The following is a 115,343-nucleotide window of genomic DNA, read 5'->3' as shown; positions in this document are numbered from 1 at the left end:
TAATATGAAAGCCTGCATCAAAAAATTAAAACCAAAGATCACTACACCAAACCAGTACAAATAAACCAGTACTTGTAGTAAGACTTCAGCATTGATGAATTGTCTGGTCTCTTCAACAAGCATTGGCCGGGCAGGCTGATCTTGTGATCCTGCTGTTTTAATAGTATCAATTGTATTTTTAGCAATCGCAATATGTTTTTCACCAGCTATTTTTCTAAATGAAAATTGCTGGGGAACCGGAATCAAAGGCAAAATAAAAGCCAGTAGCATACAGGATAACAATACGTACCTGTTCAAATAAAAAAAAGTCTCTTTCTGCAATAGTATTTTGTAAAAAATAAGGCAGGCAGACAAAATAAGCGCGCTATAGAGAATATAAGGTATCATTTTTTATCTTTTTTAATGATGTCAACTATTTCATCCAATTCTTTCTCTGAAAGTTTTTGTTCTTTTGCAAAAAAGGCAAGCATTCGCGGATAAGAATTATCAAAATACTGGCTCACGATATCCTTTAAAGCAAATTGCTGGTACTCTTCCCTACTGATAACCGGAAAAAAACAGTGCATGTTCCCCGCAGTTTCATGATTTAGAAAACCCTTTTCTTCTAATATCTTCACTATTGTCGCTACACTATTATAATGTGGTTTTGGATCTGGCAATAATGGAATAATATCTCGTATAAATGCTTTGTTTAAATCCCAAAACACCTGCATGATCTGTTCTTCTCGTTTGGCTAGTTTTATCATAGTCTATTATTTTAGTGCAAGATACTACTAATTAATTAGTAGACAAACTAATTTGTTAGTATTTTAACTAACTCATTAGTAATAAAAATATAAAATACTATAAATCAAAACATTAAAACATTAAAACCTCAATTAAAGCTAGTTATAGCTACTGAGTTTTATTGCATTGTGGTTTGAGTGCTGATAAAATTGAGCTTCTTACTTAATAAATTATTCCCTTACTGGTGATTGGTGGGATCATATAGCATCGCGGTACACAAGCAATTTTTTCTTTCTTTACTCATTAAAACAGGACAATTGACACAAGACTTGCAACTCTCCCAAAAATTCTCGTTGTTTGTTAATTCTGAATAAGTCACGGGTTCAAAACCAAGTTCATGATTCATTTTCATTACCGCAAGCCCCGTAGTAAGGCTGAATATTTTTGCTTTTGGGTACTTTTCGCGGCTTAGCTCAAAAATTTTCCTTTTAATACTTTTTGCAAGACCGGTATGTCTAAATTGTGGCGCTACTATTAATCCGGAATTTGAAACATATTGACCATTATCCCAGGAAGAAATAAAAGAGAAACCTGCCCATCTTCCATCTGATGCAAAAGCAATAACCGCTTCACCATTTTTTATTTTTTCCCTGAGTGATTCAGGAGAGCGTCCGGAGATTCCTGTTCCTCTTGCTAAAGCAGATGATAATGTAACATCACAAATTTCTTGTACCCAAAAAATATGTTCGGCGTTGGTGACTTCAATGGTGAAATTCCTTGATAATTCAGACTCCTGATTGTTAGGCTGTAAAGCTGTTTTGGCTACAAAGAGAGTACTTGACAATACATCTTTATCTGAAAATTTAATGGGGTTTTCCGGGGTTTTCATATTAATATAGTGTGTTTCTAATTTTATTTAATTGAAATAGAAAAACACTTTATCCAAACCTGTACCAATACTGATATGACCGAAAGCTTTTGATCGTACAAGCTGTTTATCCTTGATTTGAACTAACTATGAAGAATTTGTTCTTATAAACACTCCTATCAAAATGATAAGGTCTTCTCATTTTGATATCATCTGAATAGTTATATTCTAAAAAATCTAAAAGCTTCACTTGTATCACGAAACAGAACAACCTGAATTGTCCTGTAAAAAGCCTTTCGATTTTGAAAATAGCAAATACCGCTAAAGAACAAATCAAATAGCTAACTTTACCATCTGAACGAACAGCTATGCGTAAAAAAATAAAATCTATCCCTGTAAATCGCATGACAGATGATTTTAATGCAGGTATTGTCATTGAAAGATTATCTTTTAATGAGGCAGGCATGGCAGATCAAATCAATTTTGAAGAAGAAAATCAGGCGCATCGGCACGATCTTCATTCTTTCTTTTTACTGGAAGAAGGAATTGTTTCTATTGAGATAGATTTTCAAAAATATACCATCAGGCCATCATCCATCATTTACATCCATCCGGATCAGGTGCATGAAACAAAAACAGTCGAAAATATAACTGTGAGCTGCTGGGCAATCCATAATGAAAACCTAAATCCTGAATATCTGAAATTACTGAAAGAAATTACTCCTGCAAAACCCTTGCTTCTGGATAAAGATACATTCTCTATTATTTCAGAAACGGTATCGCTTTACATACAATTTACTGAACTTAAAAGCGATAAGTTATACCATTCCTTCTTAAAAGACAGTTGTAATGCTTTGGTTGGATTAGCCATTTCACAGTATTTAAAACATTCTCCATCGACAGAAAAAGCTTCCAGATTTGAAGTCATAACCAAATCTTTCCGGGAAATATTAGAAGATCAGTACACCACGATCAAACGCCCGGCCGGATATGCCCAAAAACTAAACATCTCTATCCCTTATTTAAATGAATGTGTCAAAAATGCAACAGGACATTCCGTTTCCTATCACATACAGGAACGTGTAATTTTAGAAGCCAAACGATTGCTTTTTCATTCTGATAAATCAGTAAAAGAGATTGCTACAGTATTAGGCTATGATGATTTTGCTTATTTTTCACGACTATTTAACAAAGTTACAGGAATGTCTGCCTTAGCTTTCCGAAACAAAAACCTCGATTAGTCCAATACTTACTTTGATTGGTTATTTTTTATCCTTTTTTTACGATGTTCCTTTGTACCGGATCTAAAATCATATAAAAATGGAACATTTAAAAAATAAAAAAGTACTGATTTCAGGTGCCAGTTTTGCAGGACTTTCAACTGCTTACTGGATGAACAAATCAGGCTGCAAGGTAACCGTTGTCGAAGTTGCAAAAGACCTGAAGATGGGTGGTACACCTGTTGACGTTCGCGGAAATACTGTAGAAATTGTAAAGCGCATGGGCATTTTTGAGCAAATAAAGGCAAACAGGCTCCAGCCAAGAACCATGGAATTTAAAAATGCCAATGATGTTACAGAAGGGTTTATGGCGCATGAACATGAGGATGAACAAATTCTGGAAGAGGAATGCGAAATTGAACGTGATCTATTGCTGCGTATTTTATTTGATACCATAAAAGATGATGTTCAACTTATTTTCAGTGACAGCATTACAGCATTAAGCGAAACAAACGAGCAGATACAAGTTCATTTTAAAAATAGCGCTCAGGATACATTTGACCTGGTATTTGGCTGTGACGGAATACATTCAGTGGTAAGAAAACTTTGGTTTGGTGACGAAAGTAAATACATGCATTTTCTTCAGCAATATTTTTCTATTACTATTGTAAACAAGTTACTGATCAAAGAAGATACCGCACAACTCTACAATGTGCCTAACAAAGCAATCATGCTTAATGCGTATAATAATAAAACCGATATCATTCTTTGTTTTCGTTCAGAAGAAGAAATGCTTTATGATTATCGCGATGAAGAACAACAAAGAAAAATTATCCTGGAAAAATTTGTCGGCGAAAACTGGAGAACCAACGAATTATTGCAAGAAGTACAAAATTCAAAAACTTTTTACTTTGATAAATTTTGCCAGATAAAAATGCCATCATGGACAAAAAACCGAATTGCTCTGGTAGGAGATTCTGCTTATTGTGCATCGCCGGCTGCCGGAATGGGGGGTTCTCTCGCCATAGACGGAGCAGCGGCATTGGCAGATGCTTTTGAAAAACACAACGGAAATTTTGAACAGGCATTTCAGGATTACAATAACAATTTTCGTCCGTTTATTGAAGAGGTGCAGGCAAATGCAGTACGTTTTGGATTAGAAATGCTGGTTCCCCGAACCGAAGAGGCTATCCGTCAAAGAAACACAGAAAGTAATTTATAAATTACTCCATAAGAAGCAATAAAGCTGTTCATAACATCATCCAGGCCCTATTCTGAATCACGTTTACAACATTAATAAATTAAAAAGTCTGGCTATTAACATAGGCTTGAACTATTTTTATTTTAATAAACGTATCGCATTTTATTGTATTTTAGTTCAGTTAAAAATACCCTTTATGATCATTTTGATTAAGGATCATGATATAAAACGAAATAAACCACGAGCTTAGAGAAATGTGCGAAACGGGAAAAAAGATGAAATTGTGTTCGTGCCTGAATACTGTTATTCATAACAAAAATTCAAGAAGAACCAGGCAAAAAAACAGAACCGAAAGTGGTGCTATTTATAAATGGTCGTTAAAAAAATATATCGGACATTATTATTCCGGACTGGAAGGAATGGTAAGAATGCCTGACGCTGCATTAGAACGAAATTTAACTGCTGAAGGTATTTTACATGATATCAATGACAGAAATTGTTTTGATTTTGAATATATCCCAACTGAAGGTCACAACTTAGAAATTTATTCTGATGATGATAAATATTATAGAAAATTTGTTTCTTTTATTTTCAGAAACGATAAATGGGTTATTGATGTTTATGACGGATTCCGGCATGAAACTGAAATTGTTAATCATGGTAATGTAAAATTTGAACCCTAATTGCAGTGTAATAATATAAAATAGTACTGCCAGTATGATCCTTTTTCCTTTAGCCGTAATAACGGCTAAAGGATTTATTTATAGCTAAATTTCAGATTTCGTAATTCGGCATTTGAGGAATCAATACTAAATCTTTCACAATTTGTCTTTTCGTATAAGTCTTTAAAAAGTTTAAAATAACTATATTTACTTTTTGGTTAACCAAATTACATGATCCAAACCGATAATTCATGTAACCTTAGCCAACATTTTTAAGCAGTCAAGAATGGAAAAAGATATAGTATCAGTAGCGTCATTGCTTTTGGGTGATAATCCAATACCGAATAGTCAAATAAAGAAAGCCGATTTATTACCCGATCCGGAATCCCAATTAGATTCTATGGAAATGAAGGAAAAACCTCTTATGGATTCTACTATTCCTTACAGAGACCTGACCAATTCCGATACTAAAAAAGAAAGCCTTCACCGACTCATTGATAAACTCGACGTTGAAAACAATATCAGGTACCAAAGAACGGTAGAAGATACCTATTGCAATGTCTACTCTTATGATTATTGCTATTTTGCTAAAGTATACCTCCCAACGGTTTGGTGGACACCTGAATCGCTCGAAAAAGTATTACAGGGCCAAAAGGTAGAGCCTGTTTTTGAACAAACTGTTGATCGCATTTATTCTAGTGCCATACACGACTGGTTTTTGCAATGGGGTGCTAGTTTTGGCTGGAAAAGAATGTTTACTGTTGATGAAATTCAAAATGAAGTGAACAAGAACGGCGGAATAGGAATAATTTGTGCCAAAAGAAGAGAAAAAGGACTCTCCGGGCATATCGTTCCTGTTGTTCCGGAAACAGATTCACATCAAGCCTGTCGAGAGAATGGTATTGTTGTTTATCCGCTGCAATCACAAGCAGGAAAACTGAACTATAATTACTTTGCAGAAGTGAGAAAAGACTGGTGGAACGATGAGCTATATTCCTCTTATGTGTTTTATTATCACGAATAAACAAACGCAATTAAGCAGATTATCAAACATCTAAAAAAAATATTGATTTTCAACGTGTTAACTACTTGGAAATGATATAATAAAACACTACTTTTGCAACTTAGAAAAAACAGGAACAGCAAAAGTTGTAGTTTAGCCTTCCTTGCACTTAATTTATTGATATAAAAGCGATTAATAACAAAAGTAATTTTATAACCCTACTATAAAATTTTACTTCTTAATCTGTCTTTTAGTCGATATAAGTGCCAAATTTCTAAAATATAAAATCCTATATTTTTAAAAGTAAACTAAAAACTTTTATAATGGAGGCAACAGTATGCTTAATCCGTTATAAGGTTTCCTGTCTCTGATTTTAACGGATTGGATTTGTATTTTCGAGTAAAAAATAATGACTTTAAAGACTTAATTAACCATAAAAATAGCAATTAGTATAAATGAAAGACAATCAGACAAAAAAATATTATTGGGGAATAGGATTAGAAAACGAAACCTACATGCAATTTGAAGAATCCCTAATAGTCTCTGGTGAATTTATACAAGAAAAAATTGGTTTTGAGAAATACAGTATTGATTATAGAAAATGCTATAAACCGGAAAGCTTAGCTCCTATTTTAAAAAAAGCTTTTGAGCTGAATGAAAACTACAAAGTAAGCCGAATGATGAATAGTCATTCGCTGGAGAAACTCGATATTAATTATCAGCACAAAACAATTGCTCCGGTAAAACCATTAATTGACACTGAAACCGGTGAGGTAAGTGCTCAACCTACTGAAAATCCTGAATATCTTGGAAAATCGATTATGGAACTTTTCCTTGAAGATCAGCCATACAACATTCAGAGTATGATTACCCAAAGAAACAAAACCATGGGTTCTGTACATTTTGATGGTGATTCTATTGAATTTGTAACCAAATATTTTGAAAACAGAACCATAGCTGATTCCTGCAAAGAATTAAAAGCAACTAAAAAATTATTCCTGGATAAAATCAATGAATCTTCTGTATTAAACGGAAAATTAAATTTTCCGGATTATAACAATGGGCTTAATATGTTTATGACCAACCAGGAAAACCTTGTTTTGTTCAATAACGGAACGTATCATTTTCACATTACCCTGCCTTCATTAACTGAAGACAGCAGAATTGTAGATTATAATGATTTTGAAAAAACCCATGCCAACGCCATTTATTTACTGCAATGGTTTGAACCTTTCTTTATAGCAACTCTTGGAAGCCCTGATATTATGGGCGTAATCAGTGATAAATACAATCTCGACAAAAAATTTACTTTAGGTTCAATGCGAAATGCCATGTCTCGTTATATTGGCGTGGGAACCTACAACAAGGCAATGCCAAAAGGTAAAATTCTAACCTACAATGTAGACGATTTTAGAAAATTGCTGAAATTTGAAAAAGAAGAAAAAATTTGGTGGCGTGATCAGATTGAAACAGATATGGAATATGAAATGCTTTCAGAAGTTGGTCTTGATTTTAATCAGGAGAAAATGTACCAAAGCGGTTTTGAATTCAGAAGTTTTGATGAGTTTCCGGCTGAGTACTTAAATGATGTGCTTTTTGCCATTATCTTAATCTGTGAGCATTCTTTGAATTTGCCTGATGTTCAATGGGGCCATGACAGTAAAGCCTGGAACAATCTGGTTTTTAAAACCTTAAAAATGGGTTATGCTACTGAAATTAATGAGGAAGAAAAGAACGAAGTTTTAAATTTACTTCAATTATTAAATCCATCAGATTCTCATTATGATACATTAAAATCAGAATTTGACGCTATTATCATGCTGGATGAATTTTTCTTTAAAATCCTGGCTGTTTTACATGATCTGTACAAAGACAACAACATCTGCCTGGATGCGATGTATGGACAAAAAACAAGCTTTCCGCCAAAATGGGATAACTTTAACAAATACCAGACCGAAAGACATTTACAGCAAATTGGATCTTTCTGTGACAATTAAAATACAAAATGGGACAAAGTTTTTCTTTGTCCCATTTTTTTTATCAGTGAATTAGAATATTAAGCAGCCATGCCATGACCAGATGGGGAATTCAGTACCGCCAAAAAATCAGAAACGATTGTTCCGGGAATGTTTCTTTTGTATCGAAAATTTGATAAAAAAGGACGATTTAAAACCGTCCTTTAAATGTAGATTCAAAAAAAAACATCAAGGTATTATTTGATCATTTCGCAACTCAGTGAATAATTCGAAAAACGAATCTTTGGTATCCTTATAAACAGTAAAACCCAGTTTTCTGCTTCGTGACATATCGGTCATTACTTCTAAAGGACGCCCTAAATCCAGATCGGTATGCCAGGCAGAGGCCAGCTGATTTAAATCTTCTTCTATTAGCTGATTTTCTTTTGTGATTTCTCTCCAAACAGCCTGTTTTTTATCTAATACTGTTTCAAGCGGTTTTATTGTGTCATGGTATCCTTCAAATTCAATTTGAAACCATGCTGCTATTTTTGGCCAAAGCCATTTCCATCGAAAAACATCTCCATTGGTACTATTAAAAGCTGTATTATGAGCTTCAGGATTATTTGCCGCCCAGATCATCTGATCTGCCAGCACTTTTGCGTCCGTAACATCGGATATACCATTCCATTGTGCTTCAGAACCCGGCCAGATAAACGGGGTTCCTTCATGCTTACAAATACTGGCATAAACAGCCAATGTGGCCCCCATATTCATGGCATTCCCAATAGCGTTCCCAATTAGTGTGTGTGGTCGGTGTATATTCCAGGAAAAACCATCCCTTGCAGCAGCTTCATATACTTCGTCTTCCTGTGCATAATAGAAATTAGGAATATCTAAACGGGGTTGCTCCTCTCTTAATGGGGTTTCGGGCAAAGTTCCTGCTTTGGCATAAGCATCAAAAGGGCCCAGATAATGTTTTAAACCTGTTACCAATGATACATGTTTTACAGATTTTTTAGCTGATAAAACGTTTAATAAATTTCGAATCATGGCACTGTTGACCCTGATATTTTCTTCTTCGGTATCATTACGCATCCATGTTGTAAAAAAGACATGTGTTGGCGCAACATCCATTAAGGCATTCGTTAATGATTCGGTAAGAAGTAAATCTGCAGCAATTGGCTGTAAACCTTTAATATCATTTTTGGGGTTTCGGGAAAGCCCATAAACTGTCCATCTGTTTTCCAGTAATTTTGCGGCCAGATTACTTCCGGCAATACCGGTTGCCCCTACTACTAAGGCTGTATAATTTGCTGTTTTTTGCATCGATAATTTTTGAGAATCCATAAGAGGTTTAATTTTTTATCAAAATTACTCCCAAAACGCAGTGCAAAACGATGACTTAAAACAAGAAATTCAATTGACCCAGATCAACTATTTCGTTTTGATTACCACATTCTTTTTTAATCTGCTCAGTGTTTCAGCTGAAAGCCCCAGATAAGAAGCCAGCAAATTTTGTGGTATCCGTTTCATTAAATCAGGATTGTTTTCTACAATATGCTTGTATTTTTCTTCGGCAGTATGAATATGGGAACTGATTAATCTTCTTTCTTTCGTAATCAGGCTATTTTGAAAAAGCAAACGAAAATAGCGATCCATTACAGGAACCTGAATGGTTAAATTTTCGAAATCTTCCCTTGTAATAACCAGTACTTCTGAGTCTTCCATGGCATCAATACTATAAAAAGAAATTCCTCCGCTAAAAAAGCTGCTCATATCTGATGTCCACCATCCTTCGGGTGAAAACTGGTTGATATGCTGATGGCCTTTATCATCAACATTATACGCTTTTAAAAGTCCTTTTGAAACAAAAGTCATATAGGTACAAAGATGCCCTTCTACCACTACAAATTGCTTTTTCCTTACTTTTTTAAATTTAAAAAAAGTCTGTATAAGTTGCTTTTCTGCTGGTGTCAGGGTGACTTTTTCTTCAATATGCCTGAAAATTATATCGTACATCTGAATTATTTTTCTTTGTGAATGATGAAGCATAACAAATGTATGTTATTTATTTTTTAACTTTCGTAATCTGAAAAAATAGCGTGATCACGAATATTTTCACTACATCTGTAAACAATTTAAAAGCATTAAAAATGGTATTGGATTTTAAAAATTTCCCAAAGCTTACAACAGAAAGGTTAGTACTTCGAAATATTGAAAAAACTGATGCTGATTTAATTCACCAACTGCGTTCTGATGAAATTGTAAATGCCTTTGTAGGAAGAGACAATTCATCTACTGTAGAAAAAGCAAAGGATTATATCCTTAAAATACAAAATTTAATCCATCAAAATGAATGCATCTACTGGGTCATCAGTTTAAAAGAAAACAATGATTTAATCGGCTGTATCTGCCTGTGGAATTTTGATCCTGAAAATGAAATTGTTGAAATTGGATATGAGATGCAGCCTGCTTTTCAAGGCAGAGGAATAATGGGTGAAGCTATAAAAAAGACCATAACATATGCGTTTGAAGAAATAAAAGCCAAAATGATAACTGCATTTCCATCCTCAGATAACATTCATTCTGTAGCATTACTTAAAAAATTAAATTTTGAACCGGAAGACAAAAAATATAATAATACTCATAAAAACATAAAAAACCTGGTGACTTATACTTTAAAAAATAAAACTATTGTTTACTAAAATTCCTAAGAATGAATTAGTAACATATTGCAAATAAAATCGAAAATCAGGTATAAATACCCGTATAGGATTAATAAAAGAGCTGTAAATTTATTTTGAATTTGCACAAATTAAGTTAATCTAAACAAACTAAGATGGGGACACTTTCTAAAAATGAAGCAATACAACAATCTAACAATCACCTCACTTCAATAAAAAAAGACATTCCCGTTCACAATGCCGGATTTGTACTTGTAAGTGGTTTTATAGACATACTCTTTCAACGACTTAAATTGACTGAGAAACAAAGATTTACCAGTTTAGAAAATCAAATAAAAGCCGTACACTCGTTGCAATATCTGATCACTGGATTAGCAGGTACAGATCAAAACTATTTATTCCTGAATAAAGTTTTATGCGGTTTTTCTATAAACGAGATTATTCCTGATGAAATCGAAATTCCGGAAGAAAATAAAGCACTTATAAACGGACTGTTATATGCTGCAATTGGTCATTGGTCTGAAATTGGAAATTCTTCTATAGACGGTTTTAGGGCTAATTGGCTTATCAGGGATGGAAGTCTTTTAGAACTGGAAGACAGATGGGAACTTACTGTACAAAGAAAAGCTTATGATGTATTGCTTAGTAAATCTAGTTTTTATTTTTCGATAGTAAGATATCCCTGGATGAGCAAGCCTTTACATGTGAATTGGTTATAATTAAAAACAAATTGAAAATTACATAAATATGCCCTGGACTATTCTGGAACAACTATGGAAACGCGCTGTACATCCTTCCAACATGCCTGCTGCCGATAATAACCAAACCTGGAACCTGGAAATTAAAACCTTATATCAATTAGGGATTGGTATGGAAGAGACGCTACAGTTTCTTTACTTTGAAAAACCTGATTTTGAGAATTTTAAAATTTGGATCAATAAAAGGCAAAGAAGCCTGAATACTCAAGACAATAATTTCACAGCTAATGTTCTCTCAGCAGAAGATTTGCAATTTTGGGATAAAAACGGTTACATAGTTATAAAAAATGCCATTTCAGAAAAAGATTGTGAAAGTACGCAACAAGCTATTTGGGATTTTCTGGAAATGGATCCCGGTAAAAAAGAAACATGGTATAAAAGACATCAGGATCAAAAGGGACTGATGCTTAATTTTTCTGATCATGAAACCTTAAACCGAAACCGATTTTCCCCAACGATAAAAAAAGCATACGAACAACTTTATAAAACAACCGATCTTTACAAAACTATTGACAAGGTAAGTTTTAACCCTCCTGAAACAGAACAGTTTACTTTTATAGGAAGTCCGCTTCACTGGGATACCAGTCTAAAACGACCTTTTACATTCGCGCTTCAGGGACTACTCTATCTTACTGATTGCGGCCCTGATGACGGTGCTTTTCATTGTGTTCCGGGCTTTCATAATGAAATAAATCAATGGCTGGATAACCTCGATCTCAACGAAAATGCAAGAGATTTCGCTATTGAAACATTACAGCCGCAACCCATCATTGGTAACGCAGGTGATTTTATAATCTGGAGTAATTTATTACCGCATTGTGCAACACCCAACAGAGGTAAAAGCCCGAGAATGGTTCAGTATCTTACGTATTTGCCCAATGATTATAATAATTCAGGAGAATGGATCTGATAATAGGTTTATTCTTCACTCTTTCATCTTTATTCTTTCATCTTTAATCTTTAATCTTTCATCTTCACTCTTTCCTCTTTATTCTTTATTCTTTCATCTTTAATCTTTATTCTTCACTCGTCACTCGTCACTCTGACTTTCTATTCCTCATCCATTTTTCTACGGGTTCCAGAACAGTATTCACGATAGTTACCAGAGCAGTACAGATCAAAGCTTCGATGAAATACCCGGAAGCAGCAATACATCCAATAGCGGCACTGCACCATATTGTGGCCGCAGAATTTAATCCGTGTACGTTTGGTCCTTCCCTAAAAATGACTCCGGCTCCCAGAAAACCAACGCCCATAACGACTTGTGCCGTAATACGGGTTACATCAATATTGGGTGCGCTTGCTGCCACTTTTATGGATAACAATACAAACGTTGCCGCTCCTGTAGCGACAAGCATATTGGTTTTTAAACCGGTTTCTTTATGATGCCATTGTCTTTCAAAACCTATAATTAATCCGGCAAATAAAGCGATTACGATTCGGGTGAAAAATTCTGTTGTACTCAAAATTATAACTTTTATATGTTTAAAATAGTTGCTTTTTCATCAAAACTATCATTTCTGATAAGAAGATTTCAAAACATTAAATATAATACTATTATTCAAAATGTAACGCTTCGATAGGATCCAGTTTGGATGCTTTTAATGCCGGATAATACCCAAAGAAAATACCTGTTATCGCACAAACCAAGAAGGAAAGGATCACTGAGGATTCTGAAATTAAAGTAGGCCAGTGCAAAAAGAACTGGATTAGTTCAGAAGCTACTATTCCTAATACAATCCCAATTAATCCGCCCGTTAAACTGATTAATATCGCTTCGACCAGAAATTGCAGTAAAATGTCTCTTCCGTTGGCTCCAATAGACATACGCAATCCGATTTCTTTGGTTCGTTCCGTAACCGAAACATACATAATATTCATAATGCCGATTCCGCCAATTAATAACGAAATTCCGGATATAGCAGTTAGCAATACCGTCAATAACTGACTGGTAGAACTAAAGGTATTGATTAATTCGGCTTGTGTTCTTACAGAGAAATCATCTTCGTCTTTTGCTTTCAATCGATGTGCGGTACGCATAATTTCTTCTATTTCATCTGTTGCCAGTTGTGTCTGACTTTCATCTACAGTTGAGGTATAAATATTTTGAAGATAAATCGAGTTTGTAATTCTTTTTTGAACCGTACTGTAAGGCGCAATAATAATATCGTCCTGATCTTGTCCAAATGCATTTTCTCCTTTGGATTCTAAAACCCCGATAATCCTGAACGGAATTTTATTAAAACGGATAATCTGCCCTATCGGATCTACGCCGTACGGAAAAATATTATCGACTACAGTCTGACCAATTAAACATACTTTATTGGCCGTATGCACATCTGATTCCCGAAACGCAATTCCTTCTTTTAGCGGCCAGTCCCTGATTTTGAGGTAATCGACACTTACGCCCTGCATGCTTGTAGGCCAGTTCAAAGCTCCATTGATTGCCTGTCCTTTACTGGATACTGCGGGAGAAATGGCGTTAAGATATTTTGATTCTTTTTTAAGGGCTTCTACATCATTAAGCGTGAGCGTTTGTACACTCGAAATATCCAGACGTGCCCCGGCAGTAACATTACTGTTTGGCCGAATCGTAATCATATTCGATCCCATACTGGACAATTGATCCTGAATACTTTTTTTAGACCCCTGCCCAATGGCTACCATGGCAATTACAGAAGCCACACCAATAATGATCCCTAGCATGGTGAGCAACGCGCGAAGTTTATTGCGGCGCAAAGCCTTTAAGGCGATTAGAAAAAGATTAGCTATTTTCATATTTATAATCTTCATCTACATGAAAATCTGCCAGCATTTGTTTGGCCGATTTTATGTTTTGGTTATTAAAATCTTTCATGATTTTTCCGTCCCGGAGCGTAACGGTCCTGTTGCTAAAAGCAGCAATATCCGGTTCGTGGGTAACAAAAATGATTGTTTTTCCCTGTGTATTCAATTCTTGTATTAAAGCCATGATTTCGTAGGATGTTCTGGTATCAAGGTTTCCTGTTGCTTCATCGGCAAGAATCATCACCGGATCGTTTACTAATGCCCTTGCAATCGCGACACGCTGTTGCTGTCCTCCGGAAAGCTGATTAGGAAAGTGATCCAGACGATCGGCTAGTTTTACGGCTTCTAAGGCATTAATGGCTCTTTCCCGTCTTTCTTTTGTAGAAACACCTGAATTATACAATAACGGGAGTTCTACGTTTTCTATGGCCGATGTACGCGCCAGAAGATTATACGATTGAAAAATAAAACCAATCTTGGTATTTCTAAGCGCTGCCAATTCGTTTTTAGACAATGATTTGACATTTACTCCATCTAAAAAATAATTTCCGTCTGATGGTTTGTCCAGACAGCCTAAAATATTAAGTAAGGTTGTTTTTCCGGAACCGCTGCTTCCCATAATGGTCAGGAATTCGCCTTCCATAACATCAAAAGAAATTCCTTTTAAGGCTCTGACGGTTTCAGATCCCATGGTGAATTCTCTTTTCAGGTCTTGTATTTCAAGAATCTTTTTTCCCATTACAATTTATTTTTTGTTCTAAATGTATTTAATACGTTGGGCATAAATATTTTAACACATAGATACATAGATTTTACAACTCAAATAAGGCGCTTCATTTTTTTAAACACACATCAGATAACTGTGTACAAGAAATATATTTCTCTTTATTTCCTTTTTTATAAATAAAACCGTTCCATGTGTTAACATAAAAGATCACGAATTATATTTATTTGATGTTTTATCTTTTTCCACCGCCGCCTCCACGTTTTGGCATAAACGGACTTGAATCTGCTGCTTTGGCGCCTTTTGATTGTTTGGATGCATTAACTCCGGTAATAATTTCGTCTTGTGCTGTAATTCCTTTTATGATCTGCACATTAATATCATCATCCAATCCTATTCGTATGTGTTTTGGAATGATAGAATCTCCTACTTTTTTCCATACAATGGCTTTTTTACGATCGATACTGCTATCCGGAACTTTAGTATTGGATTGTGCGTTAGTTCCATATTTACTTTTAGGATTGCCTTTATGATTTCCTAAAGACAATTTTCTTATTTTAAATTGTTTTCCTAAAGTCGAATCCGGCTGAAAAGCAATTGCTTTTGCTGAAATGAGCAATGCATTTTTTACTTCATTGGTATAAATAATAATATTAGCAGTCATTCCGGGCTTGAGTTTTAAATCATCATTTGGCGCATTTATAATGGTGGTATACGTCACAACATTTGAAGAAATTGTGGGTTGCAGCCGCACTTCGATCACGGTTCCTTTAAACACATCATCCGGAAAAGCATCTACGGTAAAACTGGCACTTTCTCCCACTTTTACATTCCCGACATCGGCTTCATCTACAGAAGCCTGCACCTGCATTTTAGTGAGATCTTTTGCAATACTAAATAAAGTTGGTGTATTTAAACTTGCTGCTACAGTTTGTCCTTCGCTCACTTTTCTGGATAAAACAGTACCGTCAATTGGCGAAAAAATATTGGTAAACGAAAGGCTTTTTTGTACGGACCGCAATTGTGCTGCAACACTGTTTACGTTGTCTTTTGCAACATCATACAGGTTCCTTGCGGTTTCATAATCGGCTCTGCTGATTCCTCCTGCTTTATACAATTCGCTTTGTCTGTTAAAATTAGACTGCTGGTAGCTCAGGTTGTTTTTTGATAATTGCAGATTGGCTGTAATCTGCTGTACTTGTGCCAGCAACAACGACTGGTCTATTTGTGCGAGTAATTCTCCTTTTTTTACTACCGAATTAAAATCCACAAATACCTTTTGTATCGTACCGGAAACCTGTGTTCCTACTGCAACGGTGTCTACAGGCTGAATTTTTCCGGTGGCGGTCACACTCGTTGCGATATCTCCGTAATGCGGTTTCTCGGTAATCAGTGTTACTTTATTACCATCCTTATGAAAAATAAAGTATCCTATGCATCCTATAAGTAACAACCCAATGATGATAATGATTATTAATTTACTTTTTTTCATTTTGCTCTTTTTATAGTTTGATTGGATCTCCTTTATAGAAATCGTATATTTTTAAACTCACTACGGCATTGTATTTCGACTGAATAAAATTCTGAAATGCCTGAATGTATAAATTCTTTTCCAGCAGATAATCTACGGTACTAATACCTCCCAGCCTTAATTGTTCATTGGCAATACGATAATTTTCGGTATTAGCATCGAGCTGTTCCTGGGCAGCCGTAAACTGAGACTGTGCATTCATTACATTAATATAGGCCTGCTCTACTTTTTGAGAAAGTACTGTTTCTGTATTCGTAAGATCCAGTTTAGACTGGTCGATTGCAATTTTTGATTTTTCGACACCTGTTTTTGCTACTCTGTTATTGAATACCGGAATAGTTAAGGAAAGTCCTAAACGCTGGTAGAAATTATTGTCTACTTGCGCAGGATATGGTGTTTTTTGATTATCAGAATATCCGGAAGCCAAAGTTCCGCTGGCGCTGAGTGTTGGTAAAAAACTTGCTTTGGATTTTTGTAATTCTAAATCAGCGGCCTCTTTTTCTAACTGACTGCTCTTTATTTCGGGTCTTTGTTCTAAAGCTATTTTTTGGGCCTCTTCTAAATTGATTACGGGAAAAGCAGCTTCTAAGGTTTCCGGCTTCTGAATGTTCAGGTTATAACCTGACGGAAGCTGTAATAATTGTTTTAAGGTCAGCGTATTTTGGCGTTCGTTGTTCTGAGAAGCAATTAAATTATAATTGTCTGTGGCTACTTGTGCTTTGAGGAAGACAAAGTCTTTTTTGGCAATACTTCCGGCATTGTATTTTAATTCTCCTAATTTGAGTTGTGCTTTAGAAGTTTCTAAAATCTCATTCAGATACACGTTGTTCTCTTTAGCAAGAAGAATCGTCAGATACGATTGTGTGATTTGAATTGTGATGTCGTTCTCAGCGGCTTCGGCATTAAACTGAGCCGATTTCGTGAATAATTCTTTTTGTTTTATATCATTATTCAGATAACCGCCGTTGTATAAAACCATCGACGAATTTAAAGCATAATTCCCGGCAAAACTGGCTTGCGTCTGAAAACCGCCAACCACCAAATCTGCATTTTTGGCATTAGTAAACGTTTGCGAGGCGCTCCCTGTCAGATTAGGAAGTTTTGCTGCTTTAGATAACAATAAATCCTGTTCTGTAGCTTTTGTTGTTAAGCGTAAGGTGTTAATCTGAATGTTTTGCTGTTTAGCATAAACAATACATTGTTCCAGACTCCATACTGTTGGCAACTGATTTTGTTCAATCGTTTGTGCAGAAACCCGGGCGCATTGAGCAATCAAAATCACCATTAAAGTATTTATCATAAATGACCTCATACCTGAATTTAATTTAAATTAAAAAAATAAATTGTAACCTGAGTATTAGATAATAAAAATGCTTTAAGCGTATTGTGGATTGATTAAAAAGGGGATTTGGTACGGTATTCCTAATAATGGTAGATAAAACGAATAACCATATCAAATATAACAATTATTTTAACACTTTTATCGAAGTAAATCCCATTTTAATCTTAAATAAAGTATAAATTAACTCTAATAAATCTTATTCCGTTATCCTAACAGGTTTTAAAAACCTGTCAGGTATTCTGATTGATTTCTCATGATCAAACGTTACCGATAAATAATCTTATTAGTTAGTATAATTAATTGAACAGCGAAACGGAAATACTGATTATGATACCTAACAGGTTTTAAAAACCTGTTAGGATAGAAATAGTTAACGGTATTTTCGATGTTTCTTCATCATTACTTTATAAAACTTATGTTTTACAATTTCAGCAGAAATGATATAGGTTGCGATTGCCATTTCAGGAAAACCGGTCAGGAGATTGGTCAATAAAATCTGTTTGGGCAATAAGGGTAAAAACGGAAGAAACAAGGAAGCGCCCAAAAGATGGATACAGGAATTGCATCAATATCCTGACCATTTTATACGGTGCATGATTTGTATGGTTTATATCCTGACGAGAAGAAAGAATCGAAAAAAGCACCAAAGATTATATTGCTTTTCTGGAGGCTCTTTAAAGTGTTTATAAACTTAAAAAAAAATCCCCTCTTTCTCAAATTAGTAAAGAGGGGATTGTAGTTTATTTTAAAGATGAATTATTTCATTAATCCTTAATGAATTTCTGTACATAATTGGCTCTGTCAGTCACCACATTAATGATGTACATTCCTTTCATAAAAGAACTTACGTTGATTTGATTGTTATTAACGGAAGCAGGAATTGTTTTTCCTGAAACATCATAAACCGTAACATGCACCACCTGATCTTCAGTTTGGATGTTTAAAACTTCTGAAACCGGATTAGGATAAATGGCCAATTTGACCTTTGTAAAATCACCTGTTCCTAAATTAGTTGATGCATTAACTGTAATTGATTTTTCAACTACTTTTCCGTTAGAATTAAAACTTATCACGACTGTCGCATCACCTGAAGTTTTAGGGGTCAAAACCAGTTCATCGTTACTATTTACAACTGCCAAAACTACCGCTGTATCGCTATTTGATTTTACTGTTTTTACAATTGCTGCTGCTAAATTATCGTCATCTGAAACAACCGTTTTTAAATCAATTACAGTTGGATTATTTACGGAAACCTGCGAAGGCAAAGTACTACTTATTACCGGAGCCGCATTATCAGGGAAAACTGTTACAGCCGGAAACCAATAATAGTCATCTAAGATTTTAGTATTGGTTAAATTTCCTGTATTATCAAAGGTATGTATCCAGTTTTTTTGGTAATGTGCTCCAAAACCGCTTTCTGTTGTATTAATAATTAAATGATCAGAAACCGGATCAATACGTAATGCAGCGCCATAAGGAATTTGCTTGTAAGTTCCTGTTTGTCCCGGAATAGTTGCAAAATTTTCATTGAACGTTTTAGAAGTAATATCAAATTTGACAATTTGTATTCCTGAATTAAAACTATTAATAGAATTGATCCAGTACAAAGCGTTCTGTTGATTACTGTAAGTAAAACTTCCTGCATTCCATGCGCCCCATGATCCTAAATATTTGGTGGTAGGAATTGCATATTCTGTTACTGCAAAAGTTGTTGCATCGATATTGATTAATTTTTGATTCTGGATTCCCCAAACACTTCCGTCTTTTGCCTGAACAACCGAATGGAATGCACCGGAAATAGTCTTAATCACGGTATTAGTATTGGGATCTATTATCAAAATTCCTGCAGTCTGTTTTACCGCAAATACATATTGAGAAGTACGAATCATGTTTCCTATTTGTCCGGAATACTGGCTTCCGCCACCTGTTGCAGGTATCAAACTTCCTACCTTCATGTTGGCAATGTCAAAAAGAAAAATTCCGTTTGAAGCACCAATATAACCTGTTGTTTCATTGATCCCGATAAAAGAACGTCCGTCTCCTCCACCAATAACATCAAATGCAGCAATTTTTTGCATTGTTTTTGCGTCCGCAACAACTAATCTTCCACCTGGGGTATATTTAGTGTCTCCACCGTCTTTCGCCTGTTTTGAAATGAAATAAAATTTATCTCCATAGATTGTTCCGTATTGCGTAGTGGCCCCAAAAGCCTTATTGTCGTTAGCCGTACTATAAATTCGATAATTAATATTCCCGTCATTATTCACAAAATTTACAGATCCATTTGTGTGTCCGAACCATTCTTCGTTTACTATAAAAAAACCATTGGTATAATCTGTTGCCGCAACATACGGTGTTACCGGAGTGAATGTTTCTGAAACAGGAGGCTGATTCATCAATGGAGCATAATTCCAAACATCCCAGGAACCATTTTCTAAAACACGACTGCTGGCTCCTAAACCTGAATAAGCAAAATCATCCTCAGCAGAATCTCTGACATTATAAACCCAATATCCCTGATACCATCCGGATTGCCAGTGATCGGCGGGATCTATAGCTGTATAATGATCAAAATCGTAAGAAGAGGAATTAATAATGCCACTTAAAGAATAATAAGGATAGGTTACGTTGGCATCTTTATAAAGTCCGTTTGTATTTGCTCCATTCAGATCAAATCCCAGTCCTCCAATCGCTGATCCAAACTGTGTGCCCTGATAAAGCAAAGAAAAAAAACGGGGATCAGCTTTCAATATAGCTTTCAGCATATCTTCACCCGTGGCCTGGCCATCCCATTTAAAACCCCAGATTAAAGGATCAGAGCCTTTATCGTCATTCCATTGTATTCCCAATACTGCTTTGTTGGAGCCGGTTCCTACCCAAAATTGAACGTCGTCAAAAGTTGTGGGGCTGGCAACGCTTTTTTTCGTACTGCTTTTAAGTGTTGTCTTTTGTTTTATATCAGTTCTGGGGACACCCTGGACTGATACTTGTGCCCTGGTCAGAAACGTAAAAAACAATAGTAGTAGTAAAAGGTAATTTTTTTTCATATTATAATTCAGTTAAAGGTTTTTATTATTTAAGATGTAAGTCATAGGCTCCTGCTACTTCTGTTGAAACTTCTCCCAACCATCCGGCTTCCTGATTGATTCCCGTGTGTACTTTTACAAAATCTATTCCCGGTAGTTTTACATACTTTCCGTCTTTATCTACAGCCCAGGAAATATCGATATTAGAACCTTCATCGTTATTGGGTGCATTATCAGCATAACCAAAATCAAATGATTTGCCTACCCAATAATTTCCCGTACCACTCTGATCGTAGAAATTATCGGCAATTCTGGTCCCTTTCAGACTATAGGAAGCCTCAGAAATCCAAAGCGGATAATAACTCTGATCGTGAAATGTGTTTCTGGTTTTATAACCTGATTTCCCCTGATTATCCTGCCATTTAATATATTCAACATCGGTTTGCCAGAATTCATCTCCTGTAACCGGCGGTTTGGAAGGATCTGGTTTGAAATACGTAATGCTGTAATTTTTTACGGTACTGTTTTTAAAATATTCGCTTCCTGCTATTTCGTACCATTCGTCTTCATCTGGTTTTCCGTTTTTATTTTTGTCGTACCCCACCAGAATAATTCCGGGTTCACAAGATCCTGAACGTGCTTCATTGGCTTCACTTCCCCAAAATGCATTTCCTAAAATCTTAAAATCGCGTCCGTCCATATTCGGGATGGTGTGATCAAAGCCAAATACCACATAACCTCCAAAACCGCCTAACGATATCATGCTGGTGTTAGAGCCAACAATCGCCTTTTTTGCTGCGCTGATAAGACTGGCTTCGGTGTTTCCTGTTAAATATTGCGGAATTTCATTGGTAAACTGACCTGTTGCCGGGCGGAAATCAAATACGTTGGATATGTATTTACTGTAAGTTCCCGCCTCTTTTGTTACGTTAATAGAAGATGTGTATGTTTTGACGTTTCCGTTGATTTCTACCTTTAAAGTCAGTATATAAGTTTTTTGATACGGACTAATAAAATCCAACTGCGAATTTTGCGAAATCACAGAATCATTTGCCATCCAGGTTACTTGTGAATTGGCGGGTAAATTTGGTGCAATATTCAGTACTTTAAAACGATCTATGGAGTAGGAATCTTTTAGTAATACTGCCGGAATTCCCAGGTCTTCTTCTTTGTCAGTTCCGCATCCGATAAATCCCAGTACGAAAACTGACAGTAATATCATTTTTAGAATTTTAAAAGGATTTCTTTCCATATTCAATAAAATTTAGGATTATTTTTTTTTCTGTACTTCTCTTTACAGGTTTAATTTTTAGTTATAAAAGCCATATGTGCCGGAATATTTCCTGCGGTTGTTTTCCACTTTAATTTTCCTTCCGGACTAAAACAATAGATATAACCTGTTACCACATAATTCTGAGCATCAGTAATATAAATTTCTTTTGTTTCGGGATTTACCTGAAGCCCGTACGGAATCATAATTTGTTTTTCTGAACCATCAGTAATGATTTTATTGCTAATTACTTTTTTAGTTCTGGTGTCTAATATTCCGTAGGTTACCCTATTACTATTGGTCAGATAGCTCCATGAAACACTATAGAAATACAATAAATCGTCTACCAGGCACATTCCTGAAATCGGAATATCGAGTTGTAGTTTCTTTTTATCGGTCTGGCTGTCAATTACGAATAAATTTGAAGGTGTATTGTAGTAATCTCCTCTTGAACTCACATAAATATCTCCTCTACTGTCTATTTCCATACTGTTGAGATTTATTCCAACATCTATTTTTTTAGTTTCAGTAAAAGTTTCCAGATCCACTACAGATACTGTTCTGTCGTAATTAGGAACCCGGTAACCTCCTGAATTGGCCACATACAGTTTCCCATTGTGTACGACCATTTGTTCCGGTTGATAGCCAACGGTTACTTTTCGTTTTATTTCTAATAATGTAGTATCAATTTCGGCCACAAAACCTATTTCTGCATTGGGATCAATGGCTACCGGACCTGAATAAGAACTCACATACGCTTTATCTTTGTAAAAAGTCACATACCGACAATTGGGAATGTCTATTTTTTTGATGCGTTTTGCCGTCCATTTTTCTATTACTTCCACCTTATTAGAGCAATTTATTACAGCATAAACTTTGTTTCCGTAAATTTTGATATCATTACCAACATCTCCTAATTCTTTTATTACTGTTGGATTTCGTTCTGAATAAATATCAGTAGTATAATTTCCGGTCCGGTAATTAAAAATATCTATACTTGCACGGTTCATTCCCATATTGCCCTCGTTAAGAAGATAAAAACCTTCTATTTTACCATCGCTTCGGGGTGCTGCAACGCTCTTATCACTTGATGGAAAAATGGTCTCGTCTTCTCTGCAGGAACTAAAAGCAAAAAGTATAAATAAACTAAGGATTACTTTTGTGGTGATCTTTTTCATAGCTCTATACTGATTATAAATTTTAATGTTCGTCCGGGCATTGGATAATTGTAAATCACCTCATATTGCTGATTGAGAACATTGTTCAATTCTATCGCGCCTTTCATTTGATAATGACGGATGGCAAACGATTTTTGTACTGCCAAATCATGAGTATACCAGGGCTGAACTTCATTCACCTTTATATTGTTTACGTTTCCGTTATAGCGTTTGCCTACATAGATGAAGCTGTAGTTAAAATTCCAGGTTTCGTAATCAGCATTTACTATTCCTGAGCCACTATGCCATGGCGTATAAGGAATCTGATCGCCGTAAGATGATAATTCCAAACCTGCAAATTTGGTATAGTCTCTGCTTTGAGAATAGGTATAGGTTAAATTTGCTGTTAAGTTTACTTTGTCAATATGCATTCCCATATTAATTACAGACTCAATCCCCTGGCCTTTTACCTGCCCAATGTTGGTCATCATCCAGCGGAATAAATTTCCTGTGGGAGCTGCTACAATTTTATCTTTGGTATTGGTATAATAGCCGTCAACCTGAATCGAGAATTTGTCAAAAAACTCTTTTCGAACCGGCAGATTATAAGTAAATCCAACATCATACTGATTCATATACTCCGGTCTTAAAGTACTGGATCCAACCATCGTATAATACAAATCATTAAACGTGGGCATTCTGAAAACACGTTTTGCAAATGCTCTTAGATTAAAATCGTAGTCTTTAAAGGGTGTATAGCCTAAAAATAAGGCAGGTGAAAATTCGGTTTTATCAGGTGCTTTTGCATTATACCGAACTTCTTCCTTTACATTAGTCCCTATAACACTGCCTAAAACCTTAAAACCTCCAAGTCTGTAGGTAGTGGCAAGAGAAACTAATGCGGTATAGCGTTGCGGAAATGAAAATTGGGTTTGTATACCTTTTCTTGTTGCGTTTAATTTATTGTATTGAAGATCTGTAGACAGCGAGACATCCCAGGCTGGTAATATGCTGTACATATTAACCGCAGAAACGTAATATTCCTGCTGATAGTAACTGTCGTCAGATTGTGCTCCTTCGGTTACCGTTTCACCAAGGACATTAGTTGTATCTCTGGCTACATAATGGGTATAATCGTAAGCAAATTTTCCTTTGGCCTGAAATTTATATCTTTTTGTAAAGTCTTTGATGAAAGTACCCTGCGTAAAAAAGTTCTTATCATATTGTCTGAAGCCATCTGAAAATTTGTTCTCGACAATGGCTCCCGGTGCTCCCCTGTCAGAATCATAATAATAAACTTTGGCATCCCAGGACCCGTTATTTATTTTTCCGTAAAGGCCGGATTCTACTCGCAGTGCTTCGATATCACTATTGTGTCTGGTGGCGGTGGTATCATAAGCAACCGTTCCGTCGAGATTATTTCTTTTATATCTGAATGTATATTGTCCGTTAGATTTTATGTATTCAGAGCTTACACTCATGCTTACTTTACCACTTAACTTTTGTTCCCATCGAAAAGACGGATCAAAATAATTAATTGACATTGTCTTGAATCGTACTAACAGATTTGAGCTTTTATCGCCTTCAAAAACAGGCCGTTTCGTTCTTAAATAAATCGTTGAAGCTGCTGCAAAGTCTTTTGCTGATTGAAAAATTTCGCTCTTCTGACCATTATACATCGTCAGGGACTCCATATCATCCAAGGAATATTTGCCTAAATCTGTAACACCGTTTTGTGCGTTCCCCAGCTGTATACCATCATAAAAAACACCTACATGATGTGTGCCCATGTTACGAACATCTACGGTTTTAAGTCCGCCAAGCCCTCCGTAATCTTTAATTTGGGTTCCGGCAAAATACCTTAGGGCATCAGCCACATTATGGCTGGCTAAATTTTCGAGTAATTTTCCCGAAAGCGTTTGTACCGGAATTACTTCCTGATAAGGTTTTCCTTTTAAAATAACTTCTTTTAGAACCCGTAAACTATCATTAGATACTTGCGAATGAAGTAAAAATGGAGCAAAAAACAGAAAAATGAGTAAGCGTATTCTTTTTATATTATACATCACTGTTTTAATTAAATAAACTTCGCGGATGGTATAATCAAAAAAGCAAAAAGAGAGAATCCCGTTAAAAAATAACAGGTCCATTTTTGTTGTTCAACTTTATTCCACGAAAGTCTTAAACTATGTGATTGTGGCAGGTATCCTGACTTGTTCCATCTTTAAAACAACCTTCCCATTCGCCGTGGCAAACAGTGGCATTAGTAACGTTTAAAGACTTGTATAGAACTTACAGTAGCGGGTCTGTTCAGGATTTACACCTGATTCCCTTTTAACTGTTTTCTTCAAAAAAAATCAAAGAAAACAGACCAAAATCTGTCGTAAAGATAGAACTATCTTTATAAAAAGAAGAATTAGACTTAAAAATTACATTTTAAACAATGAATTAACAGAAATATAAAAAATAATTTAAAAAATTAAAAATATTTTTTAACCGCATCTTTGCTATTAAATAGTCGAATGAAACCTTGTCAAACGGGTACAATTACCAGAAATTAAAAAGAGTATGAATCCTCTAAAGATAATCTTTAAGGCGATTCATTCAGACAAAAGAGCTGAGAAAGGAAAGTATTATAAAAAATTCTAATTTGGATCTGATTTTTGATAATCAAACATTATCTGAATATTGAGATCGTATCAGCCAAATTTTCTTTGCAGATAAATGCCTTGATAAATTCCTGGACTTCATTCGTAGTTTCAGAAGGCGTTGCAAAAGAATTAATATGAAATTCATCATCCTGATCTAGGATATGAATAATTTCAGTATAACCTTTAGAAATTAAACTACCCTTTAATTTAATAATATTCAACTGTTGTTGACTATCCAACTCCTTACGAACTTTTAGTTTTATAGCTTTATCCATTTGTAAATATTTTAAATTATTTGACTCAAATTCATTCTCAAATATAAATATTAATTAGCTAATAATGCTGTTAAAATTGACTCATAAAACATTATTTATCAACACAGTAATAAACAAAAGTTTAATAAATTGTTATTATTTTACTAAATCACTATTCACAATTTATCCTTTAATTTTATTGTGTTTTAGAATAAACCCCAACCAGTGATATCGCAATAAGAGCTTCTCTATAATTAAAATTTCAATAACTTTGCTTTCTGCTATGCAAAACCAACTTAGAGAACATATAGAAAAAATAATCCCATTGACTGATGAGGAGTTTGCTTTTGTGTTTTCTCATTTTTCGACCAAAAAATTTAAGAAACATCAATTTCTTATTCAGGAAGGCGATACTGTCAAGTATTCTTATTTTATAATTTCAGGTCTTTTAAAATTGGTCTATACCGATGATAAAGCAAAGGAGCATATTGTTTCTTTTGCTATGGAAGATTGGTGGGAAAGTGATTATTATGCCTTTTTTACGGAAACTGAAGCAACAATGTCATTAGAATGTATCGAAGATACTGAGGTGCTTTGCTGTACACTGGAAGATTATAAAAAACTGTGCGATGGCCTGCAAAAAATGGAACGCTTTTTTCTGGAGAAAGCAACTTTTGGCTTTCTTGGATCGCAACGCCGCATTATTTCCTGGCAGACTTCTAACTCAAGAGAGCGTTACGAACAACTTTTAAAACAATATCCGTCACTTATTCAGCGTGTTCCTAAAAGCCTGATTGCTTCGTATTTGGGCGTTTCCCGCGAAACTTTAAGCCGATTATCTTCTTAATGTGACATAGCTCACATTAAAATCGTGAGAAATGTCAAGGCCCTGTTCCGGTTGTTATTTTCAATTTTGCAGTACAAATTTTAAACTGTAACCGTGAAAAAAACAGCAAATCTTTTAGCATTACTATTATGCGCTACAATGCCTCTATTGGCACAAATTAAAAAAGCTAAACAAATGGAAAAGAGAGAAATTAATCCTTGGGAATGGCAGGATCAACGCAGTTATGTTCAGGCTGTTGAAGTAAAAAATCCGGCAGGAACACTATATGTTTCAGGACAAACCGCGATAAGTGCCGACGGAATTTCAAGTAATGAGGACATGAAATCGCAAATCATCCTGGCCTTAAAAAATCTGGAGCAGGTCATTACCGAATCCGGTTATGATTGTAAAGGAATTGTCCGGTTAAATATTTACACTACCAATACTGCCGAACTTTGGCCTCATTTTAATATTATTCAGGATTGGGTAGCCCGGCATGGTATGAAACAAGCCACTACTTTATTAGAAGTAAAAAGTCTTTTTGAAACCTTAAAAGTAGAACTGGAAGCAACGGTTGTAAAATAATCTCATGGCCTACTGATAATAAACAAGCTGTTTTTCTTACTGAAGAAAATACAGCTTGTTTGCTTGTTACTATTTTTTCCGGAACGAAATTTCGAAGTTGTACTACACTATAAAATGAGTTTAAAAACAGTTATGCTAAAAAAAAGAAATATTTTTCTTATCCACCAAAAAACATAAACAAAAGGGCTACAACAGATTACATCAATAATTCTTAAAATTTAAAGATTTTTTTAATTTTTTGAATTATATTTCAAAACTAAAAAGCCAATTTAAACGTAACTGTCCGAAACAATATTCTTGTAATAAGATAAATTCATTCACTGTTACGTTTTTGGAAAAATACTGAATTTTATCTTATTCCCGATTATCGTTGTTTTTACTAAATTTAAGAATATTTAAGTGTGGACAAAATAAATGTACAAAGATTAAAAAAGACTTTAGCTTATCTGGAAAGCAAACAGCGTGAATTAAAAAGGAATCATGAAAACGACACCCGAAGTATTGAATCCATGATACAATACCTTAAAAAAGACATGCTGGAGCAATTTAAATTATCTCATTATGATATATACATTAAAGGCGAAATCAACAATACAGAAATTTTTATCCAAAGTGTACAAAGTATCATAGACAGTAATTCTGCTTAATTCAATCGTAATGTGCCCAGTAGCGTATTATTGTACTATTTTATTGTATTCTTCCAATGCTTTATTAGGATCAGATGTTGCATATTCATTCTCTGGTTCGGGAATTACATGAATTTTTGAATCACTTAATGATACTATTGCAGAACACACATATACCCCAATTTTGCCTTCGCTGTATTTGAAATCCAATAATGTTAATTTTACAATTTCATTGATAGAAAGCTCATAATAATTGCCATAGCGAATAATCTTAAAGTAAATTTCTTTGTTGTCTACAATCTCAAACTGATTGGTCTGGATGTTTTCAAAAACAAAATTATTCTTTACATCTTTTTCATTAAATCCCCAGGCTCTAAACTGAACGAAGCCATTTACAAAATCAATTGATATATAATACGCCGTTCCTTCATCATCACATTCGATAACAAAGCCCGTTTTTCCCATTCCTTCAACAGCCAGCGTACCTTCCCAGACAAAATTATCCGATGGCTTTTCAAAGCAAAAAACTTCGTAGCCACTTCTGCAGCCAAATCGCCATTTGTTTTCATTTTCCAGTTTAAAATTTGCTGAGGGGTTTCCTAAAATCGGCACCGGAACAGGTAAGTTTTTTTGATGAATCGTTCTTTGATACAGTGTTCTCCAATGGTGATAGGTTTTTAATAATAGCCTGCCATTACTATCCACATCTAGTTGTTTCGGCGGCGGTATTACACGAAGTGTGTTAACATTTCCGCCAACAAAGTAAAAGTTATAGATTAAATAATACTCGCCTTCTTTTACAATTCTGGCTGCATAATTGCCCTGAGGCATTAGCACGTTATTATGAAAAGCATGATATTCTCCTTTAAAGTCCGGAGAAAACCAATAGCGGACTTTTATATCTTCCCTGATAGAACCTAATAAATAATGCATCCCCTTTATTTCTACGACGCAAGGACATTCGATATCATCATAGACATACGCAACATGCAGTGGTTTTTGAAGCACAAAACCTTGTTCACCTCTTTTTGCCACCCCTATACAGCCTCTTCTATAGGTTGGCCCTACTGCGCTTCTGGCACAAATTAGTAAATAATCTTCTCCTTCAAATTGATATTTATAAGGGTCCCTAAAACTCAGCCATTCTCTTGGGTTATTTTCCCTGCTTTCATAATAAGGAGCCTCACTTTTTAAGGGTAAACCGTATTGATTGTCTTTTGTCCAGTGAAGTAAGTCAGGAGAAACAGCTCTGCCTACTTTTTGCGTAATTCCTTTATCCTTGCGCTTTAAACCTGTATAATACATTTCGTAACCTTCTCCTTCAGAGCACTTGCTAACATGCATGGTCCACAACATATCATCATCCCAATCACCGGGATCTCCCACAAATAAGGCATTTTTTACTCTCTTCCAGGAGAGACCATCTTTTGATACTGCATGGGCAATGTAATCGTGATTGGGAATAATCAAATGAAATAAATGATGAACTCCCTTTTCATCTATAAATACATCAACATCTCCTATTTCCCAGTTACTAAATCCTGAACCTGAATACATATTATAACCTATTTAATTATTTTATAATGTTTTAATCCTTCTAAAATCCCGGAAGAAGCGGAACTTTTAGCCACATAAATACTTTTTGTAGTTTCATATCGGGCCAGTTCTATGCTTCGGTTTCCTACAATAATTCCTTTTACAGCGCCTCTGAACATATCGATATCATTTCCTGAATCGCCCGCCGCAATTACATTCGATAATGGAATCGCCCATTTGCGGCATAAAAACTTTATTGCATTTCCTTTTGAGGCTCTTTTAGGAATAAAATCAAGAAACTCACCATGACTTGGAATGATGTTTACTTTGTACCATCCTGCACCTAAAACAGCAATTAACTGGTCGTAATCGTATTTTTCTTTATCATAATAATAAGAGATTTTATAAGGGTTTTGTGCTTCTTCTTCCTGCATGCGCAGCCATGGAATTTCTTTTAATCGGTTTACTATATCGTCTCTTTTCCAGCGGCCTGCCAGAAATGTAGCCCAGCCTTTGTCCAGAATATAGTCTTTGCCGTTTGTATAATAAATTTCAGTCCCGACGGAGCAAATAATAAAATCCGGTAAAGGAAATTGTTCTTCTTCGATTACTTTTTTAACCAAATTCAGATTTCTTCCCGATGCCAGGGCAAAGGCCATTTTATCTGTACGGTTTATTAAATGTTCTTTTAATTCTGCTAAGCCCGGATTATTCAGTTTTGGCTCAATGAGTGTCCCGTCAATATCGGATACAAACAAATGTTCCACCTTTCTTTTTAACCGGTCAATATTAATATTGGGATAATGCTGCTTTTTAATTCCGGAACCCGATGAAGAAGATAAATTTTCATTTACCAGCTCTACATACTGGTTAACGTGACTTAACCAACTATAATGTTTTTGAATATTAATGGCGCCATTATTCGAATAATATTTCCATTGTCCTTCATTGGTTAAAATATTGCGCAATGCTTTCTTTATTTCGTTTTCATCCAGCGGATTTACCAACTCTCCATTTTGGCAAGTTGGAATAATTTCAGATGGACCGCCGTTTTTAGTCACCACAACAGGTAATCCGGAACTTGCAGATTCAATAACCGTTAATCCGAAGTTTTCATGCAGGGCCAAATTCACAAAAACACCTCTTTTTTCGGCAGCATACCGATAGATAATAGAAACTTCATTTTCTACATCATGTTTTTTAGGAATTGCCATTTTTCCGTACAAATCATACTTGTCCATTAACAACAACAGATCTGTCAGTACATCTTTTTCGGATTCCGGCATTTTTGAAATGTCTTTTCTAATTCCGGCAAAAATGACCAGGTTGGCAATACTTTGCAGTTCCTTGTCTTTTCCGTAAACTTCAATAAGCGTATGGAGGTTTTTATGACGATCCGGTCTTGAAAGGGCCAAAATAAAGGGTTTGTGCGGATTGATCAGAAATTTAGAAATAGTTTCCGCCACCCAGTATTTTCGTTGTTCTTCTTCCATTTGCTTGTCGGAATCCTGTTCTCTATGATAATAAGGAACAAACTTGCGGGTATCAATTCCTGGAGAAATGGCGTGGTATTTAGCTAAATCAAAATTTTTGTAGGGTTTATAAGTTTCAATTTCCTGCTCTGTAGAGGTTACAATAAATTCAGATAATTCTAATGTTTTTTCTTCGGCACCAATTCTTTGTTTAAACCTGAATTTCTTTTCGATTTCTTCCTCACTTATACCGCTTTGCAGTAATTTTTCTTTTTTATGAAAACCTAATGAATGTCCTGTATGAGCGAACGGGATGTTTAAGATGGTTGATAATTCACTGGCAACATATCCTGCGTCTCCGTAATGGGAATGAATCCAGTTTGGAAATATATCATGAAGTTTGATATGCTGTACCACTCCGTTTACAAAAGTGTCCAAACCTTCCCATAATTGTTCTTTTGGCTTGTATTTTTTTCCTAAAAAAGGAATTCGCCTTATGTCTAATTTTTCATTAATGACTTCGACTGGTACAGCATATTCCGGAGAGAGATTTGGATCATCTATTAATCTTGTAAAAACATGAACATGCTCTACATCTTCATGTTGCGATAAAAACTCAGCAAGTTCGTAAACATATTTTGTTTGTCCTCCATTATCAGCATCTCTACCAATCTCCAGACCTGAACCTTTAAGGAGTCCATGAATGTTGATTAATGAAATTCGTAATTTTGTCATCTTCTTTTTATTTGTTAGAATTTTTAAGGTACGAAAAATCGACCAGTCTGACCTCAATTCTAAATAGAAATAACACGAATATTAACATTTTATACCACAACTGTAAGAATCATAGCGATGGCAAATCGTGATTTTAACATTCTAAGAAAATGCAGTTTCCGCTTTTTTTTATAATGATTCAAAAAGAAGGTTATGAACTTTTTGATCCGCTGTAAAAATAAATCATCAAATCGATATATTTCGATATGTAGTTATTATATTTGTATATGGACTTTACAGAAATAAATAAGGTATTATCGAACCAGGTACGTGTAGCTATATTAAACTGGCTTAAAAAACCGGAAGAAAATTTTCCGAAACAGGTCAATGTTCCTGATTTTAGTGATGGTGTCTGTGTATGCCATATACAGGATAAAACAGGCTTATCGCAATCGACAATTTCACATTATTTAATGATGTTGCATAAAATAGATTTCTTAATCGCTACCCGACATGGGAAATGGACGTATTACAGAAGAAATGAAACGGAAATACTAAAATATATCGAGGCATTGCCTGACAACATCTGACTGATCCTAAACCTACTTTGTCTTCAACTTTTTTAATTTAATACCCAACAACAAACATGGAAAAAGATTTATTATTAATGGGAGCAAATGCTTTACGAAAAGCAGCCTTAAATGAACAGGCAAAAGAGTATATTCTTTCTAATGAAATCTTATTCAATACGATAAAAAAAGCAGCAGACCGATATATTGGGGGCGAAACACTCGAAGAAACTATTGTTAAGGTCAAAGATCAAAATGCACAAGGTTTTAAGACCTCTATAGAATTCATGGGCGAAAATACGCTAACAGAAAAAGAGGCTTTTCAGGCTTCTAATGAATTTATCAGAATAGCGCAAGAAATTAAAAAGCAAGAACTGAATGCTACTTTTTCACTTGATCTTTCGCATATTGGATTGTCAATATCAAAAGAACTGTGCTTAAACCATTTAGATTTAATATGCCGGGAAGCTGCAAAAAAAAATATAGAAGTTACTATTAGTGCCGAAAATGTTGAAATTACAGATGCTGTTATTGACGTGTACAAAACAGCTTCTGCAACCTATAAAAATGTTTCGATTACGCTGCAGGCTTATTTACACCGATCAAAAGATGATTTTGAGGATTTGATTCAGCAAAACGGAAGAATCAGAATTGTAAAAGGGGCTTTTGAAACTCCTGAAGGTTTTTCGATTCCAAGAGGAAGCGCTCTGGATGAGCGCTATTTATATTATATTGACCAATTATTGTCACGAAATCACAGCTGTTCAATTGCTTCGCACCATGACTTCATTCAGAGAGAAGTTGTTTCTATGCTTGAGAACTATAAAACGAGCAAAGATTTGTATGAATTTGAAAGTTTATACGGAATTCAGAATGAGCAATTGGCACGTTTAAAAGAACAAGGTTATCCAACAAAACTGTACTTTGTGTATGGCAAAGAATGGTATTTATACCTTTGCAACAGAATCGCTGAATATCCCTTGAATATCTTTCAGGCCCTGCACGACATTGTCAATTAATGTTCCTGTTTAAATCTTTTTTTGATCACTATCTTATCATCTCATATGTAAAACCAGTCCCTTTATTCCGGACTGGTTTTGCATTAATTTTTTTTATTACTCTAACGAGCCAACATTTCCGGTCCTCGTTAGTACCCCCCAACTCTGACTTTCTCCTTTTATGGCTCTTTTAATGGCTCTGAATAAAATCACATACATTAATTGCCTGTACACAAATCGTTGCGGAATGAGCCAGATGAGTTTGCTCAATTTTTCTTTTTCGAAAATAAAAGCAATCACACTCACCAGCATATCGACCAGCATAAATACCAGATAATAAATTCCAATTTTATGAAGACTGTCGATATCATTATGATTCCAGATTAAGCTTAAAATTAAAATTAAGTCTGCCAACGGAGCGAAAATAGGAAGCACAATCTGAAAAATCAATACGTTTGGTAATGAAACCATTCCGAGGCCTTTGTATTTTGGATTAAAACAGGCATCACGATTTTTCCAGAATGCCTGCATGATACCATAACTCCAACGGAAACGCTGTTTCATAAATTCATTCAAAGTTTCAGGTGCTTCTGTAACGGCAACAGCTTCGACACAATTAACAATTCGGTAGTGGTTTCGCAGAATTCTTATGGTCAAATCACAATCCTCGGCGAGGGTATCTGTTGTAAAACCTCCTGCAATTTCGATCGCTTCTTTCCTGAAAGCACCAATCGCTCCGGGCACCACCGTAATTCCGTTAATGAGGTCAAAAGCCCTTCTGTCAAAATTTTGAGCAGTAGTATATTCAATACTTTGCCATTTGGCCAGCATGGTATTTTCGTTTCCTACTTTTACATTTCCGGCAACAGCCCCTACTTGTTCATTGTCTTTAAACTGCAACGTAAAACACCTCATTAATTGCGAAAGTGCATCTGTTTTTAATTGTGTATCTGCATCAATACAAACTACAAAATCACTTTGGGTTATGGCAATTCCGTGGTTAAGTGCCGAGGCTTTTCCTCCATTTACTTTAGTATGTACTTTTACAACATCGTGGTTTTTAAATGCGGTATCTACCTGGCTGAATGTCGTATCTTTTGATCCGTCGTCGACAAAAATAATATCAAAGTTTGGATAATCCTGTCGAAGCAAGTTGTGAAGGGTTTTAACGGCATTCACTTCTTCATTATAAGCCGGCACAATAATACTTACTTTTGGATGGTTTTCATTTATTTCATTATAATTTAAGGGGTATTTATAGTCTTTCCATTTTTTTAAAAAGGCCATAATCGCCATGAGCAAAATGCGAAAGAATCCCAACAAAATTGCAATCCAGAAAACAGCTGTAATAAAATGACCGAACCAATAGCCTAAATCAAAAATAATATTATCAATCGTCATCAAATTGCCTTTCGCTTTTGGCATGATCTCGTTTTTGGTTTTTCCTAATAACTTCGAAACGGTGGTAAACTGAATTCCTTTGTCTTTAAAGTATTTTATAATTCTTGGTAAAGCTTCGACGGTTGATTCCCTGTTTCCTCCGGCATCATGAAGCAGGATAATTCCTTTGGTCGGATCAGCTTCGTAGGCTCTGACAACCCTTGTATAAACGCTATCCGCAGAAACCCCTTTTTCCCAATCATTTGGGTCTATACTTTCTCCAACAGTATAATAATTTTGTGCTTTACTGAGTGCAACAGGTCTTAATTCTGCTTCTGTTGTGGGTTCGGCATCGGCATTGTAAGGCGCTCTAAAAAGTACAGTGCTTCTTCCTGTAACCGCTTCTATCAGTAATCTCGTCGTTTCCATTTCGGCCGAAGCCCTTTCTTTACTTACCAGGGCAATATTAGGATGCGTAAAAGTATGATTTCCTATCTCATGTCCTTCTTCATAAATTCTTTGCAAAAGCGGAATATTACTTTCGCCCTGAAGTCCTACCACAAAGAAAGTTGCAGGCACTTTTTCACGTTTTAAAATGTCTAAAATTTGTGGGGTATAGGTTGGATCCGGACCATCATCAAAAGTTAAAATAACTTGTTTGTGTACGTTTCCAAATTTACTAATCACATATTTTGTTGGCAATTCTACATATTTTTCCTCTGTAATGATGGATTCATTAGGATCTGTCTGGAGGTTAATTTTTCCGGGTTGCGGATCTGTAAGCACATTTAGAATCTCTCCCTCGCCTATATAATCAGGCGTTGAAAAAATCATATGCACTTTCTCTAATGTTTTAAAATCAAATGCTGTTTTGGCAATGCTTTTGTTTGTTAGACTTCGATTGTAATAATGCCACAATCTGCCATCTTCACTGCCTAATCTCCATAAGGCAGTTCCGGCAGTTCCGTACTCGTCTGCAAATCGAATGGTATTGAAATTAGTCGCTGCATCTGTAAAATAAACCTGGTGCTTCTTCCCTCTTCCGTCTGTATAACGAAACGAGTTATTGTAACTGGTGTTGTCAAAAGTTATGGTCGCACCATATTGCTTTGCCAATGATAAGGCTTCATCATACGTTACGGTCACGGCTTCTTTGCTGTCTTCCCAATCATAACCGTAACCGGCAAAACAGAGAATAATTTTTTCCGACGGAATTTCTTTGGCCACCTGATCGAGAATTCGTTCTGTCCATTTTTGACTGCTTATCGCTCCTGGAACGCTTCCGCTGTAATGCTCATCATACGCCATGAGGAACATATAATCATTGTATTTTGATAAGACTTTTATATTGAAATCTTCGTCGTTTGCCATGATATCCTGCGTCACGATAAATCCCATTGCATGCAATTTTTCGTAAAGTTCTTTCTGAAAAGCGATAATAGGTTCATCTCCGCTTTCTTTAAATTCTTCAAAATCAATGTTAATACCCTGAAGGTTATATTGCTTAAGGTTTTTAACGATATCATTAATCAGTTTTTCTTTTTTTACATCGTCATGCAAAATGCGGTGAATCATATCGCCGTCAAACTCTCCTTCTCCTTTAGATTCATTAATATTATTGATCAGCGGAACAATTTTTATTCCCGCTTTTTTCATGATTTTCAAAGCTGCGGTATCGATTTCTGTACGCAATGCATCTGTTTTGGGGTCTATAAAAAACCATTCCGGAATCACCATATTGAGTTTGTCAATATTCTTTTGAAGCGAAAACAAACTTTGCGGATCCCAATCTACATAAAAAGCAGCACGGATTTCAGGAAAATCAATTGCCTGATTTTGCTTTTTGAGCTTTTCCATCTTTGACTTTGATCTCAAAAAGCTATTAAAGCCTTTGTATTTTATAAGTTCTTTAGGCGTAAGTGCAACCGGCGTACTGGGGTTTACTAAATTTTGTGCCGAAGTATCGTTGCCTAATATGGGTAATGGCGGTTTTAGTCCGCGGTGCAGTGTAAGAATAAAAACAGGAATTAACATGAGGATGAGAAAAATGATCAGTCTGGTCGACCATTGAAAAGTTCTCCAACGCAGTTTTGTTTCAGTCTGAAATACTTGTTTTTTTTGATCCATATTTTTATTACGATTGATGCCTAAATATACATTAAAAATTTGATTCTATTTATCTATAAACGAATCAATTAATGTAGTATTTTTATAACAAAGTAAATCCGTGATGTTACTATGAAAGAACCAAAAAACGCCACTACCACTCTACGTTTACTCCAAAAAAGAATTGCCGGTTTTTTTTCTGAAAATGGTAAACTATCCGGGCAGATTGTCCTGACCTTGTTTTTCTTTTTAATTGGATTTTGGTTTATCAAAGAAGAACAAAGCGAGCTTTATCAAATCAAAAACAGCATTGCAGACGCCAAACCACAATGGATACTGATAGGTTTTCTGTTAAGCATTCTGTACGTCTTTTTACAAGGATTCATGTACGTTGTTTCGTTTTCTGCCATTGATGCCAAAATAACATGGAAAGATGCGAATAGCTTATTTTTAAAACGCAATTTTATAAGTGTATTTATTCCCGCGGGAGGCATTACTTCACTTTTCTTTTTTACGGATAATCTCTTAAAAAAAGGAACCACAAAGACCGCAGTTCACCTGGCATCGGCCATTTACGGATTTGTAGGTATCTTGTCTGTCCTGCTTCTTGCGGTTCCTTTATTTCTTTTTTCACTGTTGAAAGGCACTATCGGATATAGCGAATGGCTTGTTTTAGCTATTATAATTGTCGTTCTGCCGTTCTTGGTTGTTTTGTTTAATTCGATACTTCAAAAAGGAACTTTATACCGGTTACTGCTAAAAAGTGTTCCCAAAATAGAACCATTCCTGATTGATTTGCATGAACATAAAATAAACCGGATTAAATTTTTAAAAATAGTAGGCTGCTCTTTATTGATTGATGCCGTTGGAATCGCACATGTATATATCGCCATGAAGGCATTACAATTTGATTCTTCTCTCTTGGCAGCTGCAATGGCTTATGTAGTGGCTGTTGTATTTTTAATTATATCCCCTTTTCTAAGAGGTCTGGGCGCTGTTGAAGTATCAATGAGTTATGTTTTAATACAGTATGGTTTTAACAATATGGAAGCCGTCGCCCTAACACTTTTCTATCGGGTTTTTGAATTTTGGCTACCTTTATTTGCAGGTATTATTTTATTTCTTTCCAGGATTCACAAACTCCTTTTACGTGTTGTTCCTGCCTTACTTTTACTCACGCTGGGTGTTATCAATATTATATCGGTTCTCACTCCTGCTATCAACAGCCGGCTTATACTTCTTAAAAATTTCCTGCCCATAGAAGCCATTCATACCTCTAATTATCTGGTGTTAACAACAGGTTTGTTTTTATTGGTTACGGCTGCTTTTATGTTAAAAGGGCTTCGTATGGCCTGGTGGTTTGCAATCTTATTATCTGTACTTTCTTTGATCGGAAATCTTACCAAAGCCATTGATTTTGAAGAATCTGCCATCGCTCTTTTGGTAATCATTGTTTTAATTGCAACCCGAAAAGAATATTACATCAGAACAAACCCCAGACTTGGCAGTATTGGTTTGCAAACTTCTCTGCTAAGTATCCTGGCAGTTTTAATTTACGGCGTATTAGGTTTTTATTTCTTCGATAAGAAACATTTTAATATTGATTTCAGCTTCGTTGAATCGGTTCGCTATACGCTTCAGAATTATTTTCTCGTTGGCAGCGATAATTTGCATCCAACGGGAACTTTTGCCGAGCATTTTTTAATTTCACTCAAAATTAGCGGGTTTCTTTCGTTTGCTTTTTTAATTTATACTTTGGTAAAACCGTCGATACTAAAATATACGGTTACTACAGAAGAAAAAGAAATCGCAACTGATCTTGTAAACAAGTACGGGAACTCTGGTCTGGATTATTTTAAAACATATTTTGATAAATTGATTTTTATATCGAAAAGTAAAAATGCTTTTCTCTCCTATAGGTTATCCGGAAATTTTGCAGTTGTCCTCGAGAACCCTGTTGGCAGTACTAATCCTGAAATTAAATCCTGTATCGTTGAATTTGACCAGTTTTGTTATGATTTTGGGCTAAGAAGCCTCTATTACCGAATCCCTGAAAAAAGCTTAAAAACGTATCAGGAACTGGGTAAAAAATACTTTTTCCTGGGACAAGCGGCTGTTGTGGACCTGCGGGAGTTTCATCTGGAAGGTCAAAATCGAAAATCACTACGAAATGCATTAAAAAAAATTACTGATCTTGGTTTGCAGGCCAGTATCAATGAGCCTCCGATAAAAGATGGTTTGCTGCAACAAATTAAAGCGGTGAGTGACCAATGGCTTCAGGAAACATCCAGAAAAGAAATGCTTTTTTCTCAGGGTATTTTCCTTTGGGATGAACTGAAAAAACAAACAATCATAACGGTAGAAAATAACGAAGGCAAAATTCTGGCTTTTTTAAATATCATTCCGGATTATGCTAAAAATGAAGCGACTTACGATTTAATCCGAAAAACAGATGATGCGCCAAATGGCATTATTGATTTTATGATGGTGTCGCTTTTTAATTATCTTAAATCAAAAGAAATCACCTATGTCGATCTTGGCCTCGCCCCTATGAGCGGAATCGAAAACCCGCAGACCATTCAGGAAAAATCAATGAAATATGCTTATGAAAAGGTAAAATCATTTTCGCATTATAAAGGGCTACGGGATTTTAAGGACAAATTTTCTCCTTCCTGGCACAATCAGTATATTATTTTTAACGATGATTACGACCTGATTCAGATTCCGCGAATTTTAGCCAAAGTGATAAAGCCTTAAATCAAATGATACCACCGATTCAGGGATTAAAATGTTTTTTTACAAAGATTGAAAAAGATTGAACCGGATGTAATAATTAAATCAAAATTAAATTTGCCTTAATCTGCATGAGATATTGAGCCGAAGACTTTAGATTTAAAAATTTGTGGCAAAAAAATTATTCCTCAGGAAGCAAATCGTCTAAATCATTTAACTTATAGAATTTAAGGTCGTTAAGTTTCATGTATTTACAAATAAACTCCAACGTTTCTATTTTGGTCTGATAATTTTCGGTTACATTTTTGACTGGTTTATGGCCGCATAAAAGTAAAATTTTGTTGTGTTTCTTGGCATAATCCAACAATTCTAATACATACGGAATACTAAAATGAATGTGACTGTTGTCTATATCAAATGCGAATACAATTTTTGAATTATTAAAATAACTGTCTTGTTTTTCAGGAGCTTCGCCTCCAAAAGCCCTTCCTCTTATAATTTTAAAATCTTTGGATAATGCTCTATCCAATGCATCAGATCTTTCGCCGTAAGGATAAGCAAACGTAGTAACTTTAAAATTCAGTTTTTTCATGGAAACAATCATAGGATCAATTTCCTGTTTCATGTAGGCGTCAATTCCGTGTTGTTTGACAAATTTAACGGCATTATAATGATGGTATCCGTGACCTGCAATTTCGTGGCCTTCTTTTTGCATTTCAAGAAGTTTTTTAATTTGAGGGGCTCCAATAGAATCTATTCTGCAAACATTAAAAGTAGCTTTCCAACCGTATTTTTTCAAAGCCTGATCTGCTTCATACCATTCATCGACATAAGCATCATCAAAAGATAAAATCACACCTGCTTTATACGGTTTTGGTTCTTCTTTTTGTTTTTTAGTTTCGCAGGAAAAAAAGGTTAAGAACATTAAAAACAGTGTTGTTTTAATAAAAAATAGCTTCATATAGTACTTTGTGATTACTGATTGATTTTTAAGCGCCTCTAATCTTAATATTTCAAATATAAACATTTTTTCAGCTTTAGGTTTACGTGTTTAATTAAAACTACCGGAAAATAAAAAACGCCCCAAATAAGGCGTTTCCGGTTCTGCTGTATCTTTTTGAATGAAGGCAATTTGAAATAAATAATGCTTCTGAATTTTTATTAATTCAAAAGAGCTGTCGGCAAACAGCTCTTTTTAGTCTTTGCTAAAATGCTTACTAATTCAAAAAATTTATAAAAGACTATTAAAATTAACCGTTTAGAATTGCCGTTCTTTTAAATCGTATTTATTTTATGCCAGACTCATTGGCTTTGGCCTGCATAATTACCTCTACTTTATTGGCTTCTGGCAATACTTCGGCTGCATATTGCTTAATATCCTTTACCGTAATACTTTTGATTAAATTCTCATAAGCAGCACTACTTAAAAACTCATCACCTGTTTTTAACTGATCTGTAATGATGTTCAGCCAATACGAATTGGACTTAATATTCTGTTGGTTGCTTTTTATTAAATCTTGTTTTATATCTGATAAATTACTGGCATCTACATCTTCTTTTACAATCCTGCTGAGTTCACTGTACACAATTTCAAGTAGTTTCGAATCTTTATCAGGGTTACAGTCAAAACTTACTTGTAAAGAAAAAGTTGGCGTTGGGCTTTTAGACAAAGAACTGCTAACCTGCACACCGTAACTTCCGCCTTCATCTTCTCTGATTTTCTCCAGATAACGTTTGTCCAGCAATTGCGATAACATATACGCCATGATTTGTTTTTTGTCTGAAAATGTGACTTTTTTGTTTTCCAGATGCACATAAATACTAGTCTTAGGAACATTCATTTCCCGTATCAGTTTTTCTTTTGCCGTACCTTTTGCAAGTCCGGTTTTATGGTCCGTGTATTTTTCCTGTGTATTTTTTCCTGATAGGTTACCTAAGTATTTATTGATGGTTTCAATATCATTTTCGTTTACGTTTCCAACAAAAACAAAAGTAAAATCAGCTGCATTGGTAATACGTTCGTTGAAAATTTTTGAGGCTGTATCAAATTTTAGATACTGAAGATTTTCTTTGCTCAGCAAAAACGTTCGTTTGCTGTGATTGGTATCTAATAACGCAATGGTATCGCCAAATATCTTGTTGTTATTATCGCTCACATTTTCTAATGAATTCTGATAATAATCAATAATTCGTTTATAGGATTGGGTTTCGAATCTTGGGTGCGAAAAATAAAGATAGGTAAGCTGCATTAAGGTTTCGAGATCCTTTTTGATCGTGCTTCCGCTAAAACCTTCATAATGTTCTGCGATAAACGGACTTAATTTCAAGGTTTTTCCGGACAGTTGTTTTTGCAAATCCGTACTTTTAAAATCACCTAAACCGGAACTTTTCGCCAGGGCGGTTGCAATCTGGGCAGACGGCAAATCGGCTTCTGAAACCAATGACATTCCACCCGGACTAAATGCCGAGAAAAGAATCTGATCTTGTGCAAGCGTTGTGGGGTAAATAATTACTTTGGCACCGTTTGCCAAAACATATCCTTTGGCTTCTTTTATTCCTTTTACTTCAAATTTCTTTACAATGGGTTTAACAGCCAGTTTCTCCGTAATTAAGTCCGTTTTCTTAACCGATTCTGTATAAGGTGCGAATTTCTCCTGGTTTACACTTTTGATAATGACGGCATAATCAAACTCCGAAGGATATTTAACGTCTTCTTTATCTGGTCCTGAAACAGTCAAAATCTGATTTTTTTCTGTTGGAAATGCACGGAAAACTTTATTTACCTGATCGACATCAAGTTTCGCTAAAGTATTTTTTATAAACTCAAATTCGTCTTCTAAACTCATGACCGGTGCAGCTTCTAAAAAGTACCCCTGAAGCTGCTGCGCCCAATTTGAGTTGCCAATTTTGTCTTTGTTTTTTAATTGATTTTCATAACCGGTACGCATATTTTCTTTTACGCGTTCCAGTTCTTCTTTTGTAAAACCATTTTGAATGGCGCGTTCATACTCCGTATACCCCTGTTTAAAACCTTCTAAAATTTGTCCGTTTTTTGGAATCACATTCAAAGTAAAAAAAGAAGATAACCGGGTCACATCAGAATTTCCTGCTCCTGCAGATAATAATGCGGTTTCATTGTTTACGATATATTCCCTAAAACGATTGTTCATCATTTGTAATGCCAATTGTTGGGCAATACTATTTTCAAAAGTGGCCACATCCTGAACAAGCGGTTTGTTCTTTTTGAAGTTTAATGCTATGGCTGTTTTCTGAGCTTCTTTGTCTACAGCGAGTTTGTACAACAAATTATCGTTATCCGGAATGGTTTCATAAGTGCGCTCTGCCGCATTTGACGGCATTGGGACAGATCCCATTATTTTTTTGATTTGCTGTTCCATTTTTGCAACATCAATATCCCCCACAATTACAACGGCCTGATGGTTGGGTAAATACCATTTTTTATAATAATCCCTTAGCTGTTTGTATTTGAAATTATCAATGATATTCATGTCTCCTAAAACGTCTCTTTTGGCATATTTCCCTCCATTGTAAATAATAGGTTCAAGCTGTGACTGAAGTCTTAATTCGGCATTTTTTCTGGTACGCCATTCTTCGTGTATGACGCCTCTTTCGGCATCAATTTCGGCATCTTTTAAGGATAAAGATCCGGACCAGTCGTGTAAAACGTACAAACAGGAATCGAGTAAAACCGGGTTTTTAACTGGTACATTATTAATATTGTAAACCGTTTCGTCATGAGCCGTATAAGCATTAATATCACGACCAAAAGTAACTCCTTCTTTGGCCAGCATAGTAATGATTCCTTTTCCTTTAAAATGCTCTGTTCCGTTAAAAGCCATGTGTTCCAGAAAATGGGCTAATCCGTTTTGATTGTCATCTTCTAAAATAGCCCCTACATTCTGCACAAAATAAAAATCGGCTCTGTCTTTTGGCCATTCGTTGTGCAGAATAAAATACTGCATTCCGTTGCTTAAAGTCCCGTGTACAACATCTTTCCGTAACGGAATTGTTGTTTTAAATTGCGCTGAAACCTGCGTTAAACCCAGTATCATAAAATGCGCGAGAAATAATTTTACTTTCATGTTTTTGATCGGTAATGTTCTTTTTTTGATTGATTTTATCTTTAGTCTGCAACCTCTTCAATTAGATAAAAAGGCTGAAAGTGATATAAGTAAATATTACATATTTCAATACTTGCTATAAATTATTCAGATAGCATTTTTTTTTAAACACATAGAAACATAGTGGAAAGCTGCTAAAAAAGGGCAAATGCTCTGTTTCTATGTGTTAGAGAATAATTACATCCAGTTTGGGCGTTCTGCACCTTTTAAGTAATAATCAAAATAGTGCTGCATTTTGATTGTCCAGTCTTTTCTGTTGTTTGCCTGATCTAAGGTATGTCCTTCTTTTTTGTAATTGACCAGCCAGGCTTGTTTTCCTAAACGGCGAAGTGCAAAAAATAAAGATTGTCCTTCCTGATACGGAACTGCTCGGTCTCCATCATTATGAAAAATAAGTGTTGGAGTTTTGATATTTTTAGCTGAAAAAAGTGGAGAGTTTTTAATGTAACCTTCTAAATTATCAAATAAAGAACTGCTCATACGATACTGATCGACTTCGTATTTAAACATAGTCGAAAGTCCATTGGATCGCATAACAGGATAATTTGCTGTAAAATTGCTTACCCCGGAGCCCACAATGGCACAACTGAAAACATCTGATTTGGTAAGCAAAAATGAAGTTTCATAACCTCCAAAGCTATGTCCCTGAATACCAATTTTACCTTTTTCGGTAATTCCCTGTGCTATTAAATATTCCACGCCGCTGATGACATCATTATAAACACTGTTTCCCGGATCGCCATAGGTATAATGTACATCCGGCTGAAATACAATATAACCTCTGCTTACATACGACGGAATATTGATGTTTGACGTACTGGTTTCCGGCAATTGATATTGGTTTAACTCTTCGGTATGTTTTTCATAAAAATGAACTACTACAGGATATGTTTTTTTAGGATCATAATCATCCGGAAGATACAGGTTGCCTTGATTTTCTTTTCCGTCAAAAGTTTTCCAGGTCACTAATTTTGAGGTTCCCCAGGCATATTCTTTTTGCTGCGGGTTAATATCTGTGAGTTGCTGTTGCGATCCAAAACCTGAAGTTGCCCACCAAAGATCGCCAAAAATGGTATAACTTTCTTTTGAAAATAAAATGCCTGAATTATCACCTGATGTTGCTTCTATTTTTACATCATAATCCGGATTCCCAAATACTTTGCTAACCGTATTATTGCTTAGTCTGTAAATTCCTTTCGATTTATGCGCTGCATCAAAACCTGTTAGTGTTATTGTTTTTCTGTTTGTTAAATCTCCGCCATACCCCACTTCTCCTAATCTTAAAACCACTTTATTTTTTCTTCCGTAGCCTTGTGTAATTGCGTATGCTGGTTTTTGATTCGTTAAATCTATTGCCCACATATCAAACTGATCATAAAGTACAACCGTATTTCCGTCGTTTAACCAGCCTGCAATTCCGTAAGCGGTATTCACAGATGCCATATCTACAGCATCATTAAAAACAGCAAAAGGAATTTGCGTGCTTATGTTTTTAAACTGTAATGCGTTTTCGGCGCTGTCAAAAACCATCCAGGATTTCTGCCTGTCATCATAAAAAACAGCAAAAGTTCCCTGAGGGTTCCAGATAGGATTAGCTGCAGTACCTTCAATTATTTTTTTAGATTTTCCTGTTGCGGCATCAATCCAGAACAAATCAATTCGTTCGTTAAATGTCCAGTCGACCTCAACGGCGTATGGCTTTTTGTCAATACCAAAAACACCTTTAAAATTACCTGATTCCGGTACCAATAACTGATCAAATTCGCCTGTAGCAGCCAGTTTGATGCATTTTTTATTTTTGATATCGTAAAAATATTTCTGTTCGCTTGGGGCTGTTTTAGAATTCCTAAGCAATTCCTGTCGGCGTTCCATCGTGCCCTGGCCTGATTTCCAGATTTCAATTTCTGATCTGGGGATCTGCGTATTTTCAGGACGTTTTTTCTCGTTAAGCATCAGCGGAATAAGATTCGTATTTTCACTGAGCCCATATGCTACTTTTGAAATAGAATAAGCCGGATCATTTATCGAAATGTCATCATAATTGAAAACGGGCTTTACGGAATTGGTTTTCAGACTAAAATAATACAACATATTAAAACCTGAATGGTCATTTGTGCGAAGTGTAAAACTGCCGCCGTCTTCTTTTCCATTCAATTGAAAATCTCCAAAATCTGCTGCTTTTCCGCTGTAAACGGTTTGTTGTTTTCCGCCGGGAATTCCGTACTTCAGCAACGCCTGCTCTTTTTCGATCTGAAGGTAAAAAATGGATTTATTTTTTAAAAAACGAAACGATTTAATATTATTGACAGCTACACTGTCATTGGTTTCTACATTATAACAAACCAAATGCTGGAGAAAGGATGTTCCTTTTACAGATTCCGGCCTTGTATAATATAAAATATCCGTGCCTTCAAGAATGTTTGTAAAATGCTTCGTTTTCCATACTCGTTTTAAACCTGATTTTAAGTTTTGCAAAAGAACAGTATCCTTTTTACTGTATTGAACCCAGTCTTTTTTTCCGATGAATTTCAGATCACTCACATTATCCAATACCAAACGTTTTCCTTTTGGTGCTTCCTGAATAATGATTTGCTTCTTGTTTTCTTTTTCTTCATCCTGAAAAACCTTGCTGTACGACATCCATTTTCCATCATAGGATAATGATTTGCTGTTAATTCTTTGCCATGTCTGATAAGCAGACTCATCGACCGCTTTTTTCTGTGCAGATAAACTGTGTATACTCAAACCGAGTATACACAGCATAATTGTTTTTTTCATAACGCTATTGGGGTTTTGAAACTTTATTTTTCATTCTTTAAAGCATTAATAACTCCTGTTAATTCATCCACCAACTGACCCGGATTTCCCGAATATCCTTCTGATGTAAAGCGGATTTGTCCGTTTTTGATCACTACTTTTCTCGGAATTCCGCTTGATTTAAAGATAGCGGCATATTTTGCAAACGATTCGTTATTAGTTCCTCCGCCTTTTTTTACAAGATCAAAAAAGGCATCCAGTTTATATCCTTTTTCTTTTAAATAAGCTATTGCTTCTTTTTTATAGCCTTCTTTATTTTCCTGAGTACTTATAAAGTAAAAGTTAACCTGTTTGTCGTCTTTGTAGTTGTTAACCAATTGTTGCATAGCAGGAAAAGCTTTTTTGCAGGGTCCACACCAGGTGGCCCAAAAATCGATTACAATAATGTTTCCATTGCTTAAAACCAATTGTTTTGCTTTACCCTCTGTTGTTTGTACATTAATTGCCGGAGCAGGAACCGGAGCCATCCATACTATTTTTTCATCTGCATTGTTTTCTTTCTTCAGCTCTTCTAAATAGGCAGGAAAATCCGTCTCTTTTTTTCCTTGTTTCACATACCACTCCTTTAGTTTCAGCGTTAAAGCTTCAGATAATGCATTGGTTCTTGCGGCACTTTTTAAAACTTCTATTGCCGGTTTATTCAAAGCTTCCAAAGCCGTTACATGAATATCGTTGATACTTGCTTTTTCGTAACGTTTTTCAACCGGTAATAATTCAAAACACTCCAGAACTTCCTTGTATTTCTTTAGCATATTAAACATGCGAATCTGGATCACCAACTCATTGTTCAATTGCGTTTTAGCATTTTCTGTAGCCTGATTTGGAGACCAGTAAATACCTTGCATATACGACATATCGTTTACTTTTTCCTGCATCAGTCTGATCATTGGCACGGCCATAGTTTCTATAACTGCGGGCTCTACAGATTTAAGATACAATGCTTTAGAAATATCCTGATGATAACAGTCGTTTATGGCTGCAAAATTCATTGTGGGAAGTAACTTTAGAATAGACTGGTAATCCTTTGTTTCAAAATAATAAGCAAACAGCATTTTAGAAATGGTATCATACAAATACTTTTGAGAAGCGGGAACTGTTGCATCATTTGGAAAATCAGCCAAAAATTGATTCACTGCTTTATTCCTGTCTGCCGCATTAGGGATCTGATTGATTTTCTGATAGGCTTTAAATCTCAAAAATGCTCCTTTAGGAAATAATTTCTGAATTACTGTTTCAATAGAATCTGCCTTAACTTTATCTTTCAGTTCATACAGGTATAAATTATGAACTCTAGCATATACTTCTTCCGGCTGACCGTTTATTTTGGTAACAAAATCTCCTAAAAAACGATGTCCTAACTCGTCAAATTTTTCCGGTTTCTGAACCTTTAAAACTTTAATATAGGTGTCAATAAATTTCGGGAAATTTTCACTATGATCCGCTACTTCTTTTTTCAACCAGTATTCAGTAGCATCACCGGCGATAGTAAATTCTTTAAAATAACCGCCAAACTGCATATTGAAATCCTTATTTCTAAAAGTAGCCCAGGCCAAATCGGCTCCCGGCATTTTTACTTTTGGTTCTTTAAAAACAACCAGCATATATCCTGTATCCTGGCCTGTATCAGTAACTAAACCATTATTTGTATTGCCATAAAACTTGAAAGCCATGAAAGCAGCCTTTTTGGGAACGGTATATTCTACATTCCAGACAGCACCGTTTCTTTTCATTTTAAGGTCTTCGATTTCCCATCGGTAATCATTAAAAACATAAACATATCCGTTAATATCTTTGATGTTTTCCAACGGACCTCCTTTTGCATCGTATGTCATGTTTAAAGTTGATCCCGGAATGGGCACATCGACCATTCCGGATAATCTCAACTTTGTTTCCTGACTTGTAACCTGTAAGGTAATGGCGCAAAAAGCCAGTACCAAAAATTTGATATTTAATATTTTTTGTAGCATTGTGTTGTTTTTATTTACCCAATTCCGGGTTTAAATCGATATAATTTTGGTTGATTGGGAATACATAACCGTCGCTATTTGGTGCCAGCGTATAGGTCACGGTCTTAAAAATCCTGGTATACGTTTTTTGAAAAGCCGGATCTAAGTTTAATCTGCGCTGATCAAACCAACGGAATCCTCTGCCTATCAATTCTTTTTGTCTTTCAACAAGTGCCAGGTTTAAAGCTTCTTTGCTTGTTGCGGCAGATAATTGATAAGTTGTACCGGCTTTATATCGTTTTGCTCTTAAAATATTTAAATTATCAACTGCTTTTTGTGTATCCCCTAATCTGGCATAACACTCTGCTGAGATCAAATACATTTCAGGAACTGATACGCCAATATTCATTCCGGTAGTTGGGCTGTACCTTCCAATTCCAAATCCTCTGCCTGTATACGCTGGCGAAAAACTTGTACCAGCAATTGTATAATAATTATAACGAAGGTCATTGGTTTCAAAACTATTTAATAACTCTGTTGACAACGGAGCCCCGCTATACGTATTTAATATCGATTTAGAAAATATAATCTCCGGATTCTGAATTAAAACCGGATAACTATTAGCCGTAGCAAACGTTTTTAAATCGATTAAACCATTTTGCATGGCCAATGCTTTTTGGGCATTGTCAAGACTCAATTGATAATTGCCCATATAAAGATAGGTTCTGGCAAGCAATGCATAAACCGCTCTTTTTGAAGGTAGCACATTAAATGAAGGTGTATCCTGAATGTCACTCACAAGGGCACTTTGCAAATCCGAAAGAATCTGATCGTAAATCTGACCAACAGTACTTCTGTCCAGCGAAGAAAACAAGTCCGGTTTTATTAATAACGGAACTGCTTTTGCCGAATTATCTGATGCCGGATCAAATTGTGGTCCGTAAACATTGACCAATTGTAAGTAAGCAAAGGCCCTGTGTACAAAAGCTTCGGCATAAATTTCTTTTTTTTCTGCATCTGTTCCGCCCTGGCTGCTCATTACTCCGTCTATGATTACATTGCTGTAGTAAATGCACAAATACAAGCCATTCCAGTCTGCATCTCCCTGAGAAGGATTGTATATGGTTTCCTGCCAGGTATAACTGTTAGACCAGATAGTAGAAACGCTATTTTGATAGGTTGTGGGAAATTCTACATCAGCGCTGGCAAGCAAATGAACCCCTCCAAAAGACCCCATAGTGCTGTAATTGTTCGCCAAACCTCTGTAATCAGAAGTATATTTTAAGATTCTGTTGTTCCCAACCGGTTCTACTTCGACATAATCTCTGCAAGAGTTTAATACAAGTAAAGGCAGGAAAATATATAGTGTGAATTTTAGAAATTTCATAAGTATGTTTTTTAAAATTAAAAACTACAATTAAATTGTAAAGTATAATTGCGCTGAGGGGCAAGTGTATTATAGTTGTTGCTCGACAAGTATTGCGGATCAATACCTAAATCATTCTTAACCCATAATAACCCTAAATTTCTCGCTGCAAAATTGAAACTCAAAGACTTTATAAATGTTCTGTCTAAAAATTTTGACGGAACGCTGTAGCCCAAAGAAATTTGTTGCAATCGAATGTTATCTGCCGGCAATACATTAATGTCTGCCATCTGAAAACGATTCACACTATTATAACTAATGTTACTTAAGCCGGGAACATTTGTAGTAGTTTCGTCTCCTGCTACCCGCCAACGATCAGCGATCAGTTCATCTTTTGCAACAGCACCACTTTGCACACCTACATAAGTAGGATAATTTTGCAATACAGGATTTCTAAAAACGCTGCCCATATAATAACTCACCTGAACACCTAACGTAAAATTACTATAAGAGAAACTATTCATGAACCCTCCAAAATAAGGTGCAACACTAGTTCCCATATATTTTAGGTCCTCGGGAGCAATCGTAGCAATACCTTGAGATGAATTGACAATAGTACCATCTTTTTTACCCACAGTCGATTGACCTGTAGCATCTAAACCAGCCCATTTGTAAGCATAAACGTAACCGATAGAATGACCTAACATTGGTGATCCTGCCAAATATTGATTTGTCGTTGTAAGATTATAACGGGTGTCTGTAACCTCATTGGTATTATATGAAAAATTGAAATTAGTATTCCATTTAAAAGCTTTGTTTACAATCAGTCCGCCAATACTAAGATCAACACCATGTCCTTTAAGTGAAGCTGTATTGTAGTTTAGATAAGACCAGCCATACGTTGGGTTGTAGGGAACACTTGCTAATATATCTTTAGATTTTTTATAATAAAAATCAACACTTCCGTATAAGCGATTATTAAAAAGGGCATAATCCAAACCATAGTTAAGCGTTGCTGTTGTTTCCCATTTGATATCAGGATTTTGCGGTAACGAAATAGAAGCAATTGGTAATTGTGTATTAAAATCAACTGTTCCAACACTAATAATAGCATTTTGACTTCCAAAACCGCCAGAAGGAGCACTTCCTGCTTTACCGTAAGTCATCCTGGCCGATAAATTATTCAACCAGCTAACGTCTCTTAAGAAAAACTCTTTATTAATATCCCATTTGCCCCCTACAGACCATAGCGGTAAGGCACGGTTTTTTCTGGAAGCTCCTAATAAATTGTAATCATCAAAACGTACACTTCCGGACACATGATACCTGTTCATGTAGTCATAAGAACCTAATCCGTAATAGGATAAATAACGGTCCCTGTATTTACTAATACTGTTATCAGAAGTTCCTATAAAAGTCTGCCATCCATAAATGGTAGTATAATACGTGGTAGGATTTACAGATTGGGACGAGTTTGTATCCGTATTATAACCAAAATATCTCTGGCCTGATGATTCTCTTCGTTCTTCTCTGATTTCTGAACCGGCTAAAAAATGAAGACCATTGTTTTCGTTGAAATTTTTGTTGATATTCATTTGAAAACGCATACTTTGCGACTCATTAGAAGCTATCGTATTACTTAAGTAAGCTCCTGTCGGAACACCATAAACCAATTTACCGGCAGTACTTACAGAAGTAGCTTCATTGATCATATTTCTGGAGAAATAACTATCGGCTTCATTTAATGTTCTGGTTTTATTTCCTATAGAAGTATACATACCCGAAGCTTCAAAATTTAACCAGCTGTTTACTGTAGCCGTTAAGCTGGCATTCAATCTTAAATTTGCTCCTTTTGTAATTACATTCGAATAATTTAACTGATCTAAATAATTGTAAGTCCACGGCAAATATCCTTTTTTCTCGAATCCCTGAGCCACTTCAGGTCTAAAAATAATATAACGATCGATACCATTTCCGTTTGCATCTGCAAGCATATCATAAGGTCGTAACGCAGTACTTGACACATTCGATAATGCTTCATTAACGGTATTGTTTTCCTGAAAAGTACTGGAAACATAATTCATGCCTGTATTTAATTTCAGAAAGCTTTTAAGCTGAAAAGAATTGTTTAAAGTGATATTGTACGATTTTGATTCGTTTCCTCTAAACGCGGCGTCATCCTTATTGTATCCTAAGGACAAATAGTAGGTGCTTTTATCATTACCCCCTGTAACAGATAAATCGTATTGTGTAGTGGCTGAATTTCTTAATAGGTATCTGTTAATCTGATCCAGATTATTATTTTGTCCCAACTGTGCTAATAACTGATCTCTTTGTGCCATGGAAATTGTTCCTCTTTGTTGTTGGAACATAATTTCCTGAGCGGCACTAGGATTTTTAGCAGCACCGGAATCGATAGTGTTTTTAATATTATCGACGATAAATCCACCAGTAACTAAATCTTTTTCATAATCAATATATTGAGAGGAATTCATGACGCGAAGTTTGCCTAAATCCATTCTCTCTCCTATTGTAGTCGTAGTGCTAAAGTTGATGGTTGGATCTGCTTTTTTACCTTTTTTTGTAGTCACTACAATTACGCCATTGGCAGCACGGGATCCCCAGATAGAGGCTGCTGCTGCATCTTTTAAAACCGTTATACTTTCTACATCGTCCGGATTAAGATAACTTAGAATTGAAGATCCGGGTACACTTCTTCTGCTAAATTTAAAATCGTTGTCAGACTGCGGAAAACCATCAATAACAATTAACGGACTACCTGTGCCACTATAATTATTGGTTCCCCTTACAGAAATAGAGCCTGTTCTGGGGTCTACTTTTACTCCTGCCATTTTTCCTTCCAGTCGTGAGGCAATATCTACAGTAGGAACTTCTGCCAGTTCTTTGGCCCCCATAACTTCAAACGAGCCCGTTACTCTTTCTTTAGGAATATCCGTATAACCGTTTGAAGCTACTACTGCTACTCCTGTTAATTCCATTACATCCTGGGTTAATACAACCTTTAAGAATTTTTGGCTTTTTATTGCAATTGTTCTCGATTCATAACCTAAATAATCAAAACGAAGTGAATCATTTGCGGTTACGCGCATTCTGAAATCTCCTTTTTCGCGTGTTATATCCCAATTACTTTTATTACTGGTTAATAAAACGTTTACGCCAACTAATGGATTTCCGTTTTTATCTGTCACAATTCCCGTAATATCATATTGTTCCTGCTGCAGCTTTTTAACCTTTCTGATTACCACCTGTTTGTCTATAATGCTATAGGTTAGTCCTGTATTGACTAAGGCCGTATTTAAGATTTCCTCTACCGTTCCATATTGATTAACGTTTACTTTTTTTGTCGCTGAAAGCAAATCATCATTGTAAAAAAACACATAGTCACTTTTTTGCTGAATCGCATTAAAAAGCGTTTGCAGCGAAGCACCCTGAACTCTCACGGAGATTTCATTTTGTGCTTTGGCAACATTTGCGTAGATACTGGTTAAGCCTAGGTAGAGAACTAAAATAAATACTCTCATAAATAAAATAAAAGTAAGGTTGATGATTTTTTTAGGCAATAGAAAGCCTATATCATGATATTTATTCATAATTTTGTTTTAGTTTATCGATAATTGCATTTGCAATTAAAATTTTACATAAGCCAAGAGATGTTCGAGCATCTTTTGGTTTTTTTTTGGTTAGTTTTCCTGGTTTATTCTGTCATGTTTTTTCTCCTCATAGGCATTCCGTAATTTTTAGTTTATTGGTATTAATTAATAGTAATTTTTCTGGTCTTAGCTTCATAAACAAATTCAAAACCAGTTGTTGCTTCTAATGTTTTAACAACTTTGTCCAGATCATCATTTAATTTGAAAGCTCCTGAATACGTCTCGTGTTCATTCTTTTCGCTGTTTAATACAAAAGTCACATTATAATAGCGTGTAAGCTTTTCTAAAACCAATGAAAGTTTTTCCTGCGAAAACTCATAATATCCTTTTCTCCAGGAAAATAAAGGCTCAACATCCTGAACTGTTGTTTTAATGGTTTGGCTCTTTTTGTCTAAAGCTGCAATCATTCCCGGTTTAAGATCTGTTTGAATGCTATCTCCGGCAAAAAAGCCTTTTTTAGCATATGCCACTCTTACTTTTCCCCGTAATAAAGCAGTAGAAACTTTGGCATCTGTCGCATAACAACTCACATTAAATAAAGTTCCCAGGACACGCACGCTGTAATTATTTGCCGCTTTTACAAAAAATGGTTTTGCTGCATTATGGGCAACATCAAAAATACCTTCGCCTTCCAGGAATACTTCTCTGTTTTTGGTATTAAAAGCTGTTGGATAAATTAATTTAGATCCCGAGTTCAGCCAGACCAATGTTCCGTCAGCCAAACTCAAATGCGCTCTTTTTCCGTACGGAACCAAAACCGTATTGTATTGTGGTTCAGGGGAGCTTTTTTGATCAATTTGTTTGTCGTTAACCTGTATTTTACTTCCTGCTGTATTATAGGCAATTGTACTGCTGTCAGCAACAGTAATGGTTTCTTTTCCAGCCAGTAACAATCTAACCTCGCCGCTTTTTTCAAGAACAGTTCCGGTAGTAGATAAACTGGCAAATTGTTCTATCGGGCTAATTGCTTTTTCTTGTTGCTTATTCAGAACAACTTTAATTCCGAAAAAAATACATACTACAGCAGCAGCACTCCACGAAAGTGTGCGAAGTCTTTTTCTTCTGGCACGTTGTTTTTCAAAAGCGATACTATTTTCAAGTCTGGCTCTTAAATCTGTTTTGGCTTCTTTTGATAAAATTTTGAAATTTGGGTACAAAATATTTTTCTTTTTAGATTCTCTATAGTACTAAGAGAACCTAAAGGCAAAAACATAGACAAAAAATTTAATCTTTTTTTAAAGTTTTTTTAAAGTTTCTTTCTAAGTTCCTTCAAAGCCCTGTAAATTAAGGTCCTGCAAGATTCAAGGCTAATTTCTAAACTGGAAGAAATTTCTTCATAAGACTGATCTTCACTAAACCGAAGCTGTAAAGCGTAACGTTGTTTTTTAGATAATGAAGTAAGGGCTAAAGCTAAATTAGCATGTTTGGTAAAAATAGTCTCACTATCAATCAGATCATCTTCTGTTGATCCGGTTTTATAGTTATGATCTGAAACCGCATCAAGGCGAACTATTTTAGTCTGGGATTTTAGTTTTTTGAAAATATCATTCTGAAGCGCCCTGAACAAGTACGATTTTATGATTACTTCTGCTGCAATGGTTTTGCGATAGCGGTGTAATTCTACAAAAATATCATGGATGGCGTCCTGCACCAAAGCGTCATCATTTGTATACTGCATTCCAAAACTAAAAAGCACATCTGCATAACGATCATATAATGTATGATAAGCTTCAGCATCTCCTTTCTTAATTTGATTCCACAGAATGATATCGCTTTTTTTATTTTCCATTTTGAAAACAAAACCCACTATAAAAGGTGTTTTATGCAAATCTAAATAATTTCCGTATCTGTCAATTTATTTTTAAAAATTATTTCAATCTTTATCCATATTTGCAGAATATCAAAAAAATATGCCCTTGTTTTAACAATTATAGCAATAATCAGAGGTTTAATTTTTAATTCTACCACTTTTAACAACAATCATCTTTCTAAAAATCTAAGCCTGAAATATTCCCGGTTTTTTTTGTACTAATTGCCTAACAAAAAAAAATGATAAATCGCCAGACGTTCATTTCTTATATCAATCTTATGTTTTTTTAATGTAAATTCTAATGTTTGCCCCCTTATAAACACAGCCTTTTTGAATATAAAACTTTGTATTTCTTATCGTACAAAACCCGATACGATAATTAACATTTCGTTCCTTCTATTTTTTTGTGATTTTTTTCTGAGAGGTTATACTTTTAGTTACTTTTATAGCAACAAATCTGATCACGAAGCAATGATTATAAAGAAAAAGGATACCTGGTTTAAAATGCTCTTTGAATGGAAAAGCTCCGTTTTACCACAACTTCTTCCCAGACTTTTGTTATTGCTGCTGTTTTCCTTTTCAGTTGTATATTTTAGACCTTATTTAATTGAATATAATTTACATATAAATCCCGCTATTTTTACACTCTTTGGGATAGCACTTGCCATATTTCTTGGTTTTAGAAACAGCGTGAGTTATGATCGTTTCTGGGAAGGCAGAAAACTTTGGGGAGCATTACTCAATGATACCAGATCTCTTGCCAGACAAAGTATTACCCTTATTAATGATCCCGCATACGAAACCAAACGTGAAAACTTTATTAATTTATTGATTGCATTTGTATACAGCCTCAAACACCAGCTTAGGGAAACGAATCCCGATACCGATTTAAAGCGATTACTGCCGGAAGAATTAGTGGCGCAACTCAAAGAAGTACATTTTAAACCTGTAATCCTGTTAAGGGAGTTAGGAATTTGGGTAAAAAATGTAAAAGCCGAAAACAAAATAGACAGTGTTACACAACTGGCTTTTGAAGAAAACCTGAATAAACTCTCGGATATTGTGGGCGGATGCGAAAGAATCGCCAGCACTCCTATTCCGTATACCTATAGTGTATTGTTGCACCGTACGGTTTATATTTACTGTTTTTTATTGTCTTTTGGTTTTGTAGAAACAATGGGTTGGGTTACGCCTTTTATAATTGTGTTTATAGCCTATACTTTTGTCGCACTCGAAGCCATTGCCGATGAACTTGAAAATCCTTTTGGGTTACAGCCCAACGATCTGGCCTTGGATACAATGTCGCAAATAATAGAAAATACACTGTTAGAATTAAACGGTAAGAAAATAACGCCCGTACAAAATGCGACTACCTATCGCATTACTTAATTTATCCTATTAAACATTCCTATTATATCCGGTTATGAATAAAGTATTATTAGTTGAAGATGATCCAAGAGTTGCTTCGTTTATTACGAGAGGACTTGAGGAACATCTATATGAAGTCAAAACGATTACCAAAGGTTTTGAAGCTATAAAAGAAGTAATGGAAAACGAGTATAACATTATTATTCTCGACATCATGCTTCCGGATATTACCGGATTTGAAGTTTGCGAAGTTCTAAGAAGCCGAAAAATAATCGTTCCGATACTTATTTTAAGTGCACTCGATACACCACAGGAAAAAGTAAAAGGTTTACAAGCCGGAGCCGACGATTATCTCGCCAAGCCTTTTTTGTTTGAAGAATTACTGGCCAGAATAAATGCCCAGCTGCGTCGTGCCGAATTCAGTACGGGAATTTTAGATTTCCAGTCCTATGCGGGAGTCGAAATTAATATGAAAGAACAAAGTGCTACAAGAGATGGCAAAGAGCTGAACCTGTCTTCGAGAGAACTAAAGCTTTTAATCTTTTTTATGAAAAACCGTGAGAAAGCCTTATCCCGAATTGCAATTGCGCAGGCGGTCTGGAATATTGATTTTGATACGACATCAAATACAGTTGACGTCTATATTAATTATTTGCGCAATAAAATAGACAAGAACTTCCCTACTCCACTCATCCATACTATAAAAGGAACCGGATATATGCTCAAACAAAAGAGTTATGAACCTTAAAAATAAGTTAGCGATTAATTCTACTTTGCTTTTTGCTTTTATAGTAGGATTACTGATGGCGGGATCTTTTCTATTGTTTAGGAGCCACATGAAGGATCTTTATTTTGATAATCTGGAAGATCATGCGATGACCACCGCGCTTTTTTATTTTGAAAAAGACGAAATAAAAGAGCTCAACAGCGAGCGCTATAAACAAATTGAACTTCAGTACAAACGAATCAACAATGAATCAATTCGGGTTTATGATGCTAAAACAAATAAACTTTATGTCAGGGACAATATCGATTTTGATTTAAGTGATAAAGACCTAAAAACGATTACAAAAGAAAAGCTGTTAACCTTTACAAGAGACGGCAGACAGTTTGTAGGCTTATTTTATAAAGACAATCAGGGTGATTTTATCATTGTCGTTTCGGGGATTGACCGTACCGGGAATCGACAACTTGAAATTCTTGGTTTTATGTTTATCCTGTTTTATCTGGCAGGGATTCCTTTAAACTACCTTCTGGGAACATTTTTGGCGAAACAAACTTTTCGTCCTTTTACAGAAGTTATTGCAAAAGTAAATACCATAACAACCGAAAATCTGCATTCCCGGTTAGATGTTCCGCAGACCAGTGACAAAGACGAAATTAAAGAACTGGTAACCACCTTTAATTATCTTCTGGAAAGATTGGAAAGCGGTATCATGATTCAGAATAACTTTTTGAAGAATGCCTCGCACGAATTAAAAACACCCCTTACCATTATTATTGGTGATATTGATGTATCGTTGCAGCAACCCAGAACGAACCAGCAATATGAAGAAATATTAAAATCGCTCCGCAAAGATACTTTACACCTTAAAGCGACTCTCGAAGGCCTTTTGGTTTTATCCGGACTCGAACTTTCAGAGCCTCAACAAATGGAAAAGGTCAGAATCGATGAGATATTATGGAATGTGCTCGAAAAGAAAGCAATTGAGTATCCGGAAGCTAAAGTTTCATTCAATTTAAATGCCATTGCAGATCAGGAAGATTTACTTTGTGTTCAGGCTAATAAACACATGCTTTTTATTGCCTTGTATAATATTCTGGATAACGCCATAAAATTTTCATCTTCTGCGCCAGTTACCATTTTTGCACTTTCAAACGAAAATAAACTCATCATCAAAATTGTAGATCAGGGTCCCGGAATTTCAGAAGATGATCAGAAATCTATTTTCGATCTCTTTTTCAGAAGCGATCATACACGCCATATCCAGGGACAAGGACTGGGACTTTTTATCACTACACAAATTCTCAAACTTCATGATATTAATTTAATAGTCGATTCTGAATTAGGGAAAGGCACTTCGTTTTCTTTGGTGTTTCCCTAAAGTAACCGCCATCATCATTGTCGAACGAGGCTAACGTTTTGTTATGTACCTATGGCACGCTAACAAATTTTAATTCAAAGTACTATCAACATTTAACAACCAAGGATACAATCATATCTCAATAAATATTCTTTTACAAATTACACTCAACGCCCTGAATAATCCTCTTTTTACATTAAAATAGTAATCCTTAAGGTTATCAGTTTTTGCAATCGGTAACATTTGCTTAACACTCTAATCTTTTTCTAATCTACTTTAAATACAACTTTAATCTACTTATTTTTAGCTTTTTACACAAGTAGTTGATTTTAAAGCGCTAAAAGGTTTTTACAAAAATAACACGTTGGTAATTTTAAGTTAACAATACATCGTTTTATCATTTTAAGTTAACAAAAGCGTTAAATCTGATCGAAACAAACAGAGTTTCTTTGTCAAATAAAAACTAAAAACAACATGACAAAACTAAAACTCTTTTTTTCGGCATTCATGCTTCTTGTTATGGGGAACATTTTTGCTCAAATTACAACCTCATCTTTATCTGCAAAGGTTAATGATGGTACAAACCCTCTTACCGGAGCTGAGGTTACCTTAACACATTTACCTACCAACTCCGTTTACAGAGCTGTAACGGATAAACAAGGTCGATTTAGTTTCGAAAATTTAAATGCCGGTGGTCCTTACGAATTAGAAATTAAAAGTGCAGGCACCAAAGATTACTCCAACACACAAATAAATTTAACATTGGGTGATAACGATTTACCTACTATTGTAGTTGGCAAAGCAGATGACAATGTATTAGAAGAAGTTGTGATTACAAATTCTAAACCTTCTTCTAAAAATAACGGAACAAGTATTAATGAGAAAAAAATTAATGGTTTACCGTTAATCAACAGAGGAATTCAGGATGTTACCAAACTGGTTCCGCAAAGTTCAAACAACTCTTTTGCCGGTACCAACTTTAGATACAACAACGTTACTATAGATGGTTCTATCAATAATGATGCGATTGGTTTCAGCCCTTCCTTAGGCGGACAATCCGGAACTTCAGGTATGCCTGGAAGCAGCACACGTTCTAACTCAATCAGTTTAGATGCAATACAGGATATTCAGGTTTACATTGCTCCCTATGATATTAAATTAGGAAATTTTTTAGGAGGAAGTGTAAATGCCGTTACCCGCAGCGGTACAAATGAAGTGACCGGATCGATTTACAGTTATGGCAGAAGTGCTGCTATCACGGGTCCTAATAATGCAGGTGATGGTTCTAAAATGCCAAAATCTTTTGGGGATTATCAAATTGGTTTCAGATTAGGTTTGCCCATTATAAAAGATAAATTATTCTTCTTTACGAATATGGAATATGCAGAAAGAACAGATCCTTTGTTCTACAATGCCGGACAAACCAATTCAGACGGAAAATTAACATCATTGGTTGATAACGCTACAGCAGAACAAATTACAAATTTCGTAAAAACAAACTACGGATTTGATCCGGGAAGTTATGGCGCTTACAACAACTTTGCAAAAAGCCAAAAATTCTTCAACAAATTAGACTGGAAAATTAACGACAAACACTCTCTTTCCTTAAGAAACAATACTGTAATTTCTCAGGCTTCGAACTTAGAGCGCGATGCGGCAAATTTCAGGTTTTCAAGTATGGATTTTACGCAAAAAAACCAATCCGTTAGTACGGTTTTAGAATTAAAGAGCCATTTCAACAGTCAGTGGTCGAACTCCTTCATTGCAAGTTATTCGGCTATTAAAGATTACCGGGATCCAAAATCAGCTAATACCATGTTTCCTCAGACAGAAATTGGTTATAACGGGGGAACTATTTTCTTAGGAAATGATCGTGAAGCTACTGTTTTTAATATGAAACAAAACACAGCTGAGATCACAGACAACCTTACGTATAAAACAGGAAACCATACTTTATTGTTTGGTACACACAACGAATTCTACGATATCAATTACGGATTTGTAAATGCGCTTAACGGAAGGGTTTCATACAAATCCCTGGCAGATTTCTACAATAAACTGCCTACTCGTGTTCGTGGAACGTATCCTTTTGATGGCTCAACAAGAGATCAGATTTTTAATGATCCATACGCTAAATTCAAAATAAACCTATATAGTTTTTATGTACAGGATGAGATTAGAATTGGCAATAAATTAAAAGTGACTCCTGGTGTGAGAGTTGATTATACTGACTTGCCAACCAAGCCAAATTTAAGTTCACAAGTACAAAATTCTCCAGCTGATCCTAATTATGGCACAACGTATAGTTATACGCCATTAAACCAAATAAAAAACAACTTTTTTAGTACAGCATTAGTTTCTCCAAGAGTAGGGTTTACGTATAATGTAGACGAAGATAAAACATTTGTAATTAGAGGGGGATCCGGAGTATTTACAGGAAGAATTCCGTTTGCATGGTTAGGGTATGCTTACTATAATGATGGTGTAGGTTACGGAAGTTACGATAAAAACAACCTTACTCCTGCCCAGGTTGCAGCTGCCGGAGATCCATTAGCAACTAACGGATTAAACGGATATCATGATGCAACCCCAAAAGTACAGGCCGATTTAATTGATAATAAATTCAAAATGCCGGCTGTTTTAAGAAACTCTCTTGCTTTTGATAAAATCATCGATGGCTATAAATTTACAACTGAAGGTATTTATACAAAAGTAATTCGTGATCTTGAATTTCAACAAGTAAATAAGACAGATAACCCTACTTATTTCTCTTATGACACCAATCACCAAATGCCAATTTACGCCGCTAATATCAACTCGGCTTTCTCAAATGCTTATTTGCTTTCAAATACAAACAAAGGATACCGTTACAGTATTACAGAGATGATCTCAAAAACGTATGATTTTGGTCTTAACTTTATGGTGGCCTATACATATGGAGATTCAAGAGACGTTACAAACGGAATTCGTAACTCGATGGAAAGTAACTTCCAGATGAACCAGTCCCTGACTCCTAATGATCCTCAATTGGCGACTTCTAACTTTAATATCAAGCACAGAATTGTTTCTAATGTAGGATATGCAGTAAAAGTAGCTGATAACAATACTTTATCTGCTAATGTGTATTTTAATGCACAATCAGGAAATCCGTTTTCATGGGGATTTGTAAACTCAACGATTGCAGGAACAGGACAAGCAGCAGGATTGGCTTATATTTTTAAAGATGCAACAGAAGCAGCAAAATATATTGGAGTAAATTCAGCCGGGGTTCCATCTGCTACAGCAGCACAACAAGTGGCAGATTACGAAGCTTTTATTAATGGAAATGATTATCTAAAAAGCAGAAGAGGAACATTCACGCAAAGAAACGGTGATACTACACCATGGAACATTCAGGCAGATTTGAAATTAATGGATGAAATCAAAGTTTCAAAAGTAGGAACATTCCAGATTTCATTTAGTATGGCCAATATCGGAAACCTTATCAATAAAGATTGGGGAAGAAGTTATTTTGTTCCAAATACATACAATTCGACGGCAAATCTTGGGTTAACAAAATCAGGAAACATTGGAGGAGTTGCTACTGGCGACCCAACCTATACCTTCCAGAAACCTGCGTCAACACCATATACTATAGATCAATTAGCCTCAAGATTCCAGGGACAGCTTGGTGTTAGGTATTCGTTCTAAAGACTGTGTTTTATTTTTTTATTTGTTCCCCAGTTTCAAACCTTATGAAACTGGGGAACTTCTTTTTATACAAGCTCGTATTAAATTCCATTTTTTTATATTACATAATAAAAGGAACCTCTAATTCCTCTTTTAGAAAACTTTCTATTTTATAATCGGCTAAACTTACATTTACATCCTGATTTCCATTGGTAAAGGCCACAACCTTCATCCCCGCCTTTTTTGCAGCCAGCATTCCTGAATAAGAATCCTCAATCACAATACAATTTTCAGGATGGATACCCAGCTTTTTTGATGTCATTACGTAAATAGCAGGATCAGGTTTACCCAATTCGACAAATTCCGCCGAAAATATACTGTCAAAGTACTCTGCTATACCCGCTTTTTTCAAAACTACCGGTATTATTTTATAAGGCGAGTTTGTGGCTAAACCAATTTTAAAACCATTTGATTTCAGCTTTTTTATAAAGGATTCAATGCCGCTTATTTCACTTCCCACCTGCTCTATTAACTCCATTACTCTTGATACGACCATTTCTTCAGCCTCTTCCATGCTTTTGCCTTCCCAGGGAAACTTTTCATACCAAAACTTCGTTACCTCTGTGGTGGTCATTGTTTTGGTCAAATTAGTGAATTCTGAATCCAGAATGACACCAAGTGATGAAAAAACTTCAAATTCAGCCCTTTGCCAAAAATGTTCTGAATCAATTATTACACCGTCCATGTCAAAAATAACTGCTTTCATAAAGTACTTTAATTCGGGGTTACTGTATTGAGTGAGTTGCAAAACTAAATATTTAACTTTTAGTATTCACCCATTCAACAGATACAATTACAGCTATTTTTAAGGGCACTTATTATTGTAATATCGATGGCAAAATATAATCCTGTACTATTTTATCAGCCTGAGCATGTCCGTAAGGTTTGTTGTACGCTTTTGAAGTAATGATCACAACAATTGGAAGTTCTTTGAAAACCACAAATTGATTGCCTCCATTTCCTGCACAATAAAAGGCTTCATAATTCTTGTCCTCAAAAGCAAAAGTTTTATTCCAAAACAAATAACCGTAAAATTGATTGTCTCTTTCCGGAATCTGAATTTGTTTTGTGAAAGTTTTACCTACCCAATCCGTAACCACTATTTGTTTTCCGTTCCAGATACCGTTGTTTTTATACAATTGCGCGTATTTTGCGTATTCCAGCGAAGTCATTGCTAAACTTCCGGCAGTGTTAGCAACTTTTTGTGGAGTGTATTGCCATTGATATTGTGTGATATTTAAAGGTTTAAAGAGTTTTTCGGCTGCATATTTCTCTAATCCTCCCGGAACAGATTTATCCATAATATCGCCTAATACTACAACTCCAGCCGTAAAATAATCCCACTGGCCTCCGTTGACTTTTTTCTTATCCATAGGTAAATCCAGGGCAAATTTAACCCAGTTAGCTGTTGGATACATATTATCTTCATTTCCGGCTGAATCACCATCCCTATCAGATCCGTCAAAGGCTGAACTCATAGTAAGCAGATCTTTTATTTTTACACTGTCTTTTTTGACTTCATAATGGGCAAATTGCTTTAAATCATAAAACTTGCTTAAGGTCTCATTTTCACTTTTAATATAGCCATCCTGTATCGCCATTCCCATCAGCGTCGAAGCAAATGATTTTCCTGCAGAACGTGTATCATGTAACGTTTTTCTATCAGCATCATTAAAATATTCTTCAAGCATTAATTGGCCTTCACGAATTACCACTACACTTGTAATTTCTTTTAAATCATAATTGCCAATAGCCGTATTAAGCTGTTCTATTTTCTTTTTATCAAAAGGCAAAGCCGAAATTTCCCAGCCACTATCGGGTTGTATTTTTTGGACCCCAATTTCTTTTGCTGTTAATTGAGGTTTTTTAATAATCAATTGCACCTGACCTGCGGCAATTAGATTTCCTGTTTTAACTTCACTTTTTTCATCTAATTTAATATACGGTCTGATTTCTATTTTAAGTTGATGTTTGCCTTCAGTCAATACTTTTTCTCCTCCATTATTTTTAAACCGGTCCCACATATACATAGCCCACCAGTCTTCTCCTTTTGAGCTGGTAAGCGGCACCCTGAAAGTAATGGAAGTATTTTTATTACCGCCCGATCCGAAATTACATTCAAAATGAATATTTTCTTTATAAATCAATTGATGGTCAACATAAAAAGAGAACTGAAGATTTCCTAATTTCAAAAGTTTTTCTGCCGATACATCCGGAGCCAATTGATGCAGATAATTAGCAACGGAATTATCCATAAAAACCCTGATATTTAAATCTGATTTGTATTTTAACTCAAATGATTGCAACATATCCGAGCTTTTATATTGCGCTAACGGAATATTTCCATTCATGAAAGTTACTTTGCCGTTATGTGATTTTTGAAGATCACTGGTAACAGCATCGGTCTGGTACAAATTATTATTTTGAGCATTTACAGCAGGGCATACAAGTAAGATAACTAACAATAGAATTCGATTCATGATTTGATTGATTGATTGATTGATTGATTGATTGATTTAAAGAGACAAAATTAAGCCCTCTGAAATTGTAAAACTTGTACAGAATTAACATCTGCGTTATTTAAGGAAAAGGATTTTTTTATGCTCAGAAGGATTTATACCGTTGATTTCTTTAAAGCAACGATTGAAATGACTTTGATCTGAAAACCCGCATTGATACGCTATTTCCGTAAAAGACTGATTTTTTGACGCTATTAAAGAAAGTGCTTTTTCTACCTTTAATTTCCGAATATACTCCCCAAGATTACAATCAAAATATTTCGAAAAATCACGTGAAAGATGTATCGGATGAATATCCAGTATTTGTGATAGATACTCTAATGTTAACGTATCGGCAAATTGTTCATGGAGAATTTCATCAATCAGGTTAACCCATTTTGGTTTTTTAGGCAAAATACCCGGATTATTATTCGTTAACTTAGATAATATCTCTAATAATAAAGTTTGTGCAGACAGATCAGAATTGTTATCATCAACTTTAGAAGCCCTGAAAATCTTATACATCAGGAGTTTAATATCCGGATTACCAATTTTTGTACTGCCTTCTAAACTGTCGCTATTTAAATCCAGATGATCAAACCATTGTTGCTCTACTTCAAGATGAAAACCTCTTGTAAATCCATCCGGTTTAATGTTATAATGTGCTTCCTGCCAGTTATGAAACAATAAACTTCCGGGAGTGCAATTGTAAACTTCTTTTTTATTTCCCTCAATCACATTTCCCTCAAGAATAAAAGTAAAATAAGCATGTTCATGATAATGCCAGTCTACTTTAGGATGTGTATAAACAGTATCTGTCAAGGTAATGCCATCAAAACAAATCGTTTTGTTTGTTTCACCGTAAAACTCTCCTTTTTGTGAATGCTTCATACGTATTTGGATAGGATTTTACAACAACAACAAAAGATTCGTTTGTTTTTTGAAAATCAATAGGATAAATATAAAATGATTTTCTCCAAATTACAAAAGAATCAGCCAATTCATTTTCTTTCCCAAAAAACACCTCAATCAATAAGAATATACTCAAAAATTGAATGATACTATTCGTTATATAAGATCTATTTTATAAATTTACATACCACATAAATAAAGCCATTTATCCTTACAAGCCTGCAAGAATCTGTTCTACATTTTTTTGACTTATTTTTTATTTTGACCGAATAACTAAACCTTCTTATTTTATAAAAAATGCATTTCAATCCATCTGACTGTGAAAATTGACTTCATGACAGGAAAAAACGATTCTGTAACATCTTTTTAATTTTATAATCAATAGAAATATACTTTTAAGACGGATTAAAAAAACAACCTAACCAGGCAAAACTCCCCAAAAAATGCTTGAAAAGAAAACGATACTGATTGGATGCGATGATACTATGGTACTAACCAAAGTATTAAATATCTTGTCTACAATATCAGATTTCAGCTTTTCGACAGTGTCAGTCTCAAGAGCAATTGATTTAAACCATACCGCAAAATCCTTAAATCCTGATCTCATTATATTATGTTTCAAAAGAAACCAGCCTGTAATAAATGATCCTGATTTTAATTCCAATAAAAGGGATATTCCTATTTTGTGTTTAACCAGAAGTTATGAATGCGAATCTTTGTGCTGGTCAAAAAACTGTATTGTTTTTACATTTCCCTACAACCATATCGATAATACCGATTTTCTGATTTACAGAATTCAATCCATCATTCTTCTAAAAAAAACAGAACCCAAAAACAAACCAACATCATCATTTGCAGAGGCCGCATTTCAAAAAAGGGATACTGATACCAATCGCGAACTAAGCCATTATGTTATGGAACTGGATCAGAAGGTTGAAGTATTGCGCAAAGTCAAGGAACGCATTTCTTACCTTTACCCAAACGTAGACAACTCTACCCGCATCGAATTAATGTCTATTGTAAACTCTATTAAAAATGTTGCAAATGACACTAAACTCTGGGATGATTTTAAAATTTATTTTGAGCAGTCGAATCCTGATTTTCTACTGACGCTTGCCAAAAAACATCCATCGTTAAGTTCTAAAGATTTAAAATATTGCTGCTACATAAAGATGAATATGAGCAACAATGACATTACAAATCTCCTTGGAATCAATCAGGAAAGCGTACGAACTCACAAGTACCGCTTAAAAAAGAAACTAACCCTTGAAAAAGAGCAGGACATCATCTCCTACTTAAGAACTGTTTCTTAAACGTAGCTTTTATTTCTTTTTGTATTTATTACAACTGCAATCTTGTCTTCCCGAAATTTTTTCCCGCTTCAACGGATTAAAATCCGTTATTATAAAATAAATCATTCCTACGGAATTCACAATGAGAGTTCCATAGGAACAGATTGATAGTGTAGGGACGTTTTTTTAATCCTTCCACTATAAAAAAATAGACAAAATAAATTTTGTCTACAAAAAAAACGTTTGTCTATACTTTGTCTATAAAAAGAATAACAAACTTTAAAATCTGTATACGAAAAGTATATTGTAAATTTTTCGTACAAATCTAATTATCAGGTACTTTTACACGTAGACAAGAGATCGTCTATTTCATTACCTTTCAAATAATTTCACTTAAGAATTAAATTACCATGATTAATTCATCACTTAAATTTACGAGTAAATTACTCAATCAGTTTTTAAAAAACCGATTGTCTATAACAGAGGACAGAACTGCTGTAAATTATATTGTAGATGTTAACGGATCGTTTCCAAAAGTGAATTTAAATAAAGTCGTATTATCCGTTATCAATATTGAGAAAGAAACCAACCAGCCTTTTTATATCCGGAACCAAAAATTAGAAAACGGAAATTACTCCAATTTTAATCCCACAGAAAGATATAATATCGATTTACTGATCAGTTGTAATTTTGATGATTACAGCGAATCATTGTTGTTTCTCGATGCCGTGATTCATTTTTTTCAGGTGAATAACTATCTCGATGCCGCTTCCTCCTCTTCTATTCCTAATGGTCTCAGCCGACTTGAATTTGAATATGAGAAAATTTCGTACCATCAGATGCACAGCTTATGGACCGCAATGGGAGCTAAATACCAACCTTCTATCATGTACAAAATGAAACTGATTAAAGTTCAGTCTCATGAAACAATAGAAATTATTCCGGCCATAAAAAACACCAATAATACGATAGGGCTATGATACAGAGTAATTTCATAAAGGTATTTGGTATTATGGCTTATCATAGTTTTTTTGATAACAACAAATGCAATTGCCTGCACTTTACTCCAAACCCTACAACCGATATAACATTACGCAAATTTGGTTTTAAAATGAATCCTTTTTCCAATGGTTTCGAATTGTTTTCTAATAACAATTCATCGCTATCGGACTTACTGGACTATATTACAAAAACAATGCAACAGGATTATTTTGAATTTGACATCACTTCAGGTAATCCCAACTTCATGCTCTTTACAGCCTTACCCATTAACTGGCTCGGAGAAATTAACTATTCAAGCCGGGATCCTAAAAATGAAATCCGTACCGATTCAATTTTACTGAACCCAACTTTAGAAACAAAATTAATCTCCCCCTTTTTTGGTCACGTAAAAATATACTTCGATGATCTTAAAAAAACTCAAAACAACGCTGAATCCTTACTTTTCCATATAAATTTTACTGCAAGGGCAACGCAATGGCAATACTATTTCATCAATAAAAATGAGGTACAGTTAACCAATCCTCTTATCATGGAAAAAGGATCCGTACAATTCGACGGACCAAAAAAAGTCACACTTCAAACAGGAGAACAAGCCTTGCTTTTTACCTCAGGCAATACCAATATTTTGTTAAGTGAAAAACCTAAATATAAATTTGATTTAGTAAATCAAAACACGCCAAACGATTCGTCACAAATCAATTCAAGGGGCAAAGTGATCCTAAAAGGCTTGCCGGTACCTGATGTCTCCCGAATTGGTATCGTCGGGAACAGTCAGACCAGCCAAGTGACATCACCTATGTATATCTATCTATAAAAAACTATTTAAAATGAACACTAAAACTAAAAATCAATGAATTTATCTACCATCCAAACTCCTGGTGTTTACATTCAAGAATTAAATGCTTTTCCCAATTCAGTTGTAGCAGTGGCTACAGCGGTACCAGCATTTATTGGGTACACACCTCAGGCCATGTACGAAGGGAAATCGTATACGAATGTGCCTGTGAGAATCACATCATTTGCTGATTTTCAAGCCTTTTTCTGTTTGCCGGATCCTCCTGCTCCTGCGAGTCCTGCAAAACAATACAGCCCGGAATACTATCTGGTACAACAAAAAAGCCAGCCTCAAAAGGGTGATTATATGCAAATCACTGGTGCTTATTATTCTATAGTTCCCGATCCAAACACCGTTTATTATTTGTACAACAGCGTCAGGCTTTTTTACGAAAATGGCGGAGGCGATGCTTATATCGTTTCAGTTGGAACTTATGGCCCGGCATCACAAAAACCGGGAACTCCGGGTATTCCGGTTGTCAACCCCAATGTGCAGTTAAACGATTTATCCGGCGGTCTTGCCTTATTATTAAATGAGCAGGAACCTACCATGTACATTTGTCCCGAAGCCACTTTGTTAAGTGTCGAAAATAATGGTACACTCATGCAGGAAATGCTGTTGCAGTCTACAAAAATGCAAACTGCAATGTGTTTGTTTGATATTATTGGAGGCGACGATCCGGACCCGATTTTGTATACGCAGGACATCGCAAATTTCAGAATGAACACGGGTTCTGTGGGCTTAAATTACGGAATGGCTTATTATCCTTTTATAGGAACAACCATCATGCAAAATACAGACATTGACTATACCAATTTGTTTGGTGGAGATCTAAAACAACTCGAAGCAATCCTGAATCCTCCAAGTGCACCAAATCCTGCGGTTGCCACCATTCTGGCCAATGCACAGGCACCAAACAGCACGTTGACCGTTACGCAAAACAACAATGCATTGATAATTGCGAGTCAAACCTATTCGCAGATTATAAAACATGTATTGAGCGATGCTAATATTCTGCCTCCAAGTGGTGCTATGGCCGGAGTTATTACAACAACTGATAATGCCGTTGGCCCGTGGGAAGCACCTGCAAACACGTCTATTGTTGGAGCAGCTTCATTGCCTATTTCAATTTCCGAAAGTCAGCAAGCCAACCTAAACGTTGATGCTGTTTCGGGTAAATCAGTTAATGCCATCAGAATATTTAACGGATTGGGAATTTTAATCTGGGGGTCAAGAACCTTAGACGGAAATAGCCAGGACTGGAAATATATTCCGGTAAGAAGAACCATGATTTTTCTGGAACAATCCTGTAAACTGGCGGCTCAGGCGTATGTTTTTCAACCCAATGACAAAAACACCTGGGAAGCTGTCATTTCTATGATCAGCAGTTTCCTTAACTCGATCTGGAAACAGGGCGGTTTGCAAGGCGCAAGTGCATCTGATGCTTATTCAGTTGCCTGCGGATTAGGTTCTACCATGACGGCAGATGATATTTTGAATGGTTTTATGAATGTTACCGTAAAAGTAGCTGTTGTTCATCCGGCTGAATTTATCGTTCTGACCTTCCAACAGCAAATGGCAACCTCCAGTTAATCAAATAAACAATCTCGTAAATTTTTAATTTTAAAATAAAACAATATGGCAACAGATGACGGAAGCGCACAAGGCGCAACATGGCCCATGCCTAAGTTCAGGTTTGAAGTAGACCTGGGAACAGAATTGACAAAAGTAGCTTTTCAGGAAGTTACCGGAATGGATGTCGAAAATCAAATTATAGAATATCGTAAAAGTAACAGCCCTCTTTTCTCCGTAGAAAAAATGCCTGGTATTACCAAATACGGAAATATTACTATGAAGCGAGGCATTTTTGTAAATGACAATACGTTTTGGGACTGGCATCAGCAGGTCGTAATGAATACGATTAAAAGAAGAACTGTCCTCATAAAACTATTAGACGAAAAAGGCGGCGTAACCATGCAATGGACTTTAAATAATGCCTGGCCCACTAAAATCACGAGCACCGATTTAAAATCGGATGGAAATGAAGTGGCCGTAGACACTATCGAAATTGCACACGAACAACTCATCATCAAAAACGGTGGATAGTACAGATTATCCGGTAAGCTTTTATTTTACGCTTTCATTTTCGGGCGTAGATGCTGCTTTTAAGGAAGTATCAGGAATATCAAAAGAGTTAAGTATAGAAGAAATTGTTTGTGGAGGCGAAAACAGGTTTAAGTACCGCCTCCCAACAGTTTCCAACAGCCAGAATTTAGTGCTTAAAAGAGCCATTGTGCCTGCAGGATCTCAATTGGTAAGTTGGTGTGCCAACTGCATCGACCAGGGATTATCAAATGCCATTCAGACCCACAATGTTATTCTGAGTTTGCTTAACGCAAGTGGTATTGTGTGCATGCAATGGACTTTTAACAATGCCTATCCCGTAAAATATGCTGTTTCTGATTTAAACTCTCAGGAAAGCGGCATTGCGATAGAAACGATTGAACTCGCTTATACCTATTTTGATATTTCATCAAACACCAAATTTGATAAACTTTTTACTTCATAATTATGCCAATAGAAATAAGAGAATTAATTATCAAAACAGAAATCGTAAGCACCAATACGAAAAATTCGGCTGTAGCCAAAGAAAAAGAAATATCCCTTTTAAGGAAACAACTTTTAGAAGAATGCAAAAGGTTAATTGCCGAAAAAAATCAGGAGAATAGCTATAAACGTTAAAAAGAAACATCATGGCAAGTTTAGAATTAATGAAAATAACAGGATACACAGACGAGGATTTTCAAAATAAATTCTCCGGAAGCCCTTATACTTTCATGATTAATCCTGATAATATTAAAGTACAAAAAAGCATTGAATACAACGAGCAGCAGGCTCCCGCAACAAGCTCTGCCTCGCAAAAATATAAAAGTAGCCCCAGCGACAAATTAAGTTTCGACATTGTAATAGACTGTACCGGTGTTGTAGATTCAACCCGTACCGATATGGCAACAGAAATTACGGCACTGGAAACCATTATTTATACCTATAACGGTAAAATCCACCGTCCTAATTTTGTAAAAGTGCAATGGGGTCAAAATATTAGCTTTAACGGGGTTCTGGATGCCATCGATGTTTCCTATACCCTTTTTAAACCCGACGGAAGTCCTCTAAGGGCAAAAGTATCGTTGTCTTTTAGCCAATATGTTTCTCCAGAGACCGTAACAATGACAGATGCGCCGGAATCACCGGACCTTACACATATTGTTACCGTTACTCAGGGAATGTCCCTTCCTCAGTTATGCGAAAAAGTATGGAATGATGACTCACTCTATATTCAGGTCGCGGGATTCAACAAACTCAATAAATTCAGAAACCTGAATGGCATTGATAAATTAATTTTTCCACCCGTAAATCCATCTAATTCATGAGTGCCTCAACTGAAATAACAAGTGGCGGAACCGCTACATTCACGATAAAAATCAACGGTAGTACAATACCGGATGAGCTCAGTGTCCTTTCTGTACATATCGAAAAAAAGGTTAACCGGATCCCAACCGCAAAAATTGTAATTCTGGACGGAGAAGCCAATACCGGTACCTTTCCGGCAAGCTCTTCTGCTACTTTTGTTCCCGGTGCCGAAGTTAGTATCGAAGCCGGTTATGACAGTAAAAATGCAGTGATTTTCTCCGGTGTCATTATGAGCCAGTCCATTCGCATTGACAGTTTAATAGGATCAGCTTTAGAAATTGAATGTCGTGATAAAGCCATAAAAATGATTGTAGGCAGAAAAAGCCTCACTTACTCTAATAAAAAAGACAGCGACATTATTTCGTCTATTATAGGAACTTATGGATTAAGTTCAGATGTAACGGCGACCACTACTACCTGGCCGGAACAAGTACAATATTATGTTACAGACTGGGATTATATCCTGGCGCTTGCAGAAACAAACGGACTAATTGTAACCACGATAAACGGAACAGTTGCCGTAAATGCGCCTGACAAAAGCACTACTTCTGTACTTACGGTAACTTATGGTGATAACCTTCTTGGATTTAATGCAAAACTTAATGCTGTTACACAATTAGGCAGCGTAACCGCTAATGCCTGGGATTTTAAAACCCAGGCAGTTGTAAACGGTCAGGCAACGCCAAATGTAGACGGAGCCGGAAATTTAACTTCAAAAAAACTTTCTGCCGTTGTCGGGCTTTCTACTTTTCAGCTGCAGACTTCAACACCTTTAGAAACGGCTGATCTAACCAACTGGTCTAAAGCCCAGATTATTAAAAGTGAATATTCTAAAATTACAGGAACAGCCAAATTTCAGGGTACCAGTTTAGTCGATCCCGGAAAATACATGACTTTTAAAGGTGTTGGTGACCGCTTTAACGGTGATTACCTAATTGCCGGGGTTACTCACGATTTATCACAGGGAAACTGGATTTCTGAAGTCAATCTGGGGCTTTCGCCACTCTGGTTCACAGAAGAACCGGATGTGATGTCGCCTCCTGCCTCCGGTCTTATTCCGGGTGTACAGGGACTTTTTAACGCTACGGTAAAAAAGATGAACGATGATCCCGATTCCCAATACAGGGTTTTAGTCGATGTACCGTTATTCGATACCAATGGCGCAGGAATCTGGGCCAGACTTTCTAATTTTTATTCAACCAGCGGAGCCGGCGCCTTTTTTATGCCCGAAGTTGGAGATGAAGTAATTCTTGGCTTTTTGAACGAAGATCCGCGTTATCCCGTGATTTTGGGTAGCCTGTATAGCGCAACAAAAATAAAACCCTTTACAGGTTTGGATCCAAATGAAAAAAATTCAATCAAAGCAATTGTTTCCAAATCGGGAATCTCAGTACAATTTGACGACGAAAACAAAATCTGGACTGTTGCAACTCCCAACAAAAACACGATCATCATCAGCGATAAAGACAAGCAGATTACCATTAAAGATGAAAATCAAAATAGTATTGTAATGTCAAATAGCGGTATCGATATGTCAAGCCAGAAAAGCATCAACATATCGGCACAGGAAAATGTCACCATCAAAGGAACACAAGGCATTACTATTCAGTCAAGCGGCGGTGATGTGGCCACAAAAGGAATGAACATAAAAGAATCTGCCGATATGCAATACAGCGCCCAAGGCGGACAAATGGCACAAGTATCCGGAGGAATGGAATTAACGCTGAAAGGCGCAATGGTGATGATTAATTAGGTTCAGAGGTGCAAAGATGCAAAGGTTCAAAGACTGAAAGAATAGAAGGTTCACGCAACAATTCATAACTTATAACTCATCAATAAAAACTAAAAAAATATGCCACCAGCAGCAAGACTTACAGATTTTCACGAATGCCCGATGGTAACTCCGGGAGTACCGCCCATTCCGCATGTTGGAGGGCCAATAGTTGGTCCGGGTGAACCAACAGTGTTAATTGCAGGATTACCGGCAGCCAGAGTTGGCGATATGCTGGTTTGTGTAGGACCGCCGGATTCGATTATAAAAGGATCTTCAACGGTTATGATAGGCGGAATGCCAGCCGCAAGATTAGGAGATTCAACCGCTCACGGAGGATCAATTATGCTGGGAGCATTTAATGTCATGATAGGTGGATAATACAACACATAAAGAAAATGCTTTTTTAGGTTCAGGATGGGCATTTCCTGTGTCTTTTTCTGCGGATAACCTTCAGCTGAATGTATCTGCGAATGAAACCAATATCAACGAATCTATAAATGTCATCCTGAACACCCGTAAGGGAGAACGTACCCTGGAATCTGATTTTGGTTCCGGATTACAGCAGTTTATGTTCAGAAAAATTGACAATACCCTAAAAGGTGAAATTATAGAAACCATCAAATTTGCCTTATTGCGTTTTGAACCCAGGATTATAGTACAGGATGTAAAAGTGGCTGCAACAGATATCATAAACGGTGTAGTAGAAATATTGATTATTTATATCTACGCCCAAACCAATACCAGACACAATTATGTGTTCCCGTTTTACTTAAAAGAAGGAACAAACTTAGCCCGAAAATAATGATTTTAATTGATCAAAATAGCGCCATAAATTCACTTAACGAGTCACTCGTTCCGGGCCCGCATTTAATAGACGGAAGAACGGAACAGGACTGGCTGCACTTTCTGGCGGAATTTAGCAAACTGATCAATTTTTATAATGATAAAAATACCATACAAGGAAACTGGCACCCTTTTTTACTAAAAGATCCTGTTTTTTTAATGGCTTCTATTTCAAAAACAAATTACAAAAACCTGCACTCAGCTTATAAAAACAGTTGTGCCGAAATTCGAAGATTAGTACAAAATCAAAGCAGTGAAAATTTACATTCAAATGCCTTCAATAAACTATTTGACCATATTACGGCCGTTTATAAAATTATAGAACGCTGGACGCATTATATGCAAAGCAATACTGAAATCTACGACCTTAAAACATATATCATCAATGAGGTAAAAAACAAATTAAGTATTGAGTTTTGGGCGATTCAGTCTTTCAGGCAATATCTGTACAAGCAATCGATAAACGGACTATTTATTGTACCTGCGCCACATCAGGAATTTGATTCTTTTGATAAAAACATCTGGTATAGCAACAAAGACAAAAGTCCTTTTTGGGAAGTTTTTGGATTTGAAAGCGAGCAAGGCATAGTACAGACAGCAGAAAAAATGATTTCTTTCTGTTTGGATATTTTAACCAAAATAGCAGATAAATTGTTTCATTTTTTAGAAACCGTCATACATCATTCTACACACGAGTTAAAAAAACTGACCCTTAAAAAAGGGCATTTTCCGGATACTGTACTTTTGCGTTCTTTTGTAAATGTGCTGCAAAACCAACAAAATCAGCTCAATAAAATCTCAGAAAAGCATCTGGATTTTTATTATAAAGACATTTTAAAACAAACCAAATTACCCGCCGTTCCGGATAGTACTTATGTATGTGCCACGTTGGCTAAAAATGATTCTGTTTATGTTTTACCTGCCGGGACTTTATTTGATGCGGGATTAGATGCGCAAAAAAATCCTGTTCTCTTCGCTTCGCAAAAAAATGCAACCCTAAATCCGGCCGTTATTACAAGTGCACATGTGCTTACCTATCAAAATCAACCCAATATTCCATCTTATCATTTACAAACTATTGCCAAACCAGCCAGTATACAATTAGATGCCGATAATAAAATGATAAGTTGGGGAACTTTTGGTTCAAATAATCCAACAGGAAACCCTACAGCAATTGGAATTGCATTTGCTTCGCCAATGTTATTATTGCGTGAAGGACAAAGAACCATCACCTTAAGTCTTGAATTTGATATCGCGGTTGATTTAGAAGTACTACAGGGAGCCAGTTATTTTTTGAGTACACAAAAAGCCTGGTTACAACTGGATTTACTTCCTACAGCTTTTAAACCGGATACTTCAAAGCCTGATAATACTGTTGTAATAACGATAAATCTCGATCCTTCAGCTGCTGCCATTGAGCCTTTTTTAATCAATCCCGACGGATTAGTGAGTGATTGGCCTATGATGAAAATTCTGTTTCAGCATGTTTCAGATCCAGATAGAACACCCAAAATTACTGCGATAACTATTGCACTAAAAGTATCCGGTGTCAAAACATTTCAATTGTATAATGATTTTGGAGAACTCAATACAAAGAGTCCCTTCCCTCCTTTTGGACCAATTCCGTTAGTAAATGCGAATTTTATTATTGGAAACAATGAGATATTCAGTAAACCTCTCGACAGTCTTATTGTAGAAATAGACTGGGACAAAAGACCCTCTGATTTTGCGGCTTATTACCTGCAATACAATCAATACCTAAACTCCATAAAAAACCAAAATACACCTAAAGAATCCGGTTTGATAGAAGGCGTAGAAGAATCACTTAAAAGTATATTTCGTAAAAAAGTGGTGCTGCCCAATCCTAATGCTTCGCCATTTAATAATCCGTGTTTTACAACTGATTTTAATATCCTGCAGGGAAAATCTTGGCAGGGGCTCAAAATGACTAAAATTGCAAGCAGTCAGGTAGATACTGTTTTTGTTCCTGTCGATAATATTCCCGCTCCTGTTTATCTTTTTGATCCGGAAGCGGGAGATCCTAATCAGCCTGTTCTTAGTACGTCAGGCAGTTATTATGTGTATTACAAACCAAATACAACAACAGAAACATGGCAACCCGATCCGGACATTCAAAAAGGGACTTTAAAATTTACCGATGCCAGTTCATCAGGTTTTATAAAAATGGTTTTATCCGGTCCGGATTACGGCTTTGGATCTGAATTATATCCAAATGTTGTGGCGAATATTGCCCTGCAAAATGGCAATAAACTGGCAATGGCAAAAGATACAGAAGTAAAAAATTTTGTTACCGCTGCCAATGTGCCGTTTGCCCCTAAAATACAAACCTTTTCTGCTATTTATTCCGCAAATGTAACCTATAAACTGGATGGTGCAGCCGGAGATTATCCGCTTCAATATTTTATTTACGCGCCATTTTCAAACTATACTTTGTTTGATAGCAGCACAATTGACGAAACCAATACCACAACATTAAATACGGCAATTACCGGAACTTCTACAGCCAATGACACAAATGGTTTTCCGCTTTATCCGTCTTTCGGTTATAGTGGTGCCCTGTTTATCGAACTCGATAATTTAATCTGCAACAGCACTTTAAATCTCTATTTTGAATTAGCCCGAAACTCAACAGCACTTGGTACGCAAAATAGTGTTCAGTACTTTTATTTAAGCAATTCAGGCTGGAAAAAAATTCAGGCATTATCCGATGAAACAAATCAGTTTAGATGTTCCGGAGTTATTGAACTGCCAATTCCTGCCGATTGTAATAACAACCAGAAGTTTATGCCCGGAACCAATAATTGGATTTCTATAGGCGTTTTTGATGAACCTGAATCGTATTCTAAAACCACTTTTTTGCAAACCAACGGATTTAGCGTGCAGAGAACCGGAACTTCGTTTTTATCCGATACACAAAGTCCGCAAATTGCAGCGAATGTGATAACAAAACCGGAAATCAAGATTCCGGAAATAGTCACCCTCTTACAGCCTTTTCCTTCTTTTGGAGGAAAAGCTGCCGAAAACAAAACCAAAAGAAATCAAAGGGTCAGCAATAGCATCAAAACCAAGAACAGAGCCAGTACACCAACAGATTATTTTACTTTGATTGCCGAAAATTTTGATGCTGTTTATTATTCAAAAGTGGTCACTAAAAAACGCGATAACAGCACCAGTGTTTATTTGGTAAAAAAAATAGCCTCCGATACTGATACCAACGCCTTTGTGCCTTTGGTGACCAATTCTCTGGAGATACAGGTAGCAAAATTTTTAAATCCCAATTCGTCGCCATTTGTAAACCTGCAGGTGTCCAATTTTAATCTCGAATACGTTTCGATTACAGTCACAATTGCAATGAAAAGCGGCTACGAAATGACCTTAATGGAGAAAAATATAAATCGTGCGTTAAAAGTTTATTTATCGCCCTGGATTGCAAATTATCCTGCTCAAAGAGCGATTGATAAACCGCTGAGCAATGCCAAAGTGAGCACTTTTATTCAAAATATCGAAGGAGTTGCCAGTGTCGAAAGTGTATCATTTTCGAGTTATTACATCAATGCAGCCACAGGATTACCAATCAATTTAAAAAAGAACAAAGAAACCTTAACGCCTTACGGGCCAACAACGCTTTTAGTTTCGGCACCTAATCATAAAATTATTTTTCTGGTATAAATGGATACAATAAACCACATATCAAAAAAACAGCTTCCTTCCTATCAGGATTTTAATTTCCTGAAAAGAGAAGCGCTTGATTATATCCAGAACCATATTGGAAATGAGTGGACGAACTTTAACCCAAGCGATCCCGGAATCACTATTTTAGATCAGGTTTGTTACGCACTTACCGAATTAGGGTATTGTACTGATTTCAGCATTCCGGATATTTTAACAGATGCCAAAGGAAAAATTCAAATCGAAGACCAGTTTTATCTGCCATACAAAATACTGACGACTTCGCCTTATACTCTCAACGATTATAAAAAATACCTTATTGACGGTAACGAAAACATATACAACGTTAATACACTGGTTTACAACAGTAACACTTTTCCGTTTAATAGGGTTTATCAGGTTTATCTTTATATAAATCCGGATATTAATGATGCTAATGAAGTTAAAAACATTTGCAAATCGGCATTTTATTATTTAAACAAAAGCCGAAATTTAGGAGAACTGTTTAATCTGCCACTTGCATTGCAGCCTCAAAATTGCCGGATTGCCGGTAAAATCGAAATCAAAAAAGAAGTCGATCAGTATACTGTTTTGCTGGAACTGCAAGATAAAATACGCGCTTTTATATTCGCAAAACCGGCGCAATCCAGTTATGAAACTTTAAAAGCAGCCGGGCACAATGCCGCTGAAATATACGACGGTCCTTATCTAAAAAATGGCTGGATTTTAAACGAATCCTTAGTCGATAAAACAGATAGTATAAGAGCCATTGACTTAATTCCGGTCATCGAATCGGTAAAGGGAATCGTTTCTGTTTCGGGTTTACAGCTGTATCAGGAAGAAAAAATCGTTTCTGTGCTGCAGGCAACAGTAAATCAAATACTGGCAATCGATATTCTGGGTTCTTATCAAAATAAAAACCTGATTTTAAGCCAAAACGGAAAAGATTTGCCTTTTGATGCTTTTGGCCCCTTGCAAATCACTGCAGATACATTTGCGAAAACGACAACAAACTTGACAATTCAGCCCAGTTTAAAATTACCAAAAAGCAGTTTTAGGGACATCAATACCTATTATTCGATCCAGAATACATTTCCGCAGCAATATGGTATTGGCGACGATAAAATAGAAGACGGTTCGCAACCCATTCAGGTTGCACAATCCCGTCAGTTAAAAGGCTATTTAACCCTATTTGATCAAATACTGGCTAACCAGTTTTCGCAATTAGCCAATGTTCCAAAATTATTCTCCTTTACCAATTCGGTTTGCGGAGCACCTTCTGACAAAGAAAATTTTTATGCCGTAAAAGACAAACATCAGAAAGACCATTTAGAATATCCGGTTCCGTATCGCATGTTTTCGCCAAGCTATTTCTATCAATCCCTGTATACAATTCCGCATATCAAACCTTTATTAAAAGACAATAAAACATTTGATTATAGTTTTGTTCCGGAAATTAAAGAGGAATTAAAAGAAAAAAGCTGGTTCGACTATCAGCAGGACCCATACAATCCGTACATATTCGGGATGATGAAACTCATAGAAGAGGAAGATGTTAATTTAGACCGACGAAATAACCTGCTGGATCATTTGCTTGCCAGACATGGTGAATCGCCTAAAGTAATCGATGCACTTATCGACGATACTATTTATACCGGAGATAAAAGAAAAGACCAACTGATTTTAAAGAGCTTATATCTGCAAAACCTGGAGTTATTATCCTATAACAGACAAAAAGCGTATGATTTTCTAAGCGCCTCACGATTAACAGAAAAAACTACGGGAAACATCGATGTAAGTCTTCCTGTTATCAAGCAAAAACATTTCGCTTTTATCAATGAAAATACTTCCGATTTCATCTTCAGATCAGAACAAATCAATAAAAAAGAAAAATTAAGCAAACCCAATTTCAATGACTTCTCCGGACTTGAACTGAAACTGAATTTATTATTCGGACTGAGAAATATGTATTCCAATTTTATTTCATCTCAATTTGATGCACAGCAAAGCAGTACCGAAAATCAATTAAATGCCTATAAAACAATCCAGAAAACATTCTGGCTCAAAGAAAGAAGAAACGGCAGTATTCTGATAGAAACAGTTCTTCTTTTAAATACGTTAAAATTCAATCTCGAAATCATAAAGGAAAATCAGGTCAACCATACTTCATACACTATTGAAAATATTGATTTTCAAACCATAAGCAATCTTAATTATGTTTTAAATACGACAAATGAGTTAACCTTGGATAATGAGCTTCAGCAGGGTTATTTAATGTTTTCTGATATAAAATATCCTTTTGTAACGAACAGTATTGAAACGATAAATCAGGATGATTATACTAAATCGAAGCTTTCAAACTATACTTTTCGTATCACAATTTCGACAGAAAATAACAGTATTACAATTGATAGCGCTGTTTTCAGGAAAAATATACTATTGATATTCCCCAATTTTATTCCGGAGCTTCAGACTCCCGAATTTAAAAAGCGTTTAAAACAATTTCTTAAAATTAGCCTTCCGGCAAATGTGAGCTGTGAATGTCTTTTTTTAAGCATTCAGGAATTAGAAGTTTTTATTCCGAATTATGTAAAGTGGCACGACAGCCTGCGCTACAAAAACGAACTAATTCCGGCAGACACCGGACAAAATAATCCGGCAATAAACATGCAGGCATCAGTTACAAGTCCTGCTGAAATTGCAATGAATATGATTCATAGTTTAACCACAATTTTAGAAACAAAAAATGGAAGAAATAAATAGCCATATTGTGTCAAGTCTAAAGTGGGATACTACTTTTGATCAAAAAACCGAAGGATACAGACTTCAGGAACGATTGAGTACCTGGAGCAAAATTTCACTGCCCGGAGAGGTCGCCAATATCTTTAGCGAACTTTGTCCGCCCGAACAAAGCTGGAGAATAGAATCGTTAGAACTTGATTTAGGTTCCTGCGATTACAATGATCTGGAATTTGACCTGAGCCGAAAAATACGCAGTGTGCTAAAAGAAAAAATAGCTGAGCTTATTTTGTATCAAAACAGTCCAAAACAAAACGGAATTGCAGTTTATAACAAACGAAAATCGACGCTGGAAAATCTTGCTATTTTTTTAATGGAAGGGTATCTGCCGTGGAATTACCAAAACAAAGAAGGTTCTGTAAACGAGATCATGGCCGAATTGCTTCAGAATAATTTAGCCGAAGTAATTGCGATGATCAAAGAAACCGGAATGACTCACGAAGAGGTCCGAAAAAGAATTTCATGGCAATTTGATGAAAAAAATGTTACCAGAATAATTGCTGCTCTGGAACCTAATAATAGCAGTTCGATAATAGAGTTTAATGCGATGATGACCACTATTCAGGTCAAAGAAACGATCATTCAGACCAGTACGGCGAGCTTTAAAAAAAATCTGTGGTTTTTTATCCTGAACTTTTTGTTGCTGGAACGCGGAACACTTTTTAATAAACTGGCTTTTATGAAAAGTAGTATCCTGCAAATGGCAAATCATTATAATATTGCCTACACTGAACTTATTTTACTGATTGAAAATACGCTTGTAAAATTATCTGATAAAACTACTCAGAACAACAATTTTATAGATTGCCTTAAAATACTGACCGAGGAATTCGAAACCCGGAAAAGTGATACCTATACACCCGAAACAAGCACCGATTACTGGACTATTTTTGAGCAGTTATTAAAAGACAAAAAAGAACGAAAATCCAGAACAGCCAAAAACGATCTCAACGAACTGATTATCGCGCTCAATAATGAGAATAAAACGAGATTTAACGCTCTTATCAATCCTGTTTTTAGCAATGAAAGTTTTCTGGTTTCGCTGATGTGGGATTTAAATGAAACCTCGATTAAAATATTGTTTTCAAGAGTAGACAAAACACCGTCTTTGCTGCACATGGAAACCATTATTTATCTGAACAAACTAAGCAAGACCTTTAAACTCAAAACAAACAGTAAAGATTTATGGGAAATTGGGATGCTGTTTTTAATCAAAAATAAAAATGCGGACAATAGCACGTTTCTATTGTTTTGTGTTGTGGAGCTAAGCAGGAGAAATAATCTCGATCACGAGCAATTACTGGCGTTATTTACCAGTGCCAAAATTCCTGCTGCAGTAAAAAACAATAATTCTGTCTTGATTTATACCACCTTAAACAGCATTTATTGTAATGAAATCAATCACAACAATTCTAATTATCCTGCGATTCATTTCAAAAATCTGGTGATAAAACTGGAAATGGAATTACAAAAAAATGCCACCAAAAGCATCTTTTTTAACAATTTGCAAAGGTCGCTGATCAGGACGATTTCACTGCATCCTAAAATGGCTTTTGAGGTCATGCTTTCCTACGGAAATAAAGAGGTTTTAAAAAAAATACTTCCGTTGGTTCTGAATCGTGAAATGCTGCAATTGCTGATAAAAACGGCCAATTATAAAAAAACAAAACTGGTACAAACCATACAGGTTGTATATGAAATCCTGAACGAAAAAGAAAAATACGACTTTCCCGAAGAGTTAATGACAGATCATTTATTGCTGACAGGAATGCAGGAAATATTGTTTCATCCGGAACATAATACATCATTATTTCTGGAAACCATTATCGTGCAATTGTCGAAAAAAGTAACCCATACCAGACGAAATGATTATTTTAGGTTTATTACCAAATTAATTCAGTCCAAAAGAATTAAATCTTTTGGCGTAGCGGTCAAAAAAACGTTTCTGAATCAGTTAAAAAACAATAATGCTATTGATACACTGGCATTGGCATCGCTAATTCAGAGTACATCGCAGCAATCTCAATTAGAATTATCTCATTTACTGCTCACTAATTTTAATGATAAAGGATTTGCCTTAGTACGAAAACAAGACAAAAAAGAAAGTGAAAACATCCTGCATTATTTTTTAACGAACGCCATTTTCATTAAAAATAACTGGATCAAAAAAAGTGCTGTTCTCCTGCTTGAACAATCAAAATCAGTTTCAAAAACTATTATTCATGCAGAATTAAAGGAGTTGTTTTGGAAAACAGTTTTAAAATATGCTGCGTATAAAGGCAATCAAAACCTGTTTGAAAAACTATTGCAAAAAGAACTGCAACACCATTTAAAAACTAATAAGTGGAATGAACACCAACAAGTTGCAAACGATGCCAAATCTGTTGAAAACATAAACCCGATTTCCAAAACAAGCCCTTTTCATGAAGACAATTTAGTTGAGGACCAGACAACAGCAGAAAACTTTTTAGAAGCCGATATCGAGACGATACTATTGCAATGGGAAAAAATAGCCGGGAAAGAAAAACAGGAATGGTTCTCTTTGATCGTATTACAAAGGCAAATCCCGATTGGTTTTAGTACTTCGCAGACTATTGAAATTAAAGATTTACTGAATACAATTATTAAAAAAGACCCCAAAACCTTCTTTAAAATAATAAAAAAAGAATTTATTCCCGAAGCTCAAATGGACTGGCTTTGCCGAAATATCACCTTTAATACATTGTGCAATGCAATCAGCCAATTAGACAAAAACAGAGCATCGTATTTGAGAATTCTGGAAAAGTTTAACCATGTTTTAGGCCTCATTACGATTAAAGGAATTGCTTCAAAAGAAATGCAGCATATTTTGTTGCGAAAAGTATTAAAAGCTGCTGCCAACGATAACTGGAGACTTATTGCTATCGATAAAATCTGGAATGAATTAATCTGGGAAGTGGCTACCAAAAAAGGAATTCCGAAAAAAAGTTTCTTACTGGATATTGAAAAATATATCTATCAGTTTCCACTGTCCTTACAGCTTAGTTTCAGGGAAATTATAAAATCAGAAAAACAAACAGTTCAAATTATAAAACACAACCCAATACTTTTGAAAATGGATCCCAATAAAATCAAGCCAAAAGCAAAACCACAACCCAAAGAAGGCATTGCCGTTCGAAATGCCGGAATTGTGCTTTTAAATACCTATATCCCAATATTATTTGACCGGCTTAAACTCTTAGATAACAATCAGTTTATCAACAATGAAGCGCAAATAAATGGAGTGCAATATTTGCAATATGTTGTTACCGGAATGAAACAAACCGAAGAAACTTATTTACCGCTAAATAAAGTTTTATGTGGCTTACCGCTGACCGATGCCGTTCCGGGTGCTATTGAAATTGCTGCTGAAAATGAACAACTCATTAACAGTCTGATACAAGCTGCTGTCTCGCATTGGCCGGAAATTGGTGAATGTTCAGTAGATGGTTTCAGGGGAAACTGGCTTGTTCGCGACGGAATTCTGACAGAACTGGAAGACAAATGGGAACTTACTGTAGAAAAAAGGGCTTATGATATATTAATCAACAGATCTCCTTTTGCCTTTTCGATCATTAAATACCATTGGATGAAAAAACCCTTGCATGTAATATGGCCTTACTAAAACAACACCATTGAATACGATCTTAAAATAATTAATCAACTAAAAAAAAACTATTATGAACAGCTACAATGAAAATCTGCATTCTAGTGTATTGTCTTCATTAGAAAGTCAGGAAATGACCAAGAAACAATTGAAGGCGCAACTGAATGCCTCCATGTTTACCCTTTATTATGCCGAGGGAGCAGAAATTGTTGCACAGGAAAAACTGGAACTGGCAACAAAAATGTACACGCAAAAACAACACGTTAATAATGTCGTTGTTAAGAATAAGAATATGGCAGACAATCTTTTGTTATCTGCCAATCAGCAAAAAACCTATACCACGCAATCTGTTACCAATATGGCTGTTTGTGCTTCGAACATACAGGTTGCTTCTAATTCGATTGTGCGTCTGGCAAGTGATGTGGGAAGCATTTTTAGCATTATTAATGCTGCTGATTACGGAACACAAATTTACCAACAGGCCCTTGAAGCGTATAATCTGATCAATAAAACGGCTTATCATGCCGAAGAAACTTCTCAATTGGCAATGGAAGCCTCAACATCTATTGCAGAAGTAGCCACATCGACAATCGCTGATGAAGCAAAACTAACCAATACGTCTGTCAATAATTTACTGCAGATTACGACGGCAGACTTAAATGCGATTACTGCAATTGTGACTGCTGATAATGCTACATCATCTCAGGCAAGTATGGCTACAAGAGGTGCTGAAGGGGCAATAAAATGCAGTAAAGTAGAATACGAGGCTTCTAAAAAAGCGTATAATATTAATAATAAAAAGTTCAATCAGAATTTGAGAGTACAGGTTCCTAAACCTTTTGATCCGGTTAAAGGAACTTTTACGGTTTCTTTTAATTATTATAAAAGTCCGTTTTCGTCTACAGATAAAGACAAGGATACCCAGAATCTGGGATTAGAAAAACCGGTACAAAATTATAATATCATATTGGTTAAGGAAAGTAAAAAATCATTCTTCAATGTTTCTACTGCCGAAGACCTGTTAACAAATCCGTCGCAATTTAAAAGAGTTGAAGTTCCTCAGCCGGATTCAAAAAACAAAGATAAAGCTTTGGTAGAGTTAAGTTTAATTGATTTACTGGATTCAGATAATGAAGCATTGGTATTAGGTGAAAATTATGTTGCTTTTCTTTTGATCATTTTTACAGAAAATTACAAAAAAGAGATCAATACGTTTGATGAATATCTTTCGGCACCATCTGAAACATTTACCATGACGCATACTTTGAATCCGGCCGAAAAAATCAAACCGGTAAAAGAATCTGATCCCAAAGAAACCCAGGATACTGATCCACAAAGTACATCCCTTTTTGATATCACTTTTACCGTTAAAAAAGAAGAAAACATCAAACTTGCAGATCTTGATTACAGATGTATGCTTTTGCCTTATCCGGATAATTTATTAACGAATGAGGAACTAAACACACTCGAATATAAAATCGAAACCTTAGAAATAGAGGAAGAAATAACCCAATATGAAGCTGAAATTGATTATTTAAACGAAGAAATCCTAAATATAAATAATGGAATAACCCAATTAAATGCAGAAATAGCCAAATATCCAAAACCAGATCCTAAACATGCTGCAGAAATAGAAATTGCCAAACGAAAACTTGCCGATTTTAAAAATGCCCTGAATGAGGCTAAAGCTAAACTGGCTGCGGTTAATAGCGAGGTAACTAAATTGAAGGCACAATTAGCCGAAATTGTCAAAGATTATCCAAAACCTGTTAAGAATGCAAATGCTTTTTTCTTCAACTTAAATTTAGCCGAGAATATTCCTGCCGGTAATTATACCAGTGCAGGCCTTGTTAAAACCAAGTCAGATAAAGTAGAACCTTTTATTAAGCTGGAGGTAAAAATTGATAGTACAACTACTGATAATTTTGGAAATCCGCTGGTAGAGAATAAAAAATACATCCCTGTTGTGTTGTCTTATTTTAATGGTGCGGAAATCAGCAAAAACAAGTACACAAATCAGTTATCTGACTGGGAAAATACAGACACATTTACCTATTCTTCTTTAACGAACAATCATACTACAGTAACTAATTAATATAAAACATATGGAAGCTCAAATATTAAATGCCGGCCCAAGATTGAAAAAATACGGAATCACAGAAAAGAAAAAATCAGAATTAGATACGCTGAAAAATCTGGTAATTGATGCACAGGCAGATGTTCAGCAGCAACAGGTTATTGTTACTTCACTAACAGAAAAAGCAGCAAGGTATCAAAGTTATTTATTGGTTGCGGACAACAATCGCACGCATGCTTTAAACAATAAAAACCTGATTGATCAGGTGATTCAGAATGCGTATGATTTAGGATACAACTCCACGAATGCTTTTAGCAATATGATCTCTGCAAATGAAGATACAGAGCAGGTTGCTTCAAGTGTTAGTACTTTGATCAATAAACTAATTTATTCGGTAGAAATAATCAATAAGCTGGCAAATCTTGTGATCCGAAAAAAAGCACTTAATCCGCTTATTTCTGATGATTTAATTACCAGAATCAATGCTGCAGGGACTGATGCTAATAATGCTGTTGCCCTGACATTGGTTGCCTTAAAATCTACATTGGCAGCAGAAGCTTCAGTTTTAGAATCCGAAGCCGCAATAACACTGGAATACAAACAGGCGATTAAACTTTATCTGACCTTAACAGGTCAGGAATCGATAGATACACCTTTGTCACTGAATCCTGCTTCTGATATTTCGATCAGGGCATTATTATATAACGCTTATAAAGAAGCTAAAGTAGCCTATGACAAAGCCAATATTGCAAACGATGAAACCAGCAGACAGTTGAATATTGCTGCTACAAATCTGAATAAAGCTCAGGTTAAACTTAAATCGTTGCAATCCGGACTGGCAGCAGCAAATGCAGCCGCTCTGGCAGCTTAAGATACATTAAAATGTCCACTGTTTCCTAAGGTGTTTCAGTGGACTTTAATCAATTAATTTCAGGGCTATGGATCGTACTTATAAGATTTTTTACAGGCAATTTTATTTAAAGACCGGAGGATTTCTACCCACTAAACCATTGAATAAGAATCTTTTTCCGGGAGATTATTTCCAGATTAAAAATGGAGAAATCATATTTCTGGGCAATTTATACCGTAACACTATTGTAGCGCCTCATGATGTCGATTTAAGTGGAATAATTCCCCTTAATGCATCAAACTGGAACTTTAGCGATGGTATATCCAAACCTTATTCAGGAAGAGGGCACGGACATAGCGCAATTGAAGGTGAATTTGAATTCAGCAAACAAATACTGGCTTTTGCCCATAAAGGCAGTTTCATTTTCAGGGCAGAAGAACCGGAATCCATAAAAATTAATAACTGGAACGAAATCCAGCAGCAATTGATTATAAAACTGACACAGAGCTTATTTTCTTTTCGGGAGCTGTATGTTGTTACAGAAAGTGCTACGGCAAACAGCACCACATTAGCTATTGCCGGAGAACCCAATGCTGAACTGGAATTGGCAAGTGATATGGAAAACTTTGGATTGGTAGATATTTTTGGACATTCAAATACCAAAACAATCCAATCGAAGGATATCGAATATTACCACCGCGAAACCAAAAGAAAACCGGCTTATTTTAAAGCAAAAAAATTAGTGGTCCAGGAAGACAAACTTGCTTATTTTATGAGCGATTTTATCAATAAAGATTATAATGGGAGTGAATGGGCTGATACTTTTTTTGATTCGAATTTTCATAATGAGATTGATTATAATGCTCAAATGATCATGCAGAATGCGCAGGGTTATTTTCTGGATTTGTTACAGGCTAACGAATTAAACCCAAATACGGCATTATTGTATTTTAAATGGGCAGATGCCAATTTAGACGACATCGAAAAACTCTTTGCTAATTATGGAAACTAATCAGGAAATACTTGTTTTACACAAAGAAATGGATTGGCTACAGGAAGTAATCGATCAGGTTATTTGTAGTTATTTACTTCAGGAAGGGCATGAAAATCGCTGGCAGGATATTCCGCTGCCTGAAATTAATGCAGATACGGAAAACAGTATTTACTATAAAAAAATCGAAGAATGGAATCTGAACCTGTACGAACGACTTTGTTTAGCCCTCATTATTGCCCCTCAGATAAAACCGGAAGTACTGGATGTTTTTTTTAGTAAAAATGCCATGTACGATCGTGGTTTTACTGAATTTGGCGGTATTGTTAATAAAAGCCATAGTGGCTTTTTGCCAACCGGCCAGACTTTTTCATTTTTAATTACAGCTGTTAATCCGGAATTACGAATCGAAGTGATGAATGTACTCAGCTCTTCGAATATCCTGATAAAAGAACAGGTTTTAGTGATGGAAGCTACGGAATCAAACGTTCCGGTTTTAAATCAGATTCTTTCTCTAAATGAACGCTGGCTGCATTATTTTATAACCGGTATCTTACCCAAACCTGAACATAGCGTTTCCTTTCCGGCACAACAAATTTCGACCAATATGAACTGGTCTGATCTGGTACTCGAAGATCATGTGATGCAGCAGGTTATGGAGATTGATGCATGGTTAAATTACGGAGAAACCTTAATGACGGAATGGGGACTTGAGAATAAAATAAAACCCGGTTACCGGACGCTTTTTTACGGACCTCCGGGAACAGGAAAAACGCTTACAGCCAGTTTATTGGGAAAAAGTACAAATCGTGAAGTCTACAGGGTCGATCTTTCGATGATTGTATCAAAATATATAGGGGAAACCGAAAAAAATCTTTCGAAAATATTTGATGTGGCACAACACAAAAACTGGATTTTATTTTTTGATGAAGCCGATGCCCTTTTTGGTAAAAGAACCAACGCATCATCATCAAATGACAGACACGCCAACCAGCAAACGGGCTATTTACTGCAAAGAATCGAGGACTTTCCGGGAGTTGTCATACTGGCTTCTAACCTAAAAGAAAATATGGACGAAGCCTTTTCAAGAAGATTTCAGTCGATGATTCATTTTACGATGCCAACCGCAGAAGAAAGAGTGCAATTATGGCAAAAAGCCTTCTCCGGAAAATGCAAACTCAATCCTGATATTGATATCGAAACTATTGCCGAAAATTATGAACTGGCAGGAGGAGCTATTATTAATGTTTTGAGATATTGTGCCTTGATCGCCATTCAGAGAAATGAAACTGTTGTTACTTATCAGGATCTTCTGGAAGGCATCAGACGTGAATTTAGAAAAGAGAATAAAACACTAAGTGTTACACAAATGAACTGATCTGATGAAAAAGAATGAAAATATAAGTCAGGATGTCCTTTTAAAAAAGCATTTATATACGCATAAAGCAGAACTTAAAATTGGCGACTGGAAAAAACATTTCGATTTCAATTATGTCCATACGATTATTGCAATGGCTTTAAATTATGGTCATAAAAAACATGAACTGATTATAAACGGATATTTAATTACAGACCAAAGTCTTTATTTAATAGCTAAAACACACGAAAAAACAATAGATGCAACGGTACATCAATTAGAGGCTCAGATTACTTTTTTATTAAAAATAAATCCTCAAAAATTTAAAAAAAACAAATACAAAACCGCTTTTATTGTCGATGATGAAGATGTTTTTTATGCCATACGCGACTCTTTATTCAAAGTATATCCATTAAAAAATAATGATTTAATACGTCTCATAACCGGGAAAAAAGTAACACTTCCCTATCATAATCCCGGGCTTGAAGCATTAAAACAGATAATTAAAAACCATTCCTTTTGCTCCGCTATCGATTATTCAGGCGCCATCGGACCTGTGCATGTAACGTTATTAAAAGACTGAGTTAGAGTTTGCAGTACAGTCGCAGTATACAGCTTGCATTTACAGATCACATTTTACAGATCACATTTTACAGATCACATTTTAGATTCAACAACTAACAAAAATAAAAAAATGGCCACAACTCCAACAGCAACTAATTTCACCGTATTTGGTATTGATATTTCGAGATATCAGGGAAACGAAATCAATTTTCTGAACAGGCAGGTTGACAAACTTACTTTTATAATCTGTAAAGCTACGGAAGGAATCACCTATACCGATTCCAGTTTTAAAACCAACTGGCCCGCAATTCAGGAAAAAGGATATGTTCGCGGAGCCTATCATTTTTACCATTGCAAGGATGACCCCGCGAAACAAGTTGCCAATTATCTGGGTGTTATGGGTAAATTTTCAGATACAGACTTTCCTCCTATTGTAGATTTCGAAGAAACCAGTATTGACGCCGGGGTTAATAAAGCAAATATACAAACCAATTTGCTAAGCTTCTTAACGCAATTAGCGCAAAAAACAGGCAGAAAACCCCTTATTTATACAGACAATAATACAGCAAACGCCTATTTAACAGATCCTGCTTTTGCCAGCTACGATTTATGGATTGCGGATTATAATAAAACAGTAACAGTACCAACAGTATGGAAATCAAAAACCTGGACATTCTGGCAGCAAACACAAAATTATAAGCTAAACGGACAGCTTAATGATTATGATGTTTTTAATGGCGATACGGATGCTTTTGCCAACTTTATCAAGTCAAGTTAGAATCAAGTGAAACATCTAAATCCATCTAATTTAAAAACAATAGAAAATGGCACAGTTCAAAGAAAAAACATCCGAAACTAAAACGGCAGTAACTGCGGCAAACTTAAGTCAGGGTACTGCTGCGGTTCAGCTAAAAGACAATCGGCCAATAGCTTCCCAATCTGTTACCCAGCTTGTTAAAGTGCATCATGATCCTACAAAAAAGAAATATTTAGGGAAGGGTGTTGGAGCAAAACAGGTTGCTGTTTCTAAGGCTGCACTTGCCATAAAAAAAGCAAGTCCTGTACCTATCAGCAACAAAGAAGCGAAACGGAGAGCAAAATAAAAATGAAAACGGGTCTTAAAAACGATCAAAGATTATTAAGAAATTATAGTTAAAATGGCACAACATCAGGAAAGATTATCCAAAAATAAAATTTCAGCCACTGCCGCTAATGCAATTGGTGGTGTTGCTGCTATTCAATTGAAAGACAATCGAAAACTTTCTGTTGTTCAGGAAAAACTGCATCAGAACAATGTTCCGGCGCAATTGGGCCATACTCCTGTTCAGAAAAAAGCAAGTCATGCAGTTCCATCAGATAAAACGGTACAGCTAAAGGTGCTTCCCAATCGTAAAGGTGGCGGATTTAAGAGTACGTTGACCGGACAAGTATATCCAACTGAAATAGCAGCCCAGAATGCAGAACGTGCCCATGAAGAAGAACGTGCCCGAATGGAACAAGAAGAACAACCAGAAGTAGAATACGAATTTCAACCGCCACAACAAGGTGCTCCGGTACTCCCTCAAACACCAATTGCAGAAGCATTATTACAGCATCCTGTGCACTTTGGGTCTGTAATGACCACCGGAGGCGATGTTACTGCGGGTCAGGCCAATGCCCTGGCGGGAAGTCAGGTAATACCGCAAGGTCAGCGAACGGCTTTTAGTGCAAGAAATACGCATGCAATGGTGCTTTCTGAAGGTCTTGACGGAATTCATGTTCATAGCCATGCCGGACAAAGTACTCCGGTAAGCAGTATTTCTTATGCTTCACATCCTGTACCTCAATTTTACCAAAACCATGGATTTATGCAAGGAGCGCCACCGGAACATGTTACACTGCCCGATGATAGAAAAAGTGCCCATGCAGAAGCTCTTGCGGCTCATAGTGAAGCCTTTAGATCATCTGTACAAAGAAATGCAGAAGATATGAATGTAATGGCAGAAGAAATGGGTTTTGATCCCGAACTTGGCGTTGGAGATGAATCTGAGGAGCAATTTCAAAACACCGTAAGTTTTCTTTCCGGTTTACCCGTTAGCAGTAATATTGCCATCAACAGAGCATCGTGCGGACATCATGGGAAAAGTGGGCATACGGGTGGATGTAATCAGGAAATGGCAGAAACAGGAGAACATTATCCTGAAATGTTAGAAGACCACATGGATCCGCAACTTGCCTTTCTTGCAACACAAACCGGTATGGCAAGTTTTGGCGTATCTGCATCGGGCCCGTATAAGCACCAGGGCAATCCGGCATTAATGACCCAAAGTGGTGTAAATGTAAGTATGCATAACTCTTTTAACTGGAACACGGGACAGCCAAAACCCATATCCGAAAAACAACAAGAGTATGAAGCAAGATCCAAAACAGATGCTAAAAGAAAAAAGAAAGTGAAAGGGGAATCTTCATCACATAGTTTTCATCCTTACAGAAAAGATGATAAACCGCCGCCACCTCCGCCATCCGGTGAGGGAGTATTTGCCTAATTATAATTTCAGCAACCAAAATCAAGGAGACTTATGGAACATTCTTATGATAAAAATAACCAAAAAGCGCAAACGGCTGCTAATAACGCTAATGATAAGATCATTCAAAATAAAGCAATAGAACTACAGGACAACCGGCCAGCCTCTGTTTTGCAAAAAAAAGCAAACAATACCGGTTTACCGGATCATTTAAAATCAGGTATAGAAAACCTTTCCGGTCATTCTATGGATGACGTCAAAGTACATTATAACTCCAGTAAACCAGCACAACTTCAGGCCCATGCCTATGCACAGGGAACCGACATCCATATTGCAAGCGGTCAGGAAAAACATCTGCCCCATGAAGCCTGGCATGTTGTACAACAAAAACAAGGACGTGTAAGACCTACTTTGCAAATGAAAGGTAAGGTGAATGTAAATGATGATAAAGGGTTAGAGAACGAAGCGGATCTAATGGGTGCAAAAGCTACAAGTATACAGCTGTCTTCCGGAAGTTTTAATACATTACCCATACAAAGGGTCGTAACCAAAACCCAGTCGGGAAAAAGCTGGAAATCATCGCAATTGCCGGGTCAGTTTTTTAAAACCAAAAAAGAGGCAGAGGATGCAGAAGTTGCTTTAGAACCTAAGAAACCTTTAGGTTATGCCGATGTTCCTGCCTTTAGAAACGATACAAAACCACTTGCACGCGCTGTAAGAGATGCCGCATTCAAAGCGCATGTTGAAGAAGCAGGAAATGCGGATCACTACGTAGAGCCAGACCTCACCATTGCCGGAAGTTCTGTTACAGGCGAAAGGGGACATGTTGGAATTGGCAGACCGGCCAGAAAATTTGGGCCACGTAAGGAGGAAGAAAAGGAAGATGAAGGAAGTGACTACGACTGGAATGCAGGACATGAAGCATTGGCGGCAAAGAATATGGGCAAAAAGCCTCAAGGAGGCGAAAGGGCAAAAATCGTACACAACACTGATAAAGCTTCGCCGGTCGTGCATTCCTTAAATAATATTGGCGGCATGCCTGGTGTTCCTCATAATATAATGTACAGTCGTCGAGGTGATGCTATAGAAAAGAATAGTAAACGTCCCATCGTACGTCGTTCTCATACACCAGTAGGAGAACGTACCCACGAAGAAACAGCAGGGCGTGCAGCAATACTGGCAGCTGAAACTAATGCCCGGGCACAAAAAGCAAAGGAAGAACAAGAGCAGGCAAAAAGAGCACAGGAACAAGCAGAGAGAGCAAAAAAACAGCAAATAGAGCAGGCAAAGAAAGACATACTCCTCCAACAGCAGCTAAAAGCGCATAATGACCTTAATGCAGAAGCCGAAAAGAAAAAAGAGGATCCATGGTCATTTGTGGGCGGAAAGAAAAAAAAATAATAAAAACAAGTAAAAAGTATCAAAAAATCATATTCATTTAAAACTGTAACAGGATAAAAAGCGGTACAAATAATCCAACAATTCCTGTAAACATGCCAGAGGCACTAATGGGCGGGTTTTAATTGAAGATCGCAGCACATTTTATAGTGGCAATTATTGAAAAAATGAATGCCCTGAGACCATTTGTAGTAATTAATCAGGCAAAATCAATTTATGTCCTTAACAATAAGCGCCTGTGCCCATTACATATTTTTTCTACAAATCAAAAATAATTTAAACAGGCCATCGTTACCATTATTTAAGATTTAATGCCTAAATTGGTAATATGGAAACAAATCCGGATGTAGTGATCATTGGTGGCGGACTCGCGGGCTTGGCTGCAGCTATACACCTGTCCCGAACGCATCTTAAAGTAACACTGATTGAAAAATTGGCTTATCCCCGACATAAAGTTTGCGGGGAATATATTTCTAATGAGATTCTCCCCTATTTACAATGGCTTGATGCCGATGTTTCAGCACTGAGTCCCACAAACATTTCTAAGTTTGCCTTTACCACCAGTAACGGAAAAGCAGCAACCGCAAAACTTCCGTTAGGAGGATTTGGCATTAGCCGCTATGCGCTTGACGATTTTTTATATCAAAAAGCAATAGCGAACCACTGTACCATTATCAAAGAAACCGTTACCGATGTTTCTTTCCATAATGACCTGTTTACCGTTACCAGTTCCAATCAGGTTTTAAAAACTAAAATAGTATTGGGTGCTTTTGGCAAACGCTCTAATGTCGATCAGGTTTTAGATCGAAATTTCATCCATAAAAAATCGCCCTGGTTGGCCGTAAAAGCACATTATTCAGGAAATCTGGATGCTGATCTTGTAGCATTGCACAACTTTAATGGCGGATATTGCGGGGTTTCCAAAGTCGAAAATAATATAATAAACATTTGTTATCTGGCCGATTATGCCACTTTTAAAGAATATAAAAATATTGAAGACTATCAGCAAAATGTGCTTTATAAAAACAAACACTTAAAAGCTGTTTTTGAAAACAGTCAGCTTCTTTTTGATAAACCCTTAACCATAAGCCAGATCTCTTTTGATAAAAAGAAAGCCGTCGAAAACCATATTTTAATGATTGGCGATACAGCCGGACTCATTCATCCGCTTTGCGGTAACGGAATGGCAATGGCGATTCACAGTGCCAAAATAGCATCAGAATTAATTTTAGCATATTATTCGGATAAAAAAATATCCAGAGAAGCATTAGAAAAAAACTATACCAAAGAATGGAAGAAATATTTTGGCAAAAGGCTTTTTATGGGCAGAATTTTGGCGCGAATCTTAACCCAAAAGACCATTACCAATACACTCGTTGCCATAGTAGCTTCATTTCCCGGAATACTGCCGGGAATAATCAAACAAACGCACGGTAAACCTATAGCAATCGATTAAATGGCCATAAATACGCACTACAGGACACAGGAAACTGAAATAATGGATGATTTTTCTCTTCACGGAGAAGAATTACAAGCCGCACTGGATCAGATTGCCCAAATCAACCGGTTACTGGGCGGCAACAAACTGACCCTGCACGGAATTAAACGATTATTAAAAAAATCTGATATTGCCCAAACTATTACAATCGCCGATATTGGCTGTGGTAATGGCGATATGTTACGCATGCTGGCGAAATTTGGTCAGAAAAACAATTTGAATTTTAAATTGATTGGTATCGATGCCAATGATTTTACGATCAGTTATGCCAAAGCACTATCAACAGAATATTCTAATATCGAATATAGAGGCATCGATATTTTTAGTGAAGCGTTTAAAGCGATTCAATATGATATTGTTTTATGTACCCTTACCCTGCACCATTTTACCAATGACGAAATATTAAATATAATTACTACCTTTAATAACAATGCCAAAGTAGGCATTATTGTTAACGATCTGCATCGCAGTAAAGTAGCATACTGTCTGTTTGAAATCATCTGTAGAATATTTAATCTGAATCGTATGTCACGTCAAGATGGCCTGGTTTCTATTTTAAGAGGATTTAAGAAAGACGAATTGGAGAACTTCTCTAAAAAACTGAATTTAAAAAACTATACCATAAACTGGAAATGGGCTTTTCGCTACCAGTGGATAATCGCTAAAAAATGAGTGTAAAAATTATAACGGTTGCGAAGCAACTTCCACAATATTCCCGTGAAACGGCTGATATACTTCCAATGCTGGACGGATGGCTTCACGGACAAGAGGAACGTTTTATCAAAAAAGTAAAAAAAATATTTGAAGGCGCAGCTGTAGACAAACGCTACTCTATAATGGATCCCGCCGAAGTTTTTACAGCAACTTCATTTGAAGATAAAAATGATATCTACAGCCGGGAAGTGATCATTTTGGGAGAACAGGTCTTAAAAAAAGCGCTCGAAAAAGCCCATTGGGATCCACAAACACTGGATTATATTATCACCGTAAGCTGTACCGGAATTATGATCCCTTCATTAGATGCATACCTCATCAATAAAATGAAACTGCGACAGGATATTGTACGTCTTCCGGTAACCGAGATGGGCTGTGCCGCCGGAATATCAGGCATTATATACGCTAAAAACTTCCTGAAAGCCAATCCAGGAAAACGGGCTGCCGTCATAGCAGTAGAATCGCCAACGGCAACTTTTCAGCTTGATGATTTTTCGATGCCAAACATTGTAAGTGCCGCTATTTTTGGTGATGGAGCCGCTTGTTGTTTGTTATCTTCCTATGAAGACGATTATGGTCCTGAAATCATAAACGAAGAAATGTATCACTTTTATGATGCCGAACACATGATGGGCTTTAAACTAACCAATTCAGGGCTGCAAATGGTTCTGGATATTGAAGTTCCCGATACGATTGCATCGCATTTTGGGGATATCATTCATCCGTTTCTTGAAAAAAACAATTTAGAAATAAAGGATATTGATCACATGATATTTCATCCCGGCGGGAAAAAGATCGTTACCACAGTAGAATCACTTTTCTCCGGATTAGGAAAAAATATCGATGCTACTAAGGAAGTCCTCAAACAATACGGCAATATGTCGAGTGCAACCGTATTGTACGTTTTAGAGCAAATTATGGACGGAAATCCAAAACCGGGAGAAAAAGGATTAATGCTGAGTTTTGGTCCCGGATTTTCGGCGCAACGTGTTTTATTGCAATGGTAATTTATCCTATAAAACTGAACACGGATTTTACGGATTCGCTATGCGAAGACGCGGATCAGAACTGATTTAAAATAATTAAAAAAAATAAAATTTTGTACCTCTGTAAAATCTAAGAAACCAAAATGCGTTTTGATCTGCGTCTTTACGAAGTACATCCGTTTGATCCGCGTTCAATTAGACATCATCTATTAAACAAAACAAATCATGACCGTGAAAAATATTCTCGCACAATTACCGTACAGCAAACCCTTTCTATTTGTAGATGAATTGCTGCATGTCGATGAAAATAGTGCTATAGGAACTTATACTTTTAAGGAAGACCTTGATTTTTACAAAGGCCATTTTAAAGATAATCCGGTAACTCCCGGCGTGATCCTGACCGAAACGATGGCGCAGATTGGTATGGTTTGCCTGGGTATTTCTTTATTAGGTGATGCTTTTACTAAAGATACTGTAATCGCCTTTACCTCAGCCGATATGCAGTTTTTAAAACCTGTATATCCCAACGAAAAAGTAACAGTGACCTCTCAAAAATTATTTTTCAGATTTGGAAAACTAAAGTGTGATGTAGTGATGAAAAACGAAGCCGGGCAAGAAGTCTGCAAAGGCATTCTGGCCGGTATGATTACGAATAAATTATGAGTAAAAGAGTTGTCATAACAGGATTAGGCGTTGCAGCCCCTAACGGAGTTGGAATCCCGGCATTTAGCCACGCCATAAAAAACGGAATTTCAGGGATTCGGCATGATGCCCAATTACAGGAATTGCAGTTCTCCTGCCAGATCGCCGGAAAACCTGAAATAACTGAAGAATTAAAAGCTCAGTATTTTACAGAACTGGAACTACGCGGATTTAACAGCACCGGAATTTTATACGGCGTTATAGCGGGTATGGAAGCCTGGAAAAATGCAGGATTACCCATAGAACATAACGAAGAACCCGATTGGGACAGCGGAATTATTTTTGGTTCCGGCACATCCGGAATAGATAAATTTCGTGAAAGCATTTATAAAATAGACGAATTACAAGTTAGAAGATTAGGCAGCACTGTAGTCGCACAAACCATGAATAGTGGCATTAGCGCTTATCTGGGCGGAAAATTAGGGCCCGGTAATCAGGTTACAACCAATTCATCAGCCTGTGCCACAGGAACCGAAGCTATTTTGATGGCATACGATCGTATCCAATCCGGACAGGCAAAACGCATACTGGCGGGAAGCACGGGCGATAGCGGACCTTATATCTGGGGCGGCTTTGATGCGCTTCGGGTGTGCAGTTCAAAATATAATGATCATCCAGAACAAGGTTCACGGCCTATGAGTACTTCAGCCGCAGGATTTGTACCCGGAAGCGGTGCAGGCGCATTAGTCATCGAAGAGTTAGAAAGTGCCTTAGAACGGGGCGCTACCATTTATGCCGAAATATTAGGCGGCAATGTAAACTCCGGCGGACAACGCGGCAACGGAAGCATGACCGCACCAAATAGCACTGCAGTACAGCGTTGCATTACCCATGCACTTCATAATTCCGGTATTTCAGCTCCTGAGATTGATGCCATAAACGGACATTTAACAGCCACTACAAAAGACAGCCTTGAAATTGAAAACTGGACCAAAGCTTTAGATCGAAAAGGAAGTGATTTTCCTTATATCAATTCTTTAAAAAGCATGACCGGACATTGCTTAAGCGCCGCCGGAAGTATCGAAAGTATTGCAGCAGTATTACAGCTTCACGAAGGTTTTCTGTTTGGAAATACAAACTGCGACGATCTTCATCCCGAAATTACAGCCCTTATTGATCCGTCAAAAGTACCTTTAAAAACAATCAAAATGAATCCTGCCATAATTGCCAAAGCCAGCTTTGGTTTTGGCGATGTAAACGCCTGTATTATTTTTAAGAAATTTTTATTGTAAATTGTAACATCAATCCCTGTTCTTTCTGTCAAAACATAATTAAGAACTAACACCCCATAACAAATAACCCTTAACTCATAACAAATACCCCATAACCTATATGAACAAAGAAGAACTTATCGCCAGGCTAAAATTGATCATAAAGCCGTATACCACCAATACCGAAGCCTACGACAACCTTACAGAAGATACGGATTTCATTAACGATTTGAGTATCAACTCTGCTAATCTCGTAGATATTGTACTGGATATCGAAGAAGCTTTTGATATCGTAATTGACAACACCGATATGGAACGTATGCTCAACGTTAAAGCTTCAGTAGAAATCATCGAAACCAAACTGGCCGAAAAATGATTGGCAATGACGTCATAGCTATTTTACAATCACGTCAGGAAAGCAATTGGCAACGCAGGGGTTTTGTACAAAAACTATTTACCCCGGAAGAGCAATTGCTCATTTCCCGCGCACCAAATCCTGAAATGATGGTCTGGATGCTGTGGAGTATGAAAGAAGCAGCATATAAAATTTACAACCGGCAAACCCAAATAAGAGCCTTTATTCCTCAAAAACTGGCTTGTTGTGTAACATTGCAAGATCATAATTTAGTTACAGGAAATGTTATTTGTTCAGGAAATGTCTATTATACTAAAACAACCCTTTCTGAAGATTGTATTCATACGATTGCTGTAAATATGCCGGACAATCTAAATAATGTGATAGAAATCGAAAGAAAGTCAATTATAAAAGATAAAAATGGCATTCCGTATTTACTGACATCACAAAATAAAATTCAGGATGTTTCGATAAGTCATCATGGACCGTTTGAAAAAGTGGTGACTCTTAATAACACAAATTAAAAAGAGCAGCCCCAAATGGAACTGCCCTCTTACCAACAATTAACTAAATTTTTATAAAATTCCAATCACACCTAACCAGTTTTAAAAATGGTGTGATGCGATTGTCTTTTTTGAGAATACAAAGTCTATGTTTCTATCTGTTAAAAAGAATCACAAACGAATGAGCTCTTACTGATCTCCGCCATTCATAAAAGTCATCAAAAGGGTATAAGCATTCTTAATGACAATTTTTGAAGATGTATCAATAGCCGAAGATTTAATCTGACGAAACCCATCAGTCACAGTTCCCGGTTCTACTGCAACCATTTTGTATTGATTATCCCCGCTCACAGCAAAAACAAAAAATTTGCCCTGCCATCTTACCACAGCATCTTCCGGAACTGTCATGGCTTTTTCGTTTTCAAATTCTGCTTCAGCATTAATAAAAAGCCCCGGAATTAGTGTATTATCGTATTGATTTACTTTGCAAATAACTTCGGCCGCACGATCATCGTTAAGACTGCGATTGATGTACGCAATTTTTGCGGGGAATTTTTTTGAAGGATTAGCATTGGTAAAAGCACTTATCGTTTGCCCTGTCGAAAGCAAATGAACATCTTTTTCAAAAGCACTCATAACCAGTACAATATCGCTCATTTCCATCAATTCAAAAAGCATATCTGTTGGGGCAATATATTTCCCCACATTTACATTAATCTTAGATACGACACCATTGATTGGCGAAACGATCGCAACCGTTTTACTGATGTTGGAAGCCGAAAGTGTTTTTACATTGATCCCTAATAAAGATAATTTTTGTGCCAGCGAAGACATATAAATACGCTGCGTCTGCATTTCGGTAGCCGTTTGTTCATACAATTTATCACTGCTTGCCTTCTTGGCATTTAGTTCTTTTTGTCGGTCGTATTCGCTTTTAGCCAACTGAAATTTTTCTTTCGCCGTAAGATAATCCTGTTGCAGCTGGATGTATTGCATATCCTCAACAACGGCCAATAATTGCCCTTTTCGAACCTGCATTCCTGCCATTAAATCTGTTTTTTTAATATAGCCGCCAAGCGGAATACTAACCGAAACCACACTTTTTGGCGGCACCGTTACCGTTCCCTGAAGCTGTAATATTCCTTTAACCGTTCTTTCTTCAGGACTGCCCGTGACAAGCCCGGCATTCTGGACTTGCTGCGGACTTAACTGAATACTGTTTTCCTGGTTTTGTACTGCTGTTTTATTCTCGTTCTTTTTATCATTGTGGCACGAAACCAGCAATAAAAGACCAAAAATCGTGATGATATATGTTTTCATAATGTTATAAATTATTTAAGGTTTGCAGGTTAATGATTGCTTTGTTGTAATCGTTAATCCTGTCGAGATATTCATTTTTAATGGTAATCGCCTGATTCACGACCAAAACCCATTGCAAATAATCGATATCTCCGTTTTCCAGTTGACTATTGGCGGCATCAATGATAACAGTCGCATTTTTCAGCCCTTCGTTTTCGTAATAAGAAAGGCTTTCTTTATACTTTTCGGCTTCACTAACCGCATTGGCGATTTCTGTTGTCATTTCGACTTTTACCGTTTCGGCCATCATCTTGTAATTTTCATATTCGATTTTGGCAGCTTTATTGCGTGAGGACTGACTCGAAAAAAACAACGGAATCGACAATCCCAAATTCACATAACTGAACCTGTGGCTGCTGTCATAATACACTTCCTGCCCTGTAGAACTCGTTTGTGCACCAATAATGCTTAAATTATTATATCCAACCGTAATGTCCGGCATTAGTTTAGCCTGTTCTGCTTTCCATTTCCATTTTGCTGCTTCTGCTTCATGATTTGAAAGCCGGATCTGAGGAAGTTCGGCTGTATTTACTTTTTCGCTTAAAGGGATTGTAAAATCATGCTTGATGTTTGCCGAAGCCGGAACATACATTACACTATCCTGAAGCATTGTATTAAAAGATTTTAGTGTAATGGCAATATCTTTATTGACCATCGTGAGCTGATTGGTATAAAATTGTCGCGCCGATTGAGAAGCACTTTTCTCCAACACATTAGTTTCTCCTGCCTTATAACGCAAATCTGATTTCTGTTCCATTAACCTGTAAATAGAATCGGCGTACGCCAGTAACTCCTTTTTGCTGTTGAGCCAGATATAATAATAAAACAAGTTTCTCACATTCGATTTAATCTGTTGCGAAGTCAATTGAGAAGATACTTTGGCAACATTATAATTTTCCTGCAAAGCTTTCTTCTGATTGCTGTATACTGTAGGAAAAGCAAAAGTCTGACTCACGCCAAAACGGGAATCATTAACCCCACTGTTGAACTGCCCGTAATCAGCATCTAAAGCCAGTTTTGGAATATCATACGCTGATTTTTGCAATTGTTCCTTTGACTTTTCAGTAAGCCGGGCCGATTTAATTCTTCTGTTATTCTGAAGCGCAATCGACAAGGATTCGTCTAAAGAAACAGGCTTTTGTTGTGATTGCACCGAAGCTGTAACCAATAAAGCAAGAAGCAATAAAGTCAGTTTATCCATTTTATGTTTTTTGATTTTTTTCGAAAATACTTTCGTATGATATGTCATTAAATAAATTGCCGGAAGCACAAAAAGCGTCAATAAAGTAGCCGTTATCAATCCGCCAATCACTACTGTTGCCAGCGGACGCTGTACCTCTGCTCCTGCTCCGTTGCTCAAAGCCATTGGCAGAAACCCTAAAGAGGCCACCGCTGCGGTCATCAATACAGGACGTAACCTGTTTTTGGTTCCGGTAATAATAATCCGGAAGGGATCGGTAATTTCGCCGTGTTTCTGTATTCGGTTAAATTCGGATATTAATACAATTCCGTTTAATACAGCTACACCAAACAGCGCAATAAAACCAACTCCGGCCGAAATACTAAAAGGCATATCGCGCAAGGCAAGCCCAAACACACCGCCAATTGCCGATAAAGGGATGGCGGTAAAAATGATGATTCCCTCTTTAAACGATCTGAAAGCAAAATACAATAAAGCTAAAATCATAAACAAAGCTGCCGGAACAGCCACTCCCAAACGTGATTTTGCCTGTTGCAGGTTTTCGAAAGTACCGCCATAGGTAATGTAATATCCCGGATCAAATTTGATCTGACTATTGACTTTTTTCTGCAATTCTTCTACTATAGATTCAACATCGCGGCCTCTCACATTAAACCCGACAATAATTCTTCTTTTAGCATCTTCACGCTGAATCTGGTTAGGGCCTTCAACTTCTTTTACGGATGCTACCTGATAAAGCGGAATCTGCATTCCGGAACGGGTTGAGATCAAAAGGTTACGAACGTCCGAAATATCTTTTCTTCCGCTCGCTTCCACTCGCACGACCATATCAAAACGTTTTTCTCCTTCATATATACTTCCGGCTACGGCTCCGGCAAAAGCAGCATTTACAGTTTGATTGATATCCGAAACATAAATCCCGTATTTCGCCATTTCTGCCCAGTCATAATCAATCACGATTTGGGGCATTCCGGTCACTTTTTCGACATATAAATCTGTTGCGCCCTCAACCGTTTTACTGATTGCACCAAGTTTTTCGGCATATTCGGCCAGTTTGTTCAGATCTTCTCCGTAAATTTTACACACCAAATCCTGTTTGGCCCCGGTCATCAATTCGTTGAAACGCATTTGTACCGGAAACTGAAAACCTGTTGTAACCCCCGGAGCCACTTGTTTTACCGTTTCCGTCATTTTATCAGCAAGTTCCGGAAACGAAGAAGCACTTGTCCATTCTGATTTATCTTTTAGCACAATAATCATATCGCCACCCTCAATAGGCATGGGATCTGTCGGGATTTCAGCGCTGCCAATTCTCGAAACCACTTTTTCCACTTCAGGATATTGGCTTTTAAGCGCCGATGAAATTTTCTGAATCGTTTCTGTTGTGGTCGAAAGATTAGTTCCCAGCAACAAACGGGTTTCTACCGCAAAATCTCCTTCTTCAAGCTGCGGAATAAACTCTCCTCCCATCCGGCTAAACAACAACAGCGCAATCCCAAATAAAACAAAGGCCAAAATGATAATTCCTTTTCTAATTTGTAAAGCCTTAGACAGCCATTTTTCGTAATAGCCTTCCAGTTTCGTCATGATCCGGTCAGAAAGATTTGGTGTATGACTGACCTTTTTGCTGATAAATAAAGCGCTGACCATTGGAACATAAGTAAGCGACAGGATAAAAGCACCTAAAATGGCAAACGCAACAGTTTGTGCCATCGGTTTAAACATTTTACCTTCGATTCCTTCTAATGATAAGATCGGAAGATAGACAATCAGGATGATAATTTGTCCAAAAACCGCAGCATTCATCATTCTTCCCGCTGAACCCGTCACTTCTTTGTCCATTTCTTCCTGCGAAATGGTATCGATTCCTTTGTACTTTTTAGCACTGTGAATGTGGTGCAAAATTGCTTCGACAATAATGACGGCACCATCGACAATCAAACCAAAATCCAGCGCACCAAGGCTCATCAAATTTCCGCTTACGCCAAAAGTGTTCATCATAATAATAGCAAACAGCATTGCTAACGGAATCACAGAAGCGACTATAAATCCCGCTCGTAAATTGCCCAGAAAAAGCACCAGAACCAGAACGACAATCAAGGCGCCTTCGATCAGGTTTTTTTCTACGGTACCAATCGCGTTGTCTACCATTTTGGTACGGTCTAAAAAAGGTTCTATTTTTAAACCTTTGGGCAGAATCTTTTCGATTTCGGCAACACGTTTTTTGACATTGACGATCACATTATTGGCATTTTCACCTTTCAGCATCATTACGATTCCACCAACAGATTCGCCAATATCATCTGTGGTCAAAGCACCGTAACGTATCGCAGAAGACATTTTTACTTCGGCAATATCTTTAATCAGGATCGGTGTTCCTGCCTGTGTATTTTTGACAATGATATTCTGGATATCCTTAATATTTCGGGTCAGTCCCACACTTCGGATATACAATACCGTTGGCCCTTTCTCAATATAGGCGCCTCCGGTATTTTCGTTATTACTGCTCAATGCGGTAAAAACTTCTTTTATGGTCAGGTTCTGAGCCTTCAATCGCGACGGATTTACGGCAATTTCGTATTGTTTTAGCTTTCCCCCAAAAGTAGCCACATCAGCAATTCCGGGCGTTCCTAAAAGCTGTCTTCGAATCGTCCAGTCCTGTATGGTGCGCAAGTCTTCGAGAGAATATTGGCTTTCGTAACCGGGTTGCGGCTTTAAAACATATTGATAAATTTCGCCTAAACCTGTTGTTGCCGGAGCCATTTCGGGAATACTCGCATTCTCTGCAATTTCTACTTTTTGCAAACGCTCTGCTACCTGCTGACGCGCCCAATACACATCAGTATCATCGGCAAAAACAATAGTCACAAGCGAAAGTCCGAAACGGGAAATACTGCGGCTTTCTTTAAGCTGCGGAATATTACTGATTGCCTGTTCGATCGGAAAAGTGATGAGACGCTCTACATCTTCTGCCCCCAGAGACGGTGCAGTGGTAATAATCTGAACCTGATTGTTGGTGATGTCAGGAACGGCATCAATGGGTAAACGGGTGACTTCGAAAACGCCGTAGATGATCCACAGCAAGGTGAAAACCCCAATTACCAGTTTATTTTGAACGGAGAACTGAATGATCTTATTGAGCATAATTTGATTTAATTTTTTTGAAAATACTATCGTTATGGCCAAAGCATAAAAATGCCTTAACCACAATAAAAATCTTAGAAAATTAAATTATGCCAAAGGAGGCCTGAACACTGCAAACAAGGCAGGATTAGAATACAGGTTTGAAGTAAACGGAATTATGCCTGACTCTGAAAAATCGCCAGTAAAAGGAATATCAAATGTGTGTTTTTCTGTCGGAACAAATACCAGTTGAAAAGAAGCGCTCGAAATATGCTTAAAAGGAAGCTGCATATCACGGTCAGAATCATTATCGTTGATATCTTCTCCCCAATAATGCATCTCTAAAAAATCAATAAAGCTTACATTTTGCCTTTGCTGATGCTCATTGTAATGCTCAATCAATATTGGCAATTTATAAAACTGCTGAAAGAATCCAATATTGGATACAATTAGAAAGATGAATATGTAGCTAATGAATTTTCGCACTTCACAAATTTAAGTCATGTGGTAAAATTATCCATTATCTTAAGCAAGATCTAAGCAAGTTTTATGATTTTAGATAAATTCAGGAACAGAAATTTAATTTATGTCAGTATACTGTATAAAATGCTAAAGTATTTTCAATTTCGAAGTGTTTTTTTGTAGTCCTTATAACACATCCTCATCAATTCCCTGATTTAACCGCCCACACCCTAAATTAAATTCATAGAAAATCGCAGTATTCAGGATCTTCAATACCCCTCTAAAATAATTTATTTCTGATCCTAAAATTAGTTTTATATTAGCCAATACAAAATCAGCCGGGTCTTGCACTGCAAAGGAATATTTATCTTTATAATAAAATAAAATGACACCACAACCTATTGAAAACAGCATTTCTAAACACAAAAACATACTGGTTGTTTTACAGGAAAACAGTAACACATCAACAGAACTTCAATATTTAATCGATCATTTTTGTGGTCTGGTGGTATATGGTTTTGATGCGGTCCCAACTTATTCAGACAACAAAATGATGTATGTGTGCGGTGATCTCGATAAGCTTCAAAAGCAGCAGTATACTTTGTATGTTATTAAAGAACTTTCTGTTCATTACGAAGATTTAAATCAGGAGAACATTCATAGCATAGCATTGGGCCAGGTTCCTGTTCTTATTAGTAATGCCGGTGTTTATTTTAGGGATATGTTTGGTGATCAGGACTTTTTTAATACCATCAAAGCTGAACACCTGTTTCAAAATCTGACAGAGTCCATTAAGGAAAGCAAAGCTTTAAGAACCGGGATTTATCTTACCGAAGTTTCAAAAGAAGAAAACACCGAAGATGAAATATTACATTATCGCCTTTTAAGATGTTCCAGTAATTTTACAGGACCAACAGATAATTTTCGTGCTACGGATCATCATATCATCAACACATTAAATCAGGCCGTTCAATATACTTTTGAGCAAGAAACGAAAATAAACCATGTATTGGTCCAAATTTATGAGAATAAGATCAAAACAGCTGAAAACCCAAAAGAAGTAAAATCGAAAATAAAGGCACATTCTGACAAAACGAAAGATATGCCAAAAGACGGGCTTATTGTGTTTTGTACTTTCTATGACCAATCTAATTTTGATCAGCTAAAGCCATCCAAAAAAGACCGGTACGATTGGTGTTACAAAGAAACCAGCGGATTGACGAGACTGCATTTTAAATTAAAAAATACTGTTGAAGATCCTGCTTTAGACAAAGAATTCAGTGTGACCTTATATCCAAATTCGGCTTTTTTAATACCGCTTTCTACCAACAGATTGTACACGCATGAAATTAAACCTTCGGTACTAAATGCCCACCAGATTCCGGTTCGAATGGGTTATGTCGCCCGTTGTTCTAATCTGGAAGCGGTACACAAGAATGGTCAGACGTACATTAAAGAAAACGGCGAATTGATTAAGCTGGAGGAAATGACACCTGAAACAATGGTTGATTTACGCCATTCGTACTATGAAGAAAACAGGTCTGAAAAGAAAATCGAATACGGGAAAATTCATTTTAGTATGAACGCAGGCGACTATGAAAAACCTATATTTTAAACAGAATCCCTATAAAAAAGACCATGAATAACTCCGGTTTTTATAAAATTACGCTTCCACTCGAAAACGATTTGTTTAGCGAATTAGTGCATGCCATTGATTTTGAAAATGTGGCCAAAGGCAGAATGGGCAATCATTTGGTTCGGGTATGTGATGAAGGTGTTCCGATTGTGAGAACTACTACCCTGTACACGGTTCCGGCACATGATTTCTCTGCCATTCACCATAAGGTTGCAGCAGTGGTAAATGAGACAATCCGGAACAATGCCGTTGAAAGTCTGCCATTGCTGGATTTCAATAATGCTTTGATCGAAATATACGATTGTAATTATGCGACAATGGGGTACCATTCTGACCAAGGTATGGATTTAGAAGCCGATTCGTATATTGGGCTTTACACCTGCTATGAAAATCCGGAGAAACTAACAACCAAAAATCTAAGAAAACTAAAGCTGAAAGACAAAGTTACCAATGAAGAATCTGAGATTTTGTTAACCCACAATTCAATTGTTTTGTTTTCATTGGCGACCAATTCAAAGTTTCTTCATAAAATTATACTGGAATCACTTCCAAGCCTTAAAAAACAGGAAAAAGACCGTAAATGGCTTGGAATCACTTTTCGAAAATCGAAGACTTTTATACAATTTAAAGATAACAAGCCTTACTTCTCTACCGGAGAATTATTAGAAGTGGCTAACGAAGATCAAAAGAAAGAGTTTTATAGCCTGAGAAAAGAAGAAAACAGTGCCATGAACTATATTTACCCCCAATTATCATACACCCTGAGTGTAGCTGATACTATGATACCAAAGAAACTATGAGTACTAATTCTAAAATACTGGCCTTCGATACGTATTATTTTGACGGAAAAGCCAAAACCGTTTGTCTTGAATTTTTAAACTGGAATGAAAGTAAAGACTATAAAGTTCACACCGAAATCATCGAAAATGTAGAAGATTATATCCCGGGTGAATTTTACCGAAGAGAATTGCCCTGCATTCTAAGTTTACTGAACCAAATTGATTTAAAAACGATTAAAGCCATTATTGTAGACGGTTTTGTTTATCTGGATGACGATAAAAAATATGGCCTGGGCGGGCATTTATATGAAAAGCTAAACAGGGAAATTCCAATAATTGGCGTTGCCAAAACCAATTTTGCATCTATTGAAAAGGATAAAAAAGCTTTGGTCAGGGGCGATAGTAAAAAACCATTATACGTCACGGCCATTGGTATTGACCTGGAAGAGGCTTTCGAAAAAGTTGAAAGTATGGCAGGTGAATTTAGAATTCCAACTTTACTGAAAGAAATGGATCGACTGACAAAAGAAATCTAAAAAACATAGTTTTTTTTTAAAAAAAATTAAAAGAATCATTTCTTTAAAACTATGTTATGGTGTCTCTTTGAAGAATTAAAATAATACCGCCAATACCTAAACCTTTTTTATAATGGAAATTCAACAAATTCTGGATCAAATTTACACACTGCCTGAAGCATCAAGGCTTTTGCTTCAAAACTATATTCACGAAGTGAGCTTTTCAAAAGGACATAATGTGATTAGAGCCGAAAAAACTGAAACCAGTATTTATTTCATCAAAAAAGGAATTGCAAGAGCGTATGCCAACAGAGACAGTACTGAAGTCACTTTTTGGTTTGGCAAAGAAGGAGACACGCTTTTGTCTATGAAAAGTTATGTCGCCAATGAAAAAGGTTATGAAGATATCGAACTATTAGAAGATTGTGATTTGTACCAACTGAAAACCGAACAACTGCAGACGCTTTTTGAAAACGACATTCACATTGCCAATTGGGGCAGAAAGTTTGCTGAAAAAGAATTGCTAAAAACCGAAGAACGCCTGATATCCCGACAATTTCGAACCGCCACAGAACGTTACACTGAACTCCTGCAACACAATCCTGATTTGCTTTTACGCATACAACTGGGACATATTGCTTCGTATTTAGGCATTACCCAGGTAAGCTTAAGCCGCATAAGAGCTGAAATAAAATAATTTCATTTTTTAACATTTGTAAAATTTTCCCCGTACTCCATTTCCGAATTTTGCTTCAAAATATAAAAAGATGAATTGGATATTATTAGTGATTGCCGGATTATTTGAAGTAATCTTTGCTTTTTGCTTAGGAAAAGCAAAAGAAACCACAGGAAACGAAATGTATGTATGGTATGTGGCTTTTGCCATTTCTATTGCAGTGAGTATGGGACTTTTGATCAAAGTCATCCAGACTTTACCCATAGGAACCGTTTATGTGGTCTGGACAGGAATTGGTGCCGTTGGAACAGTATTACTGGGAATTCTTGTATTTAAGGAACCTATAACTTTTTTAAGAATACTTTTTCTAAGCACTTTAATTGGTTCTATTATCGGGCTAAAAGTAGTTTCGCACTAAACGAGAACCCCTAAAAGTATTGTAAACAAAAGAGGCGCAATTTAGTGGAAATAATACCACAAAATTGCGCCTCTTTTTACTTTTTGAAATTTCTAATCGGGGACCTGCTTAAAATTTAAACGTTATATTTCCTGTAATACGTGTCGGGTTTTGAGCTGCAAGCCGGTACGACCAGTATTTCTCGTTGGTCAGGTTATCGACTTTAATACCCAGTCTGTATTTTGGCTGATCATAAAAAAGAGAACAATCCAAAACAGTATAAGACGGGATCGTAAATTTAAAAGTAGACGTATTGGTCTGATAATATTCACTTCCGTAAATACCTCCAAAACCAATTCCTAATCCTCGTGCCGAACCATTTACAATACGGTAACTTGCCCATAAATTAGCGGTTCGCGGTGATCCGGACGTAGACGGACGCAATCCTTCTACACTGGCGTTACTTTTGGTATATTTACTGTCATTATATGTATAACCCGCCACAATATTTAATCCGGACACAGGGTTTGCAATTAACTCGGCTTCAAAACCTCTGCTGACCTGAGTACCATCCTGAATTGAAAAATTAGCATGATCCGGATCATCACGGGTAATATCGGTCACTTTAATATCATAATAACTAAGTGTGGCTGATATTTTGTTTAAATCAAATTTAAATCCTCCTTCTAACTGATTCGCCTGATTGGGTTTGAACGTGTTTCCGTTAAAATCAGAGCCGGACACATTACTAAAGCCATTCATATAATTTCCAAAAACAGCAATTTTATCTTTCATCAGCTGATAAACCAAACCAAATTTTGGCGATAATGCCGTTTGATTGTAATTACCGGCGATCGAATCACGACTTGGGTAATAGGTTCCTTTGTTTTCATAACGATCGACACGTAAACCTGCCATGGCAATCAGTCGGTCCGTTACATTCAAAACATCCGATGCATAAGCGCTGTACGTATTTTCATCATTAGACACAAAGTTGTTGAATTTTGCCGTTGCAAATAATGGCGCTACCCTTTCAATATTGAAATTATTGTACGCATCGCCCGGTTTTTTATAATCCATTGCCGGCATGTTTACGATGGCATCATTACGGGTAGCCCGAAGACTGTAAAAGTCGAAACCGGCCACTACCCTGTTTTTAAGGCGACCGATATTAAACTTTCCGATAAAATTTTGTTGAATATCCGTTCCGTAAAAAGGCGATTCCTGATAGGTTACCTGCTGTCTTATCGTCGTATTAGACATCATCTGCAATGCTACCACATACCCGTCAGAGGATGATCTTGTGCGTGATATAACGGTTTGCGAAGTCCACTCATCGGACATTTTGTATTTTAACTGGGCAAATATATTGTATTGCTGGCTGGTATAATTAATCGTATTGTTGGCAAAAGATAATTTATACGGAATCTGTAATTCTTCAATACTTGTTGCTGTTCCTTTTGTATATGGAGCCAGTCTCGTTGGCGAAGTCGCTTTGTAAGCGCTGAATTCAATATCAATTAAAAGACTTAACCTGTCGTTGATTTCATAGGAAAAACTTGGTGCGAACGAAAAATTCTTATTAAATCCGGCATCCTGAAAACTTCTTTCGCTGTGCATGGCCGTGTTAATCCTTAATAAAGCCGTTTTATCCTGGTTTAAAGGGGTATTGACATCGAATGTTAAACGGTTAAGATCCCAACTGGCGGCTGAATAGGAAACTTCGCCTTTAAAAGTATCAAAAGGTTTTTTAGTAACACGATTAAACAAACCGCCAAAGGACGATAATGTACTGCCAAAAAGCGTAGCCGAAGGGCCTTTAATGACCTCGATACGTTCTAAATTTGAAGGGTCAATTGTAGTATAGGTAAAACTTCCCACCCCGTTTCGAACCACTTGCGGCGTCGGGAAACCTCTTGACATTGATGTTGTACGGCCCTGGTTCCTAACTTCGGCAATACCGGCACCGGGAACATTTTTAAAGGCACTGTTGTAATCTGTTACCACTTGTTCCTTCATTAATTCCTTGCTTACAATAATATAAACCTGAGCGTTTTCGATGTTTTTTAATGGCATTTTAGCCACATCAATACTTTCTTTTTTAGCAAAACGGTTTCCACCGGAACGAACCACTACATCTTCGAGATTCTGAGAAGACGAATTCAGTTTAAGATCTGCCACTGCCAGTGGGGCCTGCTCTGTAATCTCTACACTTTCAACCGTTGGCGCATAACCATTCATGATTACTTCAACTGTATATTTTCCAAAGGGAAGCTTTTTAAATTCATAGTTTCCTGTCGAATTGGTGACGGCACTTTTATTGGTTTCACTCAATTTTACTACCACTCCTTGTCCCGCAGTACCATCATTTGTGATCACAACACCTGTAATCTGGCCTGTATATGATGTTTGAGCCTGAAGAAAATCAACATTCAGTAACAGAAAAAACGAAATGAAAAGAACGAAATGAAGTCGTAATGTTTCTGTTTTTTGAAATGAAGCTCCTATAAAAGACCAGACGGTTTGTATTGTTACTTTCATAATTATCCTTATTTAAACTTATTCTAAATTAAGGCGCAAATGAACAATATTTTTTTTAATATATCAACTCAAAACCAGCATTTTTTTTCGAAAAAAAAACAAGCCAAAAAGGGTAAAAAAGGCACTATTTTAAGAAGTGTTTAGCCAGATTTAACCTCTTTTAAAATCTTTAAAATAAGTATATATGGACAAATAAATTAAATATGTGCCTAAAAATGGATAAGCCCTTCATAACTCCATTTTATTTTTTAGGCTCTGCAAATTCTCAAAAAGTTCAACATTCGTTCTAATGCCATTTCAGCAGCTGTAAAAACTAAAAAGATAAGCCTTATTTATAGTTTTAACTTTTTTCTGAATTTAAAACCAATTAGTAGTATTGCCTTAAAAAGAGCCTTTAACCACTATAAAAAACTGTAAATCAAAACCATAATACTAAAAACAACCGTAAAAAGACCAATTTTAATGCGTAACTTAGTAAATATTCAAATTAATATAAGAACCTTATAAGGGCAATAAATGCCTTGTTTACCTGTTTATATAAAAGAATATTATTTATTAATTGCATTTAACTTACATATGAAAAGATTACACTTTTTACTTATTATAATTGGTATTACACTGAACGGATATGCACAAAAGGAAGTGAATGGCAAATACAAACCTATTCCTAAAAATTCAGAGATAAAAGAACCTTTACCGCCAACAGAAACTCCCCCGCCTCCGGAAACTCCACTTCCAAAAGAGCCAACAGTTTTAAAGATTAATCCCGAGGAACTTTATAAAAACAACAGCCTGTACAAACGGGAAGCCAATGTCGAAGGCATTTTTTACAGACGAAATGAATATTTAGGAGGTTTTGTAACCAATTCATCCGTTTCTACGGTACGTTACCGCGATGCCGCTTTTGTAGACGGCGACAAAATCAGGGTATATCTGAATGATAAGGTTATTGAACCTCAGGTTTTATTAAATGGCGATTTTCAGGGATTTAAAATTGATCTGGTAAAAGGAATTAATAAAATTGATTTCGAAGCTTTAAACGAAGGTTCTGCATCGCCCAATACTGCCGAATTTCAGGTATTTGATGACAAAGGTGCCGTTATTCAGGCAAGCCAATGGAATGTGGGTACCGGATATAAAGCTACTATAATCCTGTATAAAGAATAAAACATTTCTCTTTTAGACTTATAAAAAACAAAACTCCCGTTTATCACACAAACGGGAGTTTTTTATGGTTCTTTATTTTTACTTTTACTATTCGCAACCTCCTAATGCAACAGGAGCTTACTTTTTCCTTGCATAAAGCAAAAGCCTTTTAAAAAAATAAATCGCCGGAAGTTTCGGGATTACACCTTTGGCAATTTTCCGGAAATGAAAAAAAATAACACATAGAAACATAGATCTTATAGCCTAATTAGAGATCATTTTAAAAAATCATGATTTTAGTACATAGCTATGTGGTAATATGTAAAATGAAATGCCTTTTACACCATCCTAAAAACTAGGTCTCTATGTGTTTAAAAAACACCCACAGAGCAAAAGTTTAAAATGCTTTTTTAATCTGCAACATCTGCGAGAAAAAAAATAACACATAGAAACATAGATCTTATAGCCTAATTAGAGATCATTTTAAAAAATCATGATTTTAGCACATAGCTATGTGGTAATATGTAAAATGAAATGTCTTCTTACATCATCCCAAAAACTAGGTCTCTATGTGTTTAAAAAACACCCGCAGAGCAAAAGTTTAAAATGCTTTTTTAATCTGCAACATCTGAGTGAAAAAAAATTAACACATAGAAACATAGATCTTATAGCCTAATTAGAGATCATTTTAAAAAATCATGATTTTAGCACATAGCTATGTGGTAATATGTAAAATGAAATGTCTTCTTACATCATC

87 protein-coding genes and 1 riboswitch (1 of these 88 running past the window's edge) are annotated in these 115,343 nt (G+C 36.2%); of the genes, 54 read left to right on the top strand and 33 right to left on the bottom strand.

What is annotated here, in order from left to right; genetic code table 11:
• From ACHRWY_RS00435 to ACHRWY_RS00425, 3 genes are all read right to left on the bottom strand, one after another.
• Positions 1–387: the 5' end (the start) of a M56 family metallopeptidase gene (locus tag ACHRWY_RS00435; protein ID WP_395351435.1), read on the bottom strand. 1,611 nt of this gene lie to the left of the window's left edge; 387 of the gene's 1,998 nt are visible here — the first part of the coding sequence; its start codon is at positions 385–387; its stop codon lies off the left edge, out of view.
• Complete coding sequence (locus ACHRWY_RS00430; RefSeq protein ID WP_395351433.1) at positions 384–746, bottom strand: BlaI/MecI/CopY family transcriptional regulator; 363 nt, start codon at positions 744–746, stop codon at positions 384–386. The genes ACHRWY_RS00435 and ACHRWY_RS00430 overlap by 4 nt, the downstream gene beginning before the upstream one ends.
• Positions 747–964: 218 nt before the next feature.
• Positions 965–1,615, bottom strand: a complete 651-nt coding sequence (locus ACHRWY_RS00425) for a GNAT family N-acetyltransferase (protein WP_395351431.1) — start codon at positions 1,613–1,615, stop codon at positions 965–967.
• 347 nt (positions 1,616–1,962) lie between these two features.
• On the opposite strand from ACHRWY_RS00425, the gene ACHRWY_RS00420 reads away from it, so the two are divergent.
• From ACHRWY_RS00420 to ACHRWY_RS00400, 5 genes are all read left to right on the top strand, one after another.
• Entirely contained in the window at positions 1,963–2,835 is an 873-nt protein-coding gene (locus ACHRWY_RS00420) for a helix-turn-helix domain-containing protein (protein WP_395351429.1), read from the top strand.
• Positions 2,836–2,914: 79 nt separating this feature from the next.
• Positions 2,915–4,036, top strand: coding sequence for an FAD-dependent monooxygenase (locus ACHRWY_RS00415; RefSeq protein ID WP_395351427.1), 1,122 nt, complete (start codon positions 2,915–2,917; stop codon positions 4,034–4,036).
• A gap of 254 nt (positions 4,037–4,290) precedes the next feature.
• Positions 4,291–4,698 carry a hypothetical protein gene (locus ACHRWY_RS00410; RefSeq protein WP_395351425.1) on the top strand — a complete coding sequence of 136 codons (408 nt, stop codon included), beginning with the start codon at positions 4,291–4,293 and terminating at the stop codon, positions 4,696–4,698.
• A gap of 265 nt (positions 4,699–4,963) precedes the next feature.
• Complete coding sequence (locus tag ACHRWY_RS00405) at positions 4,964–5,701, top strand: hypothetical protein (RefSeq protein WP_395351423.1); 738 nt, start codon at positions 4,964–4,966, stop codon at positions 5,699–5,701.
• 434 nt (positions 5,702–6,135) lie between these two features.
• Entirely contained in the window at positions 6,136–7,677 is a 1,542-nt protein-coding gene (locus ACHRWY_RS00400; RefSeq protein WP_395351421.1) for a hypothetical protein, read from the top strand.
• 207 nt (positions 7,678–7,884) lie between these two features.
• Here ACHRWY_RS00400 and ACHRWY_RS00395 read toward each other — a convergent pair whose 3' ends face one another.
• Together ACHRWY_RS00395 and ACHRWY_RS00390 are read right to left on the bottom strand one after the other, a co-directional pair.
• Positions 7,885–8,985, bottom strand: coding sequence for an SDR family oxidoreductase (locus tag ACHRWY_RS00395; RefSeq protein WP_395351420.1), 1,101 nt, complete (start codon positions 8,983–8,985; stop codon positions 7,885–7,887).
• 87 nt (positions 8,986–9,072) lie between these two features.
• Positions 9,073–9,657, bottom strand: coding sequence for a Crp/Fnr family transcriptional regulator (locus ACHRWY_RS00390; protein ID WP_395351418.1), 585 nt, complete (start codon positions 9,655–9,657; stop codon positions 9,073–9,075).
• Between the two features lie 83 nt (positions 9,658–9,740).
• Between ACHRWY_RS00390 and ACHRWY_RS00385 the strand changes: the two genes are divergently transcribed.
• The 3 genes from ACHRWY_RS00385 (at position 9,741) to ACHRWY_RS00375 (ending at position 11,990) form a co-directional block, all read left to right on the top strand.
• Positions 9,741–10,343 (top strand): GNAT family N-acetyltransferase, encoded by a 603-nt coding sequence (locus tag ACHRWY_RS00385; protein WP_395351417.1) that lies wholly within the window; start codon positions 9,741–9,743, stop codon positions 10,341–10,343.
• 134 nt (positions 10,344–10,477) lie between these two features.
• Positions 10,478–11,041 (top strand): contractile injection system tape measure protein, encoded by a 564-nt coding sequence (locus ACHRWY_RS00380; protein WP_395351415.1) that lies wholly within the window; start codon positions 10,478–10,480, stop codon positions 11,039–11,041.
• A gap of 28 nt (positions 11,042–11,069) precedes the next feature.
• On the top strand, positions 11,070–11,990 hold the full coding sequence (locus ACHRWY_RS00375) for a phytanoyl-CoA dioxygenase family protein (protein ID WP_395351413.1): 921 nt from the start codon (positions 11,070–11,072) through the stop codon (positions 11,988–11,990).
• 127 nt (positions 11,991–12,117) lie between these two features.
• On the opposite strand, the gene ACHRWY_RS00370 is transcribed toward ACHRWY_RS00375, so the two are convergent.
• The 10 genes from ACHRWY_RS00370 to ACHRWY_RS00325 all read right to left on the bottom strand — a co-directional run bounded on the left by ACHRWY_RS00370 (position 12,118) and on the right by ACHRWY_RS00325 (position 25,843).
• Positions 12,118–12,546, bottom strand: coding sequence for an MgtC/SapB family protein (locus ACHRWY_RS00370; protein WP_395351411.1), 429 nt, complete (start codon positions 12,544–12,546; stop codon positions 12,118–12,120).
• Between the two features lie 91 nt (positions 12,547–12,637).
• Positions 12,638–13,858, bottom strand: coding sequence for an ABC transporter permease (locus ACHRWY_RS00365; RefSeq protein ID WP_395351410.1), 1,221 nt, complete (start codon positions 13,856–13,858; stop codon positions 12,638–12,640).
• Positions 13,845–14,606: an ABC transporter ATP-binding protein gene (locus ACHRWY_RS00360; RefSeq protein WP_395351408.1), complete on the bottom strand. Its 762-nt coding sequence runs from the start codon at positions 14,604–14,606 to the stop codon at positions 13,845–13,847. Before ACHRWY_RS00360 ends, ACHRWY_RS00365 begins: the two co-directional genes overlap by 14 nt.
• A 220-nt stretch (positions 14,607–14,826) precedes the next feature.
• Positions 14,827–16,083 (bottom strand): efflux RND transporter periplasmic adaptor subunit, encoded by a 1,257-nt coding sequence (locus ACHRWY_RS00355; protein ID WP_395351406.1) that lies wholly within the window; start codon positions 16,081–16,083, stop codon positions 14,827–14,829.
• A gap of 10 nt (positions 16,084–16,093) precedes the next feature.
• Positions 16,094–17,434, bottom strand: coding sequence for a TolC family protein (locus ACHRWY_RS00350; RefSeq protein ID WP_395351404.1), 1,341 nt, complete (start codon positions 17,432–17,434; stop codon positions 16,094–16,096).
• Positions 17,435–18,228: 794 nt separating this feature from the next.
• The gene (locus tag ACHRWY_RS00345; RefSeq protein WP_395351402.1) at positions 18,229–20,511 is read right to left on the bottom strand and encodes a DUF5074 domain-containing protein; all 2,283 of its coding nucleotides are present in this window, start codon (positions 20,509–20,511) and stop codon (positions 18,229–18,231) included.
• A 25-nt stretch (positions 20,512–20,536) separates the two neighbouring features.
• Positions 20,537–21,712, bottom strand: a complete 1,176-nt coding sequence (locus tag ACHRWY_RS00340; RefSeq protein ID WP_395351400.1) for a cell surface protein — start codon at positions 21,710–21,712, stop codon at positions 20,537–20,539.
• Positions 21,713–21,792: 80 nt separating this feature from the next.
• Positions 21,793–22,938, bottom strand: a complete 1,146-nt coding sequence (locus ACHRWY_RS00335) for a DUF5074 domain-containing protein (RefSeq protein ID WP_395351398.1) — start codon at positions 22,936–22,938, stop codon at positions 21,793–21,795.
• Complete coding sequence (locus ACHRWY_RS00330) at positions 22,935–24,983, bottom strand: TonB-dependent receptor (protein ID WP_395351396.1); 2,049 nt, start codon at positions 24,981–24,983, stop codon at positions 22,935–22,937. Before ACHRWY_RS00330 ends, ACHRWY_RS00335 begins: the two co-directional genes overlap by 4 nt.
• 114 nt (positions 24,984–25,097) lie before the next feature.
• Positions 25,098–25,308: riboswitch (cobalamin riboswitch) on the bottom strand.
• A 286-nt stretch (positions 25,309–25,594) separates the two neighbouring features.
• A complete protein-coding gene (locus ACHRWY_RS00325; RefSeq protein ID WP_395351394.1) occupies positions 25,595–25,843 on the bottom strand; it encodes a hypothetical protein in 249 nt (82 codons plus the stop codon).
• Between the two features lie 262 nt (positions 25,844–26,105).
• On the opposite strand from ACHRWY_RS00325, the gene ACHRWY_RS00320 reads away from it, so the two are divergent.
• The 3 genes from ACHRWY_RS00320 (at position 26,106) to ACHRWY_RS00310 (ending at position 27,880) form a co-directional block, all read left to right on the top strand.
• Complete coding sequence (locus ACHRWY_RS00320) at positions 26,106–26,669, top strand: Crp/Fnr family transcriptional regulator (RefSeq protein ID WP_395351393.1); 564 nt, start codon at positions 26,106–26,108, stop codon at positions 26,667–26,669.
• Between the two features lie 174 nt (positions 26,670–26,843).
• Positions 26,844–27,233 (top strand): RidA family protein, encoded by a 390-nt coding sequence (locus ACHRWY_RS00315; RefSeq protein WP_395351391.1) that lies wholly within the window; start codon positions 26,844–26,846, stop codon positions 27,231–27,233.
• A 401-nt stretch (positions 27,234–27,634) separates the two neighbouring features.
• A complete protein-coding gene (locus ACHRWY_RS00310; RefSeq protein WP_395351389.1) occupies positions 27,635–27,880 on the top strand; it encodes a hypothetical protein in 246 nt (81 codons plus the stop codon).
• A 27-nt stretch (positions 27,881–27,907) separates the two neighbouring features.
• Here ACHRWY_RS00310 and ACHRWY_RS00305 read toward each other — a convergent pair whose 3' ends face one another.
• Positions 27,908–29,416, bottom strand: a complete 1,509-nt coding sequence (locus tag ACHRWY_RS00305; RefSeq protein ID WP_395351387.1) for a glycosyl hydrolase family 32 — start codon at positions 29,414–29,416, stop codon at positions 27,908–27,910.
• 8 nt (positions 29,417–29,424) lie between these two features.
• Positions 29,425–31,602 carry an HAD-IIB family hydrolase gene (locus tag ACHRWY_RS00300; RefSeq protein WP_395351385.1) on the bottom strand — a complete coding sequence of 726 codons (2,178 nt, stop codon included), beginning with the start codon at positions 31,600–31,602 and terminating at the stop codon, positions 29,425–29,427.
• A gap of 266 nt (positions 31,603–31,868) precedes the next feature.
• Between ACHRWY_RS00300 and ACHRWY_RS00295 the strand changes: the two genes are divergently transcribed.
• Complete coding sequence (locus ACHRWY_RS00295; RefSeq protein ID WP_395351383.1) at positions 31,869–32,171, top strand: ArsR/SmtB family transcription factor; 303 nt, start codon at positions 31,869–31,871, stop codon at positions 32,169–32,171.
• A 56-nt stretch (positions 32,172–32,227) separates the two neighbouring features.
• Positions 32,228–33,169 (top strand): proline dehydrogenase family protein, encoded by a 942-nt coding sequence (locus ACHRWY_RS00290; RefSeq protein WP_395351382.1) that lies wholly within the window; start codon positions 32,228–32,230, stop codon positions 33,167–33,169.
• Between the two features lie 96 nt (positions 33,170–33,265).
• Here the strand turns inward: ACHRWY_RS00290 and ACHRWY_RS00285 are convergent, their stop codons facing one another.
• Positions 33,266–36,655: a polysaccharide deacetylase family protein gene (locus tag ACHRWY_RS00285; protein WP_395351380.1), complete on the bottom strand. Its 3,390-nt coding sequence runs from the start codon at positions 36,653–36,655 to the stop codon at positions 33,266–33,268.
• 111 nt (positions 36,656–36,766) lie between these two features.
• Between ACHRWY_RS00285 and ACHRWY_RS00280 the strand changes: the two genes are divergently transcribed.
• Positions 36,767–39,391 (top strand): phosphatidylglycerol lysyltransferase domain-containing protein, encoded by a 2,625-nt coding sequence (locus ACHRWY_RS00280; RefSeq protein ID WP_395351378.1) that lies wholly within the window; start codon positions 36,767–36,769, stop codon positions 39,389–39,391.
• Between the two features lie 157 nt (positions 39,392–39,548).
• Here ACHRWY_RS00280 and ACHRWY_RS00275 read toward each other — a convergent pair whose 3' ends face one another.
• The 8 genes from ACHRWY_RS00275 to ACHRWY_RS00240 all read right to left on the bottom strand — a co-directional run bounded on the left by ACHRWY_RS00275 (position 39,549) and on the right by ACHRWY_RS00240 (position 55,098).
• On the bottom strand, positions 39,549–40,292 hold the full coding sequence (locus ACHRWY_RS00275) for a polysaccharide deacetylase family protein (RefSeq protein ID WP_395351376.1): 744 nt from the start codon (positions 40,290–40,292) through the stop codon (positions 39,549–39,551).
• Positions 40,293–40,653: 361 nt separating this feature from the next.
• Complete coding sequence (locus tag ACHRWY_RS00270) at positions 40,654–43,470, bottom strand: M16 family metallopeptidase (protein WP_395351374.1); 2,817 nt, start codon at positions 43,468–43,470, stop codon at positions 40,654–40,656.
• Between the two features lie 216 nt (positions 43,471–43,686).
• The gene (locus ACHRWY_RS00265) at positions 43,687–46,287 is read right to left on the bottom strand and encodes an alpha/beta hydrolase family protein (RefSeq protein WP_395351373.1); all 2,601 of its coding nucleotides are present in this window, start codon (positions 46,285–46,287) and stop codon (positions 43,687–43,689) included.
• Positions 46,288–46,310: 23 nt separating this feature from the next.
• Entirely contained in the window at positions 46,311–48,293 is a 1,983-nt protein-coding gene (locus tag ACHRWY_RS00260) for a TlpA family protein disulfide reductase (RefSeq protein ID WP_395351371.1), read from the bottom strand.
• A gap of 10 nt (positions 48,294–48,303) precedes the next feature.
• Positions 48,304–49,659, bottom strand: a complete 1,356-nt coding sequence (locus ACHRWY_RS00255) for a RagB/SusD family nutrient uptake outer membrane protein (protein WP_395351369.1) — start codon at positions 49,657–49,659, stop codon at positions 48,304–48,306.
• A 17-nt stretch (positions 49,660–49,676) separates the two neighbouring features.
• On the bottom strand, positions 49,677–53,249 hold the full coding sequence (locus ACHRWY_RS00250) for a SusC/RagA family TonB-linked outer membrane protein (RefSeq protein ID WP_395351367.1): 3,573 nt from the start codon (positions 53,247–53,249) through the stop codon (positions 49,677–49,679).
• A 161-nt stretch (positions 53,250–53,410) separates the two neighbouring features.
• On the bottom strand, positions 53,411–54,466 hold the full coding sequence (locus tag ACHRWY_RS00245; protein WP_395351365.1) for a FecR family protein: 1,056 nt from the start codon (positions 54,464–54,466) through the stop codon (positions 53,411–53,413).
• Between the two features lie 89 nt (positions 54,467–54,555).
• Positions 54,556–55,098 carry an RNA polymerase sigma factor gene (locus tag ACHRWY_RS00240; protein ID WP_395351363.1) on the bottom strand — a complete coding sequence of 181 codons (543 nt, stop codon included), beginning with the start codon at positions 55,096–55,098 and terminating at the stop codon, positions 54,556–54,558.
• A gap of 492 nt (positions 55,099–55,590) precedes the next feature.
• Here ACHRWY_RS00240 and ACHRWY_RS00235 point away from each other — a divergent pair, with 492 nt between their 5' ends.
• The 4 genes from ACHRWY_RS00235 (at position 55,591) to ACHRWY_RS00220 (ending at position 62,261) form a co-directional block, all read left to right on the top strand.
• Complete coding sequence (locus ACHRWY_RS00235) at positions 55,591–56,508, top strand: bestrophin family protein (protein WP_395351362.1); 918 nt, start codon at positions 55,591–55,593, stop codon at positions 56,506–56,508.
• Between the two features lie 34 nt (positions 56,509–56,542).
• Positions 56,543–57,235 (top strand): response regulator transcription factor, encoded by a 693-nt coding sequence (locus tag ACHRWY_RS00230; RefSeq protein ID WP_395351360.1) that lies wholly within the window; start codon positions 56,543–56,545, stop codon positions 57,233–57,235.
• Complete coding sequence (locus ACHRWY_RS00225; protein WP_395351358.1) at positions 57,225–58,592, top strand: ATP-binding protein; 1,368 nt, start codon at positions 57,225–57,227, stop codon at positions 58,590–58,592. The genes ACHRWY_RS00230 and ACHRWY_RS00225 overlap by 11 nt, the downstream gene beginning before the upstream one ends.
• A gap of 453 nt (positions 58,593–59,045) precedes the next feature.
• Complete coding sequence (locus tag ACHRWY_RS00220) at positions 59,046–62,261, top strand: TonB-dependent receptor domain-containing protein (RefSeq protein ID WP_395351356.1); 3,216 nt, start codon at positions 59,046–59,048, stop codon at positions 62,259–62,261.
• A 100-nt stretch (positions 62,262–62,361) separates the two neighbouring features.
• Here the strand turns inward: ACHRWY_RS00220 and hxpB are convergent, their stop codons facing one another.
• The 3 genes from hxpB to ACHRWY_RS00205 all read right to left on the bottom strand — a co-directional run bounded on the left by hxpB (position 62,362) and on the right by ACHRWY_RS00205 (position 65,689).
• Positions 62,362–63,006, bottom strand: coding sequence for a hexitol phosphatase HxpB (gene hxpB, locus ACHRWY_RS00215; protein WP_395351354.1), 645 nt, complete (start codon positions 63,004–63,006; stop codon positions 62,362–62,364).
• A 112-nt stretch (positions 63,007–63,118) separates the two neighbouring features.
• Positions 63,119–64,780, bottom strand: coding sequence for a serine hydrolase domain-containing protein (locus ACHRWY_RS00210; protein WP_395351352.1), 1,662 nt, complete (start codon positions 64,778–64,780; stop codon positions 63,119–63,121).
• A 96-nt stretch (positions 64,781–64,876) separates the two neighbouring features.
• A complete protein-coding gene (locus tag ACHRWY_RS00205) occupies positions 64,877–65,689 on the bottom strand; it encodes a helix-turn-helix domain-containing protein (protein ID WP_395351350.1) in 813 nt (270 codons plus the stop codon).
• A 464-nt stretch (positions 65,690–66,153) separates the two neighbouring features.
• Here ACHRWY_RS00205 and ACHRWY_RS00200 point away from each other — a divergent pair, with 464 nt between their 5' ends.
• The 30 genes from ACHRWY_RS00200 to ACHRWY_RS00055 all read left to right on the top strand — a co-directional run bounded on the left by ACHRWY_RS00200 (position 66,154) and on the right by ACHRWY_RS00055 (position 100,772).
• Positions 66,154–67,023 carry a helix-turn-helix transcriptional regulator gene (locus ACHRWY_RS00200; RefSeq protein WP_395351348.1) on the top strand — a complete coding sequence of 290 codons (870 nt, stop codon included), beginning with the start codon at positions 66,154–66,156 and terminating at the stop codon, positions 67,021–67,023.
• A 389-nt stretch (positions 67,024–67,412) separates the two neighbouring features.
• A complete protein-coding gene (locus ACHRWY_RS00195; protein ID WP_395351346.1) occupies positions 67,413–67,982 on the top strand; it encodes a DUF4255 domain-containing protein in 570 nt (189 codons plus the stop codon).
• Positions 67,979–68,818, top strand: coding sequence for a hypothetical protein (locus ACHRWY_RS00190; RefSeq protein ID WP_395351344.1), 840 nt, complete (start codon positions 67,979–67,981; stop codon positions 68,816–68,818). The genes ACHRWY_RS00195 and ACHRWY_RS00190 overlap by 4 nt, the downstream gene beginning before the upstream one ends.
• Before the next feature lie 36 nt (positions 68,819–68,854).
• Positions 68,855–70,432 carry a phage tail sheath family protein gene (locus tag ACHRWY_RS00185; protein WP_395351342.1) on the top strand — a complete coding sequence of 526 codons (1,578 nt, stop codon included), beginning with the start codon at positions 68,855–68,857 and terminating at the stop codon, positions 70,430–70,432.
• A gap of 45 nt (positions 70,433–70,477) precedes the next feature.
• Positions 70,478–70,945 carry a phage tail protein gene (locus ACHRWY_RS00180; protein WP_395351340.1) on the top strand — a complete coding sequence of 156 codons (468 nt, stop codon included), beginning with the start codon at positions 70,478–70,480 and terminating at the stop codon, positions 70,943–70,945.
• Complete coding sequence (locus ACHRWY_RS00175) at positions 70,908–71,408, top strand: phage tail protein (RefSeq protein ID WP_395351338.1); 501 nt, start codon at positions 70,908–70,910, stop codon at positions 71,406–71,408. Before ACHRWY_RS00180 ends, ACHRWY_RS00175 begins: the two co-directional genes overlap by 38 nt.
• Before the next feature lie 2 nt (positions 71,409–71,410).
• Positions 71,411–71,581: a DUF5908 family protein gene (locus tag ACHRWY_RS00170; RefSeq protein WP_395351336.1), complete on the top strand. Its 171-nt coding sequence runs from the start codon at positions 71,411–71,413 to the stop codon at positions 71,579–71,581.
• A gap of 11 nt (positions 71,582–71,592) precedes the next feature.
• Positions 71,593–72,270, top strand: coding sequence for a hypothetical protein (locus ACHRWY_RS00165; RefSeq protein WP_395351333.1), 678 nt, complete (start codon positions 71,593–71,595; stop codon positions 72,268–72,270).
• Entirely contained in the window at positions 72,267–74,063 is a 1,797-nt protein-coding gene (gene vgrG, locus ACHRWY_RS00160) for a type VI secretion system tip protein VgrG (RefSeq protein WP_395351330.1), read from the top strand. Before ACHRWY_RS00165 ends, vgrG begins: the two co-directional genes overlap by 4 nt.
• Positions 74,064–74,162: 99 nt before the next feature.
• Positions 74,163–74,462, top strand: coding sequence for a PAAR domain-containing protein (locus tag ACHRWY_RS00155; RefSeq protein ID WP_395351327.1), 300 nt, complete (start codon positions 74,163–74,165; stop codon positions 74,460–74,462).
• Complete coding sequence (locus tag ACHRWY_RS00150; RefSeq protein ID WP_395351325.1) at positions 74,455–74,886, top strand: GPW/gp25 family protein; 432 nt, start codon at positions 74,455–74,457, stop codon at positions 74,884–74,886. Before ACHRWY_RS00155 ends, ACHRWY_RS00150 begins: the two co-directional genes overlap by 8 nt.
• Positions 74,886–78,617 (top strand): hypothetical protein, encoded by a 3,732-nt coding sequence (locus ACHRWY_RS00145; protein ID WP_395351322.1) that lies wholly within the window; start codon positions 74,886–74,888, stop codon positions 78,615–78,617. Before ACHRWY_RS00150 ends, ACHRWY_RS00145 begins: the two co-directional genes overlap by 1 nt.
• Positions 78,618–81,380: a hypothetical protein gene (locus ACHRWY_RS00140; protein WP_395351321.1), complete on the top strand. Its 2,763-nt coding sequence runs from the start codon at positions 78,618–78,620 to the stop codon at positions 81,378–81,380. It begins immediately after the preceding gene.
• A complete protein-coding gene (locus ACHRWY_RS00135) occupies positions 81,364–85,059 on the top strand; it encodes a contractile injection system tape measure protein (RefSeq protein ID WP_395351319.1) in 3,696 nt (1,231 codons plus the stop codon). Before ACHRWY_RS00140 ends, ACHRWY_RS00135 begins: the two co-directional genes overlap by 17 nt.
• A gap of 55 nt (positions 85,060–85,114) precedes the next feature.
• On the top strand, positions 85,115–87,136 hold the full coding sequence (locus ACHRWY_RS00130) for a hypothetical protein (protein ID WP_395351316.1): 2,022 nt from the start codon (positions 85,115–85,117) through the stop codon (positions 87,134–87,136).
• 10 nt (positions 87,137–87,146) lie between these two features.
• The gene (locus ACHRWY_RS00125) at positions 87,147–87,989 is read left to right on the top strand and encodes a hypothetical protein (RefSeq protein ID WP_395351313.1); all 843 of its coding nucleotides are present in this window, start codon (positions 87,147–87,149) and stop codon (positions 87,987–87,989) included.
• A 139-nt stretch (positions 87,990–88,128) separates the two neighbouring features.
• Positions 88,129–88,980: a hypothetical protein gene (locus ACHRWY_RS00120; protein ID WP_395351311.1), complete on the top strand. Its 852-nt coding sequence runs from the start codon at positions 88,129–88,131 to the stop codon at positions 88,978–88,980.
• On the top strand, positions 88,970–90,337 hold the full coding sequence (locus tag ACHRWY_RS00115; RefSeq protein ID WP_395351308.1) for an ATP-binding protein: 1,368 nt from the start codon (positions 88,970–88,972) through the stop codon (positions 90,335–90,337). Before ACHRWY_RS00120 ends, ACHRWY_RS00115 begins: the two co-directional genes overlap by 11 nt.
• Positions 90,338–90,341: 4 nt before the next feature.
• Entirely contained in the window at positions 90,342–90,899 is a 558-nt protein-coding gene (locus tag ACHRWY_RS00110; protein ID WP_395351305.1) for a hypothetical protein, read from the top strand.
• A gap of 111 nt (positions 90,900–91,010) precedes the next feature.
• Complete coding sequence (locus ACHRWY_RS00105) at positions 91,011–91,658, top strand: glycoside hydrolase family 25 protein (RefSeq protein WP_395351303.1); 648 nt, start codon at positions 91,011–91,013, stop codon at positions 91,656–91,658.
• A 46-nt stretch (positions 91,659–91,704) separates the two neighbouring features.
• Positions 91,705–91,983, top strand: coding sequence for a hypothetical protein (locus ACHRWY_RS00100; protein WP_395351300.1), 279 nt, complete (start codon positions 91,705–91,707; stop codon positions 91,981–91,983).
• Between the two features lie 54 nt (positions 91,984–92,037).
• Complete coding sequence (locus ACHRWY_RS00095; protein WP_395351297.1) at positions 92,038–93,405, top strand: hypothetical protein; 1,368 nt, start codon at positions 92,038–92,040, stop codon at positions 93,403–93,405.
• Between the two features lie 33 nt (positions 93,406–93,438).
• The gene (locus tag ACHRWY_RS00090; RefSeq protein ID WP_395351295.1) at positions 93,439–94,785 is read left to right on the top strand and encodes a DUF4157 domain-containing protein; all 1,347 of its coding nucleotides are present in this window, start codon (positions 93,439–93,441) and stop codon (positions 94,783–94,785) included.
• 325 nt (positions 94,786–95,110) lie between these two features.
• The gene (locus ACHRWY_RS00085) at positions 95,111–96,238 is read left to right on the top strand and encodes an NAD(P)/FAD-dependent oxidoreductase (protein ID WP_395351293.1); all 1,128 of its coding nucleotides are present in this window, start codon (positions 95,111–95,113) and stop codon (positions 96,236–96,238) included.
• A complete protein-coding gene (locus ACHRWY_RS00080; RefSeq protein WP_395351292.1) occupies positions 96,239–96,952 on the top strand; it encodes a methyltransferase domain-containing protein in 714 nt (237 codons plus the stop codon).
• Complete coding sequence (locus tag ACHRWY_RS00075) at positions 96,949–98,001, top strand: type III polyketide synthase (protein ID WP_395351289.1); 1,053 nt, start codon at positions 96,949–96,951, stop codon at positions 97,999–98,001. The genes ACHRWY_RS00080 and ACHRWY_RS00075 overlap by 4 nt, the downstream gene beginning before the upstream one ends.
• A gap of 204 nt (positions 98,002–98,205) precedes the next feature.
• Positions 98,206–98,643: a 3-hydroxyacyl-ACP dehydratase FabZ family protein gene (locus ACHRWY_RS00070; RefSeq protein WP_395351286.1), complete on the top strand. Its 438-nt coding sequence runs from the start codon at positions 98,206–98,208 to the stop codon at positions 98,641–98,643.
• On the top strand, positions 98,640–99,914 hold the full coding sequence (locus ACHRWY_RS00065; protein ID WP_395351284.1) for a beta-ketoacyl-[acyl-carrier-protein] synthase family protein: 1,275 nt from the start codon (positions 98,640–98,642) through the stop codon (positions 99,912–99,914). The genes ACHRWY_RS00070 and ACHRWY_RS00065 overlap by 4 nt, the downstream gene beginning before the upstream one ends.
• Before the next feature lie 100 nt (positions 99,915–100,014).
• Positions 100,015–100,269 carry an acyl carrier protein gene (locus tag ACHRWY_RS00060; protein WP_395351283.1) on the top strand — a complete coding sequence of 85 codons (255 nt, stop codon included), beginning with the start codon at positions 100,015–100,017 and terminating at the stop codon, positions 100,267–100,269.
• Entirely contained in the window at positions 100,266–100,772 is a 507-nt protein-coding gene (locus ACHRWY_RS00055; protein ID WP_395351280.1) for a 4'-phosphopantetheinyl transferase superfamily protein, read from the top strand. Before ACHRWY_RS00060 ends, ACHRWY_RS00055 begins: the two co-directional genes overlap by 4 nt.
• Positions 100,773–100,940: 168 nt before the next feature.
• On the opposite strand, the gene ACHRWY_RS00050 is transcribed toward ACHRWY_RS00055, so the two are convergent.
• The 3 genes from ACHRWY_RS00050 to ACHRWY_RS00040 all read right to left on the bottom strand — a co-directional run bounded on the left by ACHRWY_RS00050 (position 100,941) and on the right by ACHRWY_RS00040 (position 106,920).
• The gene (locus tag ACHRWY_RS00050) at positions 100,941–102,071 is read right to left on the bottom strand and encodes an efflux RND transporter periplasmic adaptor subunit (RefSeq protein WP_395351278.1); all 1,131 of its coding nucleotides are present in this window, start codon (positions 102,069–102,071) and stop codon (positions 100,941–100,943) included.
• Between the two features lie 4 nt (positions 102,072–102,075).
• Positions 102,076–106,455, bottom strand: coding sequence for a CusA/CzcA family heavy metal efflux RND transporter (locus ACHRWY_RS00045; protein ID WP_395351275.1), 4,380 nt, complete (start codon positions 106,453–106,455; stop codon positions 102,076–102,078).
• 87 nt (positions 106,456–106,542) lie between these two features.
• On the bottom strand, positions 106,543–106,920 hold the full coding sequence (locus ACHRWY_RS00040) for a hypothetical protein (protein WP_395351273.1): 378 nt from the start codon (positions 106,918–106,920) through the stop codon (positions 106,543–106,545).
• A 361-nt stretch (positions 106,921–107,281) separates the two neighbouring features.
• On the opposite strand from ACHRWY_RS00040, the gene ACHRWY_RS00035 reads away from it, so the two are divergent.
• The 5 genes from ACHRWY_RS00035 to ACHRWY_RS00015 all read left to right on the top strand — a co-directional run bounded on the left by ACHRWY_RS00035 (position 107,282) and on the right by ACHRWY_RS00015 (position 110,920).
• On the top strand, positions 107,282–108,511 hold the full coding sequence (locus ACHRWY_RS00035; RefSeq protein ID WP_395351271.1) for a hypothetical protein: 1,230 nt from the start codon (positions 107,282–107,284) through the stop codon (positions 108,509–108,511).
• Between the two features lie 23 nt (positions 108,512–108,534).
• Positions 108,535–109,332 carry a hypothetical protein gene (locus ACHRWY_RS00030; RefSeq protein ID WP_395351269.1) on the top strand — a complete coding sequence of 266 codons (798 nt, stop codon included), beginning with the start codon at positions 108,535–108,537 and terminating at the stop codon, positions 109,330–109,332.
• A complete protein-coding gene (locus ACHRWY_RS00025; protein WP_395351267.1) occupies positions 109,329–109,847 on the top strand; it encodes an endonuclease V in 519 nt (172 codons plus the stop codon). The genes ACHRWY_RS00030 and ACHRWY_RS00025 overlap by 4 nt, the downstream gene beginning before the upstream one ends.
• A gap of 112 nt (positions 109,848–109,959) precedes the next feature.
• On the top strand, positions 109,960–110,523 hold the full coding sequence (locus ACHRWY_RS00020) for a Crp/Fnr family transcriptional regulator (protein ID WP_395351264.1): 564 nt from the start codon (positions 109,960–109,962) through the stop codon (positions 110,521–110,523).
• A gap of 70 nt (positions 110,524–110,593) precedes the next feature.
• Positions 110,594–110,920, top strand: coding sequence for a DMT family transporter (locus tag ACHRWY_RS00015; RefSeq protein WP_395351262.1), 327 nt, complete (start codon positions 110,594–110,596; stop codon positions 110,918–110,920).
• 108 nt (positions 110,921–111,028) lie between these two features.
• Here ACHRWY_RS00015 and ACHRWY_RS00010 read toward each other — a convergent pair whose 3' ends face one another.
• A complete protein-coding gene (locus tag ACHRWY_RS00010; protein WP_395351260.1) occupies positions 111,029–113,440 on the bottom strand; it encodes a TonB-dependent siderophore receptor in 2,412 nt (803 codons plus the stop codon).
• 576 nt (positions 113,441–114,016) lie between these two features.
• Between ACHRWY_RS00010 and ACHRWY_RS00005 the strand changes: the two genes are divergently transcribed.
• Positions 114,017–114,607 (top strand): hypothetical protein, encoded by a 591-nt coding sequence (locus tag ACHRWY_RS00005; protein ID WP_395351258.1) that lies wholly within the window; start codon positions 114,017–114,019, stop codon positions 114,605–114,607.
• Positions 114,608–115,343 lie beyond the last annotated feature (736 nt).

Origin of the sequence: Flavobacterium sp. FlaQc-48, from assembly GCF_044007335.1 — a bacterium.
Lineage (GTDB): Bacteria > Bacteroidota > Bacteroidia > Flavobacteriales > Flavobacteriaceae > Flavobacterium.
Note: the sequence above shows the minus strand (reverse complement) of the source record. Positions and strands in the feature narration are given on the sequence as shown.

Coding starts and splice junctions, on each gene's coding strand:
- ACHRWY_RS00430 (WP_395351433.1), bottom strand. CDS start 746: ATGATAAAACTAGCCAAACGAGAAGAACAGATCATGCAGGTGTTTTGG.
- ACHRWY_RS00425 (WP_395351431.1), bottom strand. CDS start 1,615: ATGAAAACCCCGGAAAACCCCATTAAATTTTCAGATAAAGATGTATTG.
- ACHRWY_RS00420 (WP_395351429.1), top strand. CDS start 1,963: ATGCGTAAAAAAATAAAATCTATCCCTGTAAATCGCATGACAGATGAT.
- ACHRWY_RS00415 (WP_395351427.1), top strand. CDS start 2,915: ATGGAACATTTAAAAAATAAAAAAGTACTGATTTCAGGTGCCAGTTTT.
- ACHRWY_RS00410 (WP_395351425.1), top strand. CDS start 4,291: ATGAAATTGTGTTCGTGCCTGAATACTGTTATTCATAACAAAAATTCA.
- ACHRWY_RS00405 (WP_395351423.1), top strand. CDS start 4,964: ATGGAAAAAGATATAGTATCAGTAGCGTCATTGCTTTTGGGTGATAAT.
- ACHRWY_RS00400 (WP_395351421.1), top strand. CDS start 6,136: ATGAAAGACAATCAGACAAAAAAATATTATTGGGGAATAGGATTAGAA.
- ACHRWY_RS00395 (WP_395351420.1), bottom strand. CDS start 8,985: ATGGATTCTCAAAAATTATCGATGCAAAAAACAGCAAATTATACAGCC.
- ACHRWY_RS00390 (WP_395351418.1), bottom strand. CDS start 9,657: ATGTACGATATAATTTTCAGGCATATTGAAGAAAAAGTCACCCTGACA.
- ACHRWY_RS00380 (WP_395351415.1), top strand. CDS start 10,478: ATGGGGACACTTTCTAAAAATGAAGCAATACAACAATCTAACAATCAC.
- ACHRWY_RS00375 (WP_395351413.1), top strand. CDS start 11,070: ATGCCCTGGACTATTCTGGAACAACTATGGAAACGCGCTGTACATCCT.
- ACHRWY_RS00365 (WP_395351410.1), bottom strand. CDS start 13,858: ATGAAAATAGCTAATCTTTTTCTAATCGCCTTAAAGGCTTTGCGCCGC.
- ACHRWY_RS00360 (WP_395351408.1), bottom strand. CDS start 14,606: ATGGGAAAAAAGATTCTTGAAATACAAGACCTGAAAAGAGAATTCACC.
- ACHRWY_RS00355 (WP_395351406.1), bottom strand. CDS start 16,083: ATGAAAAAAAGTAAATTAATAATCATTATCATCATTGGGTTGTTACTT.
- ACHRWY_RS00350 (WP_395351404.1), bottom strand. CDS start 17,434: ATGAGGTCATTTATGATAAATACTTTAATGGTGATTTTGATTGCTCAA.
- ACHRWY_RS00345 (WP_395351402.1), bottom strand. CDS start 20,511: ATGAAAAAAAATTACCTTTTACTACTACTATTGTTTTTTACGTTTCTG.
- ACHRWY_RS00340 (WP_395351400.1), bottom strand. CDS start 21,712: ATGATATTACTGTCAGTTTTCGTACTGGGATTTATCGGATGCGGAACT.
- ACHRWY_RS00335 (WP_395351398.1), bottom strand. CDS start 22,938: ATGAAAAAGATCACCACAAAAGTAATCCTTAGTTTATTTATACTTTTT.
- ACHRWY_RS00330 (WP_395351396.1), bottom strand. CDS start 24,983: ATGTATAATATAAAAAGAATACGCTTACTCATTTTTCTGTTTTTTGCT.
- ACHRWY_RS00325 (WP_395351394.1), bottom strand. CDS start 25,843: ATGGATAAAGCTATAAAACTAAAAGTTCGTAAGGAGTTGGATAGTCAA.
- ACHRWY_RS00320 (WP_395351393.1), top strand. CDS start 26,106: ATGCAAAACCAACTTAGAGAACATATAGAAAAAATAATCCCATTGACT.
- ACHRWY_RS00315 (WP_395351391.1), top strand. CDS start 26,844: ATGGAAAAGAGAGAAATTAATCCTTGGGAATGGCAGGATCAACGCAGT.
- ACHRWY_RS00305 (WP_395351387.1), bottom strand. CDS start 29,416: ATGTATTCAGGTTCAGGATTTAGTAACTGGGAAATAGGAGATGTTGAT.
- ACHRWY_RS00300 (WP_395351385.1), bottom strand. CDS start 31,602: ATGACAAAATTACGAATTTCATTAATCAACATTCATGGACTCCTTAAA.
- ACHRWY_RS00295 (WP_395351383.1), top strand. CDS start 31,869: ATGGACTTTACAGAAATAAATAAGGTATTATCGAACCAGGTACGTGTA.
- ACHRWY_RS00290 (WP_395351382.1), top strand. CDS start 32,228: ATGGAAAAAGATTTATTATTAATGGGAGCAAATGCTTTACGAAAAGCA.
- ACHRWY_RS00285 (WP_395351380.1), bottom strand. CDS start 36,655: ATGGATCAAAAAAAACAAGTATTTCAGACTGAAACAAAACTGCGTTGG.
- ACHRWY_RS00280 (WP_395351378.1), top strand. CDS start 36,767: ATGAAAGAACCAAAAAACGCCACTACCACTCTACGTTTACTCCAAAAA.
- ACHRWY_RS00275 (WP_395351376.1), bottom strand. CDS start 40,292: ATGTTCTTAACCTTTTTTTCCTGCGAAACTAAAAAACAAAAAGAAGAA.
- ACHRWY_RS00270 (WP_395351374.1), bottom strand. CDS start 43,470: ATGAAAGTAAAATTATTTCTCGCGCATTTTATGATACTGGGTTTAACG.
- ACHRWY_RS00265 (WP_395351373.1), bottom strand. CDS start 46,287: ATGAAAAAAACAATTATGCTGTGTATACTCGGTTTGAGTATACACAGT.
- ACHRWY_RS00260 (WP_395351371.1), bottom strand. CDS start 48,293: ATGCTACAAAAAATATTAAATATCAAATTTTTGGTACTGGCTTTTTGC.
- ACHRWY_RS00255 (WP_395351369.1), bottom strand. CDS start 49,659: ATGAAATTTCTAAAATTCACACTATATATTTTCCTGCCTTTACTTGTA.
- ACHRWY_RS00250 (WP_395351367.1), bottom strand. CDS start 53,249: ATGAATAAATATCATGATATAGGCTTTCTATTGCCTAAAAAAATCATC.
- ACHRWY_RS00240 (WP_395351363.1), bottom strand. CDS start 55,098: ATGGAAAATAAAAAAAGCGATATCATTCTGTGGAATCAAATTAAGAAA.
- ACHRWY_RS00235 (WP_395351362.1), top strand. CDS start 55,591: ATGATTATAAAGAAAAAGGATACCTGGTTTAAAATGCTCTTTGAATGG.
- ACHRWY_RS00230 (WP_395351360.1), top strand. CDS start 56,543: ATGAATAAAGTATTATTAGTTGAAGATGATCCAAGAGTTGCTTCGTTT.
- ACHRWY_RS00225 (WP_395351358.1), top strand. CDS start 57,225: ATGAACCTTAAAAATAAGTTAGCGATTAATTCTACTTTGCTTTTTGCT.
- ACHRWY_RS00220 (WP_395351356.1), top strand. CDS start 59,046: ATGACAAAACTAAAACTCTTTTTTTCGGCATTCATGCTTCTTGTTATG.
- hxpB (WP_395351354.1), bottom strand. CDS start 63,006: ATGAAAGCAGTTATTTTTGACATGGACGGTGTAATAATTGATTCAGAA.
- ACHRWY_RS00210 (WP_395351352.1), bottom strand. CDS start 64,780: ATGAATCGAATTCTATTGTTAGTTATCTTACTTGTATGCCCTGCTGTA.
- ACHRWY_RS00205 (WP_395351350.1), bottom strand. CDS start 65,689: ATGAAGCATTCACAAAAAGGAGAGTTTTACGGTGAAACAAACAAAACG.
- ACHRWY_RS00200 (WP_395351348.1), top strand. CDS start 66,154: ATGCTTGAAAAGAAAACGATACTGATTGGATGCGATGATACTATGGTA.
- ACHRWY_RS00195 (WP_395351346.1), top strand. CDS start 67,413: ATGATTAATTCATCACTTAAATTTACGAGTAAATTACTCAATCAGTTT.
- ACHRWY_RS00190 (WP_395351344.1), top strand. CDS start 67,979: ATGATACAGAGTAATTTCATAAAGGTATTTGGTATTATGGCTTATCAT.
- ACHRWY_RS00185 (WP_395351342.1), top strand. CDS start 68,855: ATGAATTTATCTACCATCCAAACTCCTGGTGTTTACATTCAAGAATTA.
- ACHRWY_RS00180 (WP_395351340.1), top strand. CDS start 70,478: ATGGCAACAGATGACGGAAGCGCACAAGGCGCAACATGGCCCATGCCT.
- ACHRWY_RS00170 (WP_395351336.1), top strand. CDS start 71,411: ATGCCAATAGAAATAAGAGAATTAATTATCAAAACAGAAATCGTAAGC.
- ACHRWY_RS00165 (WP_395351333.1), top strand. CDS start 71,593: ATGGCAAGTTTAGAATTAATGAAAATAACAGGATACACAGACGAGGAT.
- vgrG (WP_395351330.1), top strand. CDS start 72,267: ATGAGTGCCTCAACTGAAATAACAAGTGGCGGAACCGCTACATTCACG.
- ACHRWY_RS00155 (WP_395351327.1), top strand. CDS start 74,163: ATGCCACCAGCAGCAAGACTTACAGATTTTCACGAATGCCCGATGGTA.
- ACHRWY_RS00145 (WP_395351322.1), top strand. CDS start 74,886: ATGATTTTAATTGATCAAAATAGCGCCATAAATTCACTTAACGAGTCA.
- ACHRWY_RS00140 (WP_395351321.1), top strand. CDS start 78,618: ATGGATACAATAAACCACATATCAAAAAAACAGCTTCCTTCCTATCAG.
- ACHRWY_RS00135 (WP_395351319.1), top strand. CDS start 81,364: ATGGAAGAAATAAATAGCCATATTGTGTCAAGTCTAAAGTGGGATACT.
- ACHRWY_RS00130 (WP_395351316.1), top strand. CDS start 85,115: ATGAACAGCTACAATGAAAATCTGCATTCTAGTGTATTGTCTTCATTA.
- ACHRWY_RS00125 (WP_395351313.1), top strand. CDS start 87,147: ATGGAAGCTCAAATATTAAATGCCGGCCCAAGATTGAAAAAATACGGA.
- ACHRWY_RS00115 (WP_395351308.1), top strand. CDS start 88,970: ATGGAAACTAATCAGGAAATACTTGTTTTACACAAAGAAATGGATTGG.
- ACHRWY_RS00110 (WP_395351305.1), top strand. CDS start 90,342: ATGAAAAAGAATGAAAATATAAGTCAGGATGTCCTTTTAAAAAAGCAT.
- ACHRWY_RS00105 (WP_395351303.1), top strand. CDS start 91,011: ATGGCCACAACTCCAACAGCAACTAATTTCACCGTATTTGGTATTGAT.
- ACHRWY_RS00100 (WP_395351300.1), top strand. CDS start 91,705: ATGGCACAGTTCAAAGAAAAAACATCCGAAACTAAAACGGCAGTAACT.
- ACHRWY_RS00095 (WP_395351297.1), top strand. CDS start 92,038: ATGGCACAACATCAGGAAAGATTATCCAAAAATAAAATTTCAGCCACT.
- ACHRWY_RS00090 (WP_395351295.1), top strand. CDS start 93,439: ATGGAACATTCTTATGATAAAAATAACCAAAAAGCGCAAACGGCTGCT.
- ACHRWY_RS00085 (WP_395351293.1), top strand. CDS start 95,111: ATGGAAACAAATCCGGATGTAGTGATCATTGGTGGCGGACTCGCGGGC.
- ACHRWY_RS00080 (WP_395351292.1), top strand. CDS start 96,239: ATGGCCATAAATACGCACTACAGGACACAGGAAACTGAAATAATGGAT.
- ACHRWY_RS00075 (WP_395351289.1), top strand. CDS start 96,949: ATGAGTGTAAAAATTATAACGGTTGCGAAGCAACTTCCACAATATTCC.
- ACHRWY_RS00070 (WP_395351286.1), top strand. CDS start 98,206: ATGACCGTGAAAAATATTCTCGCACAATTACCGTACAGCAAACCCTTT.
- ACHRWY_RS00065 (WP_395351284.1), top strand. CDS start 98,640: ATGAGTAAAAGAGTTGTCATAACAGGATTAGGCGTTGCAGCCCCTAAC.
- ACHRWY_RS00060 (WP_395351283.1), top strand. CDS start 100,015: ATGAACAAAGAAGAACTTATCGCCAGGCTAAAATTGATCATAAAGCCG.
- ACHRWY_RS00055 (WP_395351280.1), top strand. CDS start 100,266: ATGATTGGCAATGACGTCATAGCTATTTTACAATCACGTCAGGAAAGC.
- ACHRWY_RS00050 (WP_395351278.1), bottom strand. CDS start 102,071: ATGAAAACATATATCATCACGATTTTTGGTCTTTTATTGCTGGTTTCG.
- ACHRWY_RS00045 (WP_395351275.1), bottom strand. CDS start 106,455: ATGCTCAATAAGATCATTCAGTTCTCCGTTCAAAATAAACTGGTAATT.
- ACHRWY_RS00035 (WP_395351271.1), top strand. CDS start 107,282: ATGACACCACAACCTATTGAAAACAGCATTTCTAAACACAAAAACATA.
- ACHRWY_RS00030 (WP_395351269.1), top strand. CDS start 108,535: ATGAATAACTCCGGTTTTTATAAAATTACGCTTCCACTCGAAAACGAT.
- ACHRWY_RS00025 (WP_395351267.1), top strand. CDS start 109,329: ATGAGTACTAATTCTAAAATACTGGCCTTCGATACGTATTATTTTGAC.
- ACHRWY_RS00020 (WP_395351264.1), top strand. CDS start 109,960: ATGGAAATTCAACAAATTCTGGATCAAATTTACACACTGCCTGAAGCA.
- ACHRWY_RS00015 (WP_395351262.1), top strand. CDS start 110,594: ATGAATTGGATATTATTAGTGATTGCCGGATTATTTGAAGTAATCTTT.
- ACHRWY_RS00010 (WP_395351260.1), bottom strand. CDS start 113,440: ATGAAAGTAACAATACAAACCGTCTGGTCTTTTATAGGAGCTTCATTT.
- ACHRWY_RS00005 (WP_395351258.1), top strand. CDS start 114,017: ATGAAAAGATTACACTTTTTACTTATTATAATTGGTATTACACTGAAC.